The sequence below is a fragment of the Burkholderiales bacterium genome, from assembly GCA_015075645.1.
Taxonomy (GTDB): domain Bacteria; phylum Pseudomonadota; class Gammaproteobacteria; order Burkholderiales; family Casimicrobiaceae; genus VBCG01.
In genome coordinates, this window is the sequence record JABTUF010000004.1 from 402,038 (window position 1) to 517,380 (window position 115,343).

Annotated in this window: 98 protein-coding genes, 1 tRNA gene and 5 pseudogenes (2 of these 104 running past the window's edge); 55 read left to right on the forward strand and 49 right to left on the reverse strand. The window is 69.8% G+C overall.

Annotated features, from left to right (window positions below; translation table 11 throughout):
• A protein-coding gene (amt, locus tag HS109_12095; GenBank protein MBE7523114.1) for an ammonium transporter crosses the window boundary here: on the forward strand, positions 1–557 show its final stretch. Its footprint begins 964 nt before the window's first position; the window shows 557 of its 1,521 coding nt (coding positions 965–1,521); the start codon falls outside the window, past its left edge; the stop codon is at positions 555–557.
• Positions 558–715: 158 nt separating this feature from the next.
• Entirely contained in the window at positions 716–2,026 is a 1,311-nt protein-coding gene (gene gshA / locus HS109_12100) for a glutamate--cysteine ligase (GenBank protein MBE7523115.1), read from the forward strand.
• 77 nt (positions 2,027–2,103) lie between these two features.
• On the opposite strand, the gene HS109_12105 is transcribed toward gshA, so the two are convergent.
• From HS109_12105 to HS109_12170, 14 genes are all read right to left on the reverse strand, one after another.
• Positions 2,104–3,045 carry a tyrosine-type recombinase/integrase gene (locus HS109_12105; protein ID MBE7523116.1) on the reverse strand — a complete coding sequence of 314 codons (942 nt, stop codon included), beginning with the start codon at positions 3,043–3,045 and terminating at the stop codon, positions 2,104–2,106.
• Positions 3,046–3,080: 35 nt separating this feature from the next.
• On the reverse strand, positions 3,081–3,734 hold the full coding sequence (locus HS109_12110; GenBank protein MBE7523117.1) for a DUF484 family protein: 654 nt from the start codon (positions 3,732–3,734) through the stop codon (positions 3,081–3,083).
• Positions 3,735–3,790: 56 nt separating this feature from the next.
• On the reverse strand, positions 3,791–4,606 hold the full coding sequence (gene dapF / locus HS109_12115; protein ID MBE7523118.1) for a diaminopimelate epimerase: 816 nt from the start codon (positions 4,604–4,606) through the stop codon (positions 3,791–3,793).
• A gap of 20 nt (positions 4,607–4,626) precedes the next feature.
• Positions 4,627–5,076: an LEA type 2 family protein gene (locus HS109_12120; protein MBE7523119.1), complete on the reverse strand. Its 450-nt coding sequence runs from the start codon at positions 5,074–5,076 to the stop codon at positions 4,627–4,629.
• 33 nt (positions 5,077–5,109) lie between these two features.
• On the reverse strand, positions 5,110–5,529 hold the full coding sequence (locus HS109_12125) for a PaaI family thioesterase (GenBank protein ID MBE7523120.1): 420 nt from the start codon (positions 5,527–5,529) through the stop codon (positions 5,110–5,112).
• A gap of 53 nt (positions 5,530–5,582) precedes the next feature.
• Positions 5,583–6,677, reverse strand: coding sequence for a redox-regulated ATPase YchF (gene ychF, locus HS109_12130; protein ID MBE7523121.1), 1,095 nt, complete (start codon positions 6,675–6,677; stop codon positions 5,583–5,585).
• Between the two features lie 79 nt (positions 6,678–6,756).
• On the reverse strand, positions 6,757–7,353 hold the full coding sequence (gene pth, locus HS109_12135) for an aminoacyl-tRNA hydrolase (protein ID MBE7523122.1): 597 nt from the start codon (positions 7,351–7,353) through the stop codon (positions 6,757–6,759).
• A gap of 79 nt (positions 7,354–7,432) precedes the next feature.
• Positions 7,433–8,161, reverse strand: coding sequence for a 50S ribosomal protein L25/general stress protein Ctc (locus HS109_12140; protein MBE7523123.1), 729 nt, complete (start codon positions 8,159–8,161; stop codon positions 7,433–7,435).
• Positions 8,162–8,556: 395 nt separating this feature from the next.
• Entirely contained in the window at positions 8,557–9,321 is a 765-nt protein-coding gene (locus HS109_12145; protein ID MBE7523124.1) for an SDR family oxidoreductase, read from the reverse strand.
• Between the two features lie 81 nt (positions 9,322–9,402).
• Positions 9,403–10,353, reverse strand: a complete 951-nt coding sequence (locus HS109_12150) for a ribose-phosphate pyrophosphokinase (GenBank protein ID MBE7523125.1) — start codon at positions 10,351–10,353, stop codon at positions 9,403–9,405.
• Positions 10,354–10,426: 73 nt separating this feature from the next.
• A tRNA-Gln gene (locus tag HS109_12155) sits at positions 10,427–10,503 on the reverse strand.
• Positions 10,504–10,585: 82 nt separating this feature from the next.
• The gene (gene ispE, locus HS109_12160; protein ID MBE7523126.1) at positions 10,586–11,419 is read right to left on the reverse strand and encodes a 4-(cytidine 5'-diphospho)-2-C-methyl-D-erythritol kinase; all 834 of its coding nucleotides are present in this window, start codon (positions 11,417–11,419) and stop codon (positions 10,586–10,588) included.
• Positions 11,420–11,482: 63 nt separating this feature from the next.
• On the reverse strand, positions 11,483–12,163 hold the full coding sequence (gene lolB / locus HS109_12165) for an outer membrane lipoprotein LolB (protein MBE7523127.1): 681 nt from the start codon (positions 12,161–12,163) through the stop codon (positions 11,483–11,485).
• Positions 12,055–13,824, reverse strand: coding sequence for a tetratricopeptide repeat protein (locus HS109_12170; GenBank protein MBE7523128.1), 1,770 nt, complete (start codon positions 13,822–13,824; stop codon positions 12,055–12,057). The genes lolB and HS109_12170 overlap by 109 nt, the downstream gene beginning before the upstream one ends.
• Positions 13,825–13,963: 139 nt before the next feature.
• Here HS109_12170 and mutM point away from each other — a divergent pair, with 139 nt between their 5' ends.
• On the forward strand, positions 13,964–14,800 hold the full coding sequence (gene mutM / locus HS109_12175; GenBank protein ID MBE7523129.1) for a bifunctional DNA-formamidopyrimidine glycosylase/DNA-(apurinic or apyrimidinic site) lyase: 837 nt from the start codon (positions 13,964–13,966) through the stop codon (positions 14,798–14,800).
• 184 nt (positions 14,801–14,984) lie between these two features.
• The gene (locus HS109_12180) at positions 14,985–16,952 is read left to right on the forward strand and encodes a dynamin family protein (GenBank protein MBE7523130.1); all 1,968 of its coding nucleotides are present in this window, start codon (positions 14,985–14,987) and stop codon (positions 16,950–16,952) included.
• Between the two features lie 31 nt (positions 16,953–16,983).
• Here HS109_12180 and HS109_12185 read toward each other — a convergent pair whose 3' ends face one another.
• The 3 genes from HS109_12185 to rsmD are packed head-to-tail and all read right to left on the reverse strand — an operon-like array spanning position 16,984 to position 18,289.
• A complete protein-coding gene (locus HS109_12185; GenBank protein ID MBE7523131.1) occupies positions 16,984–17,247 on the reverse strand; it encodes a YfhL family 4Fe-4S dicluster ferredoxin in 264 nt (87 codons plus the stop codon).
• A 6-nt stretch (positions 17,248–17,253) separates the two neighbouring features.
• Positions 17,254–17,736, reverse strand: coding sequence for a pantetheine-phosphate adenylyltransferase (gene coaD / locus HS109_12190; protein ID MBE7523132.1), 483 nt, complete (start codon positions 17,734–17,736; stop codon positions 17,254–17,256).
• 4 nt (positions 17,737–17,740) lie between these two features.
• Positions 17,741–18,289 (reverse strand): 16S rRNA (guanine(966)-N(2))-methyltransferase RsmD, encoded by a 549-nt coding sequence (gene rsmD, locus HS109_12195; protein ID MBE7523133.1) that lies wholly within the window; start codon positions 18,287–18,289, stop codon positions 17,741–17,743.
• 115 nt (positions 18,290–18,404) lie between these two features.
• On the opposite strand from rsmD, the gene ftsY reads away from it, so the two are divergent.
• On the forward strand, positions 18,405–19,373 hold the full coding sequence (gene ftsY / locus HS109_12200) for a signal recognition particle-docking protein FtsY (GenBank protein ID MBE7523134.1): 969 nt from the start codon (positions 18,405–18,407) through the stop codon (positions 19,371–19,373).
• A gap of 1,488 nt (positions 19,374–20,861) precedes the next feature.
• Complete coding sequence (gene rpoH, locus HS109_12205; GenBank protein ID MBE7523135.1) at positions 20,862–21,722, forward strand: RNA polymerase sigma factor RpoH; 861 nt, start codon at positions 20,862–20,864, stop codon at positions 21,720–21,722.
• Positions 21,723–21,827: 105 nt separating this feature from the next.
• On the opposite strand, the gene HS109_12210 is transcribed toward rpoH, so the two are convergent.
• The 7 genes from HS109_12210 to def form a co-directional block, all read right to left on the reverse strand.
• Positions 21,828–23,714 carry a potassium transporter Kup gene (locus tag HS109_12210; protein ID MBE7523136.1) on the reverse strand — a complete coding sequence of 629 codons (1,887 nt, stop codon included), beginning with the start codon at positions 23,712–23,714 and terminating at the stop codon, positions 21,828–21,830.
• An 18-nt stretch (positions 23,715–23,732) separates the two neighbouring features.
• Complete coding sequence (locus HS109_12215; GenBank protein ID MBE7523137.1) at positions 23,733–25,025, reverse strand: sigma-54-dependent Fis family transcriptional regulator; 1,293 nt, start codon at positions 25,023–25,025, stop codon at positions 23,733–23,735.
• A 61-nt stretch (positions 25,026–25,086) separates the two neighbouring features.
• Positions 25,087–27,210: a HAMP domain-containing protein gene (locus HS109_12220; GenBank protein ID MBE7523138.1), complete on the reverse strand. Its 2,124-nt coding sequence runs from the start codon at positions 27,208–27,210 to the stop codon at positions 25,087–25,089.
• A gap of 124 nt (positions 27,211–27,334) precedes the next feature.
• Complete coding sequence (locus HS109_12225) at positions 27,335–27,934, reverse strand: DUF4390 domain-containing protein (protein ID MBE7523139.1); 600 nt, start codon at positions 27,932–27,934, stop codon at positions 27,335–27,337.
• 59 nt (positions 27,935–27,993) lie between these two features.
• A complete protein-coding gene (rsmB, locus tag HS109_12230) occupies positions 27,994–29,298 on the reverse strand; it encodes a 16S rRNA (cytosine(967)-C(5))-methyltransferase RsmB (GenBank protein ID MBE7523140.1) in 1,305 nt (434 codons plus the stop codon).
• Positions 29,295–30,275 (reverse strand): methionyl-tRNA formyltransferase, encoded by a 981-nt coding sequence (locus HS109_12235; GenBank protein ID MBE7523141.1) that lies wholly within the window; start codon positions 30,273–30,275, stop codon positions 29,295–29,297. Before HS109_12235 ends, rsmB begins: the two co-directional genes overlap by 4 nt.
• A gap of 64 nt (positions 30,276–30,339) precedes the next feature.
• A complete protein-coding gene (gene def, locus HS109_12240; GenBank protein ID MBE7523142.1) occupies positions 30,340–30,843 on the reverse strand; it encodes a peptide deformylase in 504 nt (167 codons plus the stop codon).
• Positions 30,844–30,943: 100 nt separating this feature from the next.
• Here def and HS109_12245 point away from each other — a divergent pair, with 100 nt between their 5' ends.
• The 3 genes from HS109_12245 to HS109_12255 all read left to right on the forward strand — a co-directional run bounded on the left by HS109_12245 (position 30,944) and on the right by HS109_12255 (position 36,242).
• On the forward strand, positions 30,944–32,089 hold the full coding sequence (locus HS109_12245; GenBank protein MBE7523143.1) for a LysM peptidoglycan-binding domain-containing protein: 1,146 nt from the start codon (positions 30,944–30,946) through the stop codon (positions 32,087–32,089).
• 43 nt (positions 32,090–32,132) lie between these two features.
• On the forward strand, positions 32,133–33,215 hold the full coding sequence (dprA, locus tag HS109_12250; GenBank protein MBE7523144.1) for a DNA-protecting protein DprA: 1,083 nt from the start codon (positions 32,133–32,135) through the stop codon (positions 33,213–33,215).
• A 132-nt stretch (positions 33,216–33,347) separates the two neighbouring features.
• Positions 33,348–36,242, forward strand: a complete 2,895-nt coding sequence (locus tag HS109_12255; protein ID MBE7523145.1) for a DNA topoisomerase III — start codon at positions 33,348–33,350, stop codon at positions 36,240–36,242.
• A gap of 10 nt (positions 36,243–36,252) precedes the next feature.
• On the opposite strand, the gene HS109_12260 is transcribed toward HS109_12255, so the two are convergent.
• Positions 36,253–38,133, reverse strand: a complete 1,881-nt coding sequence (locus tag HS109_12260; GenBank protein MBE7523146.1) for a S8 family peptidase — start codon at positions 38,131–38,133, stop codon at positions 36,253–36,255.
• Between the two features lie 220 nt (positions 38,134–38,353).
• Here HS109_12260 and HS109_12265 point away from each other — a divergent pair, with 220 nt between their 5' ends.
• The 6 genes from HS109_12265 (at position 38,354) to HS109_12290 (ending at position 45,181) form a co-directional block, all read left to right on the forward strand.
• Complete coding sequence (locus tag HS109_12265) at positions 38,354–39,025, forward strand: hypothetical protein (protein ID MBE7523147.1); 672 nt, start codon at positions 38,354–38,356, stop codon at positions 39,023–39,025.
• Positions 39,022–40,365: an iron-containing alcohol dehydrogenase gene (locus HS109_12270; protein MBE7523148.1), complete on the forward strand. Its 1,344-nt coding sequence runs from the start codon at positions 39,022–39,024 to the stop codon at positions 40,363–40,365. The genes HS109_12265 and HS109_12270 overlap by 4 nt, the downstream gene beginning before the upstream one ends.
• Before the next feature lie 63 nt (positions 40,366–40,428).
• Complete coding sequence (locus tag HS109_12275) at positions 40,429–41,226, forward strand: DeoR/GlpR transcriptional regulator (protein MBE7523149.1); 798 nt, start codon at positions 40,429–40,431, stop codon at positions 41,224–41,226.
• Between the two features lie 174 nt (positions 41,227–41,400).
• Positions 41,401–42,417: an extracellular solute-binding protein gene (locus HS109_12280; protein MBE7523150.1), complete on the forward strand. Its 1,017-nt coding sequence runs from the start codon at positions 41,401–41,403 to the stop codon at positions 42,415–42,417.
• Positions 42,418–42,504: 87 nt separating this feature from the next.
• Positions 42,505–43,488: an ATP-binding cassette domain-containing protein gene (locus HS109_12285; protein MBE7523151.1), complete on the forward strand. Its 984-nt coding sequence runs from the start codon at positions 42,505–42,507 to the stop codon at positions 43,486–43,488.
• 19 nt (positions 43,489–43,507) lie between these two features.
• A complete protein-coding gene (locus HS109_12290; GenBank protein MBE7523152.1) occupies positions 43,508–45,181 on the forward strand; it encodes an ABC transporter permease subunit in 1,674 nt (557 codons plus the stop codon).
• Positions 45,182–45,214: 33 nt separating this feature from the next.
• Here HS109_12290 and gyrB read toward each other — a convergent pair whose 3' ends face one another.
• The 3 genes from gyrB to dnaA all read right to left on the reverse strand — a co-directional run bounded on the left by gyrB (position 45,215) and on the right by dnaA (position 50,535).
• Positions 45,215–47,650, reverse strand: coding sequence for a DNA topoisomerase (ATP-hydrolyzing) subunit B (gene gyrB / locus HS109_12295; protein ID MBE7523153.1), 2,436 nt, complete (start codon positions 47,648–47,650; stop codon positions 45,215–45,217).
• Positions 47,651–47,765: 115 nt separating this feature from the next.
• The gene (locus tag HS109_12300) at positions 47,766–48,869 is read right to left on the reverse strand and encodes a DNA polymerase III subunit beta (protein MBE7523154.1); all 1,104 of its coding nucleotides are present in this window, start codon (positions 48,867–48,869) and stop codon (positions 47,766–47,768) included.
• Positions 48,870–49,107: 238 nt separating this feature from the next.
• Positions 49,108–50,535 (reverse strand): chromosomal replication initiator protein DnaA, encoded by a 1,428-nt coding sequence (gene dnaA, locus HS109_12305; protein ID MBE7523155.1) that lies wholly within the window; start codon positions 50,533–50,535, stop codon positions 49,108–49,110.
• A gap of 330 nt (positions 50,536–50,865) precedes the next feature.
• On the opposite strand from dnaA, the gene rpmH reads away from it, so the two are divergent.
• The 4 genes from rpmH to yidC are packed head-to-tail and all read left to right on the forward strand — an operon-like array spanning position 50,866 to position 53,329.
• Positions 50,866–51,000, forward strand: coding sequence for a 50S ribosomal protein L34 (rpmH, locus tag HS109_12310; GenBank protein ID MBE7523156.1), 135 nt, complete (start codon positions 50,866–50,868; stop codon positions 50,998–51,000).
• 53 nt (positions 51,001–51,053) lie between these two features.
• Positions 51,054–51,371 (forward strand): ribonuclease P protein component, encoded by a 318-nt coding sequence (rnpA, locus tag HS109_12315; protein MBE7523157.1) that lies wholly within the window; start codon positions 51,054–51,056, stop codon positions 51,369–51,371.
• A gap of 4 nt (positions 51,372–51,375) precedes the next feature.
• Positions 51,376–51,588, forward strand: a complete 213-nt coding sequence (gene yidD, locus HS109_12320; GenBank protein ID MBE7523158.1) for a membrane protein insertion efficiency factor YidD — start codon at positions 51,376–51,378, stop codon at positions 51,586–51,588.
• Positions 51,589–51,610: 22 nt separating this feature from the next.
• A complete protein-coding gene (yidC, locus tag HS109_12325; GenBank protein MBE7523159.1) occupies positions 51,611–53,329 on the forward strand; it encodes a membrane protein insertase YidC in 1,719 nt (572 codons plus the stop codon).
• Between the two features lie 43 nt (positions 53,330–53,372).
• On the opposite strand, the gene HS109_12330 is transcribed toward yidC, so the two are convergent.
• Positions 53,373–55,517 (reverse strand): GGDEF domain-containing protein, encoded by a 2,145-nt coding sequence (locus HS109_12330; protein ID MBE7523160.1) that lies wholly within the window; start codon positions 55,515–55,517, stop codon positions 53,373–53,375.
• A 112-nt stretch (positions 55,518–55,629) separates the two neighbouring features.
• Here HS109_12330 and mnmE point away from each other — a divergent pair, with 112 nt between their 5' ends.
• Entirely contained in the window at positions 55,630–57,078 is a 1,449-nt protein-coding gene (gene mnmE / locus HS109_12335) for a tRNA uridine-5-carboxymethylaminomethyl(34) synthesis GTPase MnmE (GenBank protein MBE7523161.1), read from the forward strand.
• 50 nt (positions 57,079–57,128) lie between these two features.
• Here the strand turns inward: mnmE and HS109_12340 are convergent.
• From HS109_12340 to HS109_12350, 3 pseudogenes are all read right to left on the reverse strand, one after another.
• Positions 57,129–57,680 (reverse strand): annotated as a pseudogene (locus HS109_12340) (restriction endonuclease subunit R).
• Positions 57,673–57,954 (reverse strand): annotated as a pseudogene (locus HS109_12345) (DUF4143 domain-containing protein). The pseudogenes HS109_12340 and HS109_12345 overlap by 8 nt, the downstream one beginning before the upstream one ends.
• Positions 57,846–58,406: pseudogene (locus HS109_12350) on the reverse strand (AAA family ATPase). The pseudogenes HS109_12345 and HS109_12350 overlap by 109 nt, the downstream one beginning before the upstream one ends.
• Positions 58,407–58,772: 366 nt before the next feature.
• On the opposite strand from HS109_12350, the gene HS109_12355 reads away from it, so the two are divergent.
• The 3 genes and pseudogenes from HS109_12355 (at position 58,773) to HS109_12365 (ending at position 61,073) form a co-directional block, all read left to right on the forward strand.
• Positions 58,773–59,093 (forward strand): hypothetical protein, encoded by a 321-nt coding sequence (locus HS109_12355; GenBank protein ID MBE7523162.1) that lies wholly within the window; start codon positions 58,773–58,775, stop codon positions 59,091–59,093.
• Between the two features lie 268 nt (positions 59,094–59,361).
• Positions 59,362–60,147, forward strand: coding sequence for a hypothetical protein (locus HS109_12360; protein ID MBE7523163.1), 786 nt, complete (start codon positions 59,362–59,364; stop codon positions 60,145–60,147).
• A 149-nt stretch (positions 60,148–60,296) separates the two neighbouring features.
• Positions 60,297–61,073, forward strand: a pseudogene (locus HS109_12365) (ATP-binding protein).
• Here the strand turns inward: HS109_12365 and HS109_12370 are convergent.
• The gene (locus HS109_12370; GenBank protein ID MBE7523164.1) at positions 61,070–61,375 is read right to left on the reverse strand and encodes a hypothetical protein; all 306 of its coding nucleotides are present in this window, start codon (positions 61,373–61,375) and stop codon (positions 61,070–61,072) included. The pseudogene HS109_12365 and the gene HS109_12370 overlap by 4 nt on opposite strands.
• 341 nt (positions 61,376–61,716) lie before the next feature.
• Between HS109_12370 and HS109_12375 the strand changes: the two genes are divergently transcribed.
• Entirely contained in the window at positions 61,717–61,872 is a 156-nt protein-coding gene (locus tag HS109_12375) for a hypothetical protein (protein ID MBE7523165.1), read from the forward strand.
• 192 nt (positions 61,873–62,064) lie between these two features.
• Here HS109_12375 and HS109_12380 read toward each other — a convergent pair.
• The 13 genes and pseudogenes from HS109_12380 to HS109_12440 all read right to left on the reverse strand — a co-directional run bounded on the left by HS109_12380 (position 62,065) and on the right by HS109_12440 (position 80,005).
• Positions 62,065–65,072: pseudogene (locus HS109_12380) on the reverse strand (type I restriction endonuclease subunit R).
• Positions 65,073–65,202: 130 nt separating this feature from the next.
• Positions 65,203–66,699, reverse strand: a complete 1,497-nt coding sequence (locus HS109_12385; protein MBE7523166.1) for a putative DNA binding domain-containing protein — start codon at positions 66,697–66,699, stop codon at positions 65,203–65,205.
• The gene (locus tag HS109_12390; GenBank protein MBE7523167.1) at positions 66,696–67,760 is read right to left on the reverse strand and encodes a macro domain-containing protein; all 1,065 of its coding nucleotides are present in this window, start codon (positions 67,758–67,760) and stop codon (positions 66,696–66,698) included. Before HS109_12390 ends, HS109_12385 begins: the two co-directional genes overlap by 4 nt.
• A 20-nt stretch (positions 67,761–67,780) precedes the next feature.
• Complete coding sequence (locus tag HS109_12395) at positions 67,781–68,422, reverse strand: DUF4433 domain-containing protein (protein MBE7523168.1); 642 nt, start codon at positions 68,420–68,422, stop codon at positions 67,781–67,783.
• A complete protein-coding gene (locus HS109_12400; GenBank protein ID MBE7523169.1) occupies positions 68,419–69,885 on the reverse strand; it encodes a restriction endonuclease subunit S in 1,467 nt (488 codons plus the stop codon). Before HS109_12400 ends, HS109_12395 begins: the two co-directional genes overlap by 4 nt.
• The gene (locus HS109_12405; GenBank protein ID MBE7523170.1) at positions 69,885–71,681 is read right to left on the reverse strand and encodes a DUF262 domain-containing protein; all 1,797 of its coding nucleotides are present in this window, start codon (positions 71,679–71,681) and stop codon (positions 69,885–69,887) included. The genes HS109_12400 and HS109_12405 overlap by 1 nt, the downstream gene beginning before the upstream one ends.
• Before the next feature lie 29 nt (positions 71,682–71,710).
• A complete protein-coding gene (locus HS109_12410) occupies positions 71,711–71,905 on the reverse strand; it encodes a hypothetical protein (GenBank protein ID MBE7523171.1) in 195 nt (64 codons plus the stop codon).
• A gap of 197 nt (positions 71,906–72,102) precedes the next feature.
• Positions 72,103–73,149: an ATP-binding protein gene (locus HS109_12415; protein ID MBE7523172.1), complete on the reverse strand. Its 1,047-nt coding sequence runs from the start codon at positions 73,147–73,149 to the stop codon at positions 72,103–72,105.
• A gap of 66 nt (positions 73,150–73,215) precedes the next feature.
• Positions 73,216–75,195 carry an SAM-dependent DNA methyltransferase gene (locus HS109_12420; GenBank protein ID MBE7523173.1) on the reverse strand — a complete coding sequence of 660 codons (1,980 nt, stop codon included), beginning with the start codon at positions 75,193–75,195 and terminating at the stop codon, positions 73,216–73,218.
• 124 nt (positions 75,196–75,319) lie between these two features.
• Positions 75,320–76,513, reverse strand: a complete 1,194-nt coding sequence (locus HS109_12425) for a Fic family protein (protein ID MBE7523174.1) — start codon at positions 76,511–76,513, stop codon at positions 75,320–75,322.
• A gap of 148 nt (positions 76,514–76,661) precedes the next feature.
• Entirely contained in the window at positions 76,662–76,883 is a 222-nt protein-coding gene (locus HS109_12430; protein ID MBE7523175.1) for a hypothetical protein, read from the reverse strand.
• A gap of 90 nt (positions 76,884–76,973) precedes the next feature.
• Positions 76,974–79,772, reverse strand: coding sequence for a cation-translocating P-type ATPase (locus tag HS109_12435; protein MBE7523176.1), 2,799 nt, complete (start codon positions 79,770–79,772; stop codon positions 76,974–76,976).
• Positions 79,769–80,005 (reverse strand): universal stress protein, encoded by a 237-nt coding sequence (locus tag HS109_12440; GenBank protein MBE7523177.1) that lies wholly within the window; start codon positions 80,003–80,005, stop codon positions 79,769–79,771. Before HS109_12440 ends, HS109_12435 begins: the two co-directional genes overlap by 4 nt.
• A gap of 418 nt (positions 80,006–80,423) precedes the next feature.
• Here HS109_12440 and HS109_12445 point away from each other — a divergent pair, with 418 nt between their 5' ends.
• The 5 genes from HS109_12445 (at position 80,424) to HS109_12465 (ending at position 86,581) form a co-directional block, all read left to right on the forward strand.
• Positions 80,424–81,392: a tripartite tricarboxylate transporter substrate binding protein gene (locus HS109_12445; GenBank protein MBE7523178.1), complete on the forward strand. Its 969-nt coding sequence runs from the start codon at positions 80,424–80,426 to the stop codon at positions 81,390–81,392.
• Between the two features lie 20 nt (positions 81,393–81,412).
• Positions 81,413–81,892: a tripartite tricarboxylate transporter TctB family protein gene (locus HS109_12450; protein ID MBE7523179.1), complete on the forward strand. Its 480-nt coding sequence runs from the start codon at positions 81,413–81,415 to the stop codon at positions 81,890–81,892.
• On the forward strand, positions 81,892–83,400 hold the full coding sequence (locus HS109_12455) for a tripartite tricarboxylate transporter permease (GenBank protein ID MBE7523180.1): 1,509 nt from the start codon (positions 81,892–81,894) through the stop codon (positions 83,398–83,400). The genes HS109_12450 and HS109_12455 overlap by 1 nt, the downstream gene beginning before the upstream one ends.
• Complete coding sequence (locus tag HS109_12460; GenBank protein ID MBE7523181.1) at positions 83,400–84,470, forward strand: AbrB family transcriptional regulator; 1,071 nt, start codon at positions 83,400–83,402, stop codon at positions 84,468–84,470. Before HS109_12455 ends, HS109_12460 begins: the two co-directional genes overlap by 1 nt.
• Positions 84,471–84,748: 278 nt before the next feature.
• Positions 84,749–86,581 carry a phosphoenolpyruvate carboxykinase (GTP) gene (locus HS109_12465; GenBank protein MBE7523182.1) on the forward strand — a complete coding sequence of 611 codons (1,833 nt, stop codon included), beginning with the start codon at positions 84,749–84,751 and terminating at the stop codon, positions 86,579–86,581.
• 219 nt (positions 86,582–86,800) lie between these two features.
• Here the strand turns inward: HS109_12465 and HS109_12470 are convergent, their stop codons facing one another.
• On the reverse strand, positions 86,801–87,055 hold the full coding sequence (locus tag HS109_12470; protein MBE7523183.1) for a hypothetical protein: 255 nt from the start codon (positions 87,053–87,055) through the stop codon (positions 86,801–86,803).
• A 621-nt stretch (positions 87,056–87,676) separates the two neighbouring features.
• Between HS109_12470 and mnmG the strand changes: the two genes are divergently transcribed.
• From mnmG to HS109_12495, 5 genes are all read left to right on the forward strand, one after another.
• The gene (gene mnmG / locus HS109_12475) at positions 87,677–89,566 is read left to right on the forward strand and encodes a tRNA uridine-5-carboxymethylaminomethyl(34) synthesis enzyme MnmG (GenBank protein MBE7523184.1); all 1,890 of its coding nucleotides are present in this window, start codon (positions 87,677–87,679) and stop codon (positions 89,564–89,566) included.
• Positions 89,567–89,617: 51 nt separating this feature from the next.
• Positions 89,618–90,262, forward strand: a complete 645-nt coding sequence (rsmG, locus tag HS109_12480; GenBank protein MBE7523185.1) for a 16S rRNA (guanine(527)-N(7))-methyltransferase RsmG — start codon at positions 89,618–89,620, stop codon at positions 90,260–90,262.
• Complete coding sequence (locus HS109_12485) at positions 90,259–91,074, forward strand: ParA family protein (GenBank protein ID MBE7523186.1); 816 nt, start codon at positions 90,259–90,261, stop codon at positions 91,072–91,074. Before rsmG ends, HS109_12485 begins: the two co-directional genes overlap by 4 nt.
• A gap of 35 nt (positions 91,075–91,109) precedes the next feature.
• Positions 91,110–91,964, forward strand: coding sequence for a ParB/RepB/Spo0J family partition protein (locus HS109_12490; protein ID MBE7523187.1), 855 nt, complete (start codon positions 91,110–91,112; stop codon positions 91,962–91,964).
• A 260-nt stretch (positions 91,965–92,224) separates the two neighbouring features.
• Positions 92,225–92,665 carry a DUF411 domain-containing protein gene (locus HS109_12495; GenBank protein ID MBE7523188.1) on the forward strand — a complete coding sequence of 147 codons (441 nt, stop codon included), beginning with the start codon at positions 92,225–92,227 and terminating at the stop codon, positions 92,663–92,665.
• Positions 92,666–92,911: 246 nt separating this feature from the next.
• Here HS109_12495 and HS109_12500 read toward each other — a convergent pair whose 3' ends face one another.
• On the reverse strand, positions 92,912–93,415 hold the full coding sequence (locus tag HS109_12500; protein MBE7523189.1) for a peroxiredoxin: 504 nt from the start codon (positions 93,413–93,415) through the stop codon (positions 92,912–92,914).
• A 190-nt stretch (positions 93,416–93,605) separates the two neighbouring features.
• On the opposite strand from HS109_12500, the gene HS109_12505 reads away from it, so the two are divergent.
• The 11 genes from HS109_12505 to HS109_12555 all read left to right on the forward strand — a co-directional run bounded on the left by HS109_12505 (position 93,606) and on the right by HS109_12555 (position 102,585).
• Positions 93,606–94,751 (forward strand): glycosyl hydrolase, encoded by a 1,146-nt coding sequence (locus tag HS109_12505; protein MBE7523190.1) that lies wholly within the window; start codon positions 93,606–93,608, stop codon positions 94,749–94,751.
• An 11-nt stretch (positions 94,752–94,762) separates the two neighbouring features.
• Positions 94,763–95,056 carry a MoaD/ThiS family protein gene (locus tag HS109_12510; protein ID MBE7523191.1) on the forward strand — a complete coding sequence of 98 codons (294 nt, stop codon included), beginning with the start codon at positions 94,763–94,765 and terminating at the stop codon, positions 95,054–95,056.
• 106 nt (positions 95,057–95,162) lie between these two features.
• On the forward strand, positions 95,163–95,663 hold the full coding sequence (locus HS109_12515) for a hypothetical protein (GenBank protein ID MBE7523192.1): 501 nt from the start codon (positions 95,163–95,165) through the stop codon (positions 95,661–95,663).
• Between the two features lie 19 nt (positions 95,664–95,682).
• Entirely contained in the window at positions 95,683–96,492 is an 810-nt protein-coding gene (atpB, locus tag HS109_12520) for a F0F1 ATP synthase subunit A (protein MBE7523193.1), read from the forward strand.
• Between the two features lie 85 nt (positions 96,493–96,577).
• Complete coding sequence (gene atpE / locus HS109_12525; GenBank protein ID MBE7523194.1) at positions 96,578–96,856, forward strand: F0F1 ATP synthase subunit C; 279 nt, start codon at positions 96,578–96,580, stop codon at positions 96,854–96,856.
• A 42-nt stretch (positions 96,857–96,898) separates the two neighbouring features.
• Entirely contained in the window at positions 96,899–97,369 is a 471-nt protein-coding gene (locus HS109_12530; GenBank protein ID MBE7523195.1) for a F0F1 ATP synthase subunit B, read from the forward strand.
• 10 nt (positions 97,370–97,379) lie between these two features.
• Positions 97,380–97,916 (forward strand): F0F1 ATP synthase subunit delta, encoded by a 537-nt coding sequence (locus tag HS109_12535; GenBank protein ID MBE7523196.1) that lies wholly within the window; start codon positions 97,380–97,382, stop codon positions 97,914–97,916.
• 55 nt (positions 97,917–97,971) lie between these two features.
• A complete protein-coding gene (locus tag HS109_12540; protein MBE7523197.1) occupies positions 97,972–99,513 on the forward strand; it encodes a F0F1 ATP synthase subunit alpha in 1,542 nt (513 codons plus the stop codon).
• A gap of 102 nt (positions 99,514–99,615) precedes the next feature.
• Positions 99,616–100,509 (forward strand): F0F1 ATP synthase subunit gamma, encoded by an 894-nt coding sequence (gene atpG, locus HS109_12545; protein MBE7523198.1) that lies wholly within the window; start codon positions 99,616–99,618, stop codon positions 100,507–100,509.
• Positions 100,510–100,552: 43 nt separating this feature from the next.
• A complete protein-coding gene (atpD, locus tag HS109_12550) occupies positions 100,553–101,977 on the forward strand; it encodes a F0F1 ATP synthase subunit beta (protein ID MBE7523199.1) in 1,425 nt (474 codons plus the stop codon).
• 185 nt (positions 101,978–102,162) lie between these two features.
• Positions 102,163–102,585 carry a F0F1 ATP synthase subunit epsilon gene (locus HS109_12555; protein ID MBE7523200.1) on the forward strand — a complete coding sequence of 141 codons (423 nt, stop codon included), beginning with the start codon at positions 102,163–102,165 and terminating at the stop codon, positions 102,583–102,585.
• 94 nt (positions 102,586–102,679) lie between these two features.
• Here the strand turns inward: HS109_12555 and HS109_12560 are convergent, their stop codons facing one another.
• The gene (locus HS109_12560; protein ID MBE7523201.1) at positions 102,680–103,573 is read right to left on the reverse strand and encodes a LysR family transcriptional regulator; all 894 of its coding nucleotides are present in this window, start codon (positions 103,571–103,573) and stop codon (positions 102,680–102,682) included.
• Positions 103,574–103,694: 121 nt separating this feature from the next.
• Here HS109_12560 and HS109_12565 point away from each other — a divergent pair, with 121 nt between their 5' ends.
• The 10 genes from HS109_12565 to HS109_12610 all read left to right on the forward strand — a co-directional run.
• Positions 103,695–105,038 carry an aspartate aminotransferase family protein gene (locus HS109_12565; protein MBE7523202.1) on the forward strand — a complete coding sequence of 448 codons (1,344 nt, stop codon included), beginning with the start codon at positions 103,695–103,697 and terminating at the stop codon, positions 105,036–105,038.
• Between the two features lie 91 nt (positions 105,039–105,129).
• Entirely contained in the window at positions 105,130–106,017 is an 888-nt protein-coding gene (locus tag HS109_12570) for an amino acid ABC transporter substrate-binding protein (protein MBE7523203.1), read from the forward strand.
• Between the two features lie 430 nt (positions 106,018–106,447).
• Positions 106,448–107,296, forward strand: coding sequence for a phosphate/phosphite/phosphonate ABC transporter substrate-binding protein (locus tag HS109_12575; GenBank protein ID MBE7523204.1), 849 nt, complete (start codon positions 106,448–106,450; stop codon positions 107,294–107,296).
• Positions 107,297–107,422: 126 nt separating this feature from the next.
• Positions 107,423–108,865 carry a bifunctional enoyl-CoA hydratase/phosphate acetyltransferase gene (locus tag HS109_12580; protein MBE7523205.1) on the forward strand — a complete coding sequence of 481 codons (1,443 nt, stop codon included), beginning with the start codon at positions 107,423–107,425 and terminating at the stop codon, positions 108,863–108,865.
• Entirely contained in the window at positions 108,862–110,052 is a 1,191-nt protein-coding gene (locus HS109_12585; GenBank protein ID MBE7523206.1) for an acetate/propionate family kinase, read from the forward strand. Before HS109_12580 ends, HS109_12585 begins: the two co-directional genes overlap by 4 nt.
• A 32-nt stretch (positions 110,053–110,084) precedes the next feature.
• The gene (fumC, locus tag HS109_12590; GenBank protein ID MBE7523207.1) at positions 110,085–111,494 is read left to right on the forward strand and encodes a class II fumarate hydratase; all 1,410 of its coding nucleotides are present in this window, start codon (positions 110,085–110,087) and stop codon (positions 111,492–111,494) included.
• 101 nt (positions 111,495–111,595) lie between these two features.
• A complete protein-coding gene (locus tag HS109_12595) occupies positions 111,596–112,453 on the forward strand; it encodes a MaoC family dehydratase N-terminal domain-containing protein (GenBank protein MBE7523208.1) in 858 nt (285 codons plus the stop codon).
• A 19-nt stretch (positions 112,454–112,472) separates the two neighbouring features.
• On the forward strand, positions 112,473–113,636 hold the full coding sequence (locus HS109_12600; protein ID MBE7523209.1) for an acyl-CoA/acyl-ACP dehydrogenase: 1,164 nt from the start codon (positions 112,473–112,475) through the stop codon (positions 113,634–113,636).
• 11 nt (positions 113,637–113,647) lie between these two features.
• Positions 113,648–114,826, forward strand: a complete 1,179-nt coding sequence (locus tag HS109_12605) for a CoA transferase (protein ID MBE7523210.1) — start codon at positions 113,648–113,650, stop codon at positions 114,824–114,826.
• Positions 114,823–115,343, forward strand: partial view of an MmgE/PrpD family protein gene (locus HS109_12610; GenBank protein ID MBE7523211.1) — the 5' portion only. It continues 862 nt past the right edge of the window; only the first 521 of its 1,383 coding nucleotides appear in the window; its start codon is at positions 114,823–114,825; its stop codon lies beyond the right edge, outside the window. The genes HS109_12605 and HS109_12610 overlap by 4 nt, the downstream gene beginning before the upstream one ends.

Here is a 115,343-nt window from a genome sequence, read left to right on the forward strand (position 1 = left end):
ACACGTTCCTGGCCACCGCCTGCGCGGTGATGTCGTGGATCCTCGCCGAGTGGATGCTGAAGGGCAAGCCGTCGATGCTCGGCGCGGCCTCGGGCGCCGTGGCGGGCCTGGTCGCGATCACCCCGGCCGCCGGCAACGTCGGCATCCCGGGCGCGTTCGCCATCGGCATCGCGGCGGGCCTCGTCTGCTTCTGGGGCGTCAGCGGGCTCAAGCGCATGCTGCGGGTCGACGATTCGCTCGACGTGTTCGGCGTGCACGCGCTGGGCGGCATCCTGGGCGCGCTGCTCACCGGCGTGTTCAACGACCCGTCGCTCGGCGGCCCCGGCTTCGTGTCGAACTGGGTGACCGGCGAGATCGTCAAGGCGGCGGACTACTCGATCGCGGGCCGGGTGTGGATCCAGGCGAAGGCCGTGGGCCTCACCGTGATCTGGTCGGGAGTCGTCGCCTACCTCTCGTACAGGATCGTCGACATGGTCGTCGGGTTGCGCGTCTCCGAGGAAGAGGAGCGCGAGGGTCTCGACATCAGCTCGCACGGCGAGTCGGCCTATCGGATGTGACCCTCGCGTTCGGCGCTCGCGCCCGCACGCCGGGGCACCGGGCGCGACGCGCGGGCGCTGCGCGGTTCTGCAACGGGGCGTCCGTCCGCGGATGCCCCGTGCGTTTCCGGCGCGCGCGGTCGCGGCCCGAGCGATGGGTGCGCTAGAATGGCCCGGCCATGGTGCCGCACCTCACGACCGCGCTGTCCGGCCCGCTCCAGTCCCTCGAACGGAAGTTCCTCGAGCGCATGCCGGAGATCGAGCGGTGGCTCCGCTCGAAGTGGCAGGAGCACGCGGTTCCGTTCTACGCGTCGGTCGACCTGCGCAACGCCGGCTTCAAGCTCGCCCCGGTCGACACGAACCTCTTCCCCGGCGGGTTCAACAACCTGAATCCGGCGTTCACGCCGCTGTGCGTGCAGGCGATCCAGGCGGCGGTCGAGCGCGTCTGCGCCGACGCGCGCGGCGTGCTCATCGTGCCCGAGAACCACACGCGCAATCTCCACTACCTGCGCAACGTCGCGGCGCTCGAGGACATCGTGAAGCAGGCCGGTTTGCGCGTGCGCATCGGTTCGATCAACCCGGAGATTCGCGAACCCACGCGCGTCGACCTCCCCGACGGCGCGTCGATCCTGCTCGAGCCGGTCGTGCGGCACGGGAGCCGCGTCGGGCTGCCCGATTTCGATCCATGCATGGTCCTGCTCAACAACGACCTGTCGGCGGGTCCGCCGGCGATCCTCGAAGGCATCGAGCAGCCGATCGCCCCTCCGCTCGCCGCCGGCTGGTACAACCGGTTGAAGTCGCACCACTTCGAGGCCTACCACGCGGTCGCGAACGAGTTCGGCGCGCTGGTCGGCATCGATCCGTGGCTCGTCGACCCGTACTTCGGCGTGTGCGGCGAGATCAACTTCCAGGAACGCGCGGGCGAGGAGTGCCTCGCGTCGAACGTGGACTGGCTGCTCGGTCGCATCCGCGCCAAGTACGCGGAGTACGGCATCGACGAGCCGCCGTTCGTGATCGTGAAGGCGGACGCGGGCACCTACGGCATGGGCATCATGACGGTTCGCGACGCCGCCGACGTGCAGGGCCTGAACCGCAAGCAGCGCAACAAGATGGCGGTGGTCAAGGAAGGGCTCGAGGTCACGTCGGTCATCATCCAGGAGGGCGTGCCGACCTTCGAGGCGATCGGCGAGGCGATGGCGGAGCCGGTCGTCTACATGATCGACCGCTACGTCGTCGGCGGCTTCTACCGCGTGCATGCCTCGCGCGGCCGCGACGAGAACCTGAACGCGCCCGGAGCGGAGTTCGTGCCGCTCGCGTTCGAGTCGCCCTGCATCCCCGACCTCAAGGGGCCGGCCGGCTGTCCGCCGAACCGCTTCTACGCGTACGGTGTCGTCGCGCGCCTCGCGCAACTCGCCGCCGCGGTCGAGGTCGAGCAACTGGTCGGACGCAAGTCCGGCGCGGACAGCACGCGATCCGCGGTGACGGCCTGAGCGGCGGCCCTTTCAGACAAAAGGGTCAGACTCGATTGGTCTTGAACAAGACCAATCGAGTCTGACCCTCTTGATTCCTACTTTTCCTTCCTGCGTTTCGCGCGCGGATGCGCGGCGTCGTAGACCTTCGCCAGCGCCTGGAAATCGAGGTGCGTGTAGACCTGCGTGCTCGCGATCGACGCGTGGCCGAGGAGTTCCTGCACCGCGCGCAGGTCGCCCGAGGACTGCAGGAGATGCGAGGCGAACGAGTGGCGCAGCATGTGCGGATGCACGTGCCGATCGAGCCCCTGCTTCACCGCCCAGGCGGCGAGCCGCGACTCGATCGCGCGCGGCGACAGGCGCGATCCGCCGCGTCCCACGAAGAGCGCACCCTCGCCCGGAGGCGCCAGCGCCGCGCGCACCGGCAGCCATGCGCGGATCGCCTCCAGCGCCGCGCGGCCGACCGGCACGACGCGTTCCTTCGCGCCCTTGCCCAGCACACGCGCCTCGCCGTCCGCGAGGTCCACGCGCGCGACGTCGAGCCCCGCGAGTTCCGAGAGCCGCAACCCCGACGAGTACGCGAGTTCGAGGAGCGCGCGGTCGCGCACGGCGAGCGGATCGTCGCCCGCGAGCGTGACCAGGCGCTCCGCCTCCTCGGGGGAGAGTGCGGACGGCAGATGCCGCGCGGACTTCGGCGGCCTGAGCCCCGCGGCCGGATCCTCCTTCAGGCCGCGATCGCGGTCGAGCAGGAAGCGGTAGAGCGCTCGCCACGCCGAGAGCATGCGGGCGAGCGAGCGGCCGGAGAGTCCCCGGCCGTGCAGCGTCGCGAGATGGCGCGCGAGTTCGGCGCGCGTGAGCGCTGCGAGCGGTCGGTCGCCCGCGAGCGCGGCGAGCGCCGCGACGTCGCGCGCGTAGGCGTCTCGCGTGCGCGCGGGCCGCGCGGCGAGGTGCTCGTCGAACTGCGCGAGGACGCGCGCGTTCGCGGCGGAGGTCACGACATCGCCCCGTGGCTCGCCTGCGACGGTTCGGGCGCGGGTCATCGCGCGGAGGCGCTCGCCCTGGCGGACGCGGGAGGTCAGTTCAGCGGCAGGTAGCGCGCGGTGGCGACGCTCGCGAGTTCGGCGAGCCGCACGAGGTAGACCGTCCCCACGCCCGCGCGGTAGCGTTCGGGATCCTCGCTGCCGAGCGCGAGCACGCCGAAGTTCTGCGCGGTGCGAAGCGGCATGAACGCGAACGAGCGGAGCGCATCCCCGCGCTCGAACCACTCGCGCGTCTCGTAGGGCGCCGCGTCGCCGCACTGCGGTTCCGTCATCGCGTCGGCCCACATGCGCACCTCCGGCGAGGTCGCGGCGAGCTGCGGGAGGTACGACTGCTCGGGCACCTTGCCCCACAGGCGCGCGGCGACCTCGGGCACGCCGAAGTCCTCCTTCAGGCTGTGGTCGAGGACCGCGAGCGTGGTCTCGAGGTCGGGCGACGCGAAGAGCGCGAGCGTCGAGCGATGGAGCTTCTCGCCGATGGTGTCGTTCGCCCGGCCGTTCGCGATGAGTTCGCGCAGCCGCGCGTCGAGTTCCGCGCTGCGCTCGCGCAGCGTCAGGATCTGGCGCTCGGCGATCGGGATCGCGTGCCCGCCGTGCGGATGCGGCACGGAGACGTCGGCGAGCACGTCGGCGTGATCCTCGAAGAATCCCGGATGCGCCCTCAGGTAGTCCGCGACGTCCTTCGCTTCCATCGTGTCGTTCCGCTCCTGTCCATCGGTTCCGTCGATCGGCGGGCGCGACTCCGCCCTCATCCCGTCACGCGCCAGCGCCCCTCGAACACGGTCGCCGCCGCACCGGTCATCGTCACCGGCGCGCTGCCGCCGGCCCAGCCGATCGACAGTTCGCCGCCGCGCACCCGCACCCGCACCTCGCCGTCGAGGAGGCCGCGGCGGATGCCCGCCACGACCGCCGCGCAGGCGCCGGTGCCGCAAGCGAGCGTCTCGCCCGCTCCGCGCTCCCAGACGCGCAGCGCAATGGTAGCGCGATCGATCACCTGCATGTAGCCCGCGTTGACGCGCTTCGGAAATCGCGGGTGATGCTCGATCCGCGGCCCCTGCGTCGCGACCGGTGCCGTCTCGACGTCCGCGACGACCTGCACCGCGTGCGGGTTGCCCATCGACAGCGCGGAGATGGTGACGGACATCCCGTCGACGTCGAGCGGATCGGTCGCGCCCCCCGAGCCTCCGAGGAACGGGACCTCCGCCGCCGCGAACCGCGGCGCCCCCATGTCGACCGTCACGTCGCCGTTGTCCTCGAGCTTCGGCGTGATGATGCCGCCCGCGGTCTCGACGCGGATCTCGCGCTTGCCTGTGAGGCCGCGTTCGCGCACGAACCGGACGAAGCAGCGCGCACCGTTGCCGCACTGCTCGACCTCGCCGCCGTCCGCGTTGAAGATCCGGTAGCGGAAGTCGGCGTCGCTCCGCGCCGACCGCTCGACGACGAGCACCTGGTCGCAGCCGACGCCGAAACGCCGGTCTGCGAGCGCGCGGATCTGCGGGGGCGACAGCGTGAACGGCTCCGCGGTCGCGTCGACCACGACGAAATCGTTGCCGAGGCCGTGCATCTTGGTGAACGCGAGCGTGGTCACGAGCGTCCCGGCCCCGCGACCCGCCCGCTCCGCGCGAAGGGGAACGAGCGGCCGTCGGAGAGCACCAGCGTGCCGCGCAGCGCGTAGTCGAGCGGCCGCCCGCTGCCGAGCGCGCGGCCGACGCCGGTGAGCGCGATCGCGGCGTCGCCGACGGCGGACACCTCGACGGCGGCGCTCCCGCCCGCCGGCAGCGTCACCGGCGCGAGGAGCGTGAGCGTCCCGCTCTTCTCCCCGCCGATCGTGAGGTCGGCATCGAGCGAGGCGACCGAGAGGTCGATGCGGTTGGGGTTGCGCAGCGTGAGCACGGTGTCGACGCGGATCGAGGGCAGCCGGATCTCGATGTTGGTCACCGCGAGCGCGACGACCTCCGGCGCCGCGAGGCGGGGCAGCGGCGCGCAGGCGGCGACGCCCGCGGCGAGGATCAGGGTGACGACGGCGCGCCGCATCGATCAATAGTATGCGCGCGCGGCGCGGAGGGCCTACTCCACGTCTCCGACCGGCCCGCGCCAGTACTTGAACGTCCCCATCGCGGTCGCGACGAGGTGCCCCTTCGCGTCGCGCAGGTGTGCCTCGCAGGTGCAAAGCGATCCGCCCGCGTGCAGCACACTGCCTTCGGCGACCAGCGGCCCGCGCGCCGGGCGCACGAAGCGCGACGACATCTCGACGGTGACGACCGTCGTCGACGGCGCGCCGGGCTGCGAGGTCGCCGCCCGCGCCATCGCCACGTCGAGCAGCGTCATCACGACGCCGCCGTGCGCGGCGGGAAGCAGGTTCGAGAGGTCCTCGCGCAGTTCGGGCAGCCGGATGCGTGAGCGGCCCGGCGCGGCTTGCTCCTGCACGACCCCGAGGAGCTTCAGGAACGGGACCTGCGCGACCGGCGCATGCGTGGGTTGCGTCACGTCGTCACCATCGAAGCGTCTCGGGCAGTTGCCGGCACCGGCGAACGGGCCCGCTACACGTTGAACCGGAAGTGCATGACGTCGCCGTCGCGAAGCACGTACTCCTTGCCCTCGAGCCGCATCTTCCCGGCCTCCTTCGCGCCCTGCTCGCCGCCGAGCGCGATGAAGTCGTCGTAGGCGATCGTTTCGGCGCGGATGAAGCCCTTCTCGAAGTCGGTGTGGATGACGCCGGCCGCCTGCGGCGCGGTCGCGCCGACGGGCACCGTCCAGGCGCGCACCTCCTTCGGCCCCACCGTGAAGTACGTCTGCAGGCCGAGCAGCCGGTACGCGGCGTGGATCACGCGGTCGAGGCCCGGCTCCGCGAGACCCAGGTCGTCGAGGAACGCCTGCCGGTCGTCGCCGTCGAGATCCGCGATCTCCGCCTCGATCGCCGCGCACACCGGCACCACCGGCGCGCCCTCCTTCGCGGCGTGCGACGCCACCGCCGCGAGCAGCGGGTTGCCGGAGAAGCCGCGCTCGGCGACGTTCGCGACGTACATCGTCGGCTTCATCGTGAGCAGGAAAAACGGTTTCAGGAGCGCGCGCTCCTCGGCGTAGAGGTCGGCCGCGCGCGCCGGGCGCCCCTGGTCGAGCACCGCCTGCACCTTGACGAGCGTCTCGTAGAGCCGCTTCGCCTCCTTGTCGCCGCCGGCGCGAGCGAGCTTCTCGACCTTGGCAATCTGTTTCTCGACCGCCGCGAGGTCGGCCAGCGCGAGTTCGGTGTCGATCGTGCCGATGTCGGACAGCGGGTCGATCTTTCCCGCGACGTGCACGACGTTGCCGTCCTCGAACGCGCGCACGACATGCGCGATCGCGTCGCATTCGCGAATGTTCGCGAGGAACTGGTTGCCGAGCCCCTCCCCCTTCGAGGCGCCGGCGACGAGTCCGGCGATGTCGACGAACTCGACGACCGCCGGGATCACCTTCTGCGGCTTCGCGATGGCCGCGAGCGCCGCGAGGCGCGGGTCGGGCACCTCGACGATGCCGACGTTGGGCTCGATCGTGCAGAACGGATAGTTCTCCGCCGCGATCCCCGCGCGCGTCAGCGCGTTGAACAACGTCGACTTGCCGACGTTGGGCAATCCCACGATGCCGCACTTGAGGCTCATCGGGGCGTCCCCGGATGGCCCGCCGCCGGCGCGGCGCGCCTCCGCGCGATGATGCAGGGCTTCGTCGAGTGGCTGACGGTCATGGGTTCTCGTCCTTCGTGTGCAGTCGCATCATCGCGCGCTCCATGTCGCCGGAGGCGATGTCGGGCCACGCGTCCAGCGCGCGATCGATCGCGCGGCCGATCGCGTCCCGTTCGTCGGCGCGCGGCGGCTTCAGCACGTAGTCGACGACCTGCTGCTGCGGCAGTTCCGAGTCGCGCGGATGCCCGATGCCCAGGCGCAGCCGCCAGAACTCCGCGGTGGCGAGGTGCGCGCGGATGTCCTTCAATCCGTTGTGCCCGGCGACCCCGCCGCCGAGCTTGAGCTTGACGGTTCCCGCGGGCAGGTCGAGTTCGTCGTGCACGACGAGGATCTCGCCGGGCTCGATCGCGAGGAAGCGCGCGAGCGCGCCGACGCTGCGCCCCGACTCGTTCATGTACGTCGCGGGCTTCGCGAGCCGCACCTCGCCGACACGCGCGACCTCCGCGGCGAACCGCGACTGCGCGGCGAAGCTCGCGCCGAGTCTCGCCGCGAGCGCATCGACGAACCAGAAGCCCGCGTTGTGGCGCGTGCGCTCGTAGCTCCTCCCCGGATTGCCGAGGCCGGCGACGAGACGGATGGAGGCGGAGGCGGCCATCGGTCGGGGCGGTCGCGCCAACGAAAAGGCCCGCCGGCGTCTTTGCGCGGCGGGCCGGTGTCGCGGACGTGCGCCGCGGTTACTTCTTCTTGTCGTCCTTCTTCGCCGCGCCGGCCTTCGCGTCTCCGGCCTTGGCATCGGCCGCCTTCGCGTCGGCGGCGGGCGCCGCCGCGGCCGGCGCCGCACCGGCAGCGGCCGCTTCGCCTTCGGCGGGCGCCGCACCGGCGGCAGCCTCGGCCTCGTCGGACACCTGCTTCGGAATCACCGCGGTCGCGACGACCGGATCGCGTCCGCGCGTGATCGCAACGACTCCCTCGGGGAGCTTCAATCCCGACGCCTTGAGCGGATGTCCGGTCGAGAGCCCCGCGAGGTCCACGGTGATGAACTCGGGCAGGTCCTTCGGCAGGCACGCGATCTCGATCTCGTTCAGCACGTGGCTCACGATCGCGCCTTCCTCCTTCACCGCACGCGAGAGTTCCGCGTTGACGAAGTGGAGCGGCACCTTCATGTGGATCTTGCGGGCCGCGTCGACGCGCTGGAAGTCGATGTGCAGCACCTGCGGGCGGAACGGATGCATCTGCACGTCGCGCAGCAGCACCTGCTGGGCGTGGCCGTCGAGCTTCATCGACAGGACCGAGGCGTGGAACGCCTCGTTCTTGAGCGCGTGCATCAGCGCGTTGTGGTCGAGTTCGATCGGCGTGGGCGCGGTGCTGCCGCCGTAGACGATGCCGGGGGCCTTGCCGTCGCGGCGCAGGCGCCGCGAGGCGCCTCGTCCTTCGCCCTTGCGCGGGAATGCGGTGAATTCGATCTTGGCCATCGTTGCGACTCCTCGAAGTGGTCTGCGGCCTCGGGCGCGGCTTCGCGCCTGCCCTCGTCCGCGGGTGGCCCCGGCGCGTTGCCGCCGGAGGAAAGCCTTGAATCATAACCGGATTCGGCCCCGGCGGGCAACCGCCGGCCCGGAGGCCGCGCTACGGCAGTGAGACGCGATGTCGGCCTGAAGGCCGACCCACAACCGCTCCCGTAGGTCGGGCTTCAGCCCGACTCACAAGGGGGGAAACGCGACGTCGGCCTGAAGGCCGACCCACCAACCTTCTCCGTAGGTCGGGCTTCAGCCCGACACGGAAGGCGCCTCCCGGCGCTCGATGCGCCGCCACCGGAAACACCGCCGCCCCTGTCCTCTGTCAACTGACTCCTGACTCCTGATCACGGCATGTACTGCCCGCCGTTCACCTCGATGATCTGTCCGGTGACGTAGCCCGACAGCGTGTCCGAGGCGAGGTAGAGGAACGCGCCCGCGCACTCGTCCGCGGTGCCGAGGCGACCCATCGGGATCGTGCCCCGGAACGATTCGAGCAGCTGCGGCGTCGAGTAGCGCTCGTGGAACGGCGTCTCGATCACGCCGGGCGACACCGCGTTCACGCGGATGTCGTCCTTGACGAGTTCGCGCGCCATGCCGCGCGTGAACGTGCTGACGAAGGCCTTCGCCGACGCGTACATCGCGGCGCCGCTGCCGCCGCCGTTGCGCGCGGCGATGGACGTCACGTTGACGATGCTGCCGCGGCCCGCGCGGCGCATGTGCGGCACCACCGCTGAGATCGCCATCACGACCGAACGCACGTTGAGGTCGATCACCTCGTCGAAGAACGCGTCGTCGATCTCGGCGACCGGCACGCGTCCCACGAGGCCGCCGGCGTTGTTGACCAGGATGTCGATGCCGCCGAGCGCGAGCGCGGCATCGTCGATCACGCGGCGCACCGTCGCGGTGTCGGTGACATCCCCGCCGACGAGGTGCGCCTGCCCGCCCGCGAGGCGCACGTCCGCGGCGACTTCCTCGGCGCGGTTGCGGCTCGCGTTGTAGTGGATGCCGACCTTGCAGCCGGCGCGGGCGAACGCGCGCGCGGCCGCCGCTCCGATGCCGGTCGACGCGCCGGTGACGAGCACGGACTTGCCGGCGAGGTCGGGGGCGATGCCGTCGTTCACGCGGGACTCCGGAGACGGGAAGGGGGAAGAGGGAAGGGAGAAGGGGGAATGCGCGCCTGCGGCGACTCGTCAGTCGATGAAGAGCGAGGACACCGACTCCTCGTTCGAGATGCGCGTGATCGTCTCGGCGATGAGCTGCGCGCAGGAGAGCTGGCGGATGCGCGGGCACGCGCGCGCCTCCTCGGAGAGCGGGATCGTGTCGGTCACGACGATCTCGTCCAGGTCGGAGCCGGCGATGCGCGCGATGGCGCCGCCCGACAGGACCGGGTGCGTGCAGTACGCGGCGACCTTCTTCGCGCCGTGTTCCTTGAGCGCGGTGGCTGCCTTGCACAGCGTGTTCGCCGTGTCGACGATGTCGTCCATGATCACGCAGCTCCGGCCGTCGACGTCGCCGATGATGTTCATCACCTCGGCGACGTTCGCCTTCGGGCGGCGCTTGTCGATGATCGCGAGGTCGGAGTCGAGCCGCTTCGCGATCGCGCGCGCGCGCACGACGCCGCCGACGTCCGGCGAGACGATCAGCAGGTTCTCGTAGTTCTGCTTCCACAGGTCGCCCAGCAGGATCGGCGTCGCGTAGACGTTGTCCACCGGAATGTTGAAGAAGCCCTGGATCTGGTCGGCGTGCAGGTCCATCACCATCACGCGGTCGACGCCGACCGTGGTCAGCATGTCGGCGACGACCTTCGCGCTGATCGCGACGCGCGCCGAGCGCGGGCGCCGGTCCTGCCGCGCGTAGCCGAAGTAGGGGATCGCGGCGGTGATGCGCGACGCGGACGCGCGCTTCAACGCATCGACCATCACCATGACTTCCATCAGGTTGTCGTTGGTCGGCTGGCAGGTGGACTGCAGCACGAACACGTCGCGGCCGCGGACGTTCTCCAGCAGTTCGACCATCACCTCGCCGTCGGAGAACTTGCCGACGATCGCGCGCCCGAGGCTGATGTTCAGGTGCCGGCAGACCGCTTCGGCGAGCTTCGGGTTGGCGTTGCCGGTGAAGACGCGCATCCGTTCGTAGGCCATGAAAGCTCGCGCCGTGGGTCAAACGATGCGGGCAGGCCCCCGATTCTCCGGCGGCCTGCCCGACGCGTCACGATGGCTGGGGAGGAAGGATTCGAACCCTCGTATGCCGGAATCAAAATCCGGTGCCTTAACCAGCTTGGCGACTCCCCAGCGGAAACCGGCGCGAAGGTCACCGACCCTCGTCGCGCGAGGACCGCCGGATCCCCGCACACCCCGCTACCCACCCGAGACTCTACGCGAACGCGGCGAGCGGATGCCGCGCCAGCGTGCGGACGACGCGGACGACGAGACCCGCGGGGGCACCGCGGGCCGCGTTTCGCGCGTCGGCTTCGCGCGCGAACGGCGCGTACACGCACGCGCCCGAGCCGGTCATCCTCGCCTGCGGCGACAGCTTCGTCAGGGCCGCGAGCGCGCTGGCCACCGCCGGATGACGGGCGCTACAGGCGCCTTCGAGATCGTTCCGGCCGTAACCCTCGGAAAAGACTTCCATTTTCGTCGAGCGCGTCGAGCGTGTCAATTCCGGGGCCGCGAAGATCGTCGCGGTCGCGACGGTGTCGTCGGGGAAGGCCAGCAGCAGGTGGGCCGTCGCCATCGTCATCGCCGTCAGGCGTTCGCCGATCCCGCGCGCGAGCGCGGTCTCGCCGAAGAGGAAGAACGGCACGTCGGCGCCGAGCGTCGCCCCGATCTCGATCAGCGCCGTGCGCGGCAGGCGCAGCGCCCACAGGCGGTTGAGCGCGAGGAGCGTCGACGCGGCGTCGGAACTCCCGCCGCCCAGTCCCGCGCCCATCGGAATCGCCTTGTCGATGCGGATCTCGGCGCCGCGCCGCGTCCCGGCGGCCTCTTTGAGCGCGCGCGCCGCGCGGATCGCGAGATCGTCGTCCGCCGCGACACCGGGCACGTCGTTCGTGCGGACGATCGCCCCGTCCTCGCGCGTCTGCAGCGTGAGCGTGTCGGCGAGATCGACCAGCGCGAACAGCGACTCGAGCGTGTGGTAGCCGTCGTCCCGCCGTCCGGTGACGTGCAGGAACAGGTTCACTTTCGCGGGGGCGGGGACGACCAGACGCATGGAGTCAGGGCCGCACGGTTTCGGGGCGCGGGGTGTCGAGACGAACGCCGTTGCCGCGCAATGCTACGGCGCGGGCCCCGCCCACGCGTCGATGACGATGCGCACGTCGATGTCCGGATAGTTCGCCAGCACGCGCTGCGGCCTCGCCGCATCGCCCGCGTAGGCGTAGACGAGCGCCCAGCCGTCCTGGCGCAGCACGAGGACGCGACCCGCGGCATCGCGCTCGATCGCGTAGCCCGAGCGCGGGTGCGGCGTCGCTCGGAGCCACCACGCGAGATTCTCGACCGGCAGCGGTGCGCCCAGCGCGCGCGCCGCGAGGCTCTGCGCGTCCGCCGCGTGCTCGACCCGACCGTCGGAGAACACGATCGACGCGCCGCCCGGGTCGCGGGTCAGGCGTGCGAGCGTGGCGCCCATCGGCGTCGCGAGGCCGATGGCGTCATGGCCGGGACGGTGCTCCCAGCGGAAGTGCGCCGCGACGCCCTCGCCTCCGCGCTTCGCGGAGAGGCGCCCGCTCGCGTCGAACGCGGCATCCGCGGTGTCGACCGGCGCGTCGACGACCGCCGGGGGCGGCAGGCTCGCGCACGCGGCGAGCGCGAGCGCGCAGGCGACGACGAATCGGCGGGCGTGGCGCAGGGCTATCGCGACAGGCGCTTGACGGTCTCGAGCAGCACCGGATGGTCGGGCGAGGACAGGAGCTGCGCCGCCCAGACTTCCTTCGCGCGATCCCGCTCGCCCTTGTTCCACAGCACCTCGCCCAGGTGGGCCGCGATCTCCGCGTCCGGTCGGTTCGCGAACGCGCGGCGCAGGTACGCCTCCGCCTCGTCGTAGCGTCCGAGCTTGAAGAGCGCCCAGCCCATGCTGTCGAGGATGAACGGGTCGTCGGGCGCGAGCTTCAGCGCCTTCTCGATCAGCGCGCGGCCCTCCTCGATGCGCGTGGTGCGGTCGACCAGCGTGTAGCCGAGCGCGTTCAACGACTGCGCGTCGTCCGGCTTCAGCTCGATCAGGCGCCTCAACCGCGCCTCCGCGACGTCGATGCGGTCGAGCTTCTCGGCGACCATCGCGCTGTCGTAGATCAGGTCCGCTGAATCCGGATGGTCGGCGAGGCCCTTCTCGAGGAGCGCGTACGCCCCGGTCTGGTCGCCCGCCTCGCGCAGGAGCGACGCCTCGGCCTGGATCACCTGGATGCGCTGCTCGATCGTGACCGCCGGGAGGTCGGCGAGCCACCTGCGTCCTTCGTCGACCTTGCCCTGCTTGCCGTACATCGCGCCGATGCGCAGTTTCGCGAGCCAGGCGCGCTCGCCTTCCGCGACCTTCTTGTAGCGCTCGATCGCGACGTCGTAGCGCTTCTGGTCCTCGGCGATCTGCGCGAGATAGAGCTGCGCGCTGCCGTCGTCGCCGCGCGCCGCGAGAGCGCCGAACTGCGCCTCGGCGGCCGGCCAGTCCTTCATCTGGTAGGAGAGGATCGCGACGCCCATCCTGTACTCGCGAACGTCCGGCTCCTCGGAGGCGAGTTCCTCGAAGATGGCGCGCGCTTCCGGCAGGCGCTTCTGCTCGACGTAGGCCTGCGCGAGCGCACCGCGCACCGGCCGCGACTTCGGGTTCGCCGCGAGGAAGCTCTTGAGCCACGCGACGGCCTCGTCGTTGCTGCGCTTGCCGAGGATCTCCGCCTTGAGGAGTGCCGCCCGCTCCCAATCCGGCTTCAACGCCAGCGCGCGATCGACGCCCGCGAGCGCCGCACCCGCCATCGCCGCATCCGCGGGGCCGGTGTTGAACGCCGCGAGCGCGACCGCGTACTGCGCTTCCGGCGACGACGCGTAGGGCGCGGCCAGGTCGCGGATCATGTCGTAGACCGCGGCCTTGTCGTCCTGGCGCGCGAAGGCGCGGTTCAACTGCAGGAACGCTTCCCCCACCCCCGCACCCGAGAGCGCCTGGTCGGCGAGCAGCTTCTCGAGCCGGGTCTTGAGGTCGTCCTCGTCGGGGGCCGCCGGGTCGCGTTCGCGCGGACCCGCGGCGCCGGAAGCGAGCGCCTGCAGGATGCGCTGCGGACGTTCCGCGTCGGGCGCGAGTTCGCGCCACAGGCGCGCGGCCTGTTCCGCCGTGGCGCGCTGCCGCGTCGCATACGCGATCTCGGTCGCGCGTCGCGCGAGATTGACGTCGTTCAGTTCGCGGGCGGCCTCGAGATACGCGCGCGCCGCGACCGCGGGGTCGCCACGCTGCAACGCGATGTCGGCGAGGAGCAACCGGTAGAAAAGGTCGGCGTTGAGGCCGGTCGGCAGGTTTGCCGACGGTTCGCCCGTCCCCGGTGCGGGTGCAGGCGCCTGTCCGGGAACCCGCGACGATGTGGCCATCGCCGCGACGGCCAGGACCAGCAGGATCGTCCGGGAACGGAAGGGGTGAAGCTTCATCGGAAGGAGGCCCTCGGGCCGCGGATCCATCGGCCGAACGGTCGATCTTAGGCTAAATTGGGTTGGCCGCCGACAGGACCCCGCGCCGTGCGGGGCGAGCCCCCCGGCCGCTCTTCGAATCGCCCGCCGCGCCCGCGTCATGCCCGAACTGCCCGAGGTCGAAACCACGCGCCGCGGTGTCGCGCCCGCGTTGACCGGGCGCCGCGTGCGCGGCGTGCACGTGTACGACCGGCGTCTGCGCTGGCCGGTTCCCCGCGGATTCGAGTCGGCGCTCGCCGGACGCGTCGTGACGGCGATCGACCGTCGGAGCAAGTACTTGCTGTTCCGTATGGCCTTGCCCGGAGCCAGTTCGACAACCGGGACCTTGCTCGTCCATCTGGGGATGACCGGCAGCCTGCGGGTGCACGTGCGCGCGCCGGAACGGGTCGCACACGACCACGTCGACGTCGAGTTCGACGACGGGCGGACACTCCGCTACCACGACCCGCGGCGGTTCGGAACGATGCTGTGGATTCCCGGGGACGCCGCCCTCCACCCGCTGATCGCGAAGCTGGGCGCCGAACCGTTCTCGGCCGACTTCAACGCGGACATGCTCTACCGCGGCACGCGCGGCCGACGCGCCGCGATCAAGCTCGCGCTGATGGACAACCGGCTCGTCGTCGGTGTGGGCAACATCTACGCGAACGAGGCGCTGTTCCGTGCAGGCATTCGGCCCACGCAGGCGGCGGGTCGACAGACGCGCCCGCGCCTCGCGCGGCTCGTCGACGAGGTGCGCGCCACGCTCGCCGAGGCGATCGAGCTGGGCGGCAGCACGCTGCGCGACTACGTGGATGCCTCCGGGCGTCCGGGCGCCTTCCAGCTCGCCTACGCGGTCTACGGCCGGGAAGGCTGTCCGTGTCCTCGCTGCGGCACGCCTGTGCGAAGCGTCCGGCAGGGGCAGCGGGCCACGTTCTACTGTCCGTCCTGCCAGCGCTGAGCCTCGAGGGCCCCTCCAGGATCGACGCCGTCGGCCCGGGGCGAAGCGCCGACCGGCACGCCGGGCGGCGAGACATGCCCCGCGCCGCAAGTCCCCGACGGCACAACTCATGCTTGCAGCTTGCGTGCTACAGTCGCCGCCCACCCCGCGTCGTCGCGGGCGGCGGAATCCGGCGGGAGAACGGATGCACAGAGCACGCGAACTCGCGGCGCGGTTCGAGGCCTACGGCGACTGGCGCCGGCGCCTGTCCTCGGGCGTGTCCGCGCTGCACGCGTGGCTGGGCGAGCAGGAACTCGCCGACGCCCAGACCGACCTGCGCGTCTCCCGGCTGCTCGAACGGCTGCACCAGGACAAGCTCGTCGTCGCGTTCGTCGCCGAGTTCTCGCGCGGCAAGTCCGAACTCATCAACGCGATCTTCTTCGCCGACTTCGGGGCGCGGCTCCTGCCGTCGGCGGCCGGACGCACGACGATGTGCCCGACCGAGATCCTGCACGATCCGTCGCGTCCGCCGTCGATCCGACTGCTGCCGATCGAGACGCGTCTCTCCAACGCGACGGTCGCCGAGCTCCGGAACTACGCCGACGAATGGGTGACGCTGCCGCTCGATCTTTCCTCCGCCGATAAGATGTCCGACGCGCTCGTGCGCGTCGCGCAGGTGAAGCGCGTGCCGCTCGACCTCGCGCGCCGCTACGGCCTGCACGACGATGACCTCGCCGCCTCGTTCGAACGGCGCGACGCGGGCAGCGTCGAGATCCCCTGCTGGCGCCACGCGGTCATCAACTTTCCGCACCCGCTCCTGAAACAGGGGCTCGTGATCCTCGACACTCCCGGCCTCAACGCCATCGGCACCGAGCCGGAGCTGACGCTCTCGCTCCTGCCTTCCGCGCATGCGGTGCTGTTCATCCTCGCCGCCGACGCGGGCGTGACGCGCTCCGATCTCGACGTCTGGAAGCAGCACCTCGCCGGCGCCGATCCCGCCGCGCAGGCGGGGCGCCTCGTGATCCTGAACAAGATCGACGGTCTGTGGGACGGCATGAAGCCGACGCAGGAGGTCGACGCCGAGATCGCGCGCCAGGCGCGCCTGTCCGCGCACACGCTCGGCATCCCGGAGACGCAGGTGTTCCCGGTGTCGGCCCAGAAGGCGCTGCTCGCGAAGGTCAACGGCGACGACGCGCTGCTCGCGAAGAGCCGGCTGCCGGAGCTCGAAGGCGCGCTCTCGGGCAACCTCGTGCCGGCGAAGCGCGAGATCGTCGGCGCGGCGGCGATGGCCGAGGTGCGCGCGCTGGCGGCGTCGGTCCGCACGATCCTCGACGCGCGCGCGGCCGGCATCGCCGAGCAGCTCGCGGAACTGCAGGCGCTGCGCGGCAAGAACCGGGACGTCGTCGAGCACATGATGCAGCGCGTGCGCGACGAGAAGGCGTCGTTCGAGCGCGGAATGACGCGCTACTCGGCGTTGCGCACGGTCTTCGCACAGCAGACGACCGCGCTCGACGGCATCATCGGGCTCACGGCGTTGCGCGCCAACGCGGGCCGCACGCGCCGCGCGATCGAGGCGAGCCTGTTCACCAAGGGCGTGCGCGGGGCGATGAACGAGTTCTTCGCGCAGATCCGCGCGGACCTCGAGGCCGCCGGACGCAAGGCGACCGAGATCCACGACATGATGGGCGCGATGTACGCGCGCTTCGCGAAGGAGCACAACCTCGAGCGCTTCGTTCCGCCGCCGTTCTCGATGCTCAAGTACATGAAGGAGGTCGAGCGGCTCGAGCGCGCCTACCAGCAGCACATCAACACGCTGTGGAACATGGCGTCGAAGGCCAAGTTCCCGCTGATGAAGCGGTTCTTCGAGACGGTGGCGTCGCGGGTGCGGCACCTCTACGACATCGCGAACCGGGACATCGACGCCTGGCTCAAGTCGGTCATGTCGCCGCTCGAGACGCAGGTGCGCGAGCACCAGGTGCAGTTGCGCCGGCGCCTCGAGAGCATCAAGCGCATCCACCGGGCGAGCGACGAGCTCGAGGACCGGATCGCCGAGCTCGCGTCGGCGGGCGAGGCGCTCGACCACCAGGCCCGCGCGCTCGACGAGCGCGTCGGCGCGATCGACGAGATCGCGGTCGGGGCGGACGCGTTCCCGCGCGCGGCGAACGCGGCCTGACACGGACCCGGCGCGCCGGCCGCCGCGGGGATCAGGCGGGCTTCGTCTCGAGTTTCACGAGCGCCTCGTATTTCCGGCGCAGGTCCGCGCGCGACTCCACGTGCTCCGGGTGCACCGGGATGCAGTCGACCGGGCACACCTCGCGGCACTGGGGGACGTCGTGGTGGCCGACGCACTCGGTGCACCGGGACGCGTCGATCACGTAGATCTCCGGCCCCTGCGAGATCGCCTGGTTCGGGCACTCCGGCTCGCAGACGTCGCAGTTGATGCACTCGTCGGTGATCATCAGCGCCATCGGCGCTCACCTTCCCGCGGTCTTCTCGCGCAGGCGCCGTGCCACCGCCGGGTGCACGAACTCGGACACGTCGCCGCCGAAGCGCGCGATCTCGCGCACGATCGTCGCGGAGACGAACATGTACTGCTCGGAGGGCGTGAGGAACAGCGTCTCGACCTCGGGCCACAGCTTCCGGTTCATGCCGGCCATCTGGAACTCGTACTCGAAGTCGGACACGGCGCGCAGGCCGCGCAGCACCGCGCGCGCGCCCTCGTCGTGCACGAACTTCATCAGCAGCGTCGAGAAGCCGGTGACGGTGACGTTCGGCACGTCGGCGAGCGCTTCGCGGGCCATCGCCACGCGCTCGTCGAGCGAGAACATCGGCCGCTTCGCCTCGCCGGCGGCGACGCCGACCACCACGCGCGCGAACAGGCGCGACGCGCGGCGCGCGAGATCCTCGTGGCCGCGCGTGAACGGGTCGAAGGTGCCGGGATAGACGATCGTCAGCATGGCGTCAGGTCGGTGCGAACAGATGATAATGCACCTGCCCCGCGCGCCCTTCGCGCAGGATCGCGAGCCCCGCGGGCGCGTCGAGCGATCGGCCCGCCTCCGCGTAGATCGCCCCACCTTCGGCGACGAGGCCCGCGGAGGCGGGCAGCAGCCAGTCCCAGGGGTCGTCGGCGAACGGCGGATCGAGGAAGATGACGTCGAAGCGGCGGGACTCCCGCGCGAGGAACGCGCGCGCCTCGGCGCGGTGCGTCTCGAGGCCCGCGACGCCGATCGCGCGGCCGTTGTCCGCGAGCGCGCGCACGAGCACGGCGTCGCGATCGATCGCGACCGCGAGCGCCGCGCCGCGCGAGAGGGCTTCGAGCGACATCGCGCCGCTGCCGGCGTAGGGCTCGAGCGTCGTGCGGCCGGTCAAGTCCTGGCCCAGCCAGTTGAACAGCGTCTCGCGCACCCGGTCGGGCGTCGGGCGCAAGCCCGGCGCGCCGGGGAAGCGCAGGATCCGGCCGCGGTGCAAGCCGCCGATGATCCGCACGCGATTGGACGACGACACCGTCACGGAGGGATGCGCTCGCTCGGGGGATGGAGGCGACCGCGCCGCCGGTCCGCCGCGTCGGGCGCTCGCGCCGGCCTCGGCCGGTAGAATTCGATTCTAACGTTTGCATGCCCCGCCGATGTTCGACCTGTTCAAGCGCAAGCCCGCCGAAACCCCGCCCGTCGAGGAACCCCCGAAACGCTCGTGGAGCGAACGGCTCGCCGGCGGCCTCGCGGCGTCGCGCGACCGGCTCTCCGGCGCGCTCGCCGGCGTCTTTCGCCGTCGCGCGCTCGACGACGAAGCGCTCGACGAACTCGAGTCCGCGCTCCTCACCTCGGACGTCGGCGTCGCGGCGACCGCGCATCTCATCGAGGACCTGAAGGCCCGCTACCGCCGCGCCGGGGCGAACGCCGATCCCCGCGCGCTCTTGCGCGAGTCGCTCGTCGCGCTGCTCGCACCGCTCGAGCAGCCGTTCGCGATCGGCGCGGAGCGGCCGTTCGTGATCATGATCGCGGGCGTGAACGGGGCGGGGAAGACCACCTCGATCGGCAAGCTCGCCAAGTGGCTGCAGGGGCAGGGCCTGACGGTGCTCCTCGCTGCCGGCGACACCTTCCGGGCGGCGGCACGCGAGCAACTCGCTGCCTGGGGCGAGCGCAACGGCGTCGCGGTGATCGCGCAGGCGGGCGGCGACCCGGCGGCGGTCGCGTTCGACGCGGTGGCGGCCGCAGCTGCCCGCGGCATCGACGTCGTGCTCGCCGACACCGCCGGACGCCTGCCGACCCAGGCGAACCTGATGGATGAACTCGCGAAGGTCCGGCGCGTGATCGGCAAGGCGAAGGACGGCGCGCCGCACGCCGTGCTCCTCGTCCTCGACGCGAACACCGGCCAGAACGCGCTCTCGCAGGTCGCGGCGTTCGACCGCGCGGCAGGACTCACCGGCCTCGTCCTCACCAAGCTCGACGGCAGCGCCAAGGGAGGGGTCGTCGCGGCGATCGCCCGCGAGCACCCGATCCCGCTGGCGTTCATCGGCGTGGGCGAAGGCATCGACGATCTGCGGCCGTTCAGGGCGTCCGAGTTCGTCGACGCGCTGCTGCCGCCCGCGGCCTAGCGGGGAATGAGCCGACATCCCGTTGGCGCGACACCGTCGGGCTGAAGCCCGACCCACCTCCCCTCCCGCAGGTCGGCCTTCAGGCCGACGCTGTTCCGTCGCATCGGCACACATCCCGTCGGGCTGAAGCCCGACCCACAGCGGATCAAGCCCGACCCACCTCCCCTCCCGTAGGTCGGCCTTCAGGCCGACGCTGTTCCGTCGCATCGGCACACATCCCGTCGGGCTGAAGCCCGACCCACAGCGGATCAAGCCCGACCCACCTCCCCCCGTAGGTCGGCCTTCAGGCCGACGCTGTTCCGTCGCATCGGCACACATCCCGTCGGGCTGAAGCCCGACCCACAGCGGATCAAGCCCGACCCACCTCCCCGCCCGCAGGTCGGCGTCTTCAGGCCGACGCTGTTCCGTCGCATCGGCACACCTCGGCTGAAGCCCGACCCACAGCGGATCAAGCCTGACCCACCTCCGGCACGTAGGTCGGCCTTCAGGCCGACGCTGTTCCGTCGCATCGGCACACATCCCGTCGGGCTGAAGCCCGACCCACAGCGGATCAAGCCCGACCCACCTCCCCTCCCGTAGGTCGGCCTTCAGGCCGACGCTGTTCCGTCGCATCGGCACACATCCCGTCGGGCTGAAGCCCGACCCACAGCGGATCAAGCCCGACCCACCTCCCTCCCGCGGTCGGCCTTCAGGCCGACGCTGCTCCGTCGCATCGGCACATCCGTCGGGCCAGGCCCGACCCACAGCGGATCAAGCCCGACCACCTCCGTCCCGGGGTCGGCCACGGGTGACGCTGTTCCGTGCGCATCGGCGCCATCCCGTCGGCTGAAGCCCGCAGCGCGCTAGCGGATCGAGCGCCCGACCACCTCCCGCGTAGGTCGGCCTTCAGGCCGACGCTGTTCCGTCGCATCGGCACACATCCCGTCGGGCTGAAGCCCGACCCACAGCGGATCAAGCCCGACCCACCACCCCTCCCGTAGGTCGGCCTTCAGGCCGACGCTGTTCCGTCGCATCGCATCGTCCCGTCGCCAGCCCGACCCACAGCGGATCGAGCCGAGATTCTCCCGTAGGGTCGACCATCAGGCCGACGCGTTCCGTCGCGGCGGCACGGCCGACGGGCTGAAGCCAGCTCGTCGCCCGACCCACTACCCCTCCCGTAGGTCGGCCTTCAGGCCGACGCTGTTCCGTCGCATCGGCACACATCCCGTCGGGCTGAAGCCCGACCCACAGCGGATCAAGCCCGACCCACCACCCGTCCCGCAGGTCGGCCTTCAGGCCGACAGCGCATCCCGCCGTCCTGGGCTGGCCTTCAGGCCGACACTTTTCCTGGGACTGGGAGACTGGGCAGCGATCGCGTCGGCCAAACCCGAGTCAGACACTCGGGAACTTCCGGCCCGGATTAGCACTCTCACCCCGCGAGTGCTAAAATGGGTGCCGAACAGGGGCCCCGACGGGAGTCCCCGGTTCCTGGACGAAAGGAGACGATCGATGACCGGTTCCGCGCTGGCGTTCCCGACCCCCGCGTCGCTCGGGAGTCTGGACCACTACATCCAGGCGGTGAATCGCTTCCCCCTGCTCACGGCCGAAGAGGAGGCCGAACTCGCGCGCCGCTGGCGCAGCGAGGAGGACGTCGAGGCCGCGCGCGCGCTCGTGCTGTCGCACCTGCGGCTCGTGGTGGCCGTGTCGCGGCACTACCTGGGATACGGACTGCCGCAGGGCGACCTGATCCAGGAAGGCAACATCGGCCTGATGAAGGCGGTGCGCCGGTTCGACCCCGAGCGGGGTGTCCGGCTGGTGAGCTTCGCGCTCCACTGGATCAAGGCCGAGATGCACGAGTACATCCTGCGCAACTGGCGGCTCGTCAAGGTCGCGACGACCAAGGCGCAGCGCAAGCTGTTCTTCAACCTGCGCAGCATGAAGGCCTCGTCGCACGCGCTCACGCACGCGCAGGCGGCGGAGATCGCGCGCACGCTCAACGTGAAGCCCGAGGAAGTCGTCGAGATGGAGACGCGCCTCTCCGGTCACGACATCGCGCTCGACCCGACGCCCTCCGACGACGACGAGTCGAGCTACGCGCCGATCGCCTGGCTCACCGACGGCGAGGACGAGCCGGCGCAGATCCTCGAGCGCAAAGAGGCCGAGGAAGGCCGCTCCGAGGGACTGAAGCGCGCGCTCGGTAGGCTCGACCCGCGCAGCCGCCGCATCATCGAGGCGCGCTGGCTGAAGGAGAGCGACCCCGCGACGCTGCAGGAACTCGCCGACGAGTACGGCGTGTCGGCCGAGCGCATCCGGCAGATCGAAGCCAAGGCGCTGAAGCAGATGCGCGGCGCGTTCCCGCTCGCGGCCTGACCGTCCCGCCGCTCCACGACGAACGCCGGCCTCGCGCCGGCGTTCTCGTTTGCGCTGCCGTCTCGATGCCGGCGGGTCGCGCAGGACGCCGGGGGCTCGTGGCCGCTACAACTCGACCTGGGTGCCGAGTTCCACCACCCGGTTCGCCGGGACGTGGAAGAAGTCGGAGGCCTTGATCGCGTTCTTCGACATCGACGAGAACAGGCGCTCGCGCCACATCGCCATGCCGGGACGCACCGACGGGATCAGCGTCTCCCGCGACACGAAGAACGACGTCTCCATCATCTCGAAGCGGAACCCCGACCGGTCCGCGAGTTCCATCACCTCGGGCACGTCCGGGTCCTCCTTGAAGCCGTAGTACGCGCGCATCCGCGTGAACTCGCAGCCCAGGTCCTCGATCTCGAGGCGCTCGTCGATCGCGACGTACGGGATGTCCCGCGTCACGACCGTGAGGAACACGACGCGCTCGTGCAGCACCTTGTTGTGCTTGAGGTTGTGCAGGAGCGCGTGCGGGACCTGGTCGGGCGTCGAGGTCAGGAACACCGCGGTGCCCTCGACGCGCACCGGCGGCGCGAGTTCGATCGACTGGATGAACTCGCGCAGCGGCAGCGCGTCCTCGGAGAGGCGGTCCATCAGGACCTTGCGTCCGCGCTTCCAGGTCGTGAGGAGCGTGAACACCACCGCGCCGATCAGGAGCGGGAACCAGCCGCCGTCGGGGATCTTGAGCGAGTTCGACGCGAGGAACGCGGTGTCGATCAGCGCGAGCGGCGCGGCGATCCCGAAGGCGACCAGGCGCGGCCACTTCCACAGCCGGCGCATCACGAAATAGATCAGGATCGAATCGATCAGCATCGACATCGTGACCGCGATCCCGTACGCGCCGGCGAGCGCGCTCGAGCTCTGGAAGCCGACGACCAGGAGAGCGACCGCCACGAGGAGCGTCCAGTTGATGAAGGGCACGTAGATCTGGCCCATCGTCTTCTCGGAGGTGTGCCGGATCGCGATTCGCGGGCAGTAGCCCATCTGCACCGCGGCGCGCGCGATGGAGTAGGCGCCGGAGATGACGGCCTGCGACGCGATCACCGCGGCCGCGGTCGCGAGGACGACGAGCGGCGGGAGCGCCCAGCCCGGCGCGAGCAGGTAGAACGGATTGCGGATCGCCGTCGGATCCGACAGGAGCAGCGCGCCCTGCCCGAAGTAGTTCAGCACCAGCGCGGGCATCACGAAGAAGAGCCACGCCCGCCGGATCGGCTTCACGCCGAAGTGCCCCATGTCCGCGTAGAGCGCCTCCGTCCCGGTGACCGCCAGCACGACGGCGCCGAGCGCGAGGAACGTGGCCCTCGGGTGGTTCACCGCGAAGCCGACCGCGTGGGTGGGCGAGAGCGCCGCGAGCACCGAGGGGTTGAGCCAGAGCTGGTGGATGCCGAGGAGCGCGAGCGCGACGAACCACAGGGCGCAGACCGGCCCGAAGAGCGCGCCGACCGATCCGGTCCCGTGCTTCTGGATCGCGAACAGCGCGATCAGGATGACGAGCGCGAGCGGCACCACGTACGGATCGAGCGCCGGCGTCATCACCTCGATGCCCTCGATCGCGCCCAGCACCGTGACCGCGGGCGTGATCATCGCGTCGCCGAAGAACATCGCCGCGCCGAAGATCCCGAGTCCGACGAGCCACCAGCGCAACCGGCTCTCGCGCGCGAGCCGTCCCGACACGAGCGCGGTCAGCGCGAGGATGCCGCCCTCGCCGCGGTTGTCGGCTCGCATGATCAGCGTCACGTACTTGAAGGTGACGATGATCATCAGCGCCCAGAACACGATCGACAGCAGGCCCAGCACGCTCTCGGCGTTGAGGACGAGGCCGTGGTGCGGCCCGAACACCTCGCGCATCGTGTACAGCGGCGAGGTGCCGACGTCGCCGAACACGACGCCGATCGCGCCGAGCATCAGCACGCCCATCGGCTGACGGGTTCCGGGGGCCTCCGGCGCGCTCATCGAAGGGACGCCGCGCCGTCAGCCCGGCGGCGTGCTGTCGTCGCCGCGGCGGGAGAAGCGGATGTTGAGCTGCTTCAGCTTGCGGTAGAGGTGCGTGCGTTCGAGGCCCGCCTTGTCCGCGACGCGGCTCATGTTGGCCTGCTCGCGGCCGAGGAGCTGCTCGAAGTAGATGCGTTCGAAGGCCTCGCGCGCCTCGCGGAGCGGCAGGTCGAAGAAGCGCGCGGTCAGCTCCGGGGCGACCGGCCCGCCGCCGGACGCGGCGGCGGATTCACCGATCAGGCGCTTCGCGTGGTCGGGCGAGATGTCGCCGCGCAGGAGTTTCAGGTTCGACACGACATTCGCGAGCTGGTCGAGATTGCCCGGCCAGTGCGCGTTCGCGAGCGTCGCGAGCGTCGCCGGCGGCAGGGTCGCGAGCAGCGGCTCCCCGGTGCCGCCCTCGCGCCAGTACCGCTCGATCAGCGGAGGGATGTCCTCGCGGCGCGCGCGGAGCGGCGGCAGCATCACCGATCCCGACGACAGCGCCGACAGCAGCGCGGCGTCGAAGCGTCCCTCGGCCGCGAGCGCGCCGAGGGGCTCGGCGGACGTCGCGACGAGCCCGATGCCCGGGCGCTCGAGCTTGGTGAGCAGGAACGCGAGGCCCTTCTGCTCCGCCTTCGAGTAGGCGCCGATCTCCGCACAGTAGATGGCGCCCTCGCCGGCATCCTCGAGGAGCGAGGCGGGGCCCGCGGCGAGACGCGCTCCGTCCGCGAGCGCGACCCACGGCGCGTCGCTCGCGCGCAAGGCCTGGGCGGCCGCATCGTGTCCGGTGCCCGGTTCGCCGAGGATCAGGATCGGCCGGCGCGCCGCGAGCAGGCCCTCGAGCTGCCGTTCGGCCTCGCGCACCGGCGCGCTCGTGCCGAGCGCCGAGAGCGACACGCGCCTCGGTTCGCGCGCGGCGGCGGACTTGAGCGCGCGCGCGATCGTGCCGAGGAGCTTGGCGAGGCCGATCGGCTTCTCGAGGAAGTCGAACGCGCCGATGCGGGTGGCCTCGACCGCGGTCTCGATCGTGCCGTGGCCCGACATCATGACCACCGGCATCGTGAGGAGCCCGCCGCTCCCCCATTCGCGCAAGAGCGTCACGCCGTCGGTATCGGGCATCCAGATGTCGAGCAGCACGAGCGAGGGCTGCGTCCGCGCGCGGTAGGCGCGCGCCTCGTGGGCGTTCTCGGCCACCGCGACGCGGTACCCCTCGTCCTGAAGGATCTCCGACAGGAGTTCCCGGATGCCGACCTCGTCGTCGACGACGAGAATCTCTCGCGCGAGCGCGCTCATCGGACCGTCTCCGCCGACATGGCTGCCGCGCGTCGTTGCGCGCCTTCGACATTCGTCATCGTCATGCCTTCGCCAGCGGGAGGGTGATCGCCACGCGTGCGCCGTGCGGCGCGAGGTTCGAGATCGAGACGCGGCCGCCATGCTCGTCGACGATCTTGCGCACGATCGCGAGGCCGAGCCCGGTGCCTTTCGCCTTGGTGGTCACGTAGGGTTCGAACGCGTGCGCGAGCACGTCGGGCGGGAATCCCGGCCCGCCGTCCGCGACCGTGAGCGTCGCCTCGCCGGCGTCCGCCGCGGCGCGGAGCGCGACCGCGCACGACGCATCGTCGCGGTCGGCTTGCGCCTCGATCGCGTTCTTCAGGAGATTGTGCAGGACCTGGCGCAAGCGCGTGGGCTCTCCCTGAACGACGACCGGAGCGCCCGGAAGGTCCAGCGAGACGGCGGGTCGCAGATTGTCGTACAGGGCGAGCACGTCGAGCAAGAGGGCGGAGAGGTCGACCGCCTGCATCTGGCCGGGGCGCGGCTGCCGCGCGTAGACCGCGAAGTCGTCGACCATGTGCTTCATCGCCGCCACCTGGCTCACGATGGTCTGCGTGCCGCGCTTCAGCGTCTCCTGGTCCGTGCCTTCGAGCCGACTCTCGAGCTTCACGGCGAGCCGCTCGGCGGAGAGCTGGATCGGCGTCAGCGGATTCTTGATCTCGTGTGCGAGGCGGCGCGCGACCTCGGCCCAGGCGGCGTCGCGCTGCGCCTGCACGAGTTCGGACACGTCGTCGAACACGACGATGTAGCCGTGCGGCTCCCCGGGCAGCCGCGAGCCGCGCATCAGCAGCGTGCGGGAGAGATTCCCGACCGCGCAGGGCGCCTCGCGCTGCCACTGGCCCTCGCGCGCGCCGCGGAAGCCCTCGGCGACGAGTTCCGCGAACGGCGCGAGCGAAGGCAGGCGGCGCCCCCACTCGGAGAGCGGCACGCCCGCGAGCTCGGCGATCGGCTGCTGCAGGATCACGCTCGCGCTCGGGTTCGCGGTGCGCAGGCGCTCGCGGTCGTCGAACGCGAGCACGCCCGCGGAGAGGTTGCCGAGGATGCTCTCGAGGTAGGCGCGCGTGGTCTCGATCGCGCGGCGCGACTCCTCGTCGCGCGCGTGCGCGTCGGCGAGCTGGCCGGTCATCGTGTTGAACGACTCGGTCAGCACGCCCAGCTCGTCGCGCGAGGTGACCGGCTGGCGGCGCGTGAAATCGCCCTGCGCGACCGCGCGCGTGCCTTCGGCCAGGAGGCCGAGCGGCGCGCTGAAGCGCTCCGAGAGCACGACCGCGAGCCCCAGCGCCGAGGTGAGCGCGAGGAGCAGCGTGAGGGTCAGCGTGAGCGCGTACAGGCGCTCGAGCGCCTGCCGCGTGAACGCGATCTCCTGGTAGTCGCGGTAGCCCGCCTCCGCCTTCTCGATCTCCTGCGCGAGCGAGCGGGGCACCGGCTCGATCAACTGCAGGAAGCGGATGGGCTCGCGGCGGTCGGCGCTGTTGACCGGGACGACCACGCGCAACTGGAATCCGCCGGCGGGCAGCGGATCGATCGACGAGTACGGGAGCTGCAGCCGCGCGCGTCGCGTCGCCTGCGCGGGCGGCGGTTCCGGCGACACCGGGCCGCCCGCCGCGCCCGCCACGGCGAGCACCCCGCCCGAGGCCGAGAAGAGCGCGGCCTCCGACACTCCGAGCTGCTCGGTCGCGCGCGACAGCACCAGCGCGCTCTGGCCGGTCGCCTCGCCCAGTTGCTCGGCGATCTGCGTCGCCTTGTTGGTCGCCTCGCGCGCGAGGTAGTCGAGCGCGTTGCGGGACAGCGCGAGCCCGCCTTCGAGCGCGCGGTCGACGCGCACGTCGAACCAGCTCTCGATCGAGCGCCCGAGGAACTGCACCGACACCGCGTAGACGAGCGCGCCGGGCAGGACCGCGACCAGCGCGAACAGCAGCACGAGCCGCGTCGCGAGCCGCGAGCCGAACACGCCCCGGCTGTAGTTGCGCCGCAACCGCCAGAGCTGCCCACCCACGACGAGCATCAGGAGCCCGACCAGCGCGACGTTGATCACGAGGAGCGTGTCGTAGCCGCGCGCGAAGAGCTGCGTGTTCTCGGTGGCGGTCGCGAGCAGGAACAGCGCGATCGCCGAGACGCTCGCCGACGCGATCAGGAGCCAGCGCAGACCGCGCGGGGTGAAGAGGCCGGTCAACGGAACCTCGGGCCCGGCTGCGCGCGCGGCGATCCGGCCCGGGCGGTCGCGGTGCCGCGGTGCCGGGGGCGGTGCGGGGCAAGGGAGGTCGATGCGCTCATGGCGCGAACGAGAAACGCTTCCAGTCGCTCGCGAGCTGCCACTCGCGCGAGGCCAGCGCGTTCACCTGGAACGGCTTGGGCAGCTGATTCACGTCGAGCCGCAGCCGAACCGCCACCTCGTAGCGCACCCCGGCCTGCAACTCGTCGGCGCGCAGGATCGGCCGCGAGGTCACGCGGCCGATCAGCCGCTCGACCTCGGCGATCGACGCGAGATTCTGCGCGAAGAGCCCGCTCGCGACGCGGTACTGCTGCGTCAGCGGCGCGTAGGAGACCCGCCAGGTCGTCGCGGTCGAGTGCACCTTCTCGTCGAGCCAGTACCAGCGCGGCCGCGCGAGTTCGACGTCGAGCACGAAGTAGAGCGGCACGCCCTTCTGCAGCGCCTCCTCGAGCGTCGGGGTGAACGCGATCTCGAACTCGGCGTTGAGCACGACCTCGCCGTCCTCGACGCGCAACTCGGCGGTCTTCACCGGGATCGTGTCGGCGCGGGCGGCACCCGCCAGCGCGCCGAGCGCCACCGCCGCCGCCAAACCGAGCGCGCGCCGCCGCGCGGGATCGTCGGGCGCGGCGGAACGGAACGGGGTTGGCCGGGTCGTCATGCCTCGGGTGAGGGCGGACCCGCAGCGTGCACGGTCGCGCATCGCGCGAGGCCGGGGCGTCACGCCTTGCGGAACCGCGCGTAGAAGAAACCGTCCTGATTGTGGGGCGCGCCCGGGAGCGAAGGCAAGAGTTGCCCCCCGCTCCCGCGCGCATCGGCCGGGAAATCGCAGCTTTCGCGCAACGCATCGGGGGTCCGGGCGGCGAAGGCCTCCGCCTGCGTCTCGTTCTCCTCGACGAACACCGAGCAGGTGACGTAGAGGAGCGTCCCGCCCCGCGCGAGGCAGCCCCACAGCGCGTCGAGCATCGCGGATTGCACCCGCGCGAACGACGCCACGTCGCTCGCGCGGCGCAGCCACTTGACGTCGGGGTGCCGGCGCACGATCCCCGACGCCGTGCAGGGCACGTCCGCGACGATGCGGTCGAACGGCACGCCGTCCCACCACGATGCGGGTGACGCCGCGTCGCCGGCGGCCACCTGCACGCGGCGGTCGGCGAGCCGCAGGCGTGCGAGATTCTCGTGCACGCGCACGAGCCTCGACGCGTCGCTGTCGAGCGCGAGGAGCGCGACGTCGGCGCGCTCGAGGACGTGCGTCGCCTTGCCGCCGGGCGCGGCGCAGGCGTCGAGCACGCGCTCGCCGTCGCGCGCGCCGAGGAGATGCGCCGCGAGCTGCGCGCCCGCATCCTGCACCGAGAACGCGCCCTCGTCGAAGCCGGGGAGTTCGCGCACCGGCCGCGCGGCCGCGAGGATCACGCCGCTCTCGCCCACCGGTTCGCACTCGACCGCCGCCGCGCGCAGGCGCGCGACGAGCGCCTCGCGCGAGTTGACGCGCAGGTTCGCCCGCAGCGTGAGCGGCGGACGCGCGTTGCCGGCCTCGAGGATGCGCTCCCACTCGCCCGGCCAGTCGCTTCGCACGCGCGCGATCCACCAGCGCGGATGCGACCAGCGCGCGACGGGCGTCGCGTTCACGCGCGCGAGCACGCCGTCGCGCTCGCGCAGGTATCGACGCAGCAGCGCGTTCGCGAGACCCTTCGCCTGCGGCCGCACCGCGTCGCCGGCGGCGGCCACCGCCCGGTCGACGACCGCATGCGGCTCCGCGCGCATGTGCTCGAGCTGATAGAGCGCCACCGCGAGGATCGCGACCAGCATCGGGTCGCCGGGCCTCTGGTGCGCGAGCGCGCGCACGATCGCCTCCAGCGTCCCCCAATGGCGCAGCGTCCCGTAGGCCAGTTCGTGCACGAACGAGCGCGCCGGCGACGCCTGCGCGGCCGAGTCCTCGAGCGCCTTCGCGAGCGTCGTGCCGGCCATCACGCGCACGATCGCGGCGGCGGCCTGGCGCTGCGAGGCGTCCATTCCGAGCGTCACGTCGCGGCGCCCGTCGTGCCGGGACCGAACCGCGCGCCCGGGCCGATCCCTCGCCCGACGGCCCAGGCTGCGGCCGTCATGCGGCGGCCACCGGCCGGCTGGACCTCGAGCAGGCGCAGGGCCGTGCGCCCGTCCGCGCCGCACGCGACCGTGAGCGCGCCCGGATCGACCGCCGTCACTTCGCCGGGAGCGCCCGCGCGCGTCGCCGCGCATGGTTGCGCGCGCCAGATCTTGACGGGCTCGTCGCGACATCGCGCGTGTGCGCCGGGCACCGGGTCGAACGCGCGCACCTGCCGGTCGAGCGTCGGCGCGTCGCGCGTCCAGTCGATCGCGGCGTCGCTGCGACCGACTTTCGCCGCATAGGTCGCGCCTTCCGCCGGCTGCGGCGTCGCCCGCAGCGTGCCGGCCTCGGCGAGGCGCCCGAGCACCGCCACGATCGCCTGCGCGCCGGCCTCCGCGAGCCGGTCATGCAGCGTCCCGGCAGTCTCGCGGTCGCGGATCGGCAGTTCGACGACGTCGATCATCGGTCCGGTGTCGAGGCCCGCGTCCATCTGCATGATGGTGATCCCGGTCGTGCGGTCGCCGGCCTCGATCGCGCGGACGATCGGCGCCGCGCCTCGCCAGCGCGGGAGGATCGATGCGTGGATGTTGAGGCAACCGTGACGCGGCCAGCCGAGGATCGCCGGCGGCAGGATCAGGCCGTAGGCGGCCACCACCAGGACGTCGAGCGCGACGTCGAGCGCCGGGGCGCGACCGGCCTCGGACTTGAGCGAGACGGGCTGCAGCACCCGCAGACCGAGCTCGTCCGCCAGCGCCTTGACCGGCGGGGCCTCGACCGCGAGGCCTCGGCCTTTCGGCCGATCGGGCTGCGACAGGACCAGCGGTATCGTGAAGCCGGCCCGGGCGATCGCGTCGAGCGCCCGTGCGGCGAACGCCGGGGTCCCCGCGAAGCCGACGCGTAGGGTGCCGATGACGATTCTCCCGAACTCGAGTTGCCGCCGGTCCCCGCGGCGCCCCGCGCAAGGGCCGGGCGGAGCCCCGTCAGCCGGCGAGCCGCTGCTTCTTGCGCAGCTTCCCGGCGAGCCGCGCCCGCTTGAGCGGCGACAGGTAGTCGACGAACACCTTGCCCTCGAGGTGGTCCATTTCGTGCTGAATGCACACGGCGAGCAGCCCTTCGGCGTCGAGTTCGAAGGTGGCCCCGTCGGCCCCTTTGGCCCGGACGCGGATCTTCGCCGCCCGGACGACCTTGTCGTAGTAACCGGGGACCGACAGGCAGCCTTCCTCGCGCTCGGCCTCGCCCTCGGCGGCGAGGATCTCGGGGTCGATGAACACGCGGAGGTCGTCACGCGTTTCTGAAATGTCCAGGACAATGACGCGTTTGGCGACGTCGACCTGGGTTGCGGCGAGGCCGATCCCGGGGGCGGCGTACATGGTTTCCGCCATGTCACGGACCAGGCGCCGGATCTCCGGCGTGACCGTGCCGACCCGCGCGGCGACCTTGCGGAGGCGCGGATCGGGGTACTCGAGGATCGGCAGCATCATGATCGCTGGACAAATGCAAGTGCCGGATGCAGAATCTTTTCCAAGTCCTTATTTTGCGGCGGTTTAGGACAAACGCAAGCTCGGACCGCACCGAAGAGGTCTTATGCGTCAACAGTTTACCATGGGGAGGCGGCTCGCCCTCGCGCTCGCCGCCGGCGCGATCATCGGCGCGTGGCCCGCGCGCGCGGCCGATCCGGTCGTGCTCGCGGAAGGGGCGCCTTCGTCGTACACGGTGCAAAAAGGCGACACTCTCTGGGGGATTTCGGGCAAGTTCCTCAAGGATCCGTGGCGCTGGCCGGACGTCTGGCGGATGAACCGCGAGCAGATCCAGAACCCGCACCGCATCTACCCGGGCGACGTCGTCGTCCTCGACTACACGGCGGACGGCCAACCCCGGCTGTCGATCGCGCAGGCGCCAAGGGCGGCCCAGGCGAGCGTCGGTGCGGGAACCTGGGGCGACGCGCGGCTCTCGCCGAGGGTGCGCTCCGAGGCGCTCGACGCCCAGGCGATCCCGAGCATCCCGCCCGGCGACATCGAACCCTACCTGACCAAGCCAGTCATCACGCAGACCGCCGGCCTGCTCGACGCCCCCGAGATCGTCGAGGGGCGCGAGCGCGACCGCGTCGTGCGCGGCGCCGGCGACCGCGTCTACGTCGTCGGATTGGACCCCAGGCTCGGCGACCGCTGGTACATCTACCGCCCCGGCCGGGCGCTCGTTTCGCCTTCCGGCGAGGTGCTGGGCTTCGAGAACCGCTGGCTGGGTTCGGTGCGCGTCGAACGCTTCGCCGAGGTCTCGACGGTGCAGATCGTCGAGTCGAACGAGGAGATCTTCGTCGGCGACCGCCTGCTTCCCGTGCCGCGCGAGACGATCGTCAACTTCGTGCCGCGCGCGCCCGACAAGGACCTGCACGGCCGGATCATCTCGTCGTACCGCAACTCGAGCGAGATGGGCCGCGGCGCGATCGTCACGCTCGATCTCGGCCGGCAGCAGGGCCTCGAGGTCGGCCACGTGCTCGCGATCTACAAGACCGTGCCGCCGATCATCGATCCCCGCCCCGACCAGAGCGCGCCGTTCATGCTGCGCTTCCTCGACCAGACGACGACCTTCCTGCCGAAGAAGCAACTGGCGGTGCCCGACGAGCGCGCCGGCCTGCTCTTCGTGTTCCGGGTGTTCGACAACGTCGCCTACGCGATCCTGCTCAACACGACCGATCCGGTCGTGGTCGGCGACGCCGTGCGTCGTCCCTAGCGAAGCGCCGCACACCCCGCGCCGCACGCGGGGCCCCTCGACCATGGGCGAGCCCACGCGCGCGCTGGCTTGGGCCGCGCTCGCCGGCGCGGGGCTCCCCACATCGGCGGCCGTCGCGCTCCTCCGGGCGCTCGGATCCCCGCAGGCCGTGCTCGGCGCGCCGCGCGCTCGCATCGCGTCGATCGCGGGCGCGGCCGTGGCCGAGCGACTCGCGACGCGCGATCCGGAGCGCGAGGCCGCCGCGCGCGCCTGGATCGACGACCCCGCGCACCGGCTGATCGCCTGGGACGACGAGGCGTATCCGCCCTCGCTCCTGGACCTCCCCGATCCGCCGCTCGTGCTCTACGCGATCGGGCGCACCGAACTCTTCGCGAAACCGGCGATCGCCATCGTCGGCAGCCGCCAAGCGACGCCACAGGGCCTCGAGGACGCGCAGGCGTTCGCGCACACGCTCGCCCACGCCGGGCTCACCGTCGTGTCGGGGATGGCGCTGGGCATCGACGCCGCGGCGCACCGCGGTGCGCTCGACGCCCCCGCGTCGACGGTCGCGGTGGTCGGCACCGGCCCCGACCGCGTCTATCCGGCGCGCCATCGCGACCTCGCGCACGCCATCGCGTCGCGCGGCCTCCTCGTCTCGCAGTTCGCGCCCGGCACGCCGCCGCTCAAGGCGAACTTCCCGATGCGCAACCGGCTGATCGCGGGACTCGCCAAAGGCGTGCTGGTCGTCGAGGCGGCGCCCGGGTCGGGCTCGCTCATCACCGCGCGGTTCGCGGTCGAGCAGGGGCGCGACGTGTTCGCGATTCCCGGCTCGATCCACTCGCCGCTGTCGAAGGGCCCGCACCGGCTGATCCGCGACGGCGCGAAGCTCGTCGAGACGGCGCAGGACGTACTCGCCGAACTCGGGCTTCCGGCGACCGCGGACGCGACCGGAGGGCACGGCTCTGTCGAGGCCGATCCCATCCGTTCACGGCTCCTCGACGCCCTGGGCGGGGGGCCGGTCGACCTCGACCGCCTCGTCGCGCGCACCGGCCTCCCCCCCGAGCGCATCGCGTCCTCGCTCGTGCAACTCGAACTCGACGGGCGCGTCGGAGCGCTGCCCGGCGGACGATGGCAGCGCGTGCGCTGAGCGCCGCGCCGGACTTCTCCGCGCGCGGGCGAGCGCGGGCACGCGCGGGAGCGCGCGCACGCGCGCGCGTGGGCGCACGCAGGGAAGCTTCCTTGCCCGACCGCGCGCACCTTATGTAGTATCCGCGCTCCCATGTCCAAGCGCCTCGTCATCGCCGAGAAGCCCTCCGTCGCCGCGGACATCGCGCGCGCGTTGGGCGGCTTCACCCGCCAGGGCGACCATTTCGAGCGCGACGACACGATCGTGTCGTCCGCCGTCGGCCATCTGCTCGAGATCGGAATGCCCGAGGACGAGGAGGTGAAGCGCGGCAAGTGGACGTTCGCCCACCTGCCGGCGATCCCGTCGGCGTTCGCGCTGAAGCCGATCGAGAAGTCCGAGGAGCGGCTGAAGCACCTGCTGAAGCTCCTGAAGCGCAAGGACGTGACGTCGATCGTCAACGCCTGCGACGCCGGACGCGAGGGCGAGCTCATCTTCCGCTACCTCGTCGCCTACGCGAAGACCGACAAGCCGATCCGCCGGCTGTGGCTGCAGTCGATGACGCCCGCCGCGATCCGCGAGGGCTTCGAGGCGCTGCGCAGCGACGCCGCGATGCTGCCGCTCGCGGACGCCGCGACCTGCCGTTCGGAGTCCGACTGGCTGGTCGGCATCAACGGCACGCGCGCGATGACCGCGTTCAACTCGAAGTCGGGCGGCTTCCAGTTGACGACGGTGGGGCGCGTGCAGACGCCGACGCTCGCGATCCTGGTCGAGCGCGAGGAGAAGATCCGCGCGTTCGTCCCGCGCGACTACTGGGAGCTGCACGGAACCTTCCGCGCCGCGGCCGGCGAGTACCCGGGCCGCTGGTTCGACGAGAGATTCAGGCGTTCCGAGGACGATCCCGACGCGCGCGCCGAGCGGCTGTGGGACGAGGCGAAGGCGCGCGCGATCGCCGCGAAGTGCGCGGGCAAGCCGGGCGTCGTCACCGAGGAGTCGAAGCCGTCGACGCAGAGTCCGCCGCTCCTCTACGACCTCACCACGCTGCAGCGCGAGGCGAACGGACGCTTCGGTTTCTCGGCGCGCACGACGCTCTCGCTCGCGCAGGCGCTCTACGAGAAACACAAGGTGCTGACCTATCCGCGCACCGACGCGCGCGCGCTTCCCGAGGACTACCTCGGGACGGTGAAGAAGACCCTCGAGATGCTCTCCGGGTCGAACGCCTTCGGCACCCACGCGCGGCGCGTGCTGAAGGAGAAGTGGGTCAAGCCCAACAAGCGGATCTTCGACAACGCGAAGATCTCCGACCACTTCGCGATCATCCCGACGCTCTCCGCGCCGAAGCACCTGAACGAGCTCGAGGCGAAGCTCTACGACTTCGTGGTCAAGCGCTTCCTCGCGGTGTTCCACCCGCCCGCCGAGTTCCTCGTCACGACGCGCATCACGCGCGTCGAGGGCGAGCCGTTCAAGACCGAGGGCAAGGTGCTCGTCGATCCGGGCTGGCTCGCGGTCTACGGCAAGGAGGCGGCCGACGAGAACGCCTCGCTCGTGCCGGTGAAGCCGAACGAGAAGGTCGCGACCGGGAAGGTCGACGTGCAGAAGCAGACGACGCGAGCGCCGCCGCGCTACAACGAAGGCACGCTGCTCTCGGCGATGGAGGGCGCGGGCAAGGCGATCGAGGACGAGGAGCTGCGCGAGGCGATGCGCGAGAAGGGCCTCGGCACGCCCGCCACGCGCGCCCAGATCATCGAAGGGCTCATCGGCGAGCGCTACGTCTACCGGGAAGGCAAGGACCTGCACCCGACCGCGAAGGCGTTCTCGCTGATGACGCTGCTGCACGGGCTCGGCGTCCCCGAGCTCTTCAGCCCCGAGCTCACCGCGGAGTGGGAGTTCAAGCTCGCGCAGATGGAGCACGGGCAGTTGAAGCGCGACGCGTTCATGAAAGAGATCGTCGCGATGACGAAGCGCATCGTCGCGCAGGCGAAGAACTACGAGAGCGACACGATTCCCGGCGACTTCGCGACGCTCGCCGTGCCCTGCCCGAAGTGCGGCGGCGAGGTGCACGAGCGCTACAAGAAGTTCCAGTGCGTCGACTGCGACTTCGGCTTCTGGAAGATCCTGGGCGGCCGCCAGCTCGAGCCGGCGGAGGCCGACACGCTGCTGCGCGAGCGCTCGGTGGGGCCGCTCGACGGATTCCGGAGCAAGCTCGGCCGACCGTTCTCGGCGAAGCTCAAGCTGAACGACGCCGACGGGGTCGAGTTCGACTTCGGTCCGCGCCTCGACGACGACAGCGCGGAGGCGCCCGACTTCACCGGGCAGGAGCCGCTCGGCAAGTGCCCGAAGTGCGGCAACCGCGTCTTCGAGACGCCCGCCGCCTACGTCTGCGAGCGCGCGGCCGGGCCCGACCGCACCTGCGACTTCCGTTCCGGCCGCACGATCCTGCAGCGGCCGGTCGAGCGCGCCCAGATGGAGAAGCTGCTCTCGACCGGGAAGACCGACTTGCTGCAGTTCGTGTCCGCGCGCACGCGGCGGCCGTTCTCCGCGTTCCTCGTGCGCCAGGACGACGGCAAGGTCGGCTTCGAGTTCGAGAAGAAGGACAAGGCCGCGCGTGGAGCGCCGTCGCGGGCCGCCGCGCTCAAGGTCCTGGGCAAGCATCCGCGCGACGGCGCGCCGGTGGAACTCCACGCGGGACGCTACGGACCGTACGTGAAGCACGGCCCGACCAACGCGACGATCCCCGATCGCGACCGCGCGGAGGCGATCACGCTCGACGAGGCCGTCGCGCTCGTCGACGAGAAGGCCGGCCGCGCCGGCAAGCGCCCGGCGGCGACGACGCGAAGAGCCGCGCGAGAGCGCACGCCGGCGGCGGCACCGAAGGCGCGCAAGCCGACGTCGCGCGCCAGGGCGCCTGCTGCCGACGCGCCGAAGCCCGCCGCGACGAAGACGAAGGCAACAGCGGCGCCCGCGGTGAAGCAGCCCGCCGCGGCGAAGAAGACTCCTGCGGCGAAGAAGCCCGCCGCGCGCAAACCGCCGGCGAAGAAACGGCGCGGCTAGCCGCCGCCGCTCACTGCGGCGCGCAGAACCGGATGTCTTCGGGCGCCCAGCCCAGCGTCGTCGTGAACGCCTCGTAGGTCGCGACGTCGGTCGTGAACCGGTGGTTGGGCGCGCCCGACTGCCCGTTGTTGAACATCCGGTACACCGCGACGGTTCCCGACGGACAGGCGTTGCCTGCGGGCACGGCGACGTGGAACGCGATCGCCTCGTAGATCCAGTCGGGATTCTGCTTGACGGCCGCGCACTCGGCGGCATCGGCGGTGTAGAAGTGCGAGCCCTTCGTGCCGAACCGGCCGGGCGTCGTGAAGAAGCGGCACACCGGCACGGTGCCCGGCGCCGGGCGATTCCATGCGGAGAACCCCGCTCCGGTGCGCGCGAACACGCCCCCGTAGGCGCCGGCGTCGAGTCCCGCGATCTCGTCCGGATTCGCGGTCACGAAGTAGTGGTCCTGCGAGGCGTTGTAGTACTCGATCACCGGGACCTTCACCGCGGGATTCGCGATCGCACCCGCGGCGGCCACCGCGGCCGCCGCGTTCACGATGCCCGCGCCGCAGGTCGACGTCGTGCAATCCGAACCCGCGGGGAACGGCGTCGCGGTCGACGTCAGGATCGAACGCACCTGCGCGGGGGTCAGCGACGGAGCGACCGAAAGCATCAGCGTGACGACGCCCGAGACGAGCGGCGCGGCGAAGCTCGTGCCCGATCCGGTCGCGACGCCGAAGCTCGCGTCGGGGACGGTGGCTCCTCCGTTGGTGAGAAACGCGATTCGCGTGCCCGAAACGAAGCCGGACCCGCCCGGCGCCGCGAGGTCCACGCTCGCGCCCGTGTTCGAGTACGGCGCGCGCATCCCGGTGTTCGTCGTCGCGGCGACCGCGATCGTCGCCGGGCAGGACGACGGCGTGTTCAGATCCGCATTGTCATCGTCGTTGCCCGCCGCCGCGACGATCGCCCGCGTACCGTTGGGCGTGAGCAGTTGCGCGAGCAGCGCGTCGTAGCCCGCCGAACACGTCGTCTCGTCGAGACCGCCCACGCTCAGGTTGATCACCCGCGCGACGTTCGGGTTCGGCGGCACGCCGGGCACGGGAAATCCCGCCGCCCACGCGGCGGCATCGAGGATGTCGGAGTCGTAGCCGCCGCACTTGCCGAGCGCTCGCGCCGGCAGGATCTTCGCCTGCCAGTCGAGGCCCGCGATGGCGCTGCCGTTGTTGGTGTTCGCGGCGACGAGGCCCGCGACGGCCGTTCCGTGCCAGGAGGAATTCTCGGCCTCGCAATCCTCGAAGTCCGGATCGGCGAGGTCGGCGTCGGTGACCCAGTCGCCGGGGTCCGAGGGATCGGCGTCGCGTCCGTTGCCGTCGTTCGCGACCTTCGGGTCGTGGACGAAGTCGTAACCCGGCAGGATGCGTCCGGCGAGTTCCGGATGCGGCAGGATCCCGGTGTCGATGAACGCGACGACGCTCGTCGTCGAACCGGTCGTGACATCCCACGCGGAGTAGGCGTCGATCGATCCGATACCCGCGCCGAGGTACCACCCGGCGTTCGGATCGTTCACCGTGCGCAAGGGCCTGCGGCGGCGGTCGGGAATCGCGATCGCCGCGCCGCCGACGGCCGTCGCCGCGGCCGCGGCGGCGCGAACATCCGTGCCGGCGGGCAGTTCGACCACCTGCGCTCCGAGCGCCATCCGGCGCACGAGCGTCGCCTCGACTCCCAGGTCGCGCCCCATCCGCTCGACCCGGGACTTCGGCGCGAACGCCGCCTCGACGTCATCCGCGGCGTACCGGACGATGAGTCGCGGAGCGGTCGCGCCGGCGACGCCTTCCACGGCGCAGCACAGCAGGATCGCCGCGATCCGGAAGGCGGCACGGGAGGAGCAGGAACGGCGGCGTGTCGTCATCGGTCGCGTATCGCGTGTCCCCCCGGCACCCGATGCGCGCATGGTACCGCGTCGCGCGATCCTGCCCGCGGCAACGCCCGGCTCGCCGTGCGTCCCGGACGCGATTCCGGGCTCCGGGGTGCGGGCGTCGCGGTGCGGCCGCAGATTTGGCACTTGCCAGATTCCATGTTAGTTTGCCAACATTCCGGCTTCCCGGAGGCGTCCCGTGGACTTCATCTTCATGCTCACCCGGCACGACCGCACGGTCGAGGACGCCGAGGACCTGGTCGACGCGGTGGCCGACCTCGGCGTCGTCCACATCGGGATCAAGGACGTGGGCCTCGCGCGGCCGGCGCTCGCGCGCGTCGTGGGCCGCATCCAGGCGCGCGGCGCGATCGCCTACCTCGAAGTGGTGAGCACCGCGCCGTCGTCGGTCGCCTCCTCGCTCGCCGCCGGGGCGGCGCTCGGCGTCGACCGCATCCTCGGCGGCACCGACCTCGACGCCGCGGAAGCCGCGCTCGGCGGCCTCCAGCGCTACTACCCGTTCCCGGGCCGTCCGAGCGGCCATCCGACACGACTGGGAGGCGTGGCCGCCGACATCGAGCGCGACGCGAGGCTCGCCCTGGCGCGCGGCTGCGGCGGCGTCGATCTGCTCGCCTACCGCGCGACCGACGCCGACCCGCTCGCGCTCGTTCGCGCCGCGCGTCGCGGCATCGGCGAGCGCACGCTGATCGTCGCGGGAAGCATAAAGTCCGCCGCGCAGGTCCACGCGCTCGCCGCTGCGGGCGCCGATGCGTTCACGATGGGTTCCGCGGTGTTCGACGGCTCGTTTTCGCCGACGAAGGGCTCGCTCCGCGGACAGGTCCAGGACATCCTCGAGGCCTGCCGCAGCGCTTCCGCGATGGCGGCATGACCGCGGACTCGGCGGCACGCATGTCGCACGTCGCGCGCGTGCCGCAGGGCGACCCGCTGTCCGCGCTCCTGCGCGGCGACTGGATCGACCCGGATACCGGGGCTTCGCGCGGCATCGGCATCGCGGCGATCGCGATCGAGCCGAGCCTTCGAGGCCGGGAGGCCGACCTCGTCGCCGCGCTCGGCTTCGGTCCGCGCATCGCCGTCCTCTGCGACCCGGACACGCGCGAGGCGCTCGGTGCGCGGGTCGAGGCCGCGCTCGCCGGGCTCGGTCGCGTCGAGGCGGTGCGGTTGCCGCGCGATCCGCACCCCGACCTCGAAACCGTCGAGGCCGTGCGAAACGCCACGATGCGCTGCGATGCGATCGTCGCCGTGGGCTCCGGCACGATCAACGACCTCGCGAAGCTCGCGGCCGCGCGCGATGGGAAGCCGTGGGCGGTGTTCGCGACCGCACCGTCGATGAACGGCTACACGTCCGCGAACGCGGCGATCACCGTCGGCGGCCACAAGAAGTCTCTGCCGGCATCGCTCGCGCGCGGCGTGTTCGTCGACCTGGAGGTGCTTGCCGCCGCGCCGCCGCGCATGATCCGCGCCGGCCTCGGTGATTCGCTCGCCCGCTCGACCGCGCAGGTCGACTGGCTCCTGTCGCGCGCGCTCCACGGCACCCTCTATCAGCGCGCGCCGTTCGCGATGCTCGCCGCCGACGAGTCGGCGCTGTTCGAGGCGCCGGAGGCGCTGATGCGCGGCGACGTCGATGCGATGCGCGCGCTCGCGCGCACGCTCCTGCTCTCCGGCATCGGCATGACGCTCGCCGGCGGCAGCCACCCGGCGAGCCAGGGCGAGCACCTCGTCAGCCACTACCTCGACATGCGGGCCTCCGCCGGAGCGCCATCCAACCTCCACGGCGAGCAGGTGGCGGTCGCGACGCTCGCGATGGCGCGGCTGCAGCAGGCGATGCTCGACGGACCCGCGCCGGCGGCAGGCCCGACGCGCATGAGCGTGGCGGCGCTGCGCGCCCATTTCGGCGGCGAGGTGGGGGACGCATGCTGGCGCGACTTCGCGCCGAAGCGGCTCGACGAATCTGCCGCCGCGGCGCTCACCGAACGCATCGCGGAGCGGTGGGAGGCGTTCCGGCGCGAAGCCGCAACGATCCTCGTCCCGGCGTCCACGCTCGCGTCGGTCATGCGCCGCGCGGGCGGGCCGCTCGACCCGCGCGACCTGGGCCTCGACGATCGCGCCTGGGCGAACGCCTTGACCCACGCGCGCTTCCTGCGCGATCGCTACACGTTCCTCGACCTCGCGGACGACGCCGGAAGGCTCGCCGCCTTCGCCGCCACGTAGGCTCGAGACCGCAACGCGGCGGCGCCGATATCATGGTCGTCTCTCGAGCACCCCGCATCCGCCATGGCGACTTCCCCGTCCTCCGAACGTCCCCGTCTGTCCCCCCGGGAGCGCCACGCGCAGATCCTCGCCCTCCTGAGGCGCGACGGCGTCGTGCGCATCGCGACGCTCGCGAAGACGTTCCGCGTGACCACCGAGACGGCGCGCCGCGACCTGGACGAACTCGCCGGCGCCGGCGAGTTGCACCGCACCTACGGCGGCGGCGCGAGCCGCTCGCTGATCGACGAGCCGGGGATCGGGCCGCGCGGGCTCGTGCATCCGGAGGAGCGCACCCGCATCGCCGCAGCGGCGGCGGGACTCGTCGACGACGGTGACGCGCTGATGATCGACGCCGGCTCGACGACGACGCTGTTCGCCACGGCGCTCTCGGCGCGCAACCTGCACCTGACGGTCGTGACCAACTGCCTGCCGGTCGCCGCGGCGCTCGCCGCGGCCGATCGCTGCCGGGTGATCCTGTGTCCCGGCGACTACGTCGCGCGGCAGGGCGGGGTGTTCGGCCCCGAAACGGCGGCGTTCCTGCACCGATTCCAGGCCAACAAGACGTTCATCGGCGCGGGCGGCGTGGACGAGGACGGCATCACCGACGCGGACTCGGCGGGGTGCGCGGTCAAGCGCGCGATGATCGCGCGCGGCGAGCACGCGATCCTGCTCGCGGACAGCGCCAAGTTCGGCGCGGTCCAGTTCGAGCGGGTGGCGCCGCTCGAAGTCCTCGACACCCTGGTGACCGACCGGGCGCCGCCGCGCGCGCTCGCCGCCGCGCTGCGCGGGGCCCGGGTGGTCGTCACCGTCGCCCCCCGTTGACCGGGATGTGGGAGTTGCAACGCCGGCCGTCGCCATGTGCGCCCGGCCGGCGCGCCGCACGCATTGGCGAACACAACATTTTTTATTGTGGTCGCCATTCCCGCGTGCTATTGTCCGCGCACCCCCGGCTCCGGGCATCCGGCCCGCGTCGGCCGGCTCCCGAGGAGGACGGTCATGACGATTCGCAACGCGGCATGGAGGCTGTGCGGCGCGCTCGCGCTGCTCTTCGCCTGCGCGACGGCGCGCGCGGGCGAGATCACCGTCTACACGGCGCTCGAGGAGGACGACGTGCGCGTCTACCTCGCCGAGTTCGCGAAGGCGAGGCCCGACATCAAGGTCAACCTGCTGCGCCTGTCGACCGGCGATCTCGTCGCCCGCATCCTCGCCGAGAAGGCGAATCCGCGCGAGGACGTCATCTGGGGCACCGCGGTGACGCAACTCTCCGACCCGCGCATCCTCGAGATGGCCGAGCCCTACAAGCCGGCCGGCATCGACGCCGTGAAGACCGCGTTCAAGGATCCGCAGAACCGCTGGTTCGCCACGACCGGCTACTTCGCCGGCTTCTGCGTCAACACCGAGGTGCTGAAGAAGAAGAACCTGCCGATGCCGACGTCCTGGCAGGACCTGTTGAACCCGGTGTACAAGGGGCAGATCGTGATGCCCAACGCCGCGAGTTCGGGGACCGGGTACCTGATGATCGTGAGCCTCCTGCAGATGAAGGGCGAGGAGAAGGGATGGCAGTTCCTGCAGGACCTCGACAAGAACATGGCGCAGTACATCAAGTCCGGGTCGCGGCCGTGCAAGATGGCCGCGGCCGGCGAGTACGCGATCGGGCTGTCGTTCGCGTTCTCGGGCGTGAAACAGATCATGGAAGGCTACCCGATCAAGCTCGTCATCCCCTCGGAGGGCGCGGGCTACGAGATCGAAGTCTCGATGCTGATGAAGTCGTCGAAGAACAAAGCCGACGCGAAGCAGTTCCTCGACTGGCTCCTGACGCTCGACGCGGCGAAGCTCTACGGTCAGCGCTCCGAGATGTCGTCGGTGCCCGGCGCGAAGGCGACCCCCGAGGTGCTGAAGGCGGGGCTCCCCGAGGACGTCTCGACGGTTCTCTACAAGGGCATGGACTTCGAGGCCTCCGCGAAGAACAAGGACCGCATCCTCGCCGAGTGGAAGAAGCGCTTCGAGCGTTGATCGCGCGCGCCGGCGGGACCGGTCGAGCCCGCCGGCGCGTCGCGTCGCCCGCCCCGCGCGCGGCGCGCTTCGACGGGCGCTGCTGACGTGACGCTCCTCGCGCTGCGCGGTGTCTCCAAGTCGTTCGACGGCTGCCGGGCGCTCGAGAACGTCGGCCTCGACATCGACGAGGGCGAGTTCGTCTGCTTCCTCGGGCCCTCCGGTTGCGGCAAGACCACGCTGCTGCGCATCGTCGCCGGCCTCGAGGTCCCCGACACGGCCGAGATTCGCTTCGCGGGCCGCGATCTCCTCGCGATCCCCGCGCGCGAGCGCAACTTCGGCATCGTCTTCCAGTCGTACTCGCTGTTCCCGAACATGACGGTGGCGCGCAACATCGCCTACGGCCTCGAGTGCCGCGCCTGGAAGCGCGGGGACATCGCGCCGCGCGTGGCCGAGATGCTCGCGCTCGTGAACCTCGCGGGCGAGGCCGCCCGCCTGCCGCACCAGCTCTCCGGCGGCCAGCAGCAGCGCGTCGCGCTCGCCCGGGCGCTCGCGCCGAAGCCCGCGGTGCTGCTGCTGGACGAGCCGCTCTCGGCGCTCGACGCCAAGGTGCGCGAGGACCTGCGCGGCGAGATCAAGACGCTGCAGTCGAAGCTGTCGATCACCACGATCATGGTGACGCACGACCAGCACGAGGCGATGGAACTCGCCGACCGCATCGTCGTGATGGACCGCGGGCGCATCGAGCAGATCGGCCGTCCGGTCGACCTCTACGAGCGTCCGGCCTCGCGCTTCGTCGCGGGCTTCCTCGGCCGGATGAACCTCGTGCGCGGGATGCACGGACACGAGCTCGCGGGCGTGCGCCCCGAACACGTGGAGCTCGCCCTTCCGGGCCCCGAGTCGGCCGAGCACCGCGCCGCCCGCGTCGTGCGAACCGTGTTTCTCGGGAGCATCACGCGCATCGACGTAACGGTCGCGGGCGATCCGCTCACGCTGGAAGTTCCGGGACGCCGCGACGACCTGGCGCCGGGCACGGGGCTCCGCATCCGCGTGCCCGCGAGCGCGCTGATCCGTCTCGACGATCCGGCGTGAGCGCGGCGCCGCGCCCGGCATGAGCGCCGCCATTCCCGCGGGCCCGGCCCGCCGGTTCGACACCGACCGACTCGCGGTGTTCGCGCTCGCCGCCTCCGCGATCGTCCCGCTCGTCCTGTTCGTGGTGGTCCCGCTCGTCGCCATCCTGCGCCTGTCGTTCGTGCTGCCCGACGGCGGCATCGGGCTCTCCAACTACACGCGCGAGTTCTCCGACCCCAAGTTCACGCGCATCGTCGGGAACAGCTTCGCGGTGGCCGCCACGACGACCGCGATCACCGTCGTGCTCGCCTACGCTTTCGCGTGGGCGCTGCGCCGCACCGCGATGCCCTTCAAGCGCACCTGCGGGGCGATCGCGCTGCTGCCGCTGTACGCGCCGTCGCTGGTGCAGGCGCTCGGCATCCTGTTCCTCCTCGGCCGCAACGGCATCGTCAACCGGACCTTCGAGCTGGGCATCGACATCTACGGATTCTGGGGCATCGTGATCGCCGACGTCCTCTACAGCTTTCCGCACGCGTTCCTCATCCTGTCGGCCGCGCTCGCGATCGGGGACGCCCGCCTCTACGAATCGGCCCGCATGCTCGGGGCGGGCGCCGGGCGCATGTTCCGCACCATCACGCTGCCGTCGACGCGCTACGGCCTCGCCTCGGCGGTGTTCGTCGTATTCACCATCGTCATCACCGACTTCGGCAACCCGATGGTCATCGGCGCCGACTACAACGTGCTCGCGACCGAGATCTACAACCAGGTCTCGGGGCAGGGCCGGATGGAACTGGGCGCGGTGATCGGCGTCGTGCTGCTGGTGCCCGCGGCCGTCGCCGTCGTGGTCGAGCGCATGGTCATGCGCGCGCACCGCGCGGCGATCACCGACCGCTCCCAGCCGCTCGCGGTCGGCCGGAGCGCCGTTCGCGATCGGGCGGCCTTCGCGTTCGCGGCGCTCGTGTGCGCCGCGATCGCCTCGATCGTGGTCATCGTCGTCGTCGCGAGCTTCGTGACGCTGTGGCCCTACAACATGAGCCTGTCGCTGCGCCACTACCGGTTCGAGGTGCAGAACGGCGTCGCGCCGCTGTGGACGAGCGTCGTCGTCTCGTTCATGGCCGCGGCCATCGGCGCGGTCGCGACCGTCGCCGCCGCGTGCGTCGCGCGCTGGATGCGGCCGGCGCAGGCGCAGACGCTCTCGTTCCTGTCGATGCTGCCGGCCGCGGTGCCCGGGATGGTGCTCGGCCTGGGCTATCTCCTGGTGTTCAACCACCCGGACAACCCGTTGGTCTTCCTCTACGGGACGCTCGCCATCCTCGCGATCTGCAACGTGTACCACTACCACGCGCAGGGCTACCTGATCGCGACGACGAGCGTGAGCCAGGTGAGCCGGGTCTTCGACGAGACCTCGACCTGCCTCGGCGCCGGGCGGCTGCGCACGCTGCGCTCCGTGCTGCTGCCGATCATCGCGCCGTCGATCGCCGCGATCGCGATGTTCTACTTCGTCCGCAGCATGGTCACGCTGTCGGCCGTGATCTTCCTCGTCACGCCGCAGACCCAGCTCGCCGCGGTGTCGGTGCTCCTGCTCGACGATTCCGGCAACCAGAACCAGGCGGCCGCGTTCTCGGTGTGCATCATGCTGATCGTCGCGGCGGCGCTCGGGGCGTTCCACCTGGCGCTGCGCGCGGTGCCGCGCCTGCGTCCGGCGCAGACCTGAAGTGCGGGCGCGAGCGCGCCCGGCGACGGCGCGTCAGACGTCGAGATTGCGCACGCCGAGCGCGTTGGTCTCGATGAACGCACGCCGCGGCTCGACTTCCTCGCCCATGAGCTTGCTGAACACTTCCTCGGAGCCGACGGCGTCCTCGATCTGGACCTTGAGCAGGCGGCGCACGGCGGGATCCATCGTCGTCTCCCACAACTGCGCCGGGTTCATCTCGCCCAGGCCCTTGTAGCGCTGGATCGACACGGCCCCGCGCGCCTCCTCGATCAGCCAGTCGAGCGCCTCCTTGAACGAGCGCACCGCGAGCGTCTTCTCGCCGCGCTTCACGCTGGCGCCCGGGCGCACGAGTCCCTGCAGCGCCTGCGCGGCGGAGGCGATCTGCGCGCCGTCGCCTCCCTCGAGGAAATCCGCGTCGATCGCGCTCGCGTGCGGCGTTCCGTGGTGGCGGCGCACGACGACCAGCCGGCGGGTCTCCGCCGCCGCATCGTAGCGCGCCTCGACCGTGACCTCGGGATCGCCGATCGCCTCGGCGAGTTCGCGCGCGCTGCGGTTCGCGGCCGTGTCGGTGCCGAGATCCACCTTGACGCCGTCGAGCATCGCGTAGAGCGCGGCGGGATCGACGATGCGCGAACTGCGCTCGATCACCGCCTCGGCCAGCACGAACTCGCGCGCGATCGACGCCAGCGCGTCGGCGGACAGCGGCGCCGCGCCGGCCGCCGGCACGAGTTCCGCGCCCTTGAGCGCCACCCTGAGCAGGTGCTGCTTCAGTTCGCCGTTGTCCTTCAGGTAGACCTCTTCGCGGCCGAGCTTCGCCTTGTAGAGCGGCGGCTGCGCGATGTAGATGTGGCCGCGCTCGATCAGCTCCGGCATCTGCCGGTAGAAGAACGTGAGGAGCAGCGTACGGATGTGCGAGCCGTCGACGTCCGCGTCGGTCATGATGATGATGCGGTGGTAGCGGAGCTTGTCGGGGTTGAAGGCGTCCTTGTCCTCCTTCTCGCTCTGCGCCCGGCCGAAACCCGCGCCCAGCGCGGTGATCAGCGTCACGATCTCCTGGCTGCCGATCACCTTGTCGATGCGCGCTCGCTCGACGTTCAGGATCTTCCCGCGCAGCGGCAGGATCGCCTGGAACTTGCGGTCGCGGCCCTGCTTCGCCGAGCCTCCGGCGGAATCGCCCTCGACTAGGTAGAGTTCGCAGAGCGACGGATCGCGCTCCTGGCAGTCGGCGAGCTTGCCGGGGAGCCCCATGCCGTCGAGCACGCCCTTGCGCCGCGTGAGTTCGCGCGCCTTGCGCGCCGCCTCGCGCGCCCGCGCGGCCTCGACGATCTTCGTGCAGATGATCTTGGCGTCCGCCGGATACTCGAGCAGGAACTCGGCGAGCTTCGCGCCGACGATCTCCTGCACGATCGGCTGCACCTCGGAGGAGACGAGTTTGTCCTTGGTCTGGCTGGAGAACTTGGGCTCCGGCACCTTGACCGAGAGCACGCAGGTGAGTCCCTCGCGCATGTCGTCGCCGGAGGTCTCGACCTTCGCCTTCCTCGCGATCTCCTCCTTCTCGATGTAGCTGTTGAGCGTGCGCGTCATCGCCTGGCGCAGGCCGGTGAGGTGCGTGCCGCCGTCGCGCTGCGGAATGTTGTTGGTGAAGCACTGCACGCTCTCGGCGTAGCTGTCGTTCCACTGCATCGCGACTTCGACCGTCGTGCCGTCCTTCTCGCCGATCGCGTGGAACACGCGCGGGTGCAGCACGCTCTTGCTGCGGTTCATGTACTCGACGAAGCCCTTGACGCCCCCCGAATAGGCGAAGTTCTCGCTCTTGCCGTCGCGCTGGTCGACGAGTTCGATCTTCACGCCGTGGTTGAGGAACGAGAGCTCGCGGATGCGCTTCGCCAGGATCTCGAAGTGGTACTCGATGCGGCCGAAGGTCTCGGTCGAGGCCATGAAATGCACCTCGGTGCCGCGGCGGTCGGTGTTGCCGGTCACCGCGAGCGGGCCGACGGCCTCGCCGCGGCGGAACTCCATCTGGTGCGCCTTGCCCGCGCGCCAGATGCGCAGCTTCAGCCAGTCGGAGAGCGCGTTGACGACCGACACGCCGACGCCGTGCAAGCCCCCGGAGACCTTGTAGCTGTTCTGGTCGAACTTTCCGCCGGCATGCAGTTCGGTCATCACGATCTCGGCCGCGGAACGCTTCTCCTCGTCGTCCTCCTTGATGTCGGTCGGGATGCCGCGGCCGTTGTCGAACACCGACACCGAGTTGTCGGCGTGGATCACCACCTTGATGTCGTCGCAGTAGCCGGCGAGCGCCTCGTCGATCGCGTTGTCGAGCACCTCGAACACCATGTGGTGGAGGCCGGTGCCGTCGGAGGTGTCGCCGATGTACATCCCCGGGCGCTTGCGCACCGCATCGAGACCCTTCAGGACCCGGATGCTCGAGGAATCGTATTCGGCGGCGGGAGGCTGCGGCTTGGGCATTGCTGGAGTCATGCGTGGTCGTACCCCGGTTCGGATCGGTCGCGCACCGCCGTACCGCGCGCCTTCCTCGGGGAGAGGCGCGGGGCGGACGCTTCGACGATCACGTGGAAGGAAATCAGATGCGCATCGGCATCACGACGTACTTGTAGTCGTCGCGGCCGGGCAGCGTCACGAGCGCGCTGGAATTGGCGTCGCCGAAGGCGAACGAAACTTCCGTGCAGTCGACGTTCTGCAGCACGCCCAGGAGGTAGGTGATGTTGAAGCCGATGTCGAGGCCCTCGCCCCGGTAGGCGACCTCGAGTTCCTCCTCGGCTTCCTCCTGTTCGCTGTTGCTGCACACGATGCGCAGCGTGCCGTCGCCCAGCACCAGGCGGACGCCGCGGAACTTCTCGTTCGACAGGATCGCGGCGCGCTGCAGCGCGGCGAGCAGCACGTTGCGATCGAGCGTGATCGACTTGGTGTGCCCGACGGGAATCACGCGGTTGTAGTCGGGAAACTTGCCGTCGACGACCTTGCTCACGAGTTCGATCACGCCGAAGCGGAAGCGCACCTGGTTCGCGAGCACGTCGATCGACACCGGCTCGTCCGTTTCCGCGAGGAGCTTGCCGAGCTCGAGCACGGTCTTGCGCGGCAGGATCACTTCCTGGCGCGTGTAGTCGCCTTCGACCGAGAGGCTCGCCCACGACAGCCGGTGGCCGTCGGTCGCCACCGCCTGCAGCGACCCGCGGTCGATCACGAGCAGCATCCCGTTCAGGTAGTAGCGGATGTCCTGCTGCGCCATCGCGAACTCGACCAGCCGGAAGAGCGCGCGGAGGTCCTTCTGCGCGAGCGAGAGCGATTGCAGCTTCTCGGTTCCCGGGTTGATGCTCGGGTAGTCGCCCGCGGCGAGCGTCTGCAGGTTGAAGCGGGAGCGGCCCGCGCGTACCGTCATCCGGCTGCCGGCGACGTCGATGTTGAGCGTCGCGTCCTCGGGCAAGGCGCGCAGGAGATCGTGGAGCTTGCGCGCCGACACCGTGGTGGCCGCTCCGGCCTTGGCGCCGCATTCCGAGCGCGCCGAGATCTGCATCTCGAGATCGGTGGCGGTGAATTCGACCGCGCCGTCGGAGGGTTCGATCCGGACGTTGGCGAGGATCGGCAACGTGTGGCGGCGTTCGACGATTCCCGATACGGCCTGCAGCGGCTTCAGCAACGCGTCGCGGGCGATCTGTTTGAGTTGCATCTTGGAAAATTAGGAATCGTTAGTAGGGGGCGCGCGGGCCTGCGGGCAACGGTCGATTTCCCCGGGCGCTCAAGGCCTTGGCGGCGGTATTCCGGACCGGACAAGCGCGGGATCGCCTGTGGATGAGTTGGGGACGGTCCGGCGAAACGGCTCAACGGCCGGTTAACCCACAGATTATAGGCCAGAAACCCCCTGGATTCCAGCCGCCCGCCGGGCGAAAAGGCCCCCGGCCGGAGCCTCAGTTCCGCAGGACCTGCAGCAGGAAATTGACGTCGTGATTGAGTTCGGGATGGGTTTCGCGCAGCTTCGCGATCTGGCGGCAGGCGTGGAGCACGGTCGTGTGGTCGCGCCCGCCGAAGTTGCTGCCGATCTCGGGGAGCGAGAGTTGCGTCAGCTCCTTCGCGAGCGCCATCGCGACCTGGCGCGGCCGCGCGATGGCGCGCGAGCGCTTCTTGCCGTGCATCTCCGAGGGCCGGATCTTGTAGTAGTCGGCGACCGTCTTCTGGATGTTCTCGATCGAGATCTGTCGGTTCTGCACCGCGAGGACATCGCGCAGCGCTTCCTTCGCGACCGGAAGCGTGATGTCGAGCTTGTGGAAGCCGGCGTAGGCGATGACGCGTTTGAGCGCGCCCTCGAGTTCGCGCACGTTGCTGCGAATGTGCTTGGCCACGAAGAACGCCACCTGCTCGTCGAGCCGCACCCGTTCCTGCTGCGCCTTCGCGAGCAGGATCGCCACCCGCATCTCGAGTTCGGGCGGTTCGAGCGCCACGGTGAGGCCCCAGCCGAAGCGCGAGATCAGCCGCTCCTCGATCCCCGCGATCTCCTTCGGGTAGGTGTCGCAGGTGATGACCACCTGCTTGTGGCCCTCGATCAGCGTATTGAACAGGTAGAAGAATTCCTCCTGCGTCCGGCTCTTGCCGTTGAAGAACTGGATGTCGTCGATGAGCAGGAGGTCGAGCGAGCGGTAGTAGCGCTTGAACTCGTCGAACGCCTTGTGCTGGTAGGCGCGGACGACGTCGGAGACGTAGGTCTCGGCGTGGATGTAGCGGATGCGCGCCGTCGGATCGCGCCGCAGGATGTCGTGGCCGATCGCCTGCACGAGGTGGGTCTTCCCGAGGCCCACGCCGCCGTAGACGAACAGCGGATTGTAGGAAGTCGGGTGCAGCGCCACCTGCAGGCCGGCGGCGCGCGCGAGCTGGTTCGCCTTGCCGGTGACGAACGAGTCGAACGTGAACGTGCCGTTCAGGCTGGTCGGCTCGACGCGACGCGGCAGCTCGTGGTTCGGCCGCACGGGTTCGGCCGCGAGAACCTCGGGAGGAGGCGGAGCCGAGCGCGGTTCGTCATCGACGATCGCCGCGCTTTCCGCCGCCGCCGCGGCCGCCCCTTCCGAGGCGACGCCCGCGAAGGCCCCGGCCTCGGCGAGCGAGTATTCGATCGAAACCGGCTCGCCGGCGGCCTCGCGCGCGAGTGCCGCGATGCGGCCGCCGAACCGGTCCTTCACCCACTGGAGCACGAACCGGTTGGGGGCGCGAAGCTTGAGGCTTCCGTGCCCCGGCTCGGCGGACAGCGGGCGGATCCAGGTGGCGAACTGCTGGGGCGTGAGTTCGCGCTCGAACGCGGACAGGCAGGCGTTCCAGGCGGCAGGCGTCGGGGTGGGTGCGGACATCGAATCTGGACCTCTCGCCGGCCGTTCTTGTGCCTGGGTTTCCCTGGGCGGCCTGTGCGTGAAAAACGGACGGGCGCCCCGCCGGAAGCATCGAACCCGGGCGGGGCGCCCGCGGTTGGGTCGATTTTAGCCGCGCGTCACGCCGTTATCCACAGGCCCGAACGCGATGGGGGTCTTTGCGGGACCGTGCGAAGGCTGCGGCACGCCTGCGCCGGAAGTGAATGCTCGCGTCATGGCGGCCGATGGCGGCGTTGCCCCGGCGTCCTTGACAACAGGGACATCAACGCGTTCTAATACAAGGCTTTTTTCCATCTCGCTCCCGGATCGGTCATGAAGCGCACGTTCCAACCCTCGAAGATCCGCCGCGCACGCACGCACGGCTTTCGCGCCCGCATGAAGACCGTCGGCGGCCGCAAGGTGCTCTCGGCGCGTCGCGCCAAGGGCCGCGCGCGGCTCTCCGCCTGACCCAGTCACGCCCAGGCGCCACGCACCTCGCGCGCGGCGAACGACGCCATCGCCTGACCGGCGTCGGGACGTTCGACGCGCTCTTCGCGCGCGGTCGCCGCACCCAGGGCCGATGGATCGAACTCGTCGTCGCGTCCGCCGAGCGGGCACCGGGACGCGCGGGGCTCGTCGTCGGCCGCAAGGCGCTCGCGCGTGCGGTCGACCGCAATTACCTGAAGCGCCGCGTCCGCGAGGCGCTGCGCTCCGCCCGTCCGGCGATTGCCGACTACGACCTGATCGTGCGATTGAAGCGTCCGGCGCCAGGACCCGAGCTCGCACAAGCCGCCGCCGAGGCGGGACGCCTGATCGCCGCGCTGGCGGAGCGGCGCTGACCCAATGAAGCAAGTGCTCACCACCGCGATCCGCGGCTACCAACTCACGATCCGGCCGATCCTCGGCGCGCATTGCCGGTTCTTCCCGAGTTGCTCGGAGTATGCGCGGGAAGCGATCGAGCGCCACGGCGCCGCCCGCGGCACCTGGCTTGCGGCGAAGCGGATCTGCCGCTGCCACCCCTACCATCCGGGCGGCTACGACCCGGTTCCCGACTGATCCTGCCGCCCGCCGACCGATGATGGACACGCAACGCCTGATCCTGCTCGCGATCTTCAGCTTCTCGCTCGTCATGCTGTGGGAGGCGTGGAATCGCGACACCCGCCCCGTCGTCCCGCCGCCCGCCCGCACCGCCGGCGCGCCCGAGCGTCCAGGCGATGTGCCGGTGTCGACTTCGCCGACGTCCGCGACATCGGCGACTGCGGGGGCAGGCGCGGTTCCCGCCGGCGCGGTCCCGGGCCAGGGCGCGGCAACGGCCGCCGCCGCGGCGAAGCTCGTGACGGTCACGACCGACATGTTCACCGTGAAGGTGGACCCGGTCGGCGGCGTGATCGCCGAAGTGGCGCTCGCGAAGCATCGCGACGCGTTCGACACCTCGAAGCCCTACCTCGCCCTGCAGCGCAACGCCGAGCGGACCTTCGTCGCGCAGGCGGGGCTCCTGGGCGAGGGCATGCCCAACCACCGCACCACCTGGGAAGTCCTGCCCGGACCGCGCGAACTCGCGCCCGGCGCGGACAAGCTCGAACTCCGCCTGCAGGCGACCGCGGCGTCAGGGGACAAGGTGGTGCAGACGCTCACCTTCCACCGCGGCAGCTACCTGATCGACGCGAGCTTCGAGGTCACCAACGCGACCGGCGCGCCGATCGCGCCGTTCGCGTACTTCCAGCTCGCGCGCGACACGCGCCATGCGGTGCCGCAGAACTCGATGACGCCGTCGGCCTACGTGGGGCCGGTCATCTACAACGCGACCGACCACTTCAAGAAGGTCGAGCCCGGTGAACTCGACAAGCTCGCGGCCGACCCGTCGCGCAAGACGCCGTACACGAAGAACGCCACCGACGGCTGGGCCGGGATGATCGAGCACTACTTCGTCGCGGCCTGGCTCCCCTCCGACGAGAAGAAGCTGCCGCGCGAGTTCTTCGCGCGCAAGCTCGACAACGGCCTCTACGCGTCGGGCGTCATCGTGCCGATGCCGCAGATCGCGCCCGGCGCGAGCGCGTCGCTCACCGTGCCGCTGTTCGTCGGGCCGCAGGACCAGGAGCTGCTGAAGAAGATCGCCACCGGCCTCGACCTGTCGGTCGACTACGGCATCTTCACCGTGATCGCGGCGCCGCTCTTCTGGCTGTTGCGGTGGCTGCACGGCATGATCGGCAACTGGGGCTGGGCGATCATCGTGATGACCATCATGATCAAGGCGGCGTTCTATCCGCTGAACGCCGCGGCCGCGCGCTCGATGGGCAAGATGAAGCTCGTCGCGCCGAAGATGAAGGCGCTGCAGGAGCAGTACGCGAACGACAAGCAGCAGCTCCAGATCAAGATGATGGAGCTCTACAAGCAGGAGAAGATCAACCCGCTCGGCGGCTGCCTGCCGATCGTCGTGCAGATCCCGGTGTTCATCGCGCTCTACTGGGTGCTGCTCTCGGCGGTCGAACTGCGCCACGCGCCGTGGATCGGCTGGATCCAGGACCTGTCGGCGCCGGACCCGTTCTACATCCTGCCGGTGCTCTACGCGATCTCCGCGTGGCTGCAGGTGAAGCTCTCGCCGACGCCGATCACCGACCCGGTGCAGGCGAAGGTGTTCCAGATCATGCCGATCGCGTTCTCGGTGCTGTTCATCTTCTTCCCGTCGGGCCTCGTGCTCTACTGGCTCGTCAACAACATCCTGCAGATCGCCCAGCAGTGGCAGGTCAACAAGATGCTGGAGAAGGAACAGGCGCTCGCCGCGGCGAAAAGGCGCTGAGCGCGGAAGCGCCGCGGCGCCCGCGTTCGTTGTGGGTCCGACTTCAGTCGGACGGGGTTCGGCGCATGGCCGGAGCGTCGGCGACACGCGTGTCGTTGGCCGCGCGGCGCATCACCGCGCTCGCATCGCCGACCGGCGGCGGACCGTAGAGCACGCTCACCTCGACGCGGCCGCTCTTCCAGGCGTGCTCGAGGTCGCGCTCGGTCGCCGCGAGGGTCTCCGGGTCGGCGTCGGAGAGACGCTGGATGCCGTAGGCGCGGTTGCGCCCGTTCATCTTGGCGAGATAGAGCGCCATGTCCACGAGCCCGATGGCGCGGTCCCACGACAGCGCGGCGGTCGTCGGCGGCAGCGGCAGCGGCACGTAGCCGATCGACACCGACGTGCGGATCGCGCGGTCGCCGGCCACGATCGGCTCGCCGGCGACCGCGCGCAGGATGCGCGACGCGATGTCGTCGAGCCGGTCGGGCGAGGTGCGCGCCACGACGAGGAACTCCTCGCCGCCCCAGCGCACGATCGTGTCGCTCTCGCGCAGCGATTCGCGCAACCGGCCCGCGACGGCGACCAGCACCGCGTCGCCGAGCGCGTGCCCGTGGCGGTCGTTGGTCTCCTTGAAGTGGTCGAGGTCGATCAGGAGCAGCGCGCGCGCGCCCGGGTCGTCGGCGCGGCGTCCCGACGAGATCGCCGCCGCCTCGGCCGCAATCAGATTCTGGAAGTGGCGGCGGTTGAACAGCCCGGTCAGCGGGTCGCGGCTGCTCTGGAACGACAGCTCGTCGTTCTTGCGCGCGAGCATCGCGTTCGACACGCGAAGCTTGCGGTAGAGCACGGTCACGACCGAGAACGACAGCGCGAACAGCGCGGCGAGCAGCCACCACACGCGCTGGCGCAGCGACTGGTTCGCGATCTCGGCGGTCTGCAGCGCATTCTCGCGCGCGAGCAGCGCGATCTCGCGCTGGTGCTTCTCCGACTCGTACTTCTCCTGCATCTCGAGCAGGATGCGCTGGCGCGCCTCGAACGCGATCTCGCCGATCAGCTTGCGCTCGCGGTGGTAGTGCGCGAGCGCTCCGCGGTAGTCGCCGACCGCCTCGAGGCTGCGTCCGTACTCGCCCGCGAGTTCGGCGATCTCCGCGGTCTGACCGGTGCGCTCGTACTCGTTCAGCGCCTCGTCGGCGTAGCGCTTGCCCTCGGCGATGCGACCGGCGCCGAGCAGCGCGAAGCCGAGGTTCGCCTTGCTGGTCGCCTTCAGGTAGGTGTTGCCGGTCGCCTCCGCGAGGCGCAGCGCGTCGCGCGAGAGCCGCATCGCCTCGTTGTACTGCTTGCGCCGCAGGCGGATGTCGGCGAGGTTCACGAGCGCGCGGCTCTCCGCGGTGCGCGAGCGGATGTCGCGCGCGATGGCGAGCGCCTCCTGCATCGACGCGAGTTCGCGCGACGGGCGGTCGAGGCGTTCGACCGCCGCGGACTCGGCCATCCGCGCGTTCGCCATCGCGAAGCCGTTCTTCGCCTGCTCGCCGGCGCGGTAGGCGGCGAGGCTCGCCTCGAGCGCGTCGTGCGCGTTGCGGATCGCCGTCTGCAGCACCGAGATCTGGTAGAGCGTCATCGAGCGGCGGTAGGGGCTGCCGGCCGCCTCGGCGAGCGAGAGCGCTTCCTGCAGGCTCGAGAGCGCCTGGTCGGACTGCCCGCGCGAGCGGGCGGCCGTGCCGTAGGTGAGCGCGGAGCCGTAGCGCAGGTCCGCGTTGCCGGCCTGCACCGCCTGGGTGTGCGAAGCCTGCGCCAGCGCGGCGGCCTTCGACGCCTCGCCGGTCGCGAGTTCGACCGAACTGCGGATCAGCGCGGCCGCCGCGCGGGAATTGGGGTCCTGCGGCGCGGCGGCCTCGATCCGGTCGGCGAGTTCGTGGGCTTCGGGAATCCTGCGGGCGAGCACGCTCGCCTGTCCCGCCAGCGCGTAGACGACCGAGCGCTCAGCGATCGGGGCGGCATCGGCCTGCGGCAAGAGCGCGAGGAGCGCCGCCTGCGCCCGCTCCGGGAAGCCCGGGATCTCCGGCTCGATCGCCCGGGCGTCGCCGAGCACCGAGGCGGCGGCGGGCAACGACAGGACCATCGCACACGCCAGGGCGACGACGAGCGTCACGCATGCGCGCAGCGCGGCAGGGGCCCCCGCCTTCGGGAACCGGGTTGGGAGTGCTCGGGACACGTTTGCGCTCGAAACTGGCCCCGCGCCCGGTGGGACGGCGGGGTCACGCCATCGTGGTGCAAGGGCCGTGCCGCGGGCGCGGGGGATGGCGCCCTCGGGTAGAGTCGCGCGCATGAAAGCCGCCCCGACCGACACGATCGCCGCGATCGCGACCCCGCCGGGGCGTGGCGGCATCGGCGTGGTCCGCGTCTCGGGGCCGGGGGCGCAGGCGGTGCTCGCGGGGATCGTCGGGCGCGAGGTGGCGCCGCGGGTGGCTACCCTCGCCACGTTTCGCGACGCGCGCGGCGCGCCGATCGATCAGGGGTTGGCGATGTTCTTTCCGGGCCCGGGCTCCTACACCGGCGAGAGCGTCGTCGAACTCCACGGCCACGGGAGCCCGGCGGCGCTGCGTTTGCTGCTCGCGCGCTGCGTCGAACTCGGCGCGCGATTGGCCGAGCCCGGCGAGTTCACCAAGCGCGCGTTCCTCAACGGCAAGCTCGACCTCGCGCAGGCGGAGAGCGTCGCCGACCTGATCGACGCCGCGAGCGCCACCGCCGCGCGCGCCGCCGCGCGCAGCCTCGCCGGCGAGTTCTCGCGCGAGGTGCGCGCGATCGTCGAGCGCGTGACGGAACTGCGCGCCTTCACCGAAGCGACGCTCGACTTCCCCGATGAGGACATCGAGTTCCTGCGCGCCTCCGACGCGGTGGGCAAGCTCGCCGCGGTCCGCGCGGACCTCGACGCGCTCGTCGCGCGCGCGGCGACCGGCGCGCGGCTCGCCGAGGGACTGGCGCTCGTGCTCGTCGGTCGTCCCAACGTCGGCAAGTCGAGCCTCATGAACGCTCTCGCGCGCGAGGACGTCGCGATCGTCACCGAGATCCCCGGCACCACGCGCGACACCGTCGAGCGCGCGATCGAACTGGGCGGCATCCCGCTCACCGTGATCGACACCGCGGGCCTGCGCGAGGCCGCCGACACGGTCGAGCGCCTCGGCATCGAACGTACCTGGGCCGCGGTCGAGCGCGCCGACGTCGCGCTCGTGCTGGTCGACGGGCGCGAGAGCGGCGACGGATTGCACGACGAGGACCGAGCGATCCTCGCGCGCTTGCCGGAGGCGCTGCCGCGCATCGTCGTGCACAACAAGGCGGACTTGTCGGGGCATCCCCCGGGCTCAGTGGAAGGTGCGGTGTCGGGCGCGACGCCGGACGATATGCAGCGCGAGATGCGAAGCGATACGCCACCCGAGATGCACCGCGATATGCACGGCGTGCGCGCGCACGTCTGGATCTCCGCGCTGACCGGCGCGGGCGTCGACGCCCTCGAGCGCGAGGTGCTCGCGATCGCCGGCGTGGCGGGCGCCGGCGAGGACGCGTTCATCGCGCGCGCGCGCCATCTCGTCGCGCTGCGCGAGGCGGCGACGCACCTCGCGGAGGCCGCCGGGCACCTGCGCGCGAGCGCGCCGCCGCTCGAACTCTACGCGGAGGAGTTGCGCGAGGCGCAGCGCTCGCTCGCGGCGATCACCGGGGAGTTCACCGCCGACGATCTCTTGGGCGAGATCTTCGGGAGGTTCTGCATCGGGAAATAGGAAATTGGACAAACGACAACGGCGATGCCGCGGATGCTCCGGTACGGGTGGACGTTGTTGTCGCCGCCGTTGCCTTCGTCGGTGTCCAGCTCGTCGGAGCTGTGGAAGGCGATCGCCTCCTGCACCTCGTCGAACAGCTCCTTGAAGTCGACGATGTGGCCGTAGTCCTTGTCGTCGCCGTCGAGCCGGTTCGTGCGGCAGACCGCCTGGAACAGATGGTGGTCGCGTAGCTCGTTGTCGAGATAGATGTAGGTGCAGGAGGGTGCGTCGAAGCCGATCAGGAGCTTGCTGACGACGATCAGGAGCTTCATGTTCGCCGGTTCCTCGATGAAGCGGCGCTTCGCCTCGTCCTCGTACTGTTTCGTCGTCTGGCCGCGCGCGAGGACGTGCTGCGTGTAGGTGTCGAACTTGTAGCGCTCGTCGCTGTCGACCGGCTCGCGCGAGATCGCGTTGTGGTTGGGCTCGTAGGAGGTGACGATCCCGCAGTGGCGGCCGAAGCTCATGTTCCGGAACAGCCGCAAGTAGTGGCAGGCGTCGTGGATCGAGGCCGCCACGAGGATCGCGGTCCCGCGGTCGAGGTTGAGCTGCGGCTTCAGGCTGAAGCCCGCTGTCCACGACATGCACCTTCGGCGACTTGATCAGGCGGCTCGCCTGGTTGCGATGCCAGGGCGCGAGACGGCGCACCAGGTACAGCCGCTCGCATACAGCCAGGTAGTGTTCGACCGTCTCGCGGCGCAGGTCGAGGTCGTTGCCGAGGCTCGACACGTTCAGCAGCTCGCCCGTGCGCAGCGCCAGCATCTCCAGCAGGCGCCCCACCGCGGCGGTGTCGCGGACCCGCGCGACGTCCTGCACGTCGCGCTCCAGCAGTGTGCGCAGGTACTCGCGATGCCAGGCGCGGGCGCGGGCGGGGGGCGCCGCACCGCTTCAGGAAAACCGCCCGCGACGATGCGCTCGGCCAGTACCAGCGGGGCGCATGGTGTCGACAATGTGATCGCCGGTCGCAGTCGCCCGGCCAGGAGCGCCCCCAGGAACCGGCCCGGCGCGCGCGCCTGCTCGGCGGCCGTCAGCGGTTGCAGTTGCACGACCTCCATACGTCCGGCCAGCGAGTCGCCGAGCCCGCGCAGGAGGAGCAGGTTGGCGGAGCCGGTGAGCACGAAGCGGCCGGGCCTCCTGTCGCGGTCCACGGCCAGCTTGAGCGTCCGCAGCAGCTCCGGCACGCGCTGGATCTCGTCGAGGATCGCCCGGGCCGGCAGCGCCGACACGAAACCGGTCGGGTCGGCTCGGGCGAAGGAGAGCGTCGCGGCGTCGTCGAAGGTGACGTACGCGTAGCGCGGCCTTCAGCGCGGCCGGCAGCGGCCGGGCGTAGAGTTCCGTACGCGACTTCGGCGCGCGACCGTCCCTTTGCCTATTTCGCCAGCGGCCGATTGCCGGTTGGCGCCCCGGCCGCCGGGCCGCTCGCCGCCCGGGGCGGAGCTGGCTATCGGAGCACGCGGATCTCGACGCCGGCGCCCACGGCCCGCGCGTACTTCTCGATCGTCGTCAACGTCGGACGCGTGTAGCCCCCGGCGGCCACCCAAACTCCTCCACTCGTGGCCACCCCAAATTCCCCCACCTGATCGAGCATAGCGGCGCCTGATCGGGGCGCCGCGCGGCGGGACGTTACCGTTGCCCCTCACCATCGTGAGGGGGAAGGAGTGAACGTCTTGAAGCCGGAGTTGTTGACCACGATTCGCACGCTGCTCGCGCAGGGTGCGACGCAGCGGGAGATCGAGCGATTCACCGGGGTGGATCGCAAGACCATCCGTCGCTACCAGCGGGCAAATTCCTCCGGGGTGGCCACCGGCGCGGAAGCTGGGGACGAGCAATTCCCCACCCGGCCACCGGCGCCGACGCTGTCGGCGTGCGCGCCACACCGGAACTGGGTCGAGGCCCAGGTCGAGCTCGGGCGCAACGCCGTGAGCATCTACCAGGACCTGGTGGAACTGCACGGCTTCGCCCACCCTACAACGCGGTGAAGCGCTTCGTGGCGAGCCTCAAGCGCCGCGCACCGGAGCGCTTCGACGTGCTCGAGTTCCTGCCCGGGGAGGAAGCGCAGGTCGACTACGGCCAGGGCGCGCCCACGCTGCACGCCAACGGCAGTACCGCCGCCGTACCTGTTCGTGATGACGCGCAAGGTCCTCGGGCAAGAGTTTCCGCAAGAGGGTCTGGCAGACCAGCCAGGACCGCTGGGCACGCCTGCACGAAGAAGCCTTCCGGGCCTTGGGCGGGTGCTGCAAGTACGTCGTGCTCGACAACCTGAAGGAGGGCGTGATCCGGCCCGACATCTACGCCCCGGAATTGAATCCGGTGTACGCGGCGATGCTCGCCCATTACTCGGCGGTGGCCGACCCGTGCCGGGTGCGAGACCCCAATCGAAAGGGCACGGTCGAGAACGCGATCCAACATACCCAGACCACGGCCCTCAAGGGTCGCCGTTTCGAGTCGATCGAAGCGCAGAACGAATGGCTCGCCCACTGGGAGGAGCGCTGGGCCGCCCCGCGTATCCACGGCCGCAAGAAACGGCAGGTGGCCGAGCTCTTCCGCGAGGAACAGCCGCATCTGCAGCCGTTGCCGGCGAGCGGCTTCGCATTCTTCCGCCAGAGCGTGCGAACCGTCGACGACGCCGGCCTGGTGCAAGTCGAAGGCTCCTACTACGCCGCACTTCCCGCTGCCCCTCATGGCGAAGTCACGGTGCGCGCCTTCGCCCAGTCGATCGAGATCCTCGATGCCCGCGGCCAACTGTTGCGCCGCCATCCAAAGGCTACGCGCAAAGGCGCGTTCGTGCTCGAGGGCACCGACCGCATCTTCAATCCCTCGCGCGAGACCACGCGAATGCTCGCGCGCATGGACAAGATCGGCCCCCGCACGGCAGCCTTCGCGCGCGAGCTCTTCGCCCGCGTCTCGGCCGCCCGGGCCAGCGCGCGATCTACGGCCTCGTGCAACTGCCGCGCCGATACACCTGTGCCGACATCGAGGCAGCAGTCTGCGCGCAGCTGCTCGCCGCCGACTGCCTCTCCTACGCGGCGGTAAAACGCGCGCTCGACCGCCGGCGAAGCCGCCGCCGCCTCGCCGCCGGCCACCACGAGCGTCGAAGGCCCGCAGATCCGACCGATCACCGACTATCAATCGTTCTGGGAAACCCACACCCGGACGCGCACACGCCGACGACGGAGACCTCGATGGCCATGTCCATCACTGAGCTCGAACGCGCGCTGCGCAGCCTGCGCCTGTCCGGCATGCGTGCCACCCGCATCGAAGCTCGTGCCCTGCAGGTCGCCAGCCACGATCGCGGATGGACTTCATCGAAGCGTTCTCCTGGCTCGTGCAGGACGAACTCGACCGCCGCCGCTCACGCTTGCTCGATCGCCGCTACCTGCTGTCGGGCTCACCGAGCGCAAAGCCCTCAAGGACTTCGACTGGAGCTACAACCCGCGGCTGCCCAAACGCGACGTGCTCGAACTCGCCACCCTCAAATTCATCGACACCCACGAGGATGCACTGCTCATCAGCCCGCCCGGCACCGGCAAAGCCACGCGGCCGCCAAGCGCTCGCCCTGCTCGCCGTCAACCGCGGCTACAAAGTCCTCTACCGCGAAGCGCATCAACTCATCGAAGACATCAGCGAAGCGCGCGAGCTCGGGCGCACTACGGAAACTGCGCGCTCAGCTGCGAAGCGCCGATCTGCTGCTCATCGACGACCTGTTCTTGCGCAAGCTTCCGGCCACCGCCGGCGACGAACTGGCCGACGTGCTGATGAGCCGCCACGAAAAGGCCGCCACCGTCATCACGTCGAATCGGCCGCTCGAGGACTGGCCGAAGCTACTCGGCGATGTCGTCGTGGTCACCCCGCTGCTCGACCGCCTCATGCATCACGGACACCTACTCAAGTTCGAAGGAAAGAGCTGGCGCCTGAAGGAGGCCGCCAGCCGCATTGCCAAGCACGCATCAGCCCACTAAAGTTCCACCCGTCCCACCGCACCGGGTGGAGGAATTTGACCCGGCCACAGGTGGAGGAGTTTGAAGTGGCCGCCCGGGGTGTAGCGGCCGCTTTCGAGCCGCGAGACCGCGCTCGTGGCCGTGAACATGCGCGCCGCGACCTCCGCCTGGCTCATCCCTGCGTCCGTGCGGGCGGCGACGAGGTCGGCGACGAGCGATTGCAGCGTCCGGTCGCGCGCGAGCGCCTGCGCGCAACGCCTGCGCCGCTCGGGCCCGCTCTGCATCGCGAGACTCGCGGCGAGGCGATAGGCACGATCGTGCACGGGGGCGGTGGTCCTGCAGGCGGGGGGTTAGCAACAATGCTAAGTTCCACCGCCGCAGATGCCCATCGGCCGTTCGGACGAACCTGCGCCGTTCCGGGGTCGTTCCCCGGCGCGAAAAGGACACCTCGACCGCGCGCCCGGCCACATTCATGATCATGCCCGTCGCCGCCGGGCAAGCGCTTCGAACGCGCGCGCCGGAGCCGCTCATCGCGCCCCGCCCGCGTCGAAACGCGACCGGGCAGGGTCCGTCGTGCAAGTTGGCACTTTCGCTAACAGTCTCTGCGACGACACCCGTCAGCGGTCGGGCGCCGGCGGCTCCACGAGCCGCGTCCTCCCGGTGAGTGCAGGTACTGCGCCTGTTCAGCCTCGCCCGGCGCCACTGCCTCACCCAGGCCGGCGAAACCGTCCAAGTGTTCGAGGTCGAACTCGCCGACCTGCAGCGCCAGATCTTGGGCTTGCTACGCGTCTGCGAGGCCGCTTACCGCGCCCGCGACTGACCCAACACTCGTCCTCGAGAAGTTCAGCGCAAACGCGTCTGCCGATGTGCGGAATGTCAGGCCAGCGATGCAACAACGGCACGAAGCGGGAGTGGTGTCCCGCGTCCCTCGCAGTTCCCGGCTCGCCTCGGCGATCGGGACCGACAGAAACACGGATCCGAAACCACGACACCGAATGACGAGCGCAGCGCGCTATCCCACTCGATCTTCCGAGTACGTCAGCCCGAACACCGTATCCGTCATCCACCGTCGGAACGACTCGTTGTCCATGAACTGCTTGAACAGCTCCGTGTCATCCTTCAGCACGGCGGTCATGACACGCGCCAACGCCTTGTCATGCTCGATACGCGCGTTCTGCTTGTCCGAGTTCTGGCGCGCATTCTGGTACGCCTTGTCGGCAGCCACCCGGTTCGGAATGTCCTCGGTGATCAGCTTGTGCACGCGGTCCGCGTCGGACCAGGGGATGTTGCCGAACTGGTCGTTGAACGCCTTGAGGATGTTCGAGAGCCGGTCCAGCTCGGGCTCCGACTTGCGGCCGCCGCCCGTCGTCGGCACGGGCTCGATCTCCGCATCTGCGTCGAGTAGCTGGATCTTGGCCGCCGCCTGCTTCTCCACGCGGTAGCTGTCCATGTCGATCGCTTCGAGGATGCCCTTGGAGAGGTCTTCCTCGACCGGCGCCGGCAGCTTGGGCACGAGAAAGGTCAGGAAGATCGAGAGCTTCTCCCACCCGGCGTTCGTGTACGGCAGGATCGACGAGAGAAACCCATAGGTTCGCAGGAACGCCTTGGCCTTGCCCTTGAAATCCACCTGCCCGTCCTCGTCCAGCCGCTCGCGGTATTCGGCGACGCAGGCGTCGAGAATCGGGTCGAGTCGATCACGGTCCGCGCCACCGAGGTATAGCGCGGCGAACTCGTCCACCTGCGCGGCGGAATAGACCTGGTAGCCATCGAGCGCGCTCTTGAGGTCGTGCAGCTTGTTCGGGTCGGTTTCCTCGGCGAGGATCGTCGTGCGGTAGTAGTCGGCGAATGCCTGCTGGATCGTGTCCGCGTCGTTCATGAAGTCGAGCACGAACACGTCGTGCTTCTTCGGGTGCGCGCGGTTCAGGCGCGAGAGCGTCTGCACCGCCTTGATGCCCGAGAGCTGCTTGTCGACGTACATCGTGTGCAGCAGGGGTTCGTCGTAGCCCGTCTGGAACTTGTCCGCGCAGATCAGGAAGCGGTACGGGTCCTGCTGGATCTTGTCGGCGATCTGGCTCGACGGAAAGCCGTTGAGCGACGCTTCCGTCACCTTTGCGCCGCCGTACTCGTGCTCGCCGGAGAAGGCGACGATCGGCCGGCAGGGGCTCTTGCGCTCGACCAGGTAGTCGCGCACGGCGTGGAAGTACTGGATCGCGCGCTCGATGCCGCTCGTCACCACCATCGCGCGCGCGCCTCACCGCCGATCTTGTTCAGCGCCAGCACCTGCTCGTGGAAGTGGTCCACCATGATCTCGGCCTTGAGCCGGATCGCGTGGTCGTGGCTCTCGACGTAGCGGCGCAGCTTCTTCTTCGCCCGCTTGGTGTCGAACTCCGGGTCGCCCTCGACCTTCTTGACGAGCTTGTAGTAGCTGTCGACCGGCGTGTAGTGCTTGAGCACGTCCAGGATAAAGCCCTCCTGGATGGCCTGCTTCATCGTGTAGCTGTGGAACGGCCGGTGCTTCACCGTGCCGTCGGCCTGCGGATCGGGTTCGCCGAAGATCTCCAGCGTCTTGTTCTTGGGTGTGGCGGTGAAGGCGAAGTAGCTCGCGTTGGGCAGTAGCTTCTTGGCCTCCATCAGCCGGTTGATCCTGTCCTCCAGCGTCTCGTCGTCGTCCTCGGTCCCGGCCGCGGAGAGCGCCATCGACACCGCCGCCGAGGTGCGCCCGCCCTGGCTCGAATGCGCCTCGTCGATGACGATGGCGAACCTGCGCCCCCGGTGCTCGGCGCCGATCTCGTCGAGGATGAACGGGAACTTCTGCACCGTGGAGATGATGATCTTCTTGCCCTCGGCGATGAACTTCCGCAGGTCGCCCGAGTGCTCGGCATGCCCGACCGTCGCGCCCACCTGCGCGAACTGCTTGATCGTGTCGCGGATCTGCTGGTCGAGGATGCGCCGGTCGGTAACGACGATGATCGAGTCGAACACCGTCGACTCGTCTTTGGTCAGGCCGATGAGCTGGTGCGCCAGCCAGGCAATCGAGTTCGACTTGCCGCTGCCCGCCGAGTGCTGGATGAGGTACCGCCGGCCCGCGCCGTTCGCCTTCGCATCGGCGAGCAGCCGGCGCACCACGTCGAGCTGGTGAAAGCGCGGCCAGATCTGCAGCGCCTTCTTCTTGCCGGTCTTCTCGTCCTTCGTCTCGACGACCTGCGCGTAGTTTTCGAGGATGTCCGTCAGGCCCGCGCGGGTGAGGACGCGCTTCCACAGGTAGTCGGTCTTCAGCCCGTTCGGGTTGGGCGGGTTGCCTGCGCCGTCGTTCCAGCCCAGGTTGAACGGCAGGAACCACGAGCCCTTACCCTTGAGATGCGTGCAGAAGCGCAGCTCGTGGTCGTCCACGGCGAAGTGCACCACGCAGCGCCCGAACTCGAAGAGCTTCTCGCGCGGATCGCGGTCGCGCTGGTACTGCTGGACGGCGTCTTCCACCGTCTGCTTGGTCAGGCTGTTCTTCAGCTCGAACGTCGCGACCGGCAGGCCGTTGATGAACAGCCCCAGATCGAGCGCGCGCTGCGTCTCGTCGCGGCTGTAGCGCAGCTGCCGCGTCACGCTGAAGCGGTTGGCCGCAAAGCGCTCGGCCGCCTTCGTGTTGCCCGGCGAGGGCGTGCCGTAGAAGAGGTCGATGTGATGCGGCCCGTGCTTGAGCCCGTGGCGCAGCACGTCGATGGTGCCGCGCTTGGCTGTTTCGCCCTGCAGCCGAGCCAGGAAGTTGCGCCGCGTCGGGCCGTCCGTGCCGAGATCGAGCGCCTCGCACACCTCCGGCTGCGTCTCGCGCAGGAAGGTCGCGAGCTGTGCGAGATCCACGCAGTACTCGCGGTCGTATTCCTCCGGCGCGCCGCAGATCCAGCCCGCAGCGTAGGTCGCCGGGCGCTGCTGCACCCTGTTCGCCGGCACGCCGGGATCGCACGGCGCGCCGGTCAGCGCCGTGCAGATCAGGCGCTCCAGGCCGCGCTCGGAGGTGTCGGTCGTCACGTCATCCTCCCGGGAAGAGGACAGACGGCTATCAAGCAACCATCAAGCAACGGCGCCCCGCAAAACTCCATGAAAATCAACTGTTTGCCGGCCTCCCGGGCAGCAGAGCCGCCGATCTGTCGCGTCCCCATCAAGCATTCGCCTCCTGCGGTCGGCCAGCAACCGCCCAGAACGGCAAATAGCTTCGCGCTCGCGTGCCCACTTCGGGATCCTCGATCACGATCCGGCCGGCCTCGACCGCCTCATTGAGCAGCCGAGAAGCGACGGAGGCGTTCTTCTCCGCGATGCCGAAGCGCTCGCGAAGCGTGGTGTTGGTCATCGGCTGTCGCATCACGTAGCGCAGGCACGCATGCAGGTAACACGCACGCACCCGCTCGGCCCGGTCCATGTCCGTCAGCGGCTTATGCGCGAACAGCACCGTCCGCGTGAAGCCCTCCGGCTGCTCGAACAAGGGCGCGGGCAACTGGAACAGCTCGACCTGGAACACCACCATGTCGATTCCACTGCCGCGCTCCTCGCAGATGCGGAAGCGGCGCATCAGCGAGGCGAGGGTTTCGTTACGCGACTTGGGCGGGGTGTCCACGAACCGCTGGGTATCGACGAGCGGCTCACCCGGATTCGTGATCTCGATGCGGTCGCCGAAGATCTCCACCATCGGCCCGGCGCCGGTAACGAAGAAATCCTGGTGGATCAGCGCATTCGCCACCAACTCGCGCACCGCCAGTTCGGGGTACATCGGCACGCTCTTGCGCAGCGCCTTGCGGATCACCTCGTTGGCTGGAAGCAGGCCGTTGATGTAGCCGACCAGGCCCTCGAAACCGCACGCATAGCCCTTGCTGCCGATCTGCTCCTTCAGCGTTTCCACGCGACCCGTGCCACGATACTGGATGACGCGCACCGCCTTGCGACGCATCGAATGGAGGCCATCCAGTCGCTTGGCGAAAAGAATCGCCCCGAGGTTCGTGATGTCCCAACCGCCGGCATCGCTGCGGCGGATCAAGCGGTCATCGGCCAGGGCGGCGAGGATGCCTTCACGCTCCCCCGGCAGCGGACGCTCGAGCAGATCGAAGTAGGCGGGATAGTCGAGCAGCCGCAGCACCTCGTCGGCGCTGGTCCGTTCACTCGCGATGCCGTCCTCGAATGGCGTGCGGTCGAACAGGCGCCACAGCGCCCGCTCCTTTTCGGGGAAGTCCTTCAGCTTCTTCTTGTAGCTGCCGACGCGGATGTACTCCTCGCCGGCAAACGCCACCGGATGGCGAGCCGCGCGGTGGATCTCCAGCAGGACCACCGGGCGATCCTCCATAGCGACGTGGAAGAAGCGGAAATCGATCTTGGGCTCCAGCAGACGCAGCAGCCAGTTCTCCAGCGCTTCGTTGCCCACGCGCGCCCCACGCGGATCGAAGCTCGTGCCCACCACCGAATGGTCCTCGTTCCGCACACCCCAGAGCATGTAGGCGAAGGCCTTGCCCACCAGCGCCGCCGCGTTGGCGAGCGCCGAGATGTACTCGCCGATCGCCTGCGGTTCGGCGTCGTTCAACTTGAACTCTGCCCACTCCGTCTCGCGCGGCAGAGCGCAGAGCTCGTTGACGAGGCTCGCCAGATAGGCCGCGGGGCGGTCGCCGGTCACGCCGGGGCCTCCTCCGCCAACGCCGCCACCCACCCCTTGCTCGCCAGCACATCGACTGCGATTCCGATCTGCCGCGGCGTGAACTGCCGCTTGCGGTCGTTCCAAGCGTAGGTCCGCGCGACCACGTCGGGCAGCGAGCGCACCGATTCGTGGCGCATGACCCAATGCACGGTAGACAATAGCTCCAGGCCGAACGGGGATTCGAAGCCTTCCGCCAGGGCCGCAACCCGGTCGAAGCGTTCGCGCGTCGGTCTGTGCTCGGCGAGAAACGCTGCGGCTTCCTCCACCGCGCCCGGGACCAGCGTCAACGGCTTGTCGGGCGCATCGCCGCCGTCGTCGTAGCCGGCAATCAGGTGCCCTTCGATCGCGTGCAGCACGTGACGCAGGTTCTCGGCATAGGGGCCGTACGGCGCGGCCTTGTAGCGCAACCGCAGCGGTTCGCCCGCCTCCTGCAGGAAGTACATCAGCTTGTGCACTTCGAGCAGCGTGACGAAGGGATCGAGCAAACCGCCGAGATAACGGTGCATCAGCTCCACCAGCGCCGCCCGCCCCGCCGTCATCCTCGGCACCTCGCGGGGATGGCGCATGGTGTCGGACGCCGGCGCCCCATTGGGTTCGTAGACGATGACCTGCACGTCGTCGAGCGGGCGCAGTGCCGCCTCGATGCGCGGGCGCACCTCGGCCCGCCAGTCCAGACCGCCCAGCCCGCTGCCGAGCGGCGGCAGCGCAATCGAGCGGATGCGCCGGGCTCGAATCTCCGCGATCAGCGCCGTGAGGCCGGCGTCGATGTCCTCGATACGGCTCTTGCCGCGCCAGTGGCGTTTGGTGGGGAAGTTGATGATGTAGCGCGGCGGCGTGAGCTGCCCGGTCTCGAAGACGAACATGCGGCCCGGCTGCACCTGCTCGCGCTTGCACGCGGCGACATACGCCTTGAAGTTCTCCGGGAAGGCGTTCTTGAACTGCAGCGCGATGCCGCGCCCCATCACGCCCACGCAGTTGACCGTGTTGACGAGCGCTTCCGCCTCGCTCTTCAGGATGTCGCCGCTGCGGTACTCGATCATGGCGGGCTCCTCGTGTGTCGTCAGTAATACCACTCCGGCCGAATCTCGACCGGTGGCTTATGTCCATGCGCCGCCAGCGCGCTGACCGCCGCGGCGTAGGTCGCGCGCGACTGCACGCCGATGCGCTCCACCAGATGCCAGGGGAAGCTCAGTTCCAGCAGGAACTCGGCCTGCTTGCCGTCCTTGCATTGCCGCCAGTCTCGGGCCTGTACGGCGTTCCAGTCGATCTCACCCAACTGGCCGAGGTCGCTGCGGTCCTCGAAGTACCGCGCGCCCGCGTTCGACAACGTGAACGCCCAGCGGCGAGGCTGCGCATCGGCCCAGGCGACCGCCGCGTGGAGGTCCGCTTCGAAGTGAACGATCAGCCCCTGTCCGCCCCGGTAGCTCAGCTCCGCGTGATTGCCCCGATAGATCAAGTACAGCATGACCGACCGCGGGCAGAAGTAGAAGGGCACGCAATCGCCCACGAACAGTGCCGGATGGCTGGTCAGGCGCAATTCGTTCAGCCGCCGCTGCTTGATGCTGTTCATGCCGATCGTGGTGCCCGCTGGCGCTCGCCGAACGACTTCGCGATCGCACCAGAGGCACTGGTCGGCCACGATCGACGGCAGCCGGTCCACGTGCGCGATGTGGTAGAGCTTCGGCCGCGCCGGCACGGTCACGCCTCGGCCTCCTCGGGTGCCGGATCGAGGTCGTCGGCTGCGGATTCGTCGTCTGCCTCGCCGAGCGCTTCAGCTTCGTCGAGCGGTTCGAGCTCTTCGGCTTCCTGCGGCAGCCGCGCCGCAGCCTCGCGAACGTCGAGCTTACCGGTGACGACGTCGGCGATCAGGCGCACGCGATACTCGCGCAGCAGCTCGATTTCGCGGCGGGCTTTCTCGGCCGCGTCATTCAGACCGCCGGTCCGTTCTTCAATCGTCCTGAGAAGCTCCTCCTGTTCCGAGAGTGGAGGTAGCGCGAACACAATGCCCTTCATTCGGCCAAGGCCGAGATCTTGGTTGGTTGCCCCACGGGTAAATAGTTGCGCTTGCTCATAGCAACGCGGAGAGTTCAGGACAAGCGCAAGGTATTCGGGTAGGAGCCTATTTCTCTTCACCTTTAAGACCGCCACGTGAACCCAGACTTGGAATCGGAAATGCAGGTCGACTGCACGCGCAACGCCCGTCGTGCCCCCTTTCGTGTAGAGAACGTCACCCAGCTCAGGTACAACGCGTTTGCTGAACTCCGCGTAGTCCGCCTCCGAGATGTACTTTGCATCGCTGAGGCTCCAACGATCAGCCTTGATGTTCCGGGCTGACAGAAACGGGATTCCGCTGTCGAGGTAGCGCGGAGAGTGGTGCGGCCCATCGACTGCGCGGGTGATGACGCGCCGAAGGGTCAGCACCTCCCAATGCTCCGGCACATCCCCCAGCCACTCCACGCCGGAGGGTTTGAGGCGGACGTTGGCGTCGAGGCCGCGGGTGACGGCGCGGTGGATGATGGCCTGCTTCTGCTCCACCATCAGCTTGATCAGCTTCTGCTTGACACGGATGTACCGCCGAATCCTCCGGTCCGCGTGGTCGAGGAAGCGAACGATGGCGGCTTGTTCATGATGGGGCGGAAACGCAACCGCCTCACTCAGGTACAGAGAGGAGTCGAGGTTCTGTATCCCCGTTGTTTGCTTAATCGAACGGACGTTTAGCCGGATCGCGTAGAGGTATGAATGCAGATACGTCAAGTACGCGGGATCAAAACCGCGGGCAACCGGCATACGAGCCACGAAATTCGAGCACACCGCGGTCGCTGGGTGGTCGTAAAGCATCACCACGCCGACTGGCTGAAGGTCTCCGCCACCCGATTTCTCCAACAATAGGTCGCCCGTTTTCAGCAACCGCCGAAGGCGGTCACTCGCCGGAACTGCGCGCAATGTAGGTCGCTTCAAACGAACTCTCAGGCGCGTCCGATCGAAGTCTGCGACGCGCACACACGGCAAATCGTCAACGCCATTGGGCTCGTCGCCCCAAACGCCATTGATACAGCCATCGATGGACGCTCCCAGCCGCCGCACCTCCCAATGCTCCGGCACCCGCCCCAACCACGGCACGCCGGAGTCCTTCATCGCGGGGTAGGGCTTGAGTCCGTCGATCATCACAGCGCCTCGAACCAGGTCTTGATCTTGATCGCCATGAACTTGCGACGCTCCTCGAGGAAGTCGTCGTAGTCTGGGATCGCGCCGTCCAGCAGCGACGCAGGGATGCAGCTTGCGCGCAAGTTGGCCCGCAGGTCCGCCTCGTCGTTGATGCCGCCGTACTTCTTCTTGCCACCGTTCACCTGCTCGGCCAGCTCCGCGAAATATTTCCCGGGCGGCTTGTCGCCGATGGCGATGTTGATCTCGCTCTGCGCCAGCGCGAAGTTGGCGATCTGGTTGTAGCGGCCGCGCGCGAGGCCCTGCGACTTGAGGTGCTTCTTCGGATAGACGTGGTGCACGTCGCTGCGGTTGAGCAGCAGGTCGAGCACGGTGATGTCGCGCGAGAGGAAGCCCTTGTCGCCGAGCTTCACCTGCGCCGCCTGGTAGCAGAGGAAGTAGGGGCTGTTCGACGACGAGGTATCCATGAGCTGCGGCAGCATGCCGGTCCAGAAGCTCGCGGGCAGTTCGTTCTCGATCACCGCGTCGGCGTAGGCGGCGAGCCCGCGTGCCTCGACTTGTCGGATGTCGAAGTCGAAGGTCGTCTCCGGGCTGCCGGTGTAGCGGCTGCGGAGGACGGACATCGCGTACCAGCGGCGCACCAGTCGTTCCAGATCGGCGGCGGGCAGGCCCTCGGCCCGCCCGCGCAGATAGAGGATGTAGGCGAAGTTGACGGCGTTGCGGCCGCCGATCAGGTCGCTGGTCACGAAGCCCGCCGAGCGCAGGATCATCGTGATGCGGTCGAAGTGGGTCTTGTTGATGAAGGCCAGCACGCCCTGCTTCAGCTTGCCGAAGGACGCCTCGGCGATCGCCTCCTCGAACTGCTTGGTCTCGAAGTTGCGGCCCGAGAGCAGCGCCACCAGGTCCTGCAACTTGCCGCGCCCGAACTCGGACGTGAATGCCACCCGGAGCATGTCGGTGTAGGTCGGGTCGTAGATGTCGTCGTTGACGTCCTTGAGCCAGCGCATCGCCGGCAGGAACTCGGAGGCGGCGAATGCCTTGTCACCTTTCTCGATGCGGGCGAGGAACTCCGGTGCCACGGCCAGGTGGCAGAAGTAGTCGATGGCCTTGCGCAGCAGGTTGCCGCCGTAGGTCTCGTTGACGGCGATTTTCGACATGGCGAAGTCGGCCTGTGACAGTTCAGTGCCCGCCGAGTTGACGCGGATGAAGATCTCGGTGACGGTCTCGATGTCGAGGTCGTCGGCCAACTCGATCACGCCGACGTGGTTGTTGATGATCTTGCGCAGCTTCTCCAGCACGCGCGAGACGCGCTTGCGGTCGGCGGCGGGGTTCTTCTTGGTGTAGGTGTCGGTCAGCTCGGTCAGGCTCGCGTCGGGCGCGAAGACCTCGGCCACGTCCTCGATCCACGCGACGTCCTTCCGGATGGCCGGGTTGGCGACTTCGAAGCGCTCCTCCTGCGGGTGGAAGGCGATGCGGATGCGGACGGTCTCGTAGTCCTTGGTCAGCACCTCGCGGCCCAGCAGCGCCGCCATCAGGGCGGTGACCCGCTGCTGGCCGTCGATCAGGATGCGCTTGCCGGCCGACGAAGTGCCGTCCTTGAGCTTGACGGTGGGGTTGCGCCAGGCGATCAGGTAGCCGACGGGGTAGCCCTGGTAGAGCGAGTCGAGCAGGTTGCGGACCTTGGTCGCCTCCCATACGAACGGGCGCTGGATTTCGGGGATGGCGATCTCGCCCGATTTCACCCAGGTGAGCAGCGTCTCGATGGGGTGCGGCGTAACGGAGTAGCGTTGCGTGGACATGGTTCAGTCCTGCCTCACGAGAGTTCTATTCACGCTTCGATCCCCCTGATCCTCGCCGCGTGTTTGCTCAGGCGACCCTGCACGGCGCGTACGCCGTAGTGGAAAGTCAACACGGCTGCTGGCCACTGACGCAACTCGCCGCCGTCGATCGTCGTCGTCCTGCCGAAGGTGCTGCGCGTCGTCACCCAGGCCTCCGCGAGACGGTTGCCGCGCACGAACTTCATGAGGACCTTTCAGGGCTTCGGGCTTGCCCGAGTACTTGTCGCTCCACTTGATCTCGACCGCCGTAACCGGCTTCAACGTCGGCAGCGACTCCACCAGGTCCACCTCGGAGTCGTCCGTGCCCCAGCGCGCATAGTTGATTCGCACATCCTCGTGGAAGCGCTGCGCGAACAGCGCCGTTTCCACCAGATGCCCGAACTCAGGGGTCGTCCGGGCGCCTGGCGCCGAACAGACCGGTGTACATGGCCGAGTTGGTCAGATACACCTTGAAGCGCCGTTCGCGTTGATAGCGTTTGCCGTCCTGATCGACGCGAAACACGCGCTTGAGCAGGAACGCCGCTTCGAAGTACTCGATGTAGCGCTGGATCGTCTGTTTGCCGACACCGCTGCGCTGCGAGAGCTGCTCGAACGACACTTCCTCGGCGGTGTTGAAGGCAAGCAGGGTGAACAACGAGTTGAGTTCCTGGATGTCCTTGATGCCGTAGAGCTGCGGCAGGTCGCGCAGGAGCACTTTGTCCACGATGTCGGACTTGACGAAGCGCTCCGGGTTGTCGCGCACGGTGGGCGAGAGCGCCAGTTCGGGATAGCCGCCGAAGTGCACGTACTCGACGAACTGCGCGTTCAGGCGTTCGATGTCTTCCAGTACGTATTCGCCGGGCTGCTCTTCGCGAATGGCAGGCGGTTCCGGTCGCAGCTCCAGGTATTCGGAGAAGGTCAGCGGCGGAAGCAGAAAATCCGTGAAACGTCCGGCGCCTGATTCGGTGCTCTGGCGCTTGAGCGCCGCCGCGGCGGAGCCCGACACCAGGATGCGCAGGTCGGGGCGATGATCGACCAGCGCCTTCAGATATTTCTCCCAATCCTTGTGCGACTGGATTTCGTCGAAGAAGAGATAGCGAACGCCATCGCCAGCAGGTGCCGCCGCTTCGATCTGCCGCACGAGCGTCTCGAGCGACTGCCCGTGCAGCAGCGGGTGATCCATCTCCACGTAGCCGACGCGCGGCCCTGCGAGCCCGGAATCGAGCAGCCGGTTGATCAAGTGGCGGATCAGGATCGTCTTGCCCACCCGGCGCGGCCCCAGGAGAACCACGGCACGGCGCAGTTCCGAATCCAGCAAGAGCTTCCGGACGGGCTCGAGGTAGGCGCGCGGGCGCAGCGTGGAGGTCGCCTCATCCGCCCGGGTGCTCTGCCACCACGGATTCAGACGCTTAAGATGCTCCGCAATCTGTTGATTAGAAACCTCTTTCACTTGGAATCGACCTTAAGCACAGATAGCTTTGCTTAACTCTATCACGGCGATGGGGGACCGGAGCAACTAGCGCACCCCCCCGACGATCTCTCCCAGCAACCCCTCGGTCTCCTTCTCCAACGCGAGGATGTCGGCCCGGATCTCCTGCAGCGTGCGTAGCGGCTGCGGCTTGTAGAAGTAGCGCGTGAAACTGATTTCGTAGCCGGTCTTGACGCTGCCGGGCACGTACCAGGCATCGGGCGCGTGGGGCAGCACCTCGCGACGCAGGAAGGCCTCGATGCCGCCGTCTTCCAGCAGTGGCACTTGCTCGGTGTCGCGAAGATCCGGGTCGGGTTCGTATTCGACCACCGCGGGCTTGCCGGCGATCGTCGCCTCGAACAAGCCGCGCAGCGGGTCGGCGGCGGTGCCCTTCTTGTGGATCTTGCGGATGACCGGCGGCGCGTCGTCGGCGCGCTCGGCGGTCTCCTTGAGCGCCTTGATCTCCTTCGGCGAGTACGCGCGCTCGGGGTCGATGCCCTTCAGGCGCAGCGGCCGCTCGACGGTCACCTTCCAGTAGCCGAAGGCGGCGTTCGGAAAGATCTTCGACTGCTCGGCCTCCTCGAACTTGAGGAACGCGTCGCAGATGCGCGCGATGTCGTCGTCCGACAGCTCGCAGTTCTTCTTGCCCAGGTTCTTGCGCAGCGGCTTGAACCACTGCGTGGCGTCGATGAGCTGCACCTTGCCCTTGCGGTGCGCCGGCTTGCGGTTGGTGAGCACCCAGATGTAGGTGGCGATGCCGGTGTTGTAGAACATGTTGAGCGGCAGCGCGACGATGGCTTCGAGCCAGTCGTTCTCGATGATCCAGCGGCGGATGTTGCTCTCGCCCTGGCCGGCGTCGCCGGTGAAGAGCGACGAGCCGTTGTGCACCTCGGCGATGCGGCTGCCGAGCCTCGTGGCCCGCTTCATCTTGCTGAGCATGTTGGCCAGGAACAGCATCTGGCCGTCGCTCGAGCGGGTGACGAGCGAGTACTCGGGGTCGCCGGCGTGCTCGATGACGAAGCGCGGGTCCTTGATGCCGTCCTTGCCGCCCATGCGCTCGAGGTCGCTCTTCCAGCTCTTGCCGTAGGGCGGGTTGCTGAGCATGAAGTCGAACTCGCGCGACGGGAACGCGTCGTTGGCAAGCGTGGAATGCTCCGGGCCGCCGACGATGTTGTCCGCGGCATCGCCCTCGCCCTTGAGCAGCAGGTCGGCCTTGCAGATGGCGTAGGTCTCGGCGTTGATCTCTTGGCCGTAGAGATGCGTGGCCACCTGCTTGCTGTGTTGCCTTGCAAGCTCCTGAAGCGTTTCCTCGGCGACTGTCAGCATGCCGCCCGTGCCGCATGCGGCGTCGTAGAGAAGGTAGGTGCCGGATTCGATCTCGTCGGCGATCGGCAGAAAGAGCAGCTTCGCCATGAGCTTCACGGCGTCGCGCGGCGTCCAGTGCTCGCCGGCTTCTTCGTTGTTTTCTTCGTTGAAGCGCCGGACCAGCTCCTCGAACACCGTGCCCATGCCGTGGTTGTCGAGGCCGGGGTGCTTGATGGAACCATCGCCGTTGAGCACCGGATTGGGGCTGAGGTTGATGTCCGGCGAAAGCAGCTTCTCGATCAACGTGCCGAGCACGTCGGCCTTGGAGAGCCGCGGAATCTGGTTGCGGAATTCGAAGTTCTCGAGGATGTCCTGCACATTTGGCGAGAAGCCGTCGAGGTAGGCTTCGAAGTCCGCCCTGAGCTGTTGCTGGCTGGCGCGCGCCTTGAGGTCGCGCAACGTGAACTTCGAGGTGTTGTAGAAGGCCTGGCCCGCGGCCTGGCGCAGTGCCTGGTCCTGATTGGTGATCCCGGCCTTGTCGAGTGCGGCCTTCATGTCGAGCACGGTCTGCTTGGTGGGCTCCAGCACCGCGTCGAGCCGGCGCAGGACGGTCATCGGCAGGATCACGTCGCGATACTTGCCGCGGACATAGAGATCCCGCAGGACGTCGTCGGCGATGCCCCAGATGAAGTTGGCGATCCAGTTGAGTTGGGTCGGTTCCATGTCTATCGCCCGGGTCCCGGCCACAGCCAAGCGAAGTCGAAGCTCAGCTGCCCGTGTTGGCGGCTCGCGGCGCTATCGCGACGCGCCTGGTTGGGGGTTCTCGCCATGACACGTCCTCTTGTTCTCACTCGGGCGCCTTCGCAGCCCCGCCCGGAGGCGCCGCCTCGTTGAACAGCGCGATGTACGGCGCAAAGCGAAAGCGCCGATTCCGCGCGTACCCGGTCATCTCGCTCAGCACGTCCAGCTTCACCAGCCGGGACACGAGGCTGTTGGCCGCAGCGTAGGTGGTGCCGGTCAGTTTCTGCACGTCCCGTACCGCGACGATCGGGCGGTCGAACAGCGATTCGAGCACCTTGTGGCCGTTGCCGGCCGCGCGGCCGAGGTGCGCCGTGATCGCGCTGCGGTGCTGCTCTCGCAGTTGCAGGATCCGCCGTGCCGTCTCCGCCGCCTCGGCGGCCACCTCGATCACGCCGCGCAGGAAGAACGCGAGCCACGCTTCCCACGCGCCCCGGGTGCGCACCGTCTGCAGGTGTTCGTAGTACGTCTGTCGGTGCTGCTTGAAGTAGTGCGACAGGTACAGCACCGGCTTTTGCAGCAATCCGCGCTCGGTCAGGAGGAAGGTGATCAGCAGCCGCCCGACGCGCCCGTTGCCGTCGAGGAACGGATGAATAGTCTCGAACTGCACGTGGGCCAGGGCGATCTTCACCAGCGGCGGCAGCTCGTCGTGCGCGTGCAGGAAGGTCTCCAGGTCTTCCAGCGCCGCCGGCACCGCGTGGTGCGGCGGCGGCACGAAGGTCGCGGTGTTCAGCGTGCAGCCGGCGGGGCCGATCCAGTTCTGGCTGGTGCGCAGTTCACCGGGCTGCAGCCTGCCGCCGCGCACGCCGTGCATCAGCTCGGCATGGATCTCGCGGATCAGGCGCACCGAAACCGGCAGCTCGGCGAGTCGAGCCAAGCCGTGGTTCATGGCGCGCACGTAGTTGATCACCTCGTCCACGTCGCGCGGCAAGGTCTGTTCGAAGAGCTGCGCCTCGGCAGCGAGCAGGTCCTGCAGGGAGCTCTGCGTGCCCTCGATCTGGCTGGAGAGCACTGCCTCCTTGCGCACGTACATGAAGACGAAGAGGTCCGGGTTCGGCAGGGTGAGCACCGAGCCGTCGAGCCGACCGAGCGCGCGGTCGGCGGCGGAAAGCAGACCCTGCAGCTCGCCGCCCAGCGCCAGTGCGGGCTGTGGCGGCAGGGGTGCCGGCACGAACGCCCGATAACCCGTAGGCTGGGTGATGTAGCGTCCACCCCGGTTCGAGGCTTCGCCGACAGTCGCCATCCGGATGGCTGCCTTTCGTAGGGGGCCAGAATCGCCCCATATGATAGGCAGTCTTTAGCAAGAACGGAAGTCGAGCGCCTTGTTCTAGTTTGCGGAGAGTCCCTGGGGCGACCGCGTTACCCGGCACCGCCCGCGGCGGCATCGTCGATCAGCGGGCCGTGGCCTCGGCAGATACCGGCGTGAGCTCGGGGTCGAGTCGGCGCAGAGCCATCCGTGCATTCGTGGAGCGCGCCTCCAGAAATGCGCGGTTGTTCCAAGACGGAGGCTCCACAGGGCGTGGATGAATTTCATTCACGCCGTGAATGGGAATGGACAAATCCGGCGATGGCTGCCCCGGGGTTCGCGCAAGAGCTTCCTGCACGAGCTTCATGCCTCGAGCCCGACGGGGAGGCAGATCCACCGGAGCCCGGGGCGGTATCGGAGCCGTTCCCGGACGGCGCGTGAAGGCGCCCCGGGCCCGTCAACGCCGCGCCAGCCGGAACGCCAGCTTGCGCAACTCGGTGACCCAGAGCACGGCGCTCGCCATCGCGGCGCAGACGAGCCACTGCTGCGGGCTGAGCGGGACCGTGCCGAAGGCGACGTTCAGCGCGCCCACGTGCACCACCGCGACCTGCAGGACGAGCGACAGCGCGATCGCGCCCCAGAGCCAGCGGTTGGCGAAGAGGCCCTGCCGCGCGCTCGCGGTGTCCGAGCGCGCGGCGAGCGCGTTGAACAACTGCGCGAGCACCAGCACGGTGAATCCGGCGGTGCGCGCGTTGGCGAGACTCCGGTCGCCGTCGATGAGCCCGCCCGGCAGGTAGAGGTCGATGGTCAACAGCGAGACGAGCGCCATCAGAAGCCCGACCTCGAACACGCTCGCCCACATGCGCGCGTCGATCACGCGCGCGCCCGCGCGGCGAGGCGGGCGGGCCATCACGTCCTCGGCCGGAGGGTCGACGCCCATCGCCAGCGCGGGCGCCGAATCGGTGATCAGGTTGACCCACAGGATCTGCGTGGCGAGCAGCGGCAGGACGACGGCGTCGCCGCCGTGGCGAAGGCCGATCACGCCGGCGCCGACGACGCCCAGGAACACCGTCAGCACCTCGCCCATGTTCGACGACAGCAGGTAGCGCAGGAACGTGCGGATGTTGTCGACGATCGCGCGCCCTTCGCGCACCGCGGCGACGATGGTCGCGAAGTTGTCGTCGACGAGGATCATCCTGGCCGCCTGCTTGCTGACCTCGGTGCCGGTGATGCCCATCGCGACGCCGATGTCGGCCGCCTTCAGCGCCGGCGCGTCGTTGACGCCGTCGCCGGTCATCGCGACGACGTGACCCCGGGCCTCGAGCGCCGCGACGATGCGGAGCTTGTGCGCCGGTGCCACCCGGGCGAACACCGAGTGCTCCCGCACCGCAACGGCCAGCGCGCGCGCGTCCATCGCGTCCAGCTCGGAACCGGACAGCGCCCGCGCGCCGGGAGCGGCCAGTCCGAGGTCGGCGGCGATGCGGGCCGCGGTGCGCGGGTGGTCGCCGGTGATCATGATCACGCGGATGCCGGCGCGCTGCGCCTCGGCGATGGCGGCCGCGGCCTCCTCGCGCGGCGGATCGATGATGCCCACGGTGCCGACGAAGATCAGGTCGCGCTCGAGCGCGCCCGCGTCCTCGTCCTCGCCGGCGGAGAGCGGCCGGTAGGCCACCGCCAGCGGGCGCATCGCCTCGTCGGACAGGCGGTCGACGTCGGCGAGGATGCGCGCGCGCGTCGTCTCGTCGAGCGGGCGCACGGCCGCGCCCTCGCGCAGCCGTGCGCAGCGCGCGAGCAGAACGTCGGGCGCGCCCTTGCACACCAGCACGCGCGCGTCGCCATGCTCGTGGTCGATCTCGATGCTCGACATCATCTTGCGCTCGGAGGTGAACGGCAGTTCGCGCACGCGTTCGAACCGGCGCGCGCGTCGCCCGTGGCTCCCGAGCTTGCGTTCGGCCACCAGAAAGGCGGCCTCGGTGGGGTCGCCCTGGATCTCCCAGACGCCGGGCGAGGTTTCGCGCAGGGTGGCGTTGCCCGCGAGACTGCCGCCGCCCAGCACGACCAGGTGCTCCGCGCGCATCGCCGCGTGCGGCGGCTGCCCGTTCTCCTGCTCGAAGCGGCCCACCGGCGCGTAGCCGACCCCGGTGACGCGCGCCGTGCCGGCGGCGGTGACGATGCGCTGGATCGTCATCTCCGAGCGGGTCAGCGTGCCGGTCTTGTCCGAGCAGATCGCCGACGCCGCGCCCAGCGACTCCACCGACGACAGCTTCTTCACCACCGCATTGCGTCGCGCCATGCGCTCCACGCCGAGCGCGAGCACCAGCGACAGGATCGCCGGCAACCCTTCGGGCACCGCGGCCACCGCCAGTGAGACGCCGAGGAGCAGCACTTCGACCACGCCGCCGACGCCGCGCACGTCGGTCAGCGCCAGCACGGTGGCGACCACGACGGAGGCGATCACGACCACCGCGATGCCGAGCATGCGGCCGACGCGAGCGATCTCGACTTGCAGCGGCGTCGGAGGCTCGACGGTCGCTTCGAGCATTGTGGCGATCGAACCGACCTGGGTGGCCATGCCGGTGGCGGTGACCACGGCGCGGCCGCTGCCCTGCGTCACCACGGTGCTCTTGAACACCATGTTGGTCCGTTCGGCGAGCGCGGCCGGCTGGGCCAGCGTGGCGGGATCCTTGTTCACGGCCTCGCTCTCGCCGGTGAGTGAGGCTTCCTGCACGCGCAGCGCCGCGGCTCGCAGCAGCCGGGCGTCGGCGCCCACGGCGTCGCCTTCAGAGAGCAGAAGGATGTCGCCGGGGACGAGTTCGCTGCTCGGCACGCGCTGCACGGCGCCATCGCGCAGCACGCCGGAAGTCGCCGCCGTGGCGCGCGAAAGCGCAGCGACGGCGCTCCCGGCTCGCGCTTCCTGCACGAAGCCGAGCACGGCGTTCAGCACGACGATGAGCGCGATCACCAGCGCGTCGACCGGCCAGCCGCGCGCGCCCTCGATGGCCCAGGCGGCGAGCGAGACCGCGATCGCCGCCGCGAGCAGCGCGACCAGCGGGTCGAGAAGCTGGGCGAGCAGCCGGCGCCAGGCCGGCACCGGCGGCAAGGCACGAAGCTCGTTGGCGCCGTGCGCGGCGCGCCGGCGCGCGCTCTCGGCGGAGGAGAGCCCCTGCGCCGGGTCGACGCCGAGGCTCGCGGCCACCGTGCCGGCGTCCGCCAGCGACGGGTCGGAGACCGGGACGTCCGCCGCCGCGGACGTCATTGGCCGCACATCGACGACATCAGCACGTCGGCGCCGCTCTCGGCGATCACCATGGGCGTCGTGCTGCCGAGCAGCAGGTCCTCGCGCGCGTGGCGGCCGTGCTTGTCGACGACCACGAGGTCACAGTCGCATTCCAGTTCCTGCTCCACGATCAGCAACCAGGGGGGCGCCCTCGACGACCGCCGTGCGCAGCCGGCTAACCGCCGCGCCGGCTGAGCGCCGTCCGAGCGCATCGCAACTTCCACCTCGGTCAGCTTCTGCGTCCTTCGACCAACTCACGGCCGGCTGGAACCCGACCCTGGCCACCGCGGCGACGAACCCGAACGACACCCTCCGCAGCGCGACCTCCAAGTATATTTCGCAGGCGTCAGGAATCGTCGTCCCCCGGACCTCTCCCGCGCCGCCGGCCTCGACGGGGCCGGGTCGCGAGCCGCGGCATCGCCCTCGCGGGCCTGGACTCGATCGGGGCGGCTGATCGAGGGGGTGCGCTCGGCGAGGCTTCGGGGCACCGGGGACGTCGGGGCTCGCGCTGCCGTGCGGCCCCCGCCTCTTTGCGGTATCGTCATTGCGCCCCTCTCGCGCGGGCACATCCCGATGGCCTCTGGCCGAGATCCGCGTAGCCCGCGACACCCCCATCCCGGAGAACGTTCGATGACCCCGTCACGCCCCCGTTTCGCCGCGCTCTTCGCGCTCGCAGCCCTCGCGTTCGCCGGCCCCGCGCACGCGATCGACCAGATGAAGATGATGATTCCCGCCGGCCCGGGCGGCGGCTTCGACCAGACCGGCCGCAACCTGGGCGCTGCGATGCAGGCGGCGGGCGCGGTGAAGAGCATCCAGTACGAGAACAAGGGCGGCGCGGGCGGCGCGATCGGACTCGCGCAGTTCATCACGTCGAACAAGGGTGATCCCAACGCGCTGATCGTGGCCGGGATGGTGACGGTCGGATCGACGCACATGAACAAGAGCCCGGTCACGCTCGCGAACGTCACGCCGATCGCGCGCCTCACCGCCGAGGCCGAGGCGATCGTCGTCAGCGCGTCGTCGCCGATCAGGAACGCGAAGGACCTCGTCGCCGCGTTGAAGGCGAATCCGGGCGCGGTGAGCTTCTCCGGCGGCTCGGCCGGCGGCACCGACCACCTGCTCGCGGCGATGATCGCGAAGGAAGCGGGCGTCGATCCGGCCAAGGTGAACTACGTGCCGTTCACGAGCGGACCCGAAGCGGTCGCGGCGGTGCTGGGCGGGCAGATCGCGGTCGGCATCTCGGGCATCGGCGAGTTCGCGCAGCACATCAAGGCCGGTCGCGTGCGCGCGATCGCGGTGTCGTCGGGCGCGCGGCTCGCCGGCGTCGACATCCCGACGCTGAAGGAGCAGGGCGTCGCCGTCGAACTCGTCAACTGGCGCGGCGTGTGGGGCGCGCCTGGCCTCTCGGCCGACCAGAAGAAGGCGCTCGTCGCCGCGGTCGAGGCGGGCATCGGCAACGCCAAGTGGAAGGAAGCGGTCGAGAAGCTCGACTGGACCTCGTTCACGCTGACCGGCGACGCGTTCGGCGCGTTCGTCGAATCCGAATCGAAGCGCATCGGCGCGATCCTCGACCAGCTCCACCTCGGCGCGAAGAAGTAGCGTTCGACGGCGCCCGCGCGATGGCCGCCGGCCGGCGCGTCGACAGGGCCACGCTCGCGATCTCGGTCGCGATCGTGCTCCTCGCGCTCTTGGTCTTCGCGCAACTCGGGAGCATTCCGACCGACGGCGGCTACTCGGCGGTCGGGCCGCGCTTCGCGCCGCTGGTGGTCGGCGTCGGGCTCCTCGCGATCGGCCTCCTGCTCCTGCGCCAGGCGCTCAGCGGCGGCTGGCGCGAGATGCCGCCGCCGCCCGACGAGCCGCTGCACGCGCCGTCGTTCCTCTGGATCGCCTGGGGGCTCGCGCTGCAGACGGCGATCATCGGCGTGGTCGGGTTCACGATCGCCTCGACGCTCCTGTTCATGGCGGTCGCGCGCGGCTTCGGCAGCCGCCGCTTGCTCTTCGACGCGATCGTGGGCTTCGTGCTGACGGCGGCGGTGTTCCTGTTCTTCACCCGCGTACTGGGGCTCGCGCTTCCGGCGAGCCCGATCGGGATCGTGTGATGGACGGCCTCGAGGGACTGCTGACCGGGCTCGAGATCGCGGCCACCGCGACGAACCTGATGTGGGCGTTCATCGGGTGCCTGCTCGGCACCGCGGTGGGCGTGCTGCCCGGCGTCGGGCCGGCGGTGACGATCGCGCTGCTCCTGCCGCTCACGACCAAGCTCGAGCCCACTTCGGCGCTCATCATGTTCTGCGGCGTCTACTACGGCGCGATGTACGGCGGCTCGACGACCTCGATCCTGCTCAACACGCCGGGCGAATCCGCGTCGATCGCGACCTCGCTCGAAGGCAACGCGATGGCGAAGCGCGGACGCGCGGGGCCGGCGCTCGCGACAGCGGCGATCGGCTCGTTCGTCGCGGGCACGATCGCGACGATCCTCGTGACGCTGGTCGCCCCGCCGGTCGCCGAGTGGGGGCTGTCGTTCGGACCGACGGAGAAGTTCTCGCTGATGGTGCTCGCGTTCATGACGATCTCGGCGGTGCTCGGCCAGTCGGCGCTGCGCGGCTTCGCGAGTCTCTTCCTCGGGCTCTACCTCGGGCTCGTCGGCACCGACCTCATCTCGGGCCAGATCCGCTTCGCGCTCGGCATCGAGGAGCTCTACGACGGCATCGATGTGGTCGTCGTCGCGGTCGGTCTGTTCGCGATCGGCGAGACGCTCTACGTCGCGAGCCACGACCGGCGCTTGGTCGAGACGGTCGAGCGCATCAAGGGCTCGCTGTGGATGAGCGCGCGCGACTTCCGGCGCTCGATCGGGCCGTGGCTGCGCGGCACCGCGATCGGCTTTCCGTTCGGCACGATGCCCGCGGGAGGATCGGAGATCCCGACCTTCCTCTCCTACGCGACCGAGAAGAAGCTCGCGAAGGGGCCGGAGAAGTTCGGCGAGGGCGCGATCGAGGGCGTGGCCGGACCCGAGGCCGCGAACAACGCCGCGGTGACCGCCGCGCTCATTCCGCTGCTCACGCTCGGGCTGCCGACCTCGGCCACCTCGGCGATCATCCTCACGGGCTTCCAGCAGTACGGCATCCAGCCGGGGCCGCTCCTCTTCACGACGCAGGCCGAACTCGTGTGGGCGCTGATCGCGAGCCTCTACATCGGCAACGTGATGCTGCTGGTGCTGAACCTGCCGATGGCGGGCGTGTGGGCGCGCCTGCTGTCGATCCCGCGGCCGATGCTCTATGCGGGCATCGTCGTGTTCGCGACGATCAGCGCCTACGGCATGCGCAACTCCTGGTTCGACCTCTTCCTGCTCGCGTTCTTCGGGCTCATCGGCTACGCGATGAAACGCTGGGACATCCCGGTCGCGCCCTGCCTCGTCGGCATGATCCTCGGACCGCGCGCGGACACGGAACTCCGCCGTGCGCTGCAGATCAGCCAGAGCGACTTCTCGGTGTTCGTCACGCGGCCGATCTCGGCTGCGCTCCTCGCCATCGCGCTCGCGCTCATCGTCGTGCCGGCGATCGCCCGCTGGCGCCGGGTCCGACGCGCGCGGAGCGCTCGCCCGACCTGATGTCCGAGCCGGCGAACGGGCGCCTCGCGCGCGCGGGACGCCGGGCGGCGACGCTCGCGATCGCCACGGCCGCGGGCGCGTTGTGCGCGGCGCTCGCGACGCCGATCCCCTGGATGCTCGGACCGCTGTTCGCGGTCGCGTTCCTGCGCGTGTTCGGCGCGCCGCTCGAGACGCCGGTCGCGCTCCGCTACGGCGGACAGTGGATCATCGGCACCTCGCTCGGCCTGTACTTCACGCCGCAGGTGGTACGCGAGGTCGCGGGCATCGCGTGGATGCTCGCGCTGGGCGCGCTGTTCGCGCTCGCGCTGGGCTACGTTACGGGCGTCGCGCTCGCGCGCCTCGCGGGGCTCGACCGGACCACCGGCATCTTCGCGAGCGTGCCGGGTGGCGCCGCCGAGATGTCGATCCTCGGGGAGCGGTTCGGCGGGCGCATCGACCGCATCGCGGCGGCGCACAGCCTGCGCATCCTGATCGTCGTGGGCATCGTGCCCGCGGCGATCACCGCGCTCGGCGCCCACGGCGACGACCTCTACGTTCCGGGCGCGACTGCGTTCGACCCGTCCGGGTTCGCGTTGCTGATGGCGGCGACGCTCGCCGGCGGGTTCGTGTTCCAGCGGCTGCGTGTGCCGAACGCGTTCGTACTGGGCTCGCTCGCGGTGTCGATCCCGCTCACCGCGGCCACGATCGACCTGTCGTCGCTGCCGATGCCGGTGTCGGCACTGGGACAACTGCTGCTCGGGTGCGCGCTCGGCGCGCGCTTCGAGCCGGACTTCCTGCTGGGCGCGCGGCGCTTCGTCTCCGCGGTCGTGGCGACCGTGCTCCTGTCGATCGTGCTCGCCGCGCTCTTCGGCGGCGCTCTCGCATGGCTCTCGGGGCAGCACCCGGCCACGCTCGTGCTCGGCAACGCGCCCGGCGGCATCGCCGAGATGTGCATCACCGCCAAGGTGCTGCAACTGGGCGTGCCGATCGTGACCGCATTCCACGTGACGCGGCTGGTGGCGCTCCTGCTCCTGACGCCGCTCCTGTTTCCGCACGTGCGCGAATGGGTCCGTGCGCGCCGGAAGAAGTAGGGAAGCAGGGTCAGACTCGACCTTTCGTCGACGGGATCCGCGGCTCGGTGCGCGTCCGAAGAGTCGAGTCTGACCCTGCTGTTTCAGTGGAACGCGCGCTCGTGGGCGGCGTCCAACTCGAATCGGGTCGAGACGAGCCGGACACGATTGGTCAGGCCAATGGGCCGCTGCCGCAGCGCTCCCGTAGCCGGTTCGTTCGCGTGCTAGATTCGGGCGATGCCGCGCGGTGCATCTGCGATGCCGCGTGCGTTCCGAAGGAGCCCCGCACGATGAATCGGATGGAAGCGCCCGGGGCGATCGCCCGGGCAGACGGCGCGCCGGCCTGGGTCCGGCATCCGCGGCTGATCGAATGGGTGCGTGCCATCGCCGCGCGCACGATGCCGGAGCGCATCGTCTGGTGCGACGGCAGCCAGTCCGAGTACGACCGCCTGTGCGACACGATGGTGGCTGCGGGCACGCTCATCCGACTCGACCCGGTGAAGCGGCCGGGATGCTTCGTCGCGCGATCGGACGCCTCCGACGTGGCGCGCGTCGAGGACCGCACGTTCATCTGCAGCGAGCGCGAGGACGACGCCGGACCGACCAACAACTGGCGCGCGCCCGCCGAGATGCGCGCGACGCTCGACCAACTGTTCGCCGGCTCGATGCGCGGGCGCACGATGTACGTCGTGCCGTTCTCGATGGGGCCGATCGGCAGCCCGATCTCGCAGGTCGGTGTCGAGCTGACCGACAGTCCCTACGTCGCGGTGAGCATGCGCATCATGACGCGCATGGGGCGCGCGGTGGTCGAGCACCTGGGCGCCGAAGGCGCGTTCGTGCCCTGCGTGCATTCGGTCGGCGCACCGCTCGCGAGCGGCGCGCACGACACGCCGTGGCCTTCCAATCCGGACGTCAAGTACATCGTGCACTTTCCCGAAACGCGCGAGATCTGGAGCTACGGCTCGGGCTACGGCGGCAACGCGCTGCTCGGCAAGAAGTGCCTCGCGCTCCGCATCGCCTCGGTCATGGGCCGCGACGAGGGCTGGCTCGCCGAGCACATGCTGATCCTCGGCGTCGAACCGCCGTCGGGCGAGAAGCGCTACGTCGCGGCGGCGTTCCCGAGCGCGTGCGGCAAGACCAACTTCGCCATGCTGATTCCGCCGCCCGGCTTCGACGGCTGGAAGGTGACGACGGTCGGCGACGACATCGCGTGGATCAAGCCCGGCCCCGACGGCCGCTTTCGCGCGATCAATCCGGAGGCGGGTTACTTCGGCGTCGCGCCGGGCACCTCGTACGAGTCGAATCCGAACGCGATGGAGACGCTCAAGGCGAACGTCATCTTCACCAACGTCGCGCTGACCGACGACGGCGACGTGTGGTGGGAAGGGATGACGAAGGAGCCGCCCGCGCATCTCGTCGACTGGCAGGGGAACGACTGGACGCCCGCGAGCGGGCGCAAGGCCGCGCATCCCAACGCGCGCTTCACCGCCGCGGCGACTCAGTGTCCGTCGATCGATCCCGCGTGGGACGATCCCTCCGGCGTGCCGATCTCGGCGTTCGTCTTCGGCGGCCGTCGTTCCGACACGATGCCGCTCGTGGTCGAGGCGCCGAGCTGGGAGGCGGGCGTGTACCTCGCCGCGACGATGGGCTCGGAGACGACCGCGGCGATGGCGGGCGCAACGGGTGAAGTGCGGCGCGACCCGTTCGCGATGCTCCCGTTCTGCGGCTACCACGTCGGCGACTATTTCCGCCATTGGCTGAAGATGGGAAGCGCGGTCGCGCACCCGCCGCGGATCTTCGCGGTCAACTGGTTCCGCAAGGACGCCTCGGGCAAGTTCGTCTGGCCCGGCTTCGGCCAGAACATGCGCGTGCTCAAGTGGATCGTCGAGCGCTGCTCCGGGGCCGCGAACGGCAGCCCGACGCCGCTCGGCGTCACGCCGGAGTTCGACGACCTCGACTGGTCGGGGACGAGCTTCCCGCCGGACCGTTACGCCCAGGCAGTGGCGATCGACAAGGGTGCCTGGGAGCGCGAGCTCACCGCGCACGATGCGTTGTTCGCCAAGGTGGGCGCGAAGCAGCCGGAGGTCCTGCGTGGCGAGAGATCTAGGCTCGGCGGGCGACTGGCGCGGTAGACGGCGACAGCGAGCGCACACTTACTACGGCGCCTGCGGGCGCCGTCGTCGTTGGACTCCCGTGTCCCGGTTCGCGGCCCGCGCGTAGGGCGCGCCAGGCGCCGTCGACGGAACGCTCTGTCCGGAGGGGCTCACCGCGACCCTTGCCGCGGGCGGGCGACCGCGCGACCGGGCGCATGAACGCCCGACCGACGGCGATGCTGGAAACCTGCGACTCGACTACTTCGCGGCGCGCTGGTTGAAATAAACCGGCTGCGGCGGACTCGACGTTGCGACCGCCTGATCCTTCGCCGGCTTCGGCGCGGCCACGGTCGTCGAGACCTTGACGTCCTTCGCCACGGGTGCCGGTGCGGCTGCGTCCTTGCTGGCCGCGATCGACGCGTCGGGCGGCGAGTTGGCGGCCTTGTCCACCTCGCAGGCGAGCGCGGGAGTCGCGAGGACGATCGTGACGGCGGCGACGATGAGCGTGCGCATGACAGACCTCCGGGCGGTGGAATTTCCTACGCTACGCCTTCTGCGAAAGCTGTCAATATGCTGCCCGAATTGCCGCGCCACTCGCCGGGACCGGGGGCCTCGCCCGCCGACGTTTCACGTGGAACGTGCCGGGACCGGCGCCGGTCGAGCTGCTCCGGTTTGGGCGTGGCCCGGTCGATCGTCCAAGGCTGGGAGCGCGGCCGACGGATCGACTCCGCATGCGGCTCAGCTGCTGGTCGGGTCATTCGGGGTTGGACAGGAGCGGCATCGCTCCACTTCTACTTCGATCGCGTCGCGTCGACGCGAAGGACCCGGACGGTCCCGCGCGAGGCAGCTACCCGGCGCGTGGCAGCTGTATCGCGCGTAACCCTCGCCGTCCTTATCAATCGAGCTTGCCGTGGAGCCATCAGCCGGCCTGACAACCTTCCGACGCCTGGCACTCGTTCTCCGGCGCTCGCAGATCCCGATGCTCCACTACCGCCATGGCCATCTGGACGAAGGCGCCGGTGCGACGTTTCACGTGAAACTGGAGCGTGAACTCCCGATGGCGCGCACGGCCGATTCACGCTAGAATCGTGACCGCGGCGTTGCCGAGCGGCGCGCTGTTTATTCTTGATAATCATGGACTTCGCTCAGCGTTTCCAGGTGATCGTCGTCGGGGGCGGCCATGCCGGCACCGAGGCGGCGCTCGCCTCGGCGCGCACCGGCGCATCGACGCTGCTCCTGACGCACAGCATCGAGACGCTCGGGCAGATGTCCTGCAACCCGTCGATCGGCGGGATCGGCAAGGGCCACCTGGTACGCGAGGTCGACGCGCTCGGCGGTGCGATGGCGATCGCCACCGACGAGGCCGGCATCCAGTTCCGCACGCTGAACGCAAGCAAGGGACCGGCGGTGCGCGCGACGCGCGCGCAGGCCGACCGGCTGCTCTACAAGGCCGCGATCCGGCGGCGCTTGGAGAACCAGCCGAACCTCACGCTGTTCCAGGCGGCGGTCGACGATCTGATCGTCGAGGGCGATCGCATCGCCGGCGTCGTCACGCAGATCGGGTTGCGCTTCTTCGCCGATGCGGTGGTGCTGACGACCGGCACGTTCCTGTCGGGGCGCATCCACGTCGGCATGGAGAACCACGAGGCCGGGCGCGCGGGCGAGCCCGCGGCGAAGCGCCTGGGTGCGGCGCTGCGCGAGCGCGAGCTTCCGGTCGGGCGGCTCAAGACCGGCACGCCGCCGCGCCTCGACGGCCGCACGATCGACTTCGCGTCGCTCGAAGTGCAGCCCGGCGACGAACCGCAGCCGGTGTTCTCGTTCATCGGCACGCGCGCGATGCATCCGGCGCAACTGCCGTGCTGGATCACGCACACGAGCGAGGCGACGCACGAGATCATCCGCGGCGCGCTCGACCGCTCGCCGCTCTACGCGGGCGTGATCGAGGGTGTCGGTCCGCGCTACTGCCCGTCGATCGAGGACAAGGTCGTGCGTTTCGCGCAGCGCGCGTCGCACCAGGTGTTCCTCGAGCCCGAGGGGCTCACCACGCACGAGATCTATCCGAACGGCGTGTCGACGTCCCTCCCCTTCGACGTGCAGCTCGCGCTCGTGCGCACGCTGCCGGGCTGCGCGAACGCGCACATCCTGCGCCCCGGCTACGCGATCGAATACGACTACTTCGATCCGCGCGCGCTGCGGATGACGCTCGAGACGCGCGCCATCGGCGGACTCTTCTTCGCGGGCCAGATCAACGGCACCACCGGCTACGAGGAGGCCGCAGCGCAGGGACTCCTCGCCGGACTGAACGCCGCGCGGCACGCGCGCGGCGAGGAGGGCTGGCATCCGCGCCGCGACGAAGCCTACCTGGGCGTATTGGTCGACGACCTCGTCATCCGCGGCGTCTCCGAGCCCTACCGGATGTTCACCTCGCGCGCCGAGTACCGGCTGCAGCTTCGCGAGGACAACGCGGACCTGCGTCTCACCGAGCACGGCCGGCGACTGGGCCTCGTCGACGACGCGCGCTGGGACGCGTTCGCGCGCAAGCGCGACGCGATCGTGCGCGAGGTCGAGCGGCTGCGCTCGACGCAGGTGAATCCGAACGTCGTCGCGCATCACCAGATCGAACGCGTCGTCGGGGCGCCGCTCGAGCGCGCGCACACGCTCGACGAACTCCTGCGCCGTCCCGAAGTCGGCTACGCCGCGCTGATGACGCTGCCGGGCGCGGGCGCCGCGGTCGACGATCCCGAGGTCGCGCTGCAGGTCGAGGTGTCGATCAAGTACGCCGGCTACATCGAGCGTCAGAAAGACGAGATCGCGCGCACGCTCGCGCAGGACGAGACGCGGCTCCCCGGCGATCTCGACTACGAGACGGTGCGCGGACTGTCGACCGAGGTGCGAGAGCGGCTGAACCGCCAACGCCCCGAGACGATCGGCCAGGCGTCGCGGATGCAGGGCATCACGCCGGCGGCGATCTCGCTCCTCCTCGTGCATCTGAAGCGCGGCTTCGGCCGCGAGGATGCAGCATAGGATGTGGCCCCCCCGAAGCGACCTGCGGCTGCCTCCGCCCGAGGGGGCACAATGGCCGCGGTAGCGAGCGAAGCGGTCACGCTGGAAACGGGCATCGCGCGGCTGGGCGTGCGGCTGCCGGAAGGCGGCGTCGCGGCGCTCGAGCGCCACCTCGCGCTGCTCGCGAAGTGGAACCGCACCTACAACCTGACGGCGATCCGCGAGAGCGAGCGCATGGTCACGCACCACACGCTCGACGCGCTCGCGATCGTGCCGCATCTGCCGTCGCGCACGGGGATCCGCGTGCTCGACGTCGGAAGCGGCGGCGGGCTGCCGGGCATTCCGATCGCGATCGCGCGGCCGGACGCGCGTGTCGTGATGATCGACGCGAGCACGAAGAAGGCGGCATTTCTCGCACAGGCCGCGATCGAGTTGCCGCTGCCCAATGCGCAAGCGCATGGCGTGCGCATCGAGGACTACGCGAGCGCGGCGCCGTTCGACGTGGTGGTCTCGCGCGCGTTCGCGGATCTCGCGACATTCGCGCGCGCCGCGCTCCCGCATCTCGCCGATGATGGTCGGGTGCTCGCGATGAAGGGTGCGCTGCCGGGCGACGAGATCGCGGCGTTGCCCGCGGACGTGGAAGTCGTCGACACGCCGCGCCTCGACGTGCCCGGGCTCGACGGCGAGCGGCACCTGGTCGTGATGAGGGCACGATGAAGACACCGCGGATCATCGCGATCGCGAACCAGAAGGGCGGCGTCGGCAAGACGACCACCGCGGTCAACCTCGCGGCGAGCCTCGTCGCGATGAACCGCCGGGTGCTGCTGGTCGACCTCGACCCGCAGGGCAACGCGACGACCGGTGCGGGCGCGGACAAGCGCGCGCAGAGCGCGACCGTCTACCAGGTGCTGCTGGGCGAGCGGAAGATCGCCGACGTGCGGATCGTGTCGCCGACCGGCGGCTTCGACCTCGTGCCGGCGAACCGCGAACTCGCCGGCGCCGAGGTGGAACTGGTCGACCTGCCGGAGCGCGAGACGCGGCTCAAGGACGCGCTCGCCGAGGCGCTCTCGCAGATGAAGAACGCGATCGGCGAGGTCGCCGGCGAGTACGACTTCGTCCTGCTCGACTGCCCGCCATCGCTCTCGCTGCTGACCCTCAACGGCCTGTGCGCGGCCGACAGCGTGCTGATCCCGATGCAGTGCGAGTACTACGCGCTCGAAGGGCTCTCCGACCTCGTGCAGACGGTGAAGAAGGTGCGCGCGCATTTGAACCCGTCGCTCGAGATCGAGGGCCTCTTGCGCACGATGTACGACCCGCGCAACACGCTCGCGCAGAACGTCGCCGCCGAACTCGAGAAGCACTTCGGCGACAAGGTCTACCGCACCGTCGTGCCGCGCAACATCCGGCTCGCCGAGGCGCCGTCGCACGGCATCCCGGCGCTCAAGCTCGAACTGCAGTCGAAGGGCGCGCAGGCCTACCTCGCGCTCGCCGGCGAGATCCTGCGGCGCATGGAAGCGCGCGCGGCATAGCGCGGTTACGCAGAGCATCTCCACAGGAGTCGAAGGTGATCCGACCGAAGGGACTGGGACGCGGGCTCGACGCGCTCCTGTCGGGCGGCGGCGACGTCGCGCCGGCGAAGGATTCGCAGCAGACGCTCGCGATCGACCGGCTCGCGCCGGGGCGCTACCAGCCGCGCACGCGGATGGACGAGGCCGCGCTCGACGACCTCGCGGCGTCGATCCGCGAGCAGGGCGTGATGCAGCCGATCCTCGTGCGGCCGGTCGACGGCGGCCGCTACGAGATCATCGCGGGCGAGCGGCGCTGGCGCGCCGCGCGGAAGGCGGGCCTGCGCGAGGTCCCGGTGCTCGTGAAGGCGGTGCCCGACCAGGCGGCGCTCGCGCTCGCGCTGATCGAGAACATCCAGCGCGAGGACCTCGACCCGATCGAGGAGGCGCAGGGGCTGAAGCGCCTGGTCGACGAGTTCGGCATCACGCACGACGAGGCGGCGAAGGCGGTCGGCCGCTCGCGCAGCGCGGTCACGAACCTGCTGCGCCTCACGCAGCTTCCGAAGGCCGTGCAGGACTACGTGCAGGCCGGCGCGCTCGACATGGGGCACGCGCGCGCGCTGCTCGCGCTGCCCGCCGCGCAGCAGACCGCAACCGCGGTGCGCGTGGTGAACGGCGGACTGTCGGTGCGCGAGACCGAGCGGCTCGTGCACGGGCTCCTCAACCCGGCGAAGCGCGCGGCGCGACGCAGGCACCACGCACGCGACGCCGACACGATCCGGCTCGAGAACGAACTCGCCGACGCGCTCGGCGCGAAAGTGACGATCGAGGCGAAGCCCGGCGGCAAGGGACGCGTCGTGATCGCCTACGCGTCGCTCGAGGCGCTCGACGGGATCGTCGCGAAACTCAAGTAGCGCGGGCGATCGCCCCGGCGGGTGCGGCACCGCAGGGCGCGTGACGCGGGGCCGGTGGGCGCAGGGGGCGTCACCCGCGGGGAACCTCCGGATCGCGGCGCGATCTACCGCAGGGCTGAGGCGTTCGGAGCAATGGCGCGGCCAAGGCGGTCGATCCCGGCGCGGGACGATAGTCCGCCGAGACGTTGTGTCGCATCAAGGCGCGGGCGCGCGCCTCCGCGCACCATCGCGGCACGAAACGAACGGTCGAGGGAGAGGACATGCAACGACGTGCGGTGATCCGGGCATTCGCGGGAGCGCTGGCGGCGGTCGCGTTGCCGGTGCGCGCGGGGGCGCCGGCGGTCAAGGTCTACAAGTCGCCGACCTGCGGCTGCTGCACCGGCTGGGTCGACCACATGCGCGCCGCGGGCTTCGCGGTCACGGTCGACGACAGCGGCAACACCGCCGCGCGCTCGCTTCTCGGCATTCCACCGTCGCTCGGCTCCTGCCACACGGCGGAGGTCAGCGGCTACGCGATCGAGGGTCACGTGCCCGCGGCCGACGTGAAGCGCCTGCTCGCCGAGCGGCCGAAGGCGCGCGGCCTCGCGGTGCCCGGCATGCCGATCGGATCGCCGGGCATGGAGATGGACGGCCGCCGCGACCGCTACGACACGCTGCTCGTGCGGCGCGACGGGACGACTGAGGTTTTCGCGCGCCATTGAGCGCGCAACCCGTGGGTCGGCCTTCGGGCCGACACGTTCCTTCGTGTCGACACGAACCCCGTCGGGCTGAAGCCCGACCTACCGGGAGGCGGCACGTCGGGCTGAAGCCCGACCTACCGGGGGGGCGGCACGTCGGGCTGAAGCCCGACCTACGAGGATGTCGCAGCGGCGCTCAACGCGCCGCCACCGGAGTCGCCGCCGCCTCTATCCTCTGACTCCTGACTCCTGATTCCTGACTGCTGAGTCCTACAACTGCCTCAGCATCGTCTGCGCATCGGAGACTTCGAACTTGCCGGGAGCCTCGATGTTGAGGGTCTTGACGACACCGTCGTCGACCAGCATCGAGAAGCGTTGGCAGCGCATGCCCATGCCCTTCGCGTTCAAGTCGAGCTCGAGGCCGAGCGCCTTCGCGTAGTCCGCGCTGCCGTCGCCCAGCATCCGGATCTTGTCGCCGGTGTGCTGGTCGCGCGCCCACGCGCCCATCACGAACGCGTCGTTGACCGACAGGCACGCGATCGCGGCGACGCCCTTCGCCTTCAGCTTGTCGAAGTTCTGCAGGTACGAAGGCACGTGCTTCGCCGAGCAGGTCGGCGTGAACGCTCCGGGCAGGCCGAAGATCACGACCTTCCGGCCCTTGACGAAGTCCTCGACCTTGACCGGGTTGGGCCCGATCGAGCAGCCGTCCTTCTCGACCTCGAAGTACTCCATCAGCGTCCCGGCGGGGAGCTTGTCGCCGACCTTGATCGTCATGTCGCGTTCTCCGTTCGTCTTGTGGGGGGCGTGTCGATTTCACCGCTCCTGGATCGTCGAGGATCGCAGCGACCGGCGCGAAGATCAACCCCGCGCCTTGCGGGGACACGGCGCTTTGGCGTAGCGTGCCGCCTCCGGCCCCCGCGAGCCGCCGGCTGCCGCGACCGTTCCCACGCACACGGAGGTCCGCATGCCCGCATCGTCCCACAGCAGCAAAGCCGCCACGCGACGCACGACCGTTCTCATCGCCACGCGCAAGGGGCTGTGGACGCTCTCGAGCGATGCCGCCCGCTTGCGCTGGACGCTCGCCGGTCCGCGGTTCCTCGGGCACAACGTTCACCACGCGATGGCCGATCCACGCGACCCGCGCCATTGGCTCGCCGCCGCGCGTACCGGGCACCTCGGACCGACGGTGTTCCGCTCGGCCGACCGCGGGCGGACCTGGACCGAAGCCTCGAAGCCGCCGGCGTTCGATGCCGGGACCGGGCGCACCGTCGACCACACGTTCTGGCTCACGCCGGGCCACGCGAGCGAGCCGGCGTCCTGGTATGCCGGCACTTCACCGCAGGGCCTGTTCCGCTCGACTGATCATGGCGCGACCTGGACCGGGGTCGCGGGTTTCAACGCGCACCGGCAGCGCAAGGCCTGGTGCGGCGGCGACCAGGACGGCACCCCCGACGGGCCGAAGATGCATTCGATCCTCGTGGACCCGCGCGACGCGAAGCATCTCTACATCGCGATGTCCTCGGGGGGCGTATTCGAGTCCGTCGACGCAGGGGCCGACTGGACGCCGATCAACCGCGGAGTGAAGGCTGACTTCCTCCCCGAGCCCACGCCGGCCTTCGGCCACGATCCGCACTGCGTGCGTTTCGCCGGCGGCGATCCCGACCGGCTGTGGCAGCAGAACCATTGCGGGCTCTACCGCCTCGATCGTCCGTCGACCGAATGGATCGACATCGGCGGCGGGATGCCGAAAGCCGTGGGCACCGTCGGCTTCCCGATGGTCCCGCATCCGCGCGATCCGGACACCGCCTGGATCTTCCCGATGGACGGCTCCGACGTGTGGCCGCGCGTGTCGCCGGGGGGCCGGCCGGCCTGCTTCCGGACCGCCGACGCGGGCCGGACGTGGAAGCGGCTCGACACCGGTTTGCCGCGCGCGCAGGCGTGGTGGACGGTCAAGCGCCAGGCGATGACGCAAGATGCTCGCGACCCGGTCGGCCTCTACTTCGGGACGACGTCGGGCGAGGTCTGGGGCAGCCGCGACGAGGGCCGCACCTGGAAGCTCCTCGTGCGCAACCTGCCGCAGATCCACGCGGTCGAGGCGTTCGCCTCCTGAAGGCCCGCGTGATCGCGCGCTACCGCGTCCGGATCCCGTCGCCGTTGCGGTCCTACACGCTCGGCCATGCCGAGGTCGACGTGACGCTGCCGGAACTCTCGCCGGATGCCGCGCCGCCACTGCGCGCGATCATCGCCGCGCTCGATTCGTCGTTTCCCGGCATCCGCTTTCGCATGATCGACGAACAGGGCGCGATCCGGCCGCACATCGCGATGTTCGTCGGGCCGAAGGCGGTGCGCGACCTCGCCACGCCGGTGCCGGCGGGAACCGAGGTGATGATCGTCGCGGCGCTGTCCGGCGGCTGAACAGAGCAAAGGGGTCAGACTCGGTTGATCTTCAGTTCAGATCAACCGAGTCTGACCCCTTTGATGGTTGCCGCAGGGCAGCATCGAACGGACGTTCAGTCGCGGCTTGCGCTGGCTCAAGGAACCGGTGCAGCGTCGCTGCATCGCAGCATTTCCTTGCCGCCGGATGGTTGAAACCGTTACAATCGACAGGTTTGCTCGGTTCGCCGGTGGCGTTCCTTCCGTCGAGGGCGCCGGCGTGATACCTCCGCTCAAGTCCAAGCCGATCCGCACCGTCCTCGCCTGGCAGGCGATCGCCACCGCAGCGATCGCGGCCGTGTCGGGAGGGTGGGCCGGCTTCCACGCGGCGCTGTCGGCCGCGCTGGGCGGTGCCATCACGCTGTCCTCGACCGTCGTGTACGCGTTCGTGCTGGGGATCGGGCCGAAGGCCACCGCCGGCGCCTCGGTCGTCACGATGCTGCGCGCGGAGGGGGCGAAGATCCTCGTGATCCTCCTCCAGCTCTGGCTGGTGCTCGCGGCGTACAAGGACGTCGTGGTGGCGGCGCTGTTCGCCGCCTTCGCGGTGACGGTGTTGCTGTTCTCGACCGCCCTGTTGGCGCGCGAGTAGAACGACGGAAGAACCATCGATGGCGGCCGGCTCCGAACTCTCCCCCACGAGCTACATCCAGCACCACCTGACCTTCCTCACCCACCCGGTCAAGGAAGGCGGCGGGTTCTGGACGATCAACGTCGACACGCTGGTGACGTCGCTGATCCTGGGCGTCCTGTGCTTCGGATTCATGTGGTGGATCACGCGCAAGGCGACCTCGGGCGTCCCGTCGAAGACGCAGGCCTTCATCGAACTCGCGATCGGGTTCGTCGACAACGAGGTGCGCTCGGCCTACCAGGGCACGAGCCGGCTGGTCGCGCCGCTCGCGCTCACCACGTTCGTCCTCGTGCTCTTCATGAACGCGATGGACTTCCTGCCGGTGGACATCATGTCGTGGATCTACCACAACGTGTTCCACCAGGAGACCTGGCGCAGCGTGCCCACCGCCGACGTGAACACGACCTTCGCGCTCGCCCTCTCGGTGTTCGCGCTGATGATCTTCTACAGCATCAAGGTCAAGGGCTTCGGCGGCTGGATCCACGAGCTCTTCTGCGCGCCGTTCGGGGCCAATCCGCTGCTGTGGCCGGCGAACCTGCTGTTCAACATCGTCGAGTACGTGAGCAAGCCGCTCTCGCACAGCCTGCGGCTGTTCGGCAACATGTACGCGGGCGAGATCATCTTCATGCTGCTCGGCATGTGGGCCGCCACCGGGCTGGTCGGCGTGATCGCCGGGGCGGTGCTGCACCTCGGCTGGTCGATCTTCCACATCCTGATCGTCGTGCTGCAGGCTTACATCTTCATGATGCTGACCATCGTGTACGTCGCGATGGCGCACGAGCACCACTGACGGACACGGGGCCTCCCGCTCCCGCGCCCGGCGTTCTTCGCACCACGCAACCCCGTCACCTTCCGCGACAACGAAAGGAAACAAGATGGACCCGAAACTGCAACTGCTCGCCATGATCCAGGCCTACACCGGCATCGGCATCGGCCTCATGATCGGTCTGGGCGCGCTCGGCGCCTGCGTCGGCGTGGGCATCATGTGTTCGCGCTTCCTCGAGGGCGCGGCCCGCCAGCCGGAGCTGATGCCCCAGCTGCAGACGAAGGTGTTCCTGCTGCTCGGCCTGATCGACGCGTCGTTCATCATCGGGCTCGGCATCGCGATGCTGTTCGCGTTCGGCAACCCGCTGCTCGCCGTCATCCCGCGCTAATGTCCAACGCGGGCCCGGCCCGACGCACGTAAGGAAGCCGTCATGGACATCAACCTGACGTTGTTCATGCAGGCGGCGGGATTCGCCGCGTTCATCTGGTTCACGGCGAAGTTCGTCTGGCCGCCGCTGATGAACGCGATCGAGACGCGCCGCAAGGAGATCGCCGACGGACTCGCGGCGGGCGAGCAGGGCCGCCAGAACCTCGCGTCGAGCGAGAAACGGGTGGCCGACATGCTCACCGAGGCGAAGTCGAAAGCCTCCGAGATCGTCGCGCAGGGCGAGAAGTTCCGCTCCGAGACGATGGACCGCGCGAAGGTCGAGGCGAAGGCCGAGGCCGACCGCATCGTCGCCGCCGCCAAGGCCGAGATCCAGCAGGAAGTCGCCCGCGCCAAGGAGTCGCTGCGCAAGTCGGTGGCGGATCTCGCGGTCACCGGCGCGGCGAAGATCCTCAAGCGCGAGGTCGACGCGAAGGCGCACGCCGACCTGCTCGCCGAGATCCAGAAGCAGCTCTAGACCGCACGCCATGGCCGAACTCTCCACCATCGCGCGACCCTACGCAGAAGCGGCGTTCGAGATCGCGTCGGCCGAGCGGGCATTGCCCGCCTGGTCGCAGATGCTCGAACTCGTCGAGTCCGTGGCGTCCGACGCGCGGATGCGCGTGGCGCTCGCGAATCCGACGCTCGGCGACGACGCGAAGGAATCGCTGTTCCTGTCGATCTGCGGGGAGCGCCTCGACGCCGACGCGAGGAGCTTCGTGCGCGTGCTGATCGAGGCGGACCGGATCGGTCTCGCCCGCGAGATCCGCGAGGTGTTCGAGAAGCGCCGGCACGACGCCGAGGGCGTCGCGCGGGCGTCGATCGAGAGCGCGATGCCGCTTGCCGACGCCGACCTCGCCGCGCTGAAGGCGGCGCTCGGGCGGCGCTACGGCAAGAAGGTGGAGGCCACCGTCAGCGTCAATCCGGCGCTGATCGGCGGCGCGCGCATCACGGTGGGCGATACGGTGATCGACGACTCCGTCGCGGGCAAGCTCGCCGCGATGCAGAACGCCCTCACGGCCTGACAGACCACGAATCGAGCGTGACACGGGCGGAGCGCCCCCACGACGCGAGGAAACCATGCAGTTGAACCCATCCGAAATCAGCGAACTGATCAAGGCGAAGATCCAGAACCTGGACACCGGCGCGCAGACGCGCACGCAGGGGACGGTCGTCTCGGTCACCGACGGCATCTGCCGCATCCACGGGCTCGCCGACGCGATGCAGGGGGAGATGCTCGAGTTCCCGGGCAACACCTTCGGACTCGCGCTGAACCTCGAGCGCGACTCGGTCGGCTCGGTGGTGCTGGGCGAGTACGAGCACATCACCGAGGGCGCGACGGTCAAGTGCACCGGACGCATCCTCGCGGTCCCGGTCGGCCCCGAACTGATCGGGCGCGTCGTCAACTCGCTGGGCGAGCCGATCGACGGCAAGGGCCCGGTGAACGCGAAGATGACCGACGTGATCGAGAAGGTCGCGCCGGGCGTCATCGACCGCCAGTCGGTGAACCAGCCGGTGCAGACCGGCCTGAAGTCGATCGACGCGATGGTGCCCATCGGGCGCGGCCAGCGCGAACTCATCATCGGCGACCGGCAGACCGGCAAGACGGCGGTCGCGGTCGACACGATCATCAACCAGAAGGGCAAGGACCTCATCTGCATCTACGTCGCGATCGGCCAGAAGGCCTCGACCATCGCGAACGTGGTCCGGAAGCTCGAGGAAAACGGCGCGATGGCCTACACGATCATCGTGGCGGCGAGCGCGTCGGAGTCGGCCGCGATGCAGTACATCGCGCCCTACTCGGGCTGCACGATGGGCGAGTACTTCCGCGACCGCGGGCAGGACGCCCTCATCATCTACGACGACCTGACCAAGCAGGCCTGGGCCTACCGCCAGGTGTCGCTGCTGCTGCGCCGCCCGCCGGGCCGCGAAGCCTATCCGGGCGACGTGTTCTACCTGCACTCGCGCCTGCTCGAGCGCGCCGCGCGCGTCAACGCGAAGTACGTCGAGCAGTTCACCGGGGGCGAGGTCAAGGGCAAGACCGGTTCGCTGACCGCGCTGCCGATCATCGAGACGCAGGCGGGCGACGTGACCGCGTTCGTGCCGACCAACGTGATCTCGATCACCGACGGCCAGATCTTCCTCGAGACCGACCTCTTCAACGCCGGCATCCGCCCCGCGATCAACGCGGGCATCTCGGTGTCGCGCGTGGGCGGCAGCGCGCAGACCAAGGTCATCAAGAAGCTCGGGGGGGGCGTGCGTCTCGCGCTCGCGCAGTATCGCGAGCTCGCCGCGTTCGCGCAGTTCGCCTCCGACCTGGACGACGCCACGCGCAAGCAGCTCGACCGCGGCCGCATGGTGACCGAGCTCATGAAGCAGCCGCAGTACTCGCCGATGTCGGTCGCCGACCAGGCGCTGACGCTGTTCGCCGTGAACCGCGGCTACTACGACGACGTGCCGGTCGAGAAGGCGCTCTCCTTCGAGTCGTCGCTGCGCGCGTTCATCGGCAGCAAGTACAAGGCGCTGCACGAGCGGGTCGCGAAGAACATGGACCTCTCCGAGGGCGACGAGAAGGAACTCGCCGCGGCGATCGAGGACTTCAAGAAGACGGGCACCTTCTAGTCGACGGACGAAAGTGCAACCCTACTTTCGTCCGATGAGGCTTCCCGAAAATCGCCGGCGGAGCCGGTCGATTTTCGGCGGCAGGAGCTAGGAAAGAGCGCGATGGCGGGATCGAAGGAAATCCGCAACAAGATCAAGAGCGTGCAGAGCACGCGCAAGATCACCAAGGCGATGGAGATGGTCGCGGCCTCGAAGATGAAGAAGGCCCAGGACCGCATGCGTGCCTCGCGCCCGTACCTCGAGCGCACGCTCAACATCGCGGTCCACATCGCGCAGGCGAACGCCGAGTACAAGCACCCGTTCCTCGCCAAGCGCGAGAAGACGAAGCGGGTCGGGGCGATCGTCGTCACGACCGACAAGGGCCTGTGCGGCGGCCTCAACACCAACGTGCTGCGGCTCGCCAACCAGAAGCACAAGGAGTGGCAGGCCGCCGGCGTCGGCGTCGACTACGTCGCGGTCGGCACGAAGGGCCTCGCGTTCCTGACCCGGATGGGCTGCAACGTGATCAGCAGTGTCGTGCAGCTCGGCGACCGTCCGCACGTCGAGCGCATGGTCGGGCCGGTGAAGGCGCTGCTCGACAAGTACATCGCCGGCGAGGTCGACGAGGTGTGGCTGTTCTACACCGCGTTCATCAACACGATGAAGCAGGAATCGCGCGCCGGCCGCATCGTGCCGGTGCCGATGCAGTACCGGCCGCCGGGCTCGGCCGACGTGGTGCGGCCCGAGTCGGCGACCGGCGCCTGGGACTACATCTACGAGCCGGACGCGCGCACGCTGCTCGACGGCATGATGCGCCGCTACATCGAGGCGATCGTCTACCAGGCCGTCGCCGAGAACATGGGCTCCGAGCAGTCGGCGCGCATGGTCGCGATGAAGGCGGCCACCGACAACGCCGGCAAGATCATCAACGAGCTGCAGCTCATCTACAACAAGACGCGCCAGGCCGGGATCACGAAGGAACTCTCGGAGATCGTCGGCGGCGCGGCCGCGGTGTGACGCTCCCGCCGCCACCGAATCACGACATCAGACGGAAGACATCATGAGCCAAGGCACCATCGTCCAATGCATCGGCGCGGTCGTCGACGTGCAGTTTCCGCGCGACGCGATGCCGAAGGTCTACGACGCGCTCGTCCTCGAGCAGGACGCGACCAACAAGCTCGTCGAGCAGGGCCTGACCTTCGAGGTCGAGCAGCAGCTCGGCGACGGGATCGTGCGCACGATCGCGATGGGCAGCTCCGACGGATTGAAGCGCGGCATGAAGGTGCGCTCCACCGGCGAGAACATCAAGGTGCCGGTCGGCCCCGGCGTGCTCGGGCGCGTGATGGACGTGCTCGGCCGGCCGATCGACCAGCGCGGCCCGGTGAAGGCCGACGAGCGCCGGCCGATCCACGCGCCCGCGCCGAAGTTCGACGAACTCTCGCCGTCGACCGAACTCCTCGAGACCGGCATCAAGGTCATCGACCTCATCTGTCCGTTCGCGAAGGGCGGCAAGATCGGGCTGTTCGGCGGCGCCGGCGTCGGCAAGACCGTCAACATGCTCGAGCTCATCAACAACATCGCGAAAGAGCACTCGGGCCTGTCGGTGTTCGCCGGCGTCGGCGAGCGCACGCGCGAAGGCAACGACTTCTACCACGAGATGAGCGACGCGAAGGTGATCCGCCAGGACGACCTCGGGCAGTCGAAGGTCGCGATGGTGTTCGGCCAGATGAACGAGCCGCCGGGCAACCGGCTGCGCGTGGCGCTGACCGGCCTCACGATGGCCGAGCGCTTCCGCGACGAGGGCCGCGACATCCTGTTCTTCGTCGACAACATCTACCGCTACACGCTGGCCGGCACGGAGGTCTCCGCGCTGCTCGGCCGGATGCCCTCCGCCGTGGGCTACCAGCCGACGCTCGCCGAGGAGATGGGCCGGCTGCAGGAGCGCATCACCTCGACCAAGGTCGGCTCGATCACCTCGATCCAGGCGGTCTACGTGCCCGCGGACGACCTGACCGACCCGTCGCCCGCGACGACCTTCGGCCACCTCGACGCGACGCTCGTGCTCTCGCGCGACATCGCGGCGCTCGGCATCTACCCGGCGGTCGACCCGCTCGACTCGACCTCGCGCCAGGTCGACCCGAACGTGATCGGCCAGGACCACTACACGATCACCCGCCGCGTGCAGGCGACGCTGCAGCGCTACAAGGAGCTGCGCGACATCATCGCGATCCTCGGCATGGACGAGCTCTCGCCCGAGGACAAGCTCGCGGTGGCGCGCGCGCGCAAGATCCAGCGCTTCCTGTCGCAGCCGTTCCACGTCGCCGAGGTGTTCACCGGCTCGCCGGGCAAGTACGTGCCGCTCAAGGAGACGATCCGCGGCTTCCGGATGATCGTCGACGGCGAGTGCGATGCGCTGCCCGAGCAGGCGTTCTACATGGTCGGCGGCATCGACGAGGCGTTCGAAAAGGCCAAGAAGATGCAATAGCGAGGAGCCGGCGCTAGCGCGAGGGCGGCGAACGGCGTCGCGCTCGCGGAACCGGTCCGACGCGCGATCCGGTTCGAGCGTCGGCGGCGCAGGAAGGCGCGTCCATGGACGTTGGAGGCGCCGTCGCTCAACCGGCCCACGCGTCGTTGCGTGGCGTCGATGGCAGATGAAGGGTGGCATCGATCATGGCAACCACGATGAAAGTCGACATCGTCAGCGCGGAAGAGCGGATCTTCTCGGGCGACGCGGAGTTCGTCGTGCTGCCGGGGGTGATGGGCGAACTCGGCATCTACCCGCGCCACACGCCGCTCTTCACGCAGATCCGGGCGGGCGCCGTGCGCATGAAACTCCCCGACCAGGCGACCGAGGAGCTGGTGTTCGTGCAGGGCGGCTACCTCGAGGTGCAGCCGCACGCGATCACCGTGCTCGCCGACACCGCGATCCGCGCGAAGGACCTGGACGAGAAGGCCGCGCTCGAGGCGAAGAAGGCCGCCGAAGAAGCGATGATGCACAAGACGACGAAGGAAGAGATCGCCGCCGCCGAGGCCTCGCTCGCCACCGCGATGGCGCAGCTCGAGGCGATCCGCAAGCTCCGGCATCGGAGCTGAACCGGGCGCCGGTCGGCACCACGCGACGGACTGCGGGGCCGCCGCGTCGCTCTCCTCCCGCGCATGCGTCGGTCATTTGATATGCGGCGTGCGCTCACGGCTTCGCGCCCGGGCGCCCGTCGCCAATGGCCTGTCGCAACCACCGCACGAACTGCGAGGTGGCCGCGCCGTTCCGTCCGCTGTCGGATCGAACCAGATAGTAGGACGTCGTCACGACGCTGAACTCCGGCGCGAAGGGCGCAACGAGACTGCCTCGGGCAAGCTCGATGTCTGCCAGCAGTTCGCTTTCGAGCACGACCCCCAGGCCCTCCGCGGCCGCGTCGATCGCCATCGTCGAGCGGTCGAGCCACAGTTCGTGCGCCGGACGAAGCATCGGCGATCCGACCTGACGCAGGTAATCCTTCCAGGTCAGCGCGTTCGCCGAGTGGATCAGCGTCGCCCGGACGAGATCGGCCGGGGCGTTCAAGGCGAGCACCTTCGCGAGCGCCGGACTGCACAGCGGGCGCAAGCGCTCGACGACCAGGGGTTCGACGTCGCGATCCAGCAACGGTGGGCGGCTGTACGAAATCGCGATGTCGAAGCGGGTGTTGTCGAGGTCGCGATGGTCGGACAGCGTTGACAGGCGAACCCGCGTGCCCGGGTGCTCGCGCAAGAATTCAGGAAGGCGCGGCCGGAGCCATTTGGCGGCGAAGCTCGGGCTCGCCGCGATCGCGAGGATGCCGTCCTGGGATTGCGGCGCGACGAGACGGGTGGCGTCCGAAATGAGGCCGAATGCCGATTCGATCTCGCGCGCATAGGTGCGTCCTGCGCCAGTGAGCGTCGCCCGGCCGGCATGCCGGTCGAACAGACGCACGCCGAGAAACGACTCGAGCTGCTGGATGTGGTGACTGATCGCGGAAGGCGTCACCGCGAGCTCCGTGGCGCCTTGCGCGAAACTCCCGTGCCGCGAGGCGGCCTCGAACGCGAGCAACGCCTTCAGAGGCGGCAGTCTGGCCTTTGCGATCGCCGTTGACTTTCGTTGACGGGGCGATGAGTTCTTTTCGCTGGCTCCCATGGGCGCCCCCCCCTACGATGCCGCGATGGAAGAGACCGTTCCGGGAAAGCGTGCCATGGACGACAGCCTGCTGCAAGCGTCGAAAGACTACCTCGTGCGATACGGTGGAGACGCGTTCCCGCGATTGTTCCGCTCGGCGAAAGGAACGATCGTCAAGGACAGCGACGGTCGCGAATACCTGGATTTCACCTCCGGGCAGATGTGCGCGACGATCGGCCACAACCATCCCGCAATCGTCGAAGCGGTCAATCGCGCCGGGCAGAAGGCCTACCACCTGTTCAGCGGAATGATCCCCGAAGTCGTCGCGGAACTCGCGCGGACGCTGGCGCGCGACTGGCTGCCCGGGGATCTCGAGCGTTCGATCTTCATCAACACCGGATCGGAAGCCACCGAAGTGGCGCTCCGAATGGCGAAGATGGTCACGGGAGGCTACGAAATCCTGGCGCTCGGCGGTTCATGGCACGGGATCACCAGCGGCGCGAGCACGGTGTCGTTCGCGAGCGATCGCCGAGGATACGGCGTCCCCGCGCCCGGCGTGTTCGTCATCCCGGAACCCAACGCCTACCGCCCCTACATCGAACGCGCCACCGAGGAGGAGTCCGCGCTGGCGAACCTCGATCTCGCGCTGAAGATGTTCGACATGCAGTCGACAGGGCGCGGCGCGGCGATCATCGCTGAGCCGATCATCAGTGCAGGCGGAGTGCTCGTGCCCCCGAAGTCGTTCATGCGTGCGCTCCGCAAGGCGGCCGACGACCGCGGCATGCTGCTGATCTTCGACGAAGCGCAGACCGCGTTCGGTCGGATCGGGACGAGGACCGGCTCTGAACACTACGGGGTGGTTCCGGACATCATGGCGATGTCCAAGACGCTCGGCGGCGGGCTGCCGCTGGCGGCGGTATCGACTACGGCGAAGATCGAAGACGAGCTCCACGCCAGGCACTTCACGTACTACACGAGCCACGTGTCGGATCCGTTGCCGGCCGAAGCCGGCTTGGCGGTGCTGAAGGTGATCGCCGAAGAGCATCTGGTGGCGCGCGCGCGCGAGATGGGCGCCTACCTCAGGCGACGCCTCGACGGCCTCGGGGAGAAATACGACGTCATCGGCGACGTTCGGGGCGTCGGCCTGTTGCTGGGGGTCGAACTGGTGACCGATCGGGCTTCGAAAACCCCGGCGCACGAGCTCGGCGCGCTGACGACGCGGAAGTGCTTCGAATACGGACTCAGCATGAACATCCGGCGGCGTCCGGAGCGCGGGGCCGTCTGGCGCATCGCGCCGCCGTTGACCGTGTCGACCGACGAGATCGACCGCGCCGTCGAGATCCTCGACCGGGCGTTGCGCGAGAGCCTCGATCGAGCGCCGCGGCCCGCAGTTTCCGCCGTCTCGGCGCCGGCGCACTGAGACGGAAACCGGACCGAAGGCGCCGGTTTTCCCGGTCCGGGCGGCGCCTCTGTTCGACGGACTTCGGATCTCATCCTCTTCGGGAGTGACCATGACTCGCACGCTGCTCCTCATCCTCGCCGGTCTCGTCGCGGGCCACGTCGACGCGCAAACGGCCCTGCCGGACACGCTGACGAAGGTTCGTCAGACGGGATCCCTCACGCTCGGCTATCGCGAATCCTCGCCGCCTTTCAGCTACATCGACGATCAGCAGAGGCCGGTCGGATTCTCGCTCGACCTGTGCGACCAAATCGTGTCGGGCGTCCGGCGGCACCTCGGGCTTCGGGAGCTCAAGGTGGCCTACCAGCCGGTCACGGCGGCGAATCGAATCCCGTTGTTGCAGAACGGCACGATCGACCTGGAGTGCGGTTCGACGACCAACACGATCGCCCGGCAGAAGGTGGTCTCGTTCCTGCTCACGACGTTCGTGACCGGGACCAGCGTGATGGTCAAGTCGTCGAACGGAGCTTCCGGTTTGCGCGACCTCAAGGGAGAGACGGTCGCGCTGACTTCGGGGACGAACAACATCAACGCGATCCAGGCCGCGAACCAGCGGGATTCGCTGGGCTTGAAGATCATCTACGGGAAAGATCACGCCGAATCGCTGCTCCTGCTCGAAACCGGCCGAGCGGCGGCGTTCAGCACCGACGAGATCCTCCTCTACAGCCTGCGAGCGAACGCCGCCAATCCGAAGCAGTTCAAGGTCGTCGGCGAACTCCTGTCGGAAGAGCCGTACGGCATCATGGTCCGGAAGGACGATCCTTCGTTCAAGGCGCTCGGCGACGACATCCTGCGCGGCCTGTTCAAGGACGGGTCGTACGGGCGGATCTACGCGAAGTGGTTCACCTCGCCGATCCCGCCGAAGGGCGTCAATCTGGAGTTGCCGATGAGCCCCGAGGTGCGGGCGATCGTGGCCAATCCCAGCGACCGGGGTTCCTGACGCCCAGGGATGACCCGCGCCATCGCGCGGAGGCGCGCCGCGTCGGACGGGTAGGCGCCCGCCGCCGGGCGTGACAGGCCCTGCGATCGAGGCGGGCAATGGGGCGATCACCTCGCCCGGCGCGCCTCTCGGTGCGGCCGGGCGAACGCTTCGCTGCCGCATCGTCATCGACGGTCCGCGAGGTTGGACGCGTCGGGGTCGCGCAGGGCTTCCCTCGTGATCAGCCGGACCGGCCGTTCGCCGCGACCGGCACCCGACGGGATCGGGGGCGCACGACACCGGCCGCCTCGAGTGTTTGAACGATCAGCGCGCCTCCGCTCCGTAGCCGACCGGGTGCCGACGACGTATCATCGGCGAGAGGGCACGAATGCGAGGCATGTTCCTTGCATGCCGTCTGACCACCATTGCACGAGCCCGCCGTCCCGACGCCATGATCCGCCGACTCGCCGCAGCGTTTGCCCTCGGGGCGCTCGCCACCGCCGCCTGGGCCCAGGCGCCGCAGCAGGAACTGGTGTTCGCCGTCACCGAAGGGGTGACCTACCAGGCGACGCCCAAGGAGATCCGCGACAAGTTCGCTCCGATCGCCCAGGTCCTCGCGACCGCCACCGGCCGCCGCGTGCGGACCGTCCTGGTGCCCGCCTACGACGACGCCCGCGCCGGGCTCAAGACCCAGGAGTTCGACGTCGCGTTCCTGCATCCGGCGCACATCCCGATGGCCGAGATCAAGGCCGGCCGCTACAAGGCCGTCGCGTGGACGCAGGGCTTCACCGAGTACACGGCTTCGATGCTGATGACCGCGGACCGGCCGTACAAGTCGATGGACGACCTGAAGGGCCGCACCGTCGTCACGCCCGACCCCGACTCGATCACCGCGTGGATGGTCCGCGCGATGTTCCGTGCGGAGAACGTCCAGACGACCAAGGAGCGCGAACCGACGCCTTCGACCGTCCGCGTCATCACGACCCGTTACCAGGATGCGGTCCCGTTCTACCTCGAGAACCAGTTCGCGCAGGTCGGCGTCACCGCGTCGAACGCCGTGGTCCGGGGTTGGACCGCGAAGGGCGGCAAGGTGCTGCTCAGATCCCGCCCGGTGCCGATCAAGCAGTTCATCGTCTCCACGCGCCTGCCCGCGTCCGACCAGCAGAAGATCCGCGACGCACTGCTCGGCCTCAAGGACGCGAAGGGCGGCCAGCAGGTGCTGGAAACCGTCGGATACAAGGGCTTCGTCCCGCCCAACCCCGAGATCGAGTCCTCGGTCATCGCCTGGCTCGGGCTGTAGCGTCGCCCTATTCCCGCGGACCCGTGCGGGCCGCACTCGCTGCCCTGTCGCGGCCGTTGACGGCGCGCCGGTTCCGCTTGATCGAACGCGGGACAATCGGGCACCATGCCGCGCCCGGAGAGTTCGATGACCCGTTCCCGCACACCTCCTGCCGCCGGCGGGGCAGCGCGCGCCGCCCCGACTGATCACGGCGTCGTCGCCAACCGTACCTACGCCGAACTCGCCGTCGGCGATCGCGAAACGATCCGGCACACGATGACCGCGACCGAGATCGAGGGGCTCGCGCTCGTCGCGGGCGAACTCGACCCGTTCCACGTCGAAGGCAGCCGCGAGCGCGAGGGTCCGGTGGCGCCGGGCGCTGCGGCGATCGCGATGGTGTCGAACCTGCTGTTGCGTCGCCTCCCTGGGCCGGGGACGACGATCGCCGACACCGCGATGCATTACGCCGGTTCGATCGCGGTCGGGGACGAACTCACCGCGACGGTCACCGTGCGGCAGAAGACCGCGAAGGGGCGCCGCGTCGCCTTCGCCTGCCGCTGCGAGAACCAGCGCGGCGAGGTGCTGGTCGAGGGCCTCGCGCACGTGATCGCGCCGGCTTCGCGCCTCGCGTACACGCCGATCGCCACGCCTTCGCTCATCCTGCGGCGCAACGACGGTTTCGCGAAGATCCTGCGCCGCTGCGCCGGACTGCCGCCGGTGCGCTGCGCGGTCGTGCACCCCTGCGACCGTGACTCGCTCGCCGGCGCGCTCGAGGCCGCGAAGCGCAGGCTGATCGTCCCGGTGCTGGTCGGACCGCTGAAGAAGATCCGCGCCGCCGCGACAGAGGCGCAGGTCTCGCTCGCCGGCGTCGAGACGCACGACACCGAGCACAGTCACGCGGCCGCCGCGCTCGCGGTCGAACTCGCGCGCAACGGCAAGGTCGACGCGCTGATGAAGGGGAGCTTGCACACCGACGAGCTGATGGGGGCGATCGTGCCCTCCGCAACGGGACTGCGCACCGCGCGCCGGGTGAGCCACGTCTTCGTGATGGACGTGCCGACCTATCCGCGCCTGCTCTTCGTGACCGACGCCGCGGTCAACATCTTCCCGACGCTCGACGACAAGGTCGACATCGCGCAGAACGCGATCGACCTGGCGTGCGTGCTCGGCGTCGAGACGCCGAGGCTCGCGGTCCTCTCGGCGGTCGAGACGGTGACGCCGAAGATCGAGTCGACGCTGCACGCCGCGGCGCTGTGCAAGATGGCCGAGCGCGGGCAGATCGCGGGCGGACTCCTGGACGGACCGCTCGCGTTCGACAACGCGGTGTCCGAACACGCCGCGCGCGCGAAGGGCATCGCCGGGGCGGTCGCCGGCCGCGCCGACATCCTGCTCGTGCCCGACCTGGAGGCGGGCAACATGGTGGCGAAGCAGCTCCAGTACCTCGCCGGCGCGGACGCCGCAGGCATCGTGCTCGGAACACGCGTGCCGATCGTGCTCACCTCGCGCGCGGACAGCGTGCGGACCCGGCTCGCCTCCGCCGCGGTCATGGCGCTCGTCGCGCACGCGAAGCGCGCCGTGGTGCCGCGATGAGCGACGCGATCCTCGTCCTCAACGCGGGATCGTCGAGCCTCAAGTTCTCGCTGTTCCTCGAGCGGCCGGCCCTCGAACTCGAACTGCGCGGGCAGGTCGAGGGGCTGGGCACCGCGCCGCGCTTCGTCGCGAAGGATCCGGCGGGTGGCGTCGTCGCGCAGAAGGCCTGGGACGGCGCGAAGGCGCTCGACCACGCCGGCGCGATCGACCACCTGATGGCGTTCCTCGCGGAGCGCGTCTCGCGCGAGGCGCTGCGCGCGGTCGGGCATCGCGTCGTGCACGGCGGAACGCGCTACGCCGCGCCGGTACGCGTCGATGCGGGCGTGATCGACGAGTTGGCGAAGCTGATCCCGCTCGCGCCGCTGCACCAGCCGCACAACCTGACGCCGATCCGCGCGATCGCCGCGCGCATGCCCGCGTTGCCGCAGATCGCGTGCTTCGACACCGCGTTCCACCAGAGCGCCCCGGCGCTCGCGCAGGCGTTCGCGCTGCCGCCCGAGATCACCGATCGGGGCGTGCGCCGTTACGGCTTCCACGGACTCTCCTACGAGTACATCGCCGACGCGATGCGCGCCGTCGACGCGAAGGCCGCCGCGGGCCGCATGGTGGTGGCGCACCTCGGCAACGGCGCGTCGATGTGCGCGATCGCGGGCGGCAGGAGCGTCGCGTCGACGATGGGCTTCACCGCGCTCGACGGGCTCGTGATGGGCACGCGGCCGGGCAACGTGGATCCCGGCGTGCTGATCTGGCTGATGGACGAGATGGGCATGGGGCCGCGCGACCTCGAAGCGCTCCTCTACCACCGCTCCGGGCTCCTGGGCGTCTCCGGCGTCTCGTCGGACATGCGCACGCTGCTCGCGAGCGGAGAGCCGCGCGCGAAACTCGCGGTCGACCTCTTCTGCTACCGCATCGGCCGCGAGCTGGGCTCGCTCGTCGCGGCGCTCGGCGGCATCGATGCGCTCGTGTTCACCGGAGGCATCGGCGAGCACGCGGCGCCGGTGCGCGCGGCGGTCGTGCGCGGGGCGCGCTGGCTCGGACTCGAACTCGACGAGGCGGCCAATGCGGCGGGCGTGTCGAAGATCTCGGTGTCGGGCTCGCATGTGAGCGCGTACGTCGTGCCGACCGACGAGGAGCTGATGATCGCGCGGCACGTTCAGGCCGCGGTGGCCGGACCGCGCGGCACATAGCCCCGGTTCCGGTGCGGGCGTATCATCGGGCGATGGACGCGCACCGGATCGAGAAGGACGCGATGGGCGAAGTCCGCGTGCCCGCTGACCACCTGTGGGGCGCGCAGACCCAGCGCTCGATCGACAACTTCCCGATCGGCGTCGGCCGCTTTCACTGGGGCCGGCCGGTGATCCGCGCGTTCGGCCTGGTCAAGCTCGCCGCCGCGCTCGCGAACGTCAAGCTCGGCGTGCTGGCGAAGGACAAGGCGGAGCTGATCGAGCGCGCCGCGCGCGAGGTCATCGACGGCAAGCTCGACGGCGAGTTCCCGCTGGTCGTGTTCCAGACCGGCTCGGGTACGCAGTCGAACATGAACGCGAACGAGGTGATCGCGAACCGCGCGATCCAGCTCGCGGGCGGCAGGGTGGGCTCGAAGGCCCCGGTCCATCCGAACGACGACGTGAACCGCAGCCAGTCGTCGAACGACACGTTCCCCGCGGTGATGCACGTCGCGCTCGTCGAGGAGATCGACCACCGCCTGCTGCCCGCGATCGACCGCCTGGTCGCGACGCTGGACGCGAAGTCGAAGAACTTCGCCGACGTCGTGATGCTCGGCCGCACCCACCTGATGGACGCCACACCGGTGACGCTCGGCCAGGTGGTCGGCGGCTGGGCCGCGCAATTGCGCGAGGGCCGCGGCTACGTCGTGCAGGGGCGCGATGCGCTGCTGCCGATCGCGCTGGGCGGCACGGCCGTGGGCACCGGCTTGAACGCACCGGCGGGCTTCGCGGAGGCGGTCGCGGCCGAACTCGCCGCGCTGACCGGCGCGCGGTTCATCACCGCGCCCGACAAGTTCGCGGCGCTGTCCGCGCACGACGCGGTGGTGCAGGCCAGCGCCGCGGTGCGCACGCTCGCCGGCGCGGCGATGAAGATCGCGAACGACGTCCGCTTCCACGCGAGCGGGCCGCGCGCGGGGTTAGGCGAGATCACGATTCCCGACAACGAGCCCGGTTCGTCGATCATGCCGGGCAAGGTCAACCCGACGCAGTGCGAGGCGCTGACGATGGTCGCCGCGCGCGTGTTCGGCAACGACGCGACCGTCGCGTTCGCCGGCACGCAGGGCCACTTCCAGTTGAACGTCTACAAGCCGGTGATGCTGCACGGCGCGCTCGAGTCGATCGAGCTTCTCGCCGACGCGCTCGCCTCGTTCGACCTGCGCTGCGCGCGCGGCATCGAGCCGCTGCGCGAGCACCTGCGCGCGAACCTGGAGCGCTCGCTGATGCTCGTCACCGCGCTCAACCCGCACATCGGCTACGAGAACGCCGCGAAGATCGCGCAGAAGGCGCACCGCGAGGGCACGAGCCTGCGCGAGGCGGCGCTCGCGCTCGGGCTCGTGTCCGGCGCGGACTTCGATCGCTGGGTCGATCCGGCGGCGATGACGCGGCCCGATCCGCTCGCGCGCTGACCCTGCCGGAGCGGCAGACGTGCACCGCTCCGGCGCGACCGCAGCGCAGTCTTGATCGCGCCGCTGTTTGGCGCGAAGCTATCGACTCCCGCTCCTCCCCCATGTCCTCAGAACCGAACTCCTGGCGCGACTGGATCGGCCGCACCGAGGCGCACACCGACCTCGTGACGGCGGCGCCGCTCTTCGCGCTGTCGGCCACCCTCGACCGCGACGACGCGAGGCCCGGACCCGGAAGCGAGGTGCCGCCGCTGTGGCACTGGCTGTACTTCATGCCGGTCGCGAAGGCGCGCGACATCGGTCCGGACGGGCACCCGAAGCGCGGCGGCTTCCTGCCGCCGGTGCCGCTGCCGCGCCGCATGTGGGCCGGTGCGCGACTCACCTTCGCGCATGCGCTGCGCGTCGGCGACGAGGTGACGCGCCGGTCGCGCATCGCGGACGTGACGACGAAGGAAGGGCGCAGCGGCACCCTGGTGTTCGTGACCGTCCACCACGAGTACCTCGATGCGCGGGGCGTGGCGATCACCGAGGAGCACGACATCGTCTACCGCGACATGCCGCCGCCGGGGACGCCCTCGCCGGCCGCGAAGTCCGTGCCCGCGCCCTCGGGCGAAACCTACGCGCGCGAGATCGCTCCGGACCCGGTGCTCCTGTTTCGCTACTCGGCGCTCACCTTCAACGGCCACCGGATCCACTACGACCGCAGCTACGTGACCGGCGTCGAGGGTTACCCGGGACTCGTCGTGCACGGGCCGCTCATCGCGACGCTGCTCCTCGACAATCTGCGCCGCCATCAGCCGGGCGCGCGGGTGAAGGCGTTCCGCTTCAAGGCGGTGAGCCCGCTCTTCGACATCCACCGCTTCACCGTGTGCGGCCGCGCGGACGACGCGCATGGCCACACGTTGTGGGCGCGCAACCACGAAGGCGGCCTCGCCATGGAAGCCGCCGCCGAACTCGCCTGACCTTCCCGCGGAACACGCCATGATCAAGCACCAGAGCGACCAGTACCAGGACATCCGCGACGCGGTTCGCGCGCTGTGCGCCGAGTTCCCCGACGAGTACCACCGCAAGGTCGACGAGGCGCGCGGCTATCCGGAGGCGTTCGTCGACGCGCTCACCAAGGCCGGCTGGCTCGCCGCGCTGATTCCGCAGGAGTACGGCGGCTCGGGCCTGGGGCTCGCCGAGGCCTCGGTCATCATGGAGGAGATCAACCGCTCCGGCGGCAACTCCGGCGCCTGCCACGGCCAGATGTACAACATGGGCACGCTGCTCCGCCACGGTTCGGAGGCGCAGAAGCAGAAGTACCTGCCGAGGATCGCGAGCGGAGAGCTCCGCCTGCAGTCGATGGGCGTCACCGAGCCCACGACCGGCACCGACACGACCAAGATCAAGACGACCGCGGTGAAGAAGGGCGATCGCTACGTCGTCAACGGCCAGAAGGTCTGGATCTCGCGCGTGCAGCACTCCGACCTCATGATCCTGCTCGCGCGCACCACGCCGCTGCCCGAAGTCCGCAAGAAGTCCGAGGGCATGTCGATCTTCCTCGTCGACCTGCACCACGCCGTCGGTCACGGGCTCACCGTGCGCCCGATCGCGAACATGGTGAACCACGAGACCAACGAACTGTTCTTCGAGAACCTCGAAATCCCCGCCGAGAACCTGATCGGCCAGGAGGGCAGGGGATTCAAGTACATCCTCGACGGGCTGAACGCCGAGCGCACGCTGATCGCCGCCGAGTGCATCGGCGACGGCTACTGGTTCATCGATCGCATCGCGAAGTACGCGAACGAGCGCGTGGTGTTCAACCGCCCGATCGGCCAGAACCAGGGCGTGCAGTTCCCGATCGCCGAGGCCTACATCGAGGTCGAGGCGGCGAACCTGATGCGCTTCCGGGCCTGCGAGCTCTTCGACGCGCACAAGCCCTGCGGCGCCGAGGCGAACATGGCGAAGTACCTCGCGGCCAAGGCGTCGTGGGAGGCGGCCAACGTCTGCCTGCAGTTCCACGGCGGCTTCGGATTCGCGAACGAGTACGACGTCGAGCGCAAGTTCCGCGAGACGCGGCTCTACCAGGTCGCGCCGATCTCGACCAACCTGATCCTGTCGCACGTCGCCGAGCACACGCTCGGCCTCCCGCGATCGTTCTGACGGAGGTTACGGTGCGCGCGCTCGAAGGCATCACCGTCGTCACGCTGGAGCACGCGATCGCCGCGCCGTTCTGCACGCGCCAGCTCGCCGACCTGGGCGCGCGCGTGATCAAGGTCGAGCGGCCGGGCGTGGGCGACTTCGCGCGCGCCTACGACGGCCGCGTGCGCGGGCTCGCCTCGCATTTCGTCTGGTCGAACCGCAGCAAGGAGAGCCTGACGCTCGACGTCAAGCACCCGGAAGCCGCCGCGATCCTCTCGAAGCTCCTCGCGAAGGCCGATGTGCTGGTGCAGAATCTCGCGCCCGGCGCGGCGGCGCGGCTCGGGCTCTCGTACGAGGCGCTCGCGCCGGCGCACCCGAAGCTCGTCGTCTGCGACATCTCGGGCTACGGCGCCGACGGTCCCTACCGCGACAAGAAGGCCTACGACCTCCTGATCCAGAGCGAGTCGGGCTTCGTGTCGATCACCGGCTCGCCCGACGAACCCGCGAAGGCCGGCTGCTCGATCGCCGACATCGCGGCCGGCATGTACGCGTACACGAACATCCTGGCCGCGCTGATCGAGCGCGGTCGCACCGGCCGCGGCAAGGGCATCGACGTGTCGATGCTGGAGAGCATGGTCGAGTGGATGAGCTACCCGCTCTACTACGCGTTCGACGGCGCCGAGCCGCCGCCGCGCGCGGGCGCCGCGCACGCGACGATCTACCCCTACGGCCCGTTCCCGACCGGCGACGGCAAGACGGTGATGCTGGGGCTGCAGAACGAGCGCGAGTGGCAGGTGTTCTGCGCGAAGGTCCTGGGCAAGCCCGATCTCGCCACCGACGCGCGCTTCGCCTCCAACGCGAAGCGCACCGCGTCGCGCGAGGCGCTGCGCAAGCTGATCGTCGCCGAGTTCGCGGGGCTCTCCGCCGAGCAGGTGGTCGCGCGGCTCGACGACGCGCAGATCGCGAACGCGCGCGTCAACACGATGTCGGATGTCTGGGAGCACCCGCAGTTGAAGGCCCGCAAGCGCTGGGTGCAGGTCGACACGCCCGCCGGTCCGATCCCGGCGCTGCTGCCCCCCGGCGTGCCCGACGCCGCGAGCACGCGCATGGATGCGGTCCCCGCGCTCGGCGGGCACACCAACGCGATCCTCGCCGAACTGGGCTACGGCGAAGCCGCGATCGCGAAGCTCGCGAGCGAGAAGGCGATATGAACGCACGCTCGCCGGTCGAGCAGGGTGCGGCGACGCGCGAGGCGGCGCTCGCGGCGTTCGCGTCGAGCCTCGACCTGTCGGCGGTGCCGCCGGCGGTGGTGCTGCGCGCGCAGGAGCTGATGATCGATTGGCTGGGCTCCGCGCTCGCCGGCAAGGGTGCGCGGCCGGTCGAGGCGATCGTGCGCTTCGCCGAGGCGATGGGGCCCGCCGACGGCCCGTCCGAGATCCTGATCCGCCGCCGCGGCACGAGCCCGCTCCTGGCGGCGATGGCGAACGGCGCGGCGTCGCACTACGCCGAGCAGGACGACGTGCACAACGGCTCGGTGTTCCATCCGGCGACCGTCGTGTTCCCGCCCGCGCTCGCGGTGGCGCAAGCCGAAGGCGCGAGCGGGGCGGAGCTCCTCGCGGCTTGCATCGCGGGCTACGAAGTCGGCATCCGCGTCGGCGAGTTCCTCGGGCGCTCGCACTACAAGGTGTTCCACACCACCGGCACGGCGGGCACGCTCGCGGCGGCGGC

Bases quoted from the DNA above. Each gene is read 5' to 3' on its own strand.
- gshA (MBE7523115.1), top strand. From the start codon at position 716: ATGGTGCCGCACCTCACGACCGCGCTGTCCGGCCCGCTCCAGTCCCTC.
- HS109_12105 (MBE7523116.1), bottom strand. From the start codon at position 3,045: ATGACCCGCGCCCGAACCGTCGCAGGCGAGCCACGGGGCGATGTCGTG.
- HS109_12110 (MBE7523117.1), bottom strand. From the start codon at position 3,734: ATGGAAGCGAAGGACGTCGCGGACTACCTGAGGGCGCATCCGGGATTC.
- dapF (MBE7523118.1), bottom strand. From the start codon at position 4,606: ATGCACGGCCTCGGCAACGATTTCGTCGTGGTCGACGCGACCGCGGAG.
- HS109_12120 (MBE7523119.1), bottom strand. From the start codon at position 5,076: ATGCGGCGCGCCGTCGTCACCCTGATCCTCGCCGCGGGCGTCGCCGCC.
- ychF (MBE7523121.1), bottom strand. From the start codon at position 6,677: ATGAGCCTCAAGTGCGGCATCGTGGGATTGCCCAACGTCGGCAAGTCG.
- pth (MBE7523122.1), bottom strand. From the start codon at position 7,353: ATGGCCGCCTCCGCCTCCATCCGTCTCGTCGCCGGCCTCGGCAATCCG.
- HS109_12150 (MBE7523125.1), bottom strand. From the start codon at position 10,353: ATGGCCTACGAACGGATGCGCGTCTTCACCGGCAACGCCAACCCGAAG.
- ispE (MBE7523126.1), bottom strand. From the start codon at position 11,419: ATGCGTCTGGTCGTCCCCGCCCCCGCGAAAGTGAACCTGTTCCTGCAC.
- HS109_12170 (MBE7523128.1), bottom strand. From the start codon at position 13,824: ATGAAGCTTCACCCCTTCCGTTCCCGGACGATCCTGCTGGTCCTGGCC.
- mutM (MBE7523129.1), top strand. From the start codon at position 13,964: ATGCCCGAACTGCCCGAGGTCGAAACCACGCGCCGCGGTGTCGCGCCC.
- HS109_12180 (MBE7523130.1), top strand. From the start codon at position 14,985: ATGCACAGAGCACGCGAACTCGCGGCGCGGTTCGAGGCCTACGGCGAC.
- HS109_12185 (MBE7523131.1), bottom strand. From the start codon at position 17,247: ATGGCGCTGATGATCACCGACGAGTGCATCAACTGCGACGTCTGCGAG.
- coaD (MBE7523132.1), bottom strand. From the start codon at position 17,736: ATGCTGACGATCGTCTATCCCGGCACCTTCGACCCGTTCACGCGCGGC.
- ftsY (MBE7523134.1), top strand. From the start codon at position 18,405: ATGTTCGACCTGTTCAAGCGCAAGCCCGCCGAAACCCCGCCCGTCGAG.
- rpoH (MBE7523135.1), top strand. From the start codon at position 20,862: ATGACCGGTTCCGCGCTGGCGTTCCCGACCCCCGCGTCGCTCGGGAGT.
- HS109_12210 (MBE7523136.1), bottom strand. From the start codon at position 23,714: ATGAGCGCGCCGGAGGCCCCCGGAACCCGTCAGCCGATGGGCGTGCTG.
- HS109_12215 (MBE7523137.1), bottom strand. From the start codon at position 25,025: ATGAGCGCGCTCGCGCGAGAGATTCTCGTCGTCGACGACGAGGTCGGC.
- HS109_12225 (MBE7523139.1), bottom strand. From the start codon at position 27,934: ATGACGACCCGGCCAACCCCGTTCCGTTCCGCCGCGCCCGACGATCCC.
- HS109_12245 (MBE7523143.1), top strand. From the start codon at position 30,944: ATGCGTCAACAGTTTACCATGGGGAGGCGGCTCGCCCTCGCGCTCGCC.
- dprA (MBE7523144.1), top strand. From the start codon at position 32,133: ATGGGCGAGCCCACGCGCGCGCTGGCTTGGGCCGCGCTCGCCGGCGCG.
- HS109_12255 (MBE7523145.1), top strand. From the start codon at position 33,348: ATGTCCAAGCGCCTCGTCATCGCCGAGAAGCCCTCCGTCGCCGCGGAC.
- HS109_12260 (MBE7523146.1), bottom strand. From the start codon at position 38,133: ATGACGACACGCCGCCGTTCCTGCTCCTCCCGTGCCGCCTTCCGGATC.
- HS109_12265 (MBE7523147.1), top strand. From the start codon at position 38,354: ATGCTCACCCGGCACGACCGCACGGTCGAGGACGCCGAGGACCTGGTC.
- HS109_12270 (MBE7523148.1), top strand. From the start codon at position 39,022: ATGACCGCGGACTCGGCGGCACGCATGTCGCACGTCGCGCGCGTGCCG.
- HS109_12275 (MBE7523149.1), top strand. From the start codon at position 40,429: ATGGCGACTTCCCCGTCCTCCGAACGTCCCCGTCTGTCCCCCCGGGAG.
- HS109_12280 (MBE7523150.1), top strand. From the start codon at position 41,401: ATGACGATTCGCAACGCGGCATGGAGGCTGTGCGGCGCGCTCGCGCTG.
- HS109_12290 (MBE7523152.1), top strand. From the start codon at position 43,508: ATGAGCGCCGCCATTCCCGCGGGCCCGGCCCGCCGGTTCGACACCGAC.
- gyrB (MBE7523153.1), bottom strand. From the start codon at position 47,650: ATGCCCAAGCCGCAGCCTCCCGCCGCCGAATACGATTCCTCGAGCATC.
- HS109_12300 (MBE7523154.1), bottom strand. From the start codon at position 48,869: ATGCAACTCAAACAGATCGCCCGCGACGCGTTGCTGAAGCCGCTGCAG.
- dnaA (MBE7523155.1), bottom strand. From the start codon at position 50,535: ATGTCCGCACCCACCCCGACGCCTGCCGCCTGGAACGCCTGCCTGTCC.
- rpmH (MBE7523156.1), top strand. From the start codon at position 50,866: ATGAAGCGCACGTTCCAACCCTCGAAGATCCGCCGCGCACGCACGCAC.
- yidD (MBE7523158.1), top strand. From the start codon at position 51,376: ATGAAGCAAGTGCTCACCACCGCGATCCGCGGCTACCAACTCACGATC.
- yidC (MBE7523159.1), top strand. From the start codon at position 51,611: ATGGACACGCAACGCCTGATCCTGCTCGCGATCTTCAGCTTCTCGCTC.
- mnmE (MBE7523161.1), top strand. From the start codon at position 55,630: ATGAAAGCCGCCCCGACCGACACGATCGCCGCGATCGCGACCCCGCCG.
- HS109_12390 (MBE7523167.1), bottom strand. From the start codon at position 67,760: ATGATCGAGTACCGCAGCGGCGACATCCTGAAGAGCGAGGCGGAAGCG.
- HS109_12400 (MBE7523169.1), bottom strand. From the start codon at position 69,885: ATGATCGACGGACTCAAGCCCTACCCCGCGATGAAGGACTCCGGCGTG.
- HS109_12405 (MBE7523170.1), bottom strand. From the start codon at position 71,681: ATGTCCACGCAACGCTACTCCGTTACGCCGCACCCCATCGAGACGCTG.
- HS109_12410 (MBE7523171.1), bottom strand. From the start codon at position 71,905: ATGAAGTTCGTGCGCGGCAACCGTCTCGCGGAGGCCTGGGTGACGACG.
- HS109_12420 (MBE7523173.1), bottom strand. From the start codon at position 75,195: ATGGAACCGACCCAACTCAACTGGATCGCCAACTTCATCTGGGGCATC.
- HS109_12425 (MBE7523174.1), bottom strand. From the start codon at position 76,513: ATGGCGACTGTCGGCGAAGCCTCGAACCGGGGTGGACGCTACATCACC.
- HS109_12430 (MBE7523175.1), bottom strand. From the start codon at position 76,883: ATGAAGCTCGTGCAGGAAGCTCTTGCGCGAACCCCGGGGCAGCCATCG.
- HS109_12435 (MBE7523176.1), bottom strand. From the start codon at position 79,772: ATGACGTCCGCGGCGGCGGACGTCCCGGTCTCCGACCCGTCGCTGGCG.
- HS109_12440 (MBE7523177.1), bottom strand. From the start codon at position 80,005: ATGCGCTCGGACGGCGCTCAGCCGGCGCGGCGGTTAGCCGGCTGCGCA.
- HS109_12445 (MBE7523178.1), top strand. From the start codon at position 80,424: ATGACCCCGTCACGCCCCCGTTTCGCCGCGCTCTTCGCGCTCGCAGCC.
- HS109_12450 (MBE7523179.1), top strand. From the start codon at position 81,413: ATGGCCGCCGGCCGGCGCGTCGACAGGGCCACGCTCGCGATCTCGGTC.
- HS109_12455 (MBE7523180.1), top strand. From the start codon at position 81,892: ATGGACGGCCTCGAGGGACTGCTGACCGGGCTCGAGATCGCGGCCACC.
- HS109_12460 (MBE7523181.1), top strand. From the start codon at position 83,400: ATGTCCGAGCCGGCGAACGGGCGCCTCGCGCGCGCGGGACGCCGGGCG.
- HS109_12465 (MBE7523182.1), top strand. From the start codon at position 84,749: ATGGAAGCGCCCGGGGCGATCGCCCGGGCAGACGGCGCGCCGGCCTGG.
- HS109_12470 (MBE7523183.1), bottom strand. From the start codon at position 87,055: ATGCGCACGCTCATCGTCGCCGCCGTCACGATCGTCCTCGCGACTCCC.
- mnmG (MBE7523184.1), top strand. From the start codon at position 87,677: ATGGACTTCGCTCAGCGTTTCCAGGTGATCGTCGTCGGGGGCGGCCAT.
- rsmG (MBE7523185.1), top strand. From the start codon at position 89,618: ATGGCCGCGGTAGCGAGCGAAGCGGTCACGCTGGAAACGGGCATCGCG.
- HS109_12485 (MBE7523186.1), top strand. From the start codon at position 90,259: ATGAAGACACCGCGGATCATCGCGATCGCGAACCAGAAGGGCGGCGTC.
- HS109_12495 (MBE7523188.1), top strand. From the start codon at position 92,225: ATGCAACGACGTGCGGTGATCCGGGCATTCGCGGGAGCGCTGGCGGCG.
- HS109_12500 (MBE7523189.1), bottom strand. From the start codon at position 93,415: ATGACGATCAAGGTCGGCGACAAGCTCCCCGCCGGGACGCTGATGGAG.
- HS109_12505 (MBE7523190.1), top strand. From the start codon at position 93,606: ATGCCCGCATCGTCCCACAGCAGCAAAGCCGCCACGCGACGCACGACC.
- atpB (MBE7523193.1), top strand. From the start codon at position 95,683: ATGGCGGCCGGCTCCGAACTCTCCCCCACGAGCTACATCCAGCACCAC.
- atpE (MBE7523194.1), top strand. From the start codon at position 96,578: ATGGACCCGAAACTGCAACTGCTCGCCATGATCCAGGCCTACACCGGC.
- HS109_12530 (MBE7523195.1), top strand. From the start codon at position 96,899: ATGGACATCAACCTGACGTTGTTCATGCAGGCGGCGGGATTCGCCGCG.
- HS109_12535 (MBE7523196.1), top strand. From the start codon at position 97,380: ATGGCCGAACTCTCCACCATCGCGCGACCCTACGCAGAAGCGGCGTTC.
- HS109_12540 (MBE7523197.1), top strand. From the start codon at position 97,972: ATGCAGTTGAACCCATCCGAAATCAGCGAACTGATCAAGGCGAAGATC.
- atpG (MBE7523198.1), top strand. From the start codon at position 99,616: ATGGCGGGATCGAAGGAAATCCGCAACAAGATCAAGAGCGTGCAGAGC.
- atpD (MBE7523199.1), top strand. From the start codon at position 100,553: ATGAGCCAAGGCACCATCGTCCAATGCATCGGCGCGGTCGTCGACGTG.
- HS109_12555 (MBE7523200.1), top strand. From the start codon at position 102,163: ATGGCAACCACGATGAAAGTCGACATCGTCAGCGCGGAAGAGCGGATC.
- HS109_12565 (MBE7523202.1), top strand. From the start codon at position 103,695: ATGGACGACAGCCTGCTGCAAGCGTCGAAAGACTACCTCGTGCGATAC.
- HS109_12570 (MBE7523203.1), top strand. From the start codon at position 105,130: ATGACTCGCACGCTGCTCCTCATCCTCGCCGGTCTCGTCGCGGGCCAC.
- HS109_12575 (MBE7523204.1), top strand. From the start codon at position 106,448: ATGATCCGCCGACTCGCCGCAGCGTTTGCCCTCGGGGCGCTCGCCACC.
- HS109_12580 (MBE7523205.1), top strand. From the start codon at position 107,423: ATGACCCGTTCCCGCACACCTCCTGCCGCCGGCGGGGCAGCGCGCGCC.
- HS109_12585 (MBE7523206.1), top strand. From the start codon at position 108,862: ATGAGCGACGCGATCCTCGTCCTCAACGCGGGATCGTCGAGCCTCAAG.
- fumC (MBE7523207.1), top strand. From the start codon at position 110,085: ATGGACGCGCACCGGATCGAGAAGGACGCGATGGGCGAAGTCCGCGTG.
- HS109_12595 (MBE7523208.1), top strand. From the start codon at position 111,596: ATGTCCTCAGAACCGAACTCCTGGCGCGACTGGATCGGCCGCACCGAG.
- HS109_12600 (MBE7523209.1), top strand. From the start codon at position 112,473: ATGATCAAGCACCAGAGCGACCAGTACCAGGACATCCGCGACGCGGTT.